The organism is Pseudoalteromonas sp. SWXJ133 (genome assembly GCF_015864365.1).
Taxonomy (GTDB): domain Bacteria; phylum Pseudomonadota; class Gammaproteobacteria; order Enterobacterales; family Alteromonadaceae; genus Pseudoalteromonas; species Pseudoalteromonas arctica.
In genome coordinates, this window is the sequence record NZ_JADYXJ010000022.1 from 1 (window position 1) to 86009 (window position 86009).

Sequence of the window (86009 nt, forward strand, 5' to 3'; positions counted from 1 at the left end):
CAAACACTTCTTTATATGCTGCGTAAAAATACAGTAATCGATTGAACCAAAATAGGAACTCAGCTATGGTTTGTTTATCAATAAAAACAAATAAAAAACGAGTTAATCTACAGGCTCGTTATAAGTCATGATTGAAATCAACTTACCTGTAATTATATCTATATTATTCGGCATCCATTTCATGTGTGCCGCGATTGCATTATGCACAATTTATAGAAAGGTACGAAGTTTGTCACAAGGCAAGCGGAATAAGTTTACTGTAAGAAAAATTGATAGACTCAATGGTCAAAGGTGGCTTATCGTATTGTTACCAATTATTGGACCCATAGTTGGATTTTCAATTACTCAGGGTCCTGTTCCTAGTGCTCCTGATAAGGGGTTAAAGGTAAATGACCCTGGTGGCTTAGGCTCCTCATTTTCGGATAGCGAGTAACAAGCAACTTATAACAAGCCCATGAAGCTGATTCGCAACACTGTCACATTGGTTGCAAAAAACAAAGGCGCAACAAATAGTGCCAGCACAGCTCACGGCTTATGGGAGCGTTGAGGCTGTAGAATTACTCATTTTTAAGAAAAACAGCCTGTTTTATGGGTTCCAAATGCATTACCTAATGCTTTAAAAACGCTTAGAGTTAACTACAGGAGCTCGCTTTTTTAATTGAATTTGGCTGTTGGAGTTATTCTACAGTCTCGTTATGTACCTTGGAGGCGTTGAGTATCGATATCAATTATGAACTTTTAAAAACTGTTATTTCTGGTCTAACACTTATATCTATCATCATAGCTTACTTAAATTATCGAACCTCTAACTTAAAAAGAAAAGAAGATGATAAAGCATTACAAGATAAAGAAATCCTTAATCAAGCGGTTAGCTCTCTTGATTGGGGGTTTGAAACATTAACTGAAGGGAAATACGAAGAAGTACCTCGAGCAAGTCGCTTAAATTGGCTTACCGCGGCTCGACATATCATGAGATATACAAAATTAAAAAACTTAATTAAGACAGAAACGTATAAATTAATCTGTGCAGAACAAGAAGAATATTGGCGTCATAAATTTTACGTATTATTAGATAAAAAAGAATTACGTAAACTTGATTATTATACTAATAAAGCACAACCAGAATGGCCTGAGAATATAGAGTTATCTTCAGCTATGGTGATAAACGACTTTGCTAACTGGTCTGATGGTACTATAGACCCTTTAGAGGCTGTTAATGTTGACGCTTTAATTAGATTGGGTAAGGCATTTGATGGTAAATGTGGTATTGGCATTCAGTCTTATCATCGTGAATTTGAAAAAATTAAATTAAATAATGAAGTTACAGGTACATAACAAGCCATTCAAAAGGACTAAAAACAGTTGGCTACTGCTCGTACCTCGCTGATTTTAGCCAAAAATTTTTAGCCTCTTAATGGGGCGTTGAGGCTGTAGAATTACTCATTTTTAAGAAAAACAGCCTGTTTTATGGGTTCCAAATGCATTACCTAATGCTTTAAAAACGCTTAGAGTTAACTACAGGAGCTCGCTTTTTTAATTGAATTTGGCTGTTGGAGTTATTCTACAGTCTCGTTATGTGCCTATGCTTTGGCTCTTCTATATATGGGAATATTTATGAATATTAAAATTAAATTTTCGGTACTATCGTTATTTACTATGTTAAGTTTTTCGTCATCAGCTAGTTCTAGTGATTATGCTGGGACTGCTCATGTAATTAAAGGTGAGGCTGAAGTCAACGTTTCAACGTTATTTACCTGTAAAAACGGACGTTCACGTCCGTCTCCAGTCGGCATTAAAAAATATGATAATATTGAATATCTTGTTCCTGCAAAGGTTCAATATGAACAAAAGAATTTTGCCACAGACCTTTATAATGAATGCTCGAAGGTAACCCCAAAATCTTTATCTGAGGTTAACTTGTCGTCCGTACCTATCATAGAAGTAGATAAAGATGGGGAAGTTATTACAGGGTACATATTTGCAGATAATTACTTTGAATTATTTATAAACGGTAAGTTAATAGCCGTGGATCCTATACCTTTTACTCCTTTTAATTCCAATATCGTGAAATTTAAAGTTAAAAAGCCATATGATATAGCAATCAAAGTTGTTGATTGGGAAGAAAATTCAGGCTTGGGTAGTGAAGATAACCGTGGTAAACGTTTTCACCCTGGAGACGGTGGCTTTATTGCAAGCTTCTCAGATGGTACGAAAACCAATTCTAAATGGTCAGCTCAAACTTTTTATACCTCTCCTGTTTATGATCTGAAGTGTGCTAAAGAAATAGGAGATCAGCGTTTAACAACAAAATGCAGTACCAATGGTGCGGATAAGTATATTGAGACCTATTCGTTACATTGGGATATCCCAGTAAATTGGAAATTAAACGAAAGTTACTTATCTTGGCCAAATTCAGTGGAATTTACGGAAGATGAAATTGGTGTTAATAATAAGAAAGCTTATATGAATTTCCAAGAACAGTTCTCAGGTTCTGGTGCTTCATTTATTTGGTCAAGCAATCTTGTTTTAGATAACCTTGTATTATTCAGGTATCGAGTTAAATAAGGCACATAACAAGTGACTATGGTGTCAATTCCTAATTTCAAGCCATTTTAGGATCCCACATGACACCATCTCTCACCATAGAATTTATGATTACTATAAGCTTTCTTATACAGGCAATAATAGCCACTTTTTTAGGTTTCCCTGCCGCGACTAGCCGATGATAAATAGCTTTAAATTTAGGGTTACATTGGATAGCTGACATCATTGCCATATACATTGCGGTTCTAATTTTCGGTCGTCCACCTCGTATCATCCGTTTACCCTGATAAGCACCACTTTCTCGATTAAATGGTGCAACACCAACTAGTGATGCAGCCTCTTTATTGTTTACACACCCAAGCTCAGGCATGTCACTAAGTAAGTTAAACGCGACAACATTACCAACGCCAGGCACACTTTGAATAAAGCAATTAACAGTGAAAAGCAATTAACAGTGACACCCATCCTAAATTTTGCTCTTTTTTAAATTAAGGACTACGTTTTATTTAGTGTAAAAAACAAGCAGGGTGTCTTATGGCTATCGCAAGAAAGCGTCAAGTAAGTTTGGTTGATACAAAGTACTACCACTGTATTTCACGTTGTGTACGCCGTGCATTTTTATGTGGCGAAGACCGTTTTACAGGCAAGTCTTACGAGCATCGTAGAGGCTGGGTTGAAGACAAACTGCTTGAGTTAGCTAAGGTGTTTTGTATTGATGTATGTGCTTATGCCGTTATGAGTAATCATACCCATTTAGTACTGTATGTTGATGATAAGAAAGCGAATAGGCTGAATGATAAAGCGATTGTTATTCGCTGGCATAAACTCTGTAAAGGCACATTGTTAACGCAAAAATATGTACAGGGTGAAAAGCTAAGTAAAGTTGAACTTATCTTTTTTAATCAAACAGTAAAGGGATATCGAGAGCGCCTATCAAGTATTAGCTGGTTTATGCGGTTGTTAAATGAAGATATTGCTCGCAGAGCAAATAAGGAAGATAACTGTACTGGCAGGTTTTGGGAGGGGCGATTTAGCTCACAAGCATTACTAGATGAAGCCGCACTTGCCGCCTGTATGGCGTATGTAGATTTAAACCCCATTAGAGCCAAGATGGCTAAAACGGCAGAAGAGTCAGACCATACCAGCGCTCAAGTACGCTTAATATGCGCAAAAGAAGGCAAGCAGCCAAAACAACTCCTTCGCTTTGCAGGTATGCCACGTCAGATTATGCCCAAAGGGCTGCCGTTTGAGCTTAAATCGTACCTTGAACTTGTTGAATTTACAGGACGTTGTATACGAGAAGACAAGCGAGGGTATATTGAAAGTACACATTTGTCTTTACTGGAAAGGGTGAATATATCTCCAGAAAACTGGTTAAAGCTTACAAACCAATTTACGCGCGTATTTCGTGGTGCAGTGGGCAGGCCAGCCTCACAAGAAGCTTATTGTGAAAACTTAAAGCGAAAGCGGCGAGCGAATATCAGTAACTGCGAAAAGCTACTGGCATAAAACGTAAACTACTCAGTAAAACTATTCAAAGAAATAAACAAGACACCCACTCTAAATTTTGCGCTTTTCGAAGTTAAAGACTAGCCTTTATTTAGTGCAAAAAACAAGCAGGGTGTCTTATGGCAATCGCAAGAAAGCGTCAAGTAAGTTTGGTTGATACAAAGTACTACCACTGTATATCACGTTGCGTACGCCGTGCTTTTTTGTGCGGTGAAGACCATTTTACTGGTCAATCTTACGAGCACCGCAGAGGGTGGGTTGAAGACAAACTGTTTGAGTTAGCTAAGATATTTTGTATTGATGTATGTGCTTATGCCGTTATGAGTAATCATACCCATTTAGTACTGTATGTTGATGATAAGAAAGCAAATAGGCTGAATGATAAAGCGATTATTATTCGCTGGCATAAACTCTGCAAAGGCACATTGTTAACGCAAAAATATGTACAAGGTGAAAAGCTAAGTAAAGTTGAACTCATCTTTTTCAATCAAACGGTTAAGCAATACCGCGAGCGCTTAGCAAGTATCAGCTGGTTTATGCGGTTATTAAATGAAGACATTGCGCGCAGAGCAAATAAAGAAGATAACTGCACGGGTAGATTCTGGGAAGGCAGATTCAAATCGCAAGCACTTCTAGATGAAGCCGCACTTGCAGCTTGCATGGCCTATGTCGATTTAAATCCCATTAGAGCTAAAATGGCTAACACACCAGAAGAGTCAGACCATACCAGCGTACAAAAGCGTTTAACATGCGCAAAGGATAGCAAACAACCAAAACAACTACTTCGCTTTGCAGGCGTGTCACGTCAAATAATGCCAAAAGGACTCCCGTTTGAGCTTAAATCGTACCTTGAACTTGTTGAATTGACAGGACGTTGTATACGAGAAGACAAGCGAGGGTATATTGAGAGTACACACTTGCCTTTACTAGAAAGGGTGAATATATCTCCAGAAAACTGGTTAAAGCTTACAACCCAATTTACGCGCGTATTTCATGGTGCAGTGGGCAGGCCAGCCTCACAAGAAGGTTATTGTGAAAACTTAAAGCGAAAGCGGCGAGCGAATATCAGTAACTGCGAAAAGCTACTGGCATAAAACTTAAACTACTCAGTAAAAATTAAAACTGCAATTATGTAGCCATTTTCATACGTGCAATTTAGACTCATAGCTCGTAAAGAGTGGGTCTAATTTAAGCAAAGCAAAACAAACGGATAGTTATTTTTACCATGGCATTTTACATTCCTTTATTACAACCTCATTTTAAGCACATTAAAATTGGCGATACGCTTACATCACTTTGGAGTGGGTGTGGCAGTATTGTGCAGTGCCAGCTTGATAATGAGCTATGCGTTATTAAGGCGATTAAAATTCCAAGCTATATAAGTCATCCTAAAATTAAACAAAGCGAAGTTGCACTTAAAAGAAAGCAGTACTCCTATAGCGTTGAATACACTTTTTATAAGCTTTATAGCCAGCATTTACCAAAATATGCGCAAAGTATTGAATGTATAAGCGCAATTAATAAAGGCGATGAATATGCGCTGGTGTTTAAAGACTTCACCAAACATGGGTTTATTCAAGCAGGGCAGCAACATGTTAAATCTATATTAAAATGGCTTGCACACTTTCATGCGTTTAACTTAAATAAGCCCGCTGATGGGTTATGGCAGCAAGGTAATTATTGGCATTTAAGCACACGACCAGATGAGTTTAATAAACTTAAAACAGCAGATGATAAAAAGTCCGATATTAAAAATGCTGCACATAAAATAGATGAGCAACTACAACGTTGTGCGTACAAAACGCTGATTCATGGCGATGCAAAACTTGCTAATTTTGCAGCAAATGAGTGCGATGAAATACTCGGTTATGATTTTCAGTATATAGGTGCAGGTTGCGGGATAATTGATGTAATGTATTTTATGACCAGTTGCTTAAGTGATACGCCATTATACGAGTGCGCTGATGAGTATCTTGCGTATTATTTTGATAATTTAAAGGCTGCTATTGCTACTTATCACCCTTGGGCACCTGCCGATAAAATAGCTGACAATTGGCTCGCTTTATGGCCTGCTGCATGGGCTGACTTTTATCGGTTTTTAGCCGGCTGGAGCCCCGAGCATCAAAAAATAAATAGTTATATGCAACAGCAAGTAAACAGCTGGTTAGCGCGTAACATTTAATAAACACAAAGGGTTGATGGCTTGCATAAATATCAAGCAAAACAATACATTTTGGCACGATGTATGAAAATCTCTTTAAAACTACAGGTCAAATAACCTTTTTTAATATAAAATACCGCAAATTCTTCTATCACTAGGTTTACATCATGGCTATTCACGTTATTTCTCACCCTCTTGTTCAACATAAATTAGGCCTAATGCGCGCGCATGGTATTAGCACTAAAAGCTTTCGTGAATTATGTTCTGAAGTAGGTACTTTATTAACCTACGAAGCAACAAAAAACCTACAGTTAGAAGATAACGAAATTACAGGCTGGGATGGCAATAAATTAAAAGTAGAGCATATTAAAGGTAAAAAAATTACCGTAGTGCCTATTTTGCGTGCTGGTCTTGGCATGATGGACGGTGTAATGCAGTTATTACCAGCGGCTAAAGTAAGTGTTGTTGGTCTTGAACGTAACGAAGAAACATTAGAGCCAGTACCGTATTTTGAAAAGCTAGTAGGTAATATTGATGAGCGCTTAAGCTTAGTTATTGACCCTATGCTTGCAACGGGTGGCTCAATGATTGCCACAATCGATATGCTTAAAAAAGCAGGCTGTAAAGAAATCAAAGTAATTGTATTAGTAGCTGCACCAGAAGGTGTAGAGAGAACGCTTGCAGCTCATCCAGATGTAGAAATATTTACAGCCTCTGTAGATAGCCACTTAAACGAAAAGGGCTATATTATCCCTGGTTTAGGCGATGCGGGCGACAAAATATTCGGTACTGTTTAGGAGTCTTAAGTGCAAAATAATGACACCTTTTCAATAAAAACTATTTTAACGGGCGCGCAAATGCTGTTCGTAGCATTTGGTGCGCTGGTATTAGTGCCGCTTTTAACGGGCTTGGATCCTAATGTTGCGCTTTTTACCGCAGGCATTGGTACTTTGCTGTTTCAGGTAGTGACTAAAGGCCAAGTGCCTATATTTTTAGCTTCATCGTTTGCCTTTATTGCACCTATTATTGCCGCTGTGCAAATGTGGGGCGTGCCGGCCACTATGGGCGGCTTAATGGTGGCGGGCTTTGCTTATATGCTTTTAAGTTTATTAGTAAAATTTAAAGGGGTTGCAACGCTTCATAAAATTTTACCGCCTGTGGTTGTAGGCCCTGTAATTATGGTTATTGGTTTAGCGCTTGCACCTGTTGCTGTAAATATGGCGATGGGTAAAAGTGGCGACGGCAGTATTCAAATTATTGATTACACCAGCGCTATTTATATTTCGTTGTTCTCGTTAGTGGTTACGCTTATTTTTGCAGTATGGGGAAAAGGCGTATTTAAGCTTATACCTATATTAGCAGGGGTTGTAGCGGGTTATTGTTTATCGCTTGGTATGGGCGTTGTGCAATTTGACGCAGTGACTAACGCACAGTGGTTTGCTGTACCAAACTTTACTTGGCCTGAGTTTAAATGGCAGGCTATTTTGTTTATGGTACCTGTAGCAATAGCACCTGCAATTGAGCATATTGGCGATATGATGGCTATTAGCCAAGTAACCAATAAAGACTTTTTGAAAAAGCCTGGGCTTCATCGTACTTTGTTTGGTGATGGCCTTGCGACTTCTGCGGCATCATTATTTGGTGGCCCGCCTAACACTACTTACTCAGAAGTAACGGGGGCAGTTATGCTTACCAAAAACTTCAATCCTAAAGTAATGATGTGGACAGCTGTTATTGCCATTATTTTAGCGTTTGTAGCTAAAATGGGATCTGGTTTGCAAACTATTCCTGTGCCAGTAATGGGCGGAATTATGATCCTACTTTTTGGCTCTATTGCTGTAGTGGGTTTAAATACACTGGTTAAGTCGGGCGATGATTTAACCGCGCCGCGTAACTTAAGTATTGTTGCGCTTATTTTGGTGTGTGGTATTGGTGGTATGCATATTGGTGGTAGCCAATTTAGTTTAGAGGGCGTAAGCCTCTGCGCTATTTTAGGAATAGTACTTAACTTAGTATTACCAAAAGCAGAACCTGAAAAAGTTTAATTTTGCACATTAGCTAAATAGATTGCACCATAATAGCGCATTTTTAATGCGCTATTTTTTTAACTTATTAATAAATATACAAAAATAATAATGGTCTAGTATCTGCATTTAACTTCCAGAACGCATTGTATGCAAAGGAGTTACTATGTCAGAGGCCAATATTGTGGATATAACCCCGTTTTTAGCAAAACACCAACTGCCTTTAAAGTATCAATATTTGAGTGAGCAATATTTTGTTCCACTCGCGCATGACATCCTCGAATCTAAAAAAACAAATACTCCTATTTTTGTTGCCATAAATGGATGCCAAGGCTCAGGAAAAACAACACTCGCTGATTTTTTAGTTACCTGGTTTTCTAAAAACACACCACTTAACAGTGTTGCATTGTCTATTGATGACTTTTATTTAGCAAAACAAGCACGTACTGAGCTTGCCAAAGACGTACATCCTCTTTTTACTACTCGCGGAGTACCGGGTACTCACGATGTAGCGTTAATGAATAACACAATAACTAACTTACTGGCAGGAGAGGTAAACGTACCGCTTCCACGTTTTAATAAACACGAAGACGACTGCGTGCCAGCAAGTGATTGGCTAACAAATGAAAAGCCAGTTGATATTGTTATTTTAGAAGGGTGGTGTGTAGGCAGTGAGCCACAACCGTTGTTTTCATTGAGTGAGCCGCTTAACGAGTTAGAACAACAATTTGATAAAGAAGGCGTTTGGCGCCGCTGTGTAAACAGCTGTTTGGCAAACGAATATAAAGCTGTTTTTAACCTAATTGATTATACAGTTATGCTAAAAGCACCGAGTTTTAGTGATGTTTTTACATGGCGACAAGAGCAAGAACAAAAGCTAATAGCCAAAAAAGGTGAAGGCTCAGGCACCATGACTAACGAGCAATTGGTGTATTTTATTTCTCATTTTGAGCGCATTACGCGTGAGAACTTAAACACACTGAGCGCTAAAGCAAATGCTTTAATTGAACTTGATAGCAACCGCGATATTAGCGGTATGCACCTAACGAGTGATGACACTCTTCAACCTATTATTTTTACAGATTTGGACGGCACATTACTCGATCATGCCGATTACAATACCAATAATATCGGTGAGTTATTACAGCAGCTGCAAAATGCGCATATTCCTGTGGTGTTTAATACCAGTAAAACTTTTTGCGAAGTTATAGAGCTTAAAAACGATTTAAATATTCAACAACCTTTTATTGTTGAAAACGGTGCAGCGGTATTTATTCCTGAAGACTATTTTGAATTAAAGCCAATTGGTTGTAAAAAAATAGGCGCGTACTGGTGCTACGCAATGGCAAAGCCGCTATCTAGTTTATTAAAGGACTTAAATACTTTAAAGGCGGATTATAAAGCGCATTACAAATTGTTTAGTGACTTATCGAGTGAGCAAATATCAGAACTTACAGGCCTCGATGATGCGCAAGCAAGACGCGCACAAACCCGCGATTATTCAGACCCTCTTTATTGGTATGGCAACGACGAATTACTCACAGCCTTTGTAAACGATGTTGAAGCACTCGGTTACGATATAAAAATTGGTGGGCGCTTCATTCATATTGCCAAAAATACCGATAAAAGCGCTGCACAGCAGTGGTTAGTTAAACAGTTTACCCATCATTTCAGAAAGCCTCTCACGGTCATTGCATTGGGTGATAGCGATAACGATAAGCAAATGTTAGAGCATGCAAATATCGCCATTATTATCGCCAATCCGGCGAGTAAAAAGCCGGTTAAATTGTCGCACAATAAAGCACGATACTCTCAATCGCCAGCACCGCTGGGCTGGATTGAAGAAATAACATCGTTGCCGTGCATTAGCAGTATTTTAAGTATTTCTGAGGAGCAAACATCTCATGGCTGATTTTTATCAAAATGGCATTATTACAACATTACATAATATTGCCGACAGACCAATAGAAGACCTAGAAAAAGAGCTACTTACTTTTAGTAAGCAGCGCCCTATGGGGTTAATACTTCCTTCGTTATTTAGTGAACTTGAAGGCCCTGCGCTGCAAAATATAGTTAGTGAATTACGCGAAGTACCATATTTATCACAAATTACGATAGGCTTAGATAGAGCCGACGAAGCACAGTACCGTCATGCACTAGGCTTTTTTAAAGAGCTAAACCAAAACCATAAAGTATTATGGAACGACGGCCCACGCTTACAAGCACTAGATAAAGAATTACAAGAGCTAGGTGTTGCCCCACGCGAGCTGGGTAAAGGGCGTAATGTGTGGTATTGCATGGGCTATAAATTAGCAACAGCAGAAGTAGAGTCTATCGCACTGCATGATTGCGATATTTTAACCTACGACAGAAGCCTACTTGCTCGCTTAATTTACCCCGTTGCGCATCCGCGTTTTAACTATGAATTTTGTAAAGGTTTTTACCCGCGTACTGCTAATGGCAAAATTAATGGCCGTGTATCGCGCTTATTAGTAACGCCTTTGCTTCGCTCCTTTAAAACAATTTTAGGCAATACCGACTACCTTGAATATATGGATTCTTTTAGATACCCACTTGCAGGTGAGTTTTCGTTTAGACGCGATGTATTAAACGATATTCGCATTCCAAGTGACTGGGGCCTTGAAATAGGTGTACTGAGTGAAATGTATCGTAATTATTCACATAACCGCTTGTGCCAAGTAGATATTGCCGATAATTACGATCATAAACACCAAGAACTTTCACTTGATGACCAAAGTGCAGGTTTGTCTAAAATGTCGATTGATATTACCAAGGCATTATTTAGAAAGCTGGCAACACAAGGCGTTACTTTTACCAGTGAAACAATTCGTTCATTAAAAGCGACTTACTACCGTATCGGGCTAGATTTTATTGAAACCTATCATAACGACGCGCTTATGAACGGGTTAACGCTTGATGTACACCAAGAAGAAAAAGCAGTAGAAATGTTTGCACAAAATATTATGGAAGCAGGGCAACACTTTTTAGAAAACCCAATGGAAGCGCCATTTGTGCCAAGTTGGAACCGTGTTGTATCAGCAATGCCAGACGTACTTGAGCGCTTAAAAGAAGCCGTAGAGCTAGATAACGAAGAATATAGTTAACCTGCGTGCAGGTTAACTAGCCTATAAGTCTAAACAATAAATATTAGGGGCGCATGTGAGCACAGTTAGCGAATTATTTTTACAACGAGTAGAGCAACATCTTCATATTATTTATGAGGGGGTTGAGTTGCCTTTATCGGTTACTGAGCTTGCTCAGCAACTCATTAAAATTATATTAGGTAGCAATGCACTGCGCGACCCGACCCCCCATACAAACCGGTGGGATGAACAAGATATAGTATTGATTGCTTATGGCGACTCTATTATTAAACATGATGATAGTGAATTTGCTGTATCGAGCCCAATGGAGGCACCGCTTAAAACACTACACCGGTTTATAAAAGAGCAATGTGATATGCAGTTAAATGCCCTGCATATATTGCCATTTTACCCGTATAGCTCAGACGAAGGCTTTGCCGTAATGAACTACGTGCAAGTGAATGAGTCGTTAGGTGATTGGGGAGATATTCAAAATATCGCTAAAGATGTAAAGCTAATGGCAGATTTAGTTATTAACCATTGCTCAAGCAGAAGCGTATGGTTTGAGAACTTTTTAAACGATTTACACCCGGGTAAAGACTACTTTAAAACGGCCAGCTTAACGGATGATTTAAGCCAAGTTGTACGCCCGCGTACGTCATCGTTATTAAATACTGTAACAACGCCAAGCGGCGAAAAGCACGTGTGGTGTACGTTTAGTCACGATCAGGTTGATTTTGACTTTGGCAATCCTGATGTACTTAAAGAGTTTGTGGGAATAATTAGGCATTATTTAGACAATGGCGTGCGTTTATTTAGACTCGATGCGGTTGCATTTTTGTGGAAACAGCTTAATACAAGCTGCATTAACTTACCGCAAACACATGAAGCCGTAAGGCTAATGCGAACACTTATTGAGCACACAGAGCCCAGCGTAGTTATTATTACCGAAACCAATATTCCAAACCAAGAAAACCTATCGTACTTTGGTAACGCTAACGAAGCGCACAGTATTTATAACTTTGCATTGCCGCCATTGTTGCTACACACATTACTTAGCGGCGATAGCACAGCAATTAAACATTGGATGATGAGTATGCCGCCTGCGCAAAATGGTACTGCATACTTTAACTTTATAGCCTCGCACGATGGAATAGGGCTCAGACCAATTGAAGGTTTACTACAAACTAGCGAAGTGGCATCACTAGTAAGTACAACCATGCAGTTTGGTGGTCGTGTATCTATGCGTACAAGTAACGATGGCACACATACACCGTACGAGCTAAATATTGCTTTATTTGATGCACTACAAGGGACGCACAATGGCCCCGATAAGTTTGGCCTTGAGCGGTTTATGTGTGCTCACGCAATTATGTTTGCGCTTGAAGGTATCCCAGGGCTTTATATTCATAGTTTATTGGGTACAACTAACGATTACGAACGCTTTGAAAACTCTCAGCATAACCGTGCTATTAACCGCCATCGTTGGCAAGAATCAAAACTACTCGCGGCAATTGGTGAAAAGTACAGTCATCATCATAAAGTGTTTAACGGCATAAAAAGCTTATTGGCAGTACGCAAAAAGCAGAGTGCCTTTCACCCAAATGCTACACAGTTTACGCTGCATTTAGCGGGTGGGTTATTTGGTTTTTGGAGACAAAGCATTGACAGGCGCCAAAGTATATTTTGTGTTTATAACATTAGCGATAAACCACAAACACTCACATTGGCCGACTTAAACTTAATTAACACCCAAAAGTGGTTTGATTTGATGGCAGATAAAACGATTGAAGAAAGCCAATTAACCATAGAGCTAGAACCATACCAAAGCGTGTGGCTGAGTAATATTAAATAAATGTTAACTCTTTAAAAGTCTGCAAATGCAGACTTTTTTATTGCCTAAACGTTGTAGTTTTTTTATTGTAAAGCCCCTTTACAGTACTTAAAAGTTCACTATTTCTGTTGAGTTACTTTTATCAGCATAATTGATACAATTAGCCCTCTTTTATTTATAGGGTTTTTCATGAAGTATTTTTATTTAGCTATTACGTTACTATTTAGCTCGTTGGCTTTAGCCCAGCAGCCTGTCGATCTTGAAATAAATATGAAAAACACGGGCCTCGCTTACAAACAAGCAGTGCAGGCTACACAAGTTGACGAATTTAATACCGCAATTGATGAATTTATTAAGCTGGTTAAAGTGAGTAAAACAGGTAAGTTTTATAAAAAACCAGATCAATCATTGCAGGGCCTTGATAAAGTGATTGCGCAAGCTGAACTTGCAAAAAAAGCAGCAAACGAGCAGGGGCTAAGTGCGGCGAAAGAACCACTGAAAAATATAGATAATTTACGTAAAAAATATCATGAGTTACACGAGCCTCCAGGGTTCTTTGAATTACTGTTCGGTTCATAAACCTAAACTATATGTATCTTTAGTCGCTACTTTTAAGCTAATTGCGTTAAAGGTATCTGCAGCAATAAATATAAGGAAACACAATGGAAATTTCAGTTTCAATGTTAGAAGGCCAAAAGCAAAGCGCTAAATTTGGCGACCTAGAAGTAATAAGTGATCAAAGCGTAAACGCTGGTGGCAATGCAGAGTATCCAGAACCGTTTGATTATTTTTTAGTAAGTATGGTTTTATGTGCAGGTTTTTATGCGCGTAAGTTTTGTGAGCAGCGTGATATTTCAACGCAAGGTATGACGCTTACTCAAAATAACGAAAATGTAGATGACAACGGTAAAAAGCTATTTTCAATTGAGATTAACTTACCAGAAGGCTTCCCTGATAAATATAAAAAGGCGCTTATTGCAGCCGTTAATACCTGTACGGTAAAAAAAGTAATTCAGGCAGTACCAGAGTTTTCAGTAGTGGTAAAATAGTCCCCCTAAATTAGGTAGCTTAAGCAAGCTACCTAATTATATGTTGAGCATCCCCGTTTAACTTATTTCTTTTTCATTCCTTGTACTGCTTTAAAGCGTGGGTTGTTTTTACAAATTACAAATACGCGGCCTTTGCGTTTTACAATTTGACACCCCGGACGTTGCTTTGCACTTTTAAGAGAGCTTAATACTTTCATACCTTTTCCTTTTTAACAGTCGATAAACTTTTAAAACGACGATTAAACTGTGCAACGCGGCCATCTGTAGCGGCTGTTTTTTGCTTGCCTGTATAAAATGGGTGCGAGTCACTTGATACATCAATAGGTACGTATGGATATGTATTACCGTCTATTTCTACTGTGCGGCTCGTTTTTATGGTTGAGCCAATAATAAAGTAAGAATCGGCAGCTGTATCGTGAAAAGCAACCACGTGGTAATCAGGATGAATATTTGGTTTCATAATACGCCTCAATAAATGATATGTGATAATATATCATTTCAATTTACCGTATTTATTCTCCCATTGCAAATTATTTAAATGTTCCTCAAAAAGGCCGTAATTGCTGGCTATTTGCGCAAATAAATCAAAAAATAAGCACTTGAATCAAAAATGCTGGCTATTGGCGTTTAGGCTGTTATAACTATATTTAAGAGTTAAAACGTTAACAAATACGGTTATAAAGTTATTACAGAGGTTATGTATGAGTGACGCAACACAACAACAAGAACAAATTGATCAAGGGGTGATGGAAACCCTAAGAGAGCGCGACCACAGTACCTTGGCGCAACAAGTAAATCCTTTAACCTGCAACCATAACGATATTGTAGAGTTACTTGCAAGGTATATGGCACTAAGCGAGCAAGAAGATGATGAGCTGTTTGATGATTGGTTTGATAACCTAACCAAAGAGCAACATACTGTTTTAAAAGTATTTGAAGTTTACCGTGGACAATATGAGCACCAAAATTAAAGTGTTTATTTTTGTATGTATGCCAAATCCAGTGGTTATTTAAATAAAACTAAATAGCCACTACTACTTTTTGTATTAAAGAGTAGCTACGTCAAACCAACCACTGATCCCACCTGTTTTCATCATAATTTTTTGCGGATTTAATCTTATCTTTATTTAGGTACGACTTACTGACATTCATAAGTATTTATTGCTATTTTAAGGTAATGTTCTAGTTTTAATAGGCAGACTGTTTATAGTTTAGATAAGTTTATCGGGTTATATACTCGAAAATATTCGCTCCCATCTCATAATTTATAAAACATTTAAAATAAACAGAGCTTTAATGATTAAATCTGAGATCCCAAGTAACGAAGCCGAGCGATTACACGCGCTTAGAGCATTAAAAATTCTAGATACGTCTCATGAAGAGCGCTTTGATCGTGTTACTCGTATTGCCAAGCGTATGTTTAATGTTTCTATTTCATTGGTTACTTTGATTGACGAAGACCGCCAGTGGTTTAAATCAAGGCAGGGGCTTGATGCGCCTGAGCTTCCTCGCGAAACCTCATTTTGTGGCCACACCATAAATCAAGACGAGTTATTAATAATCCCAGATACAGCCCAAGACAAAAGGTTTTTTGATAACCCCTTTGTTACAGGCGATCCTAAAGTACGCTTTTATGCAGGCTTTCCTTTAAAATTAAGGGAAGAAGTCACTATAGGCACTTTGTGCCTTGCCGATAATAAACCTAGATAACTCGATGATGAAGAAAAACAATTACTAAGAGATTTAGGCACGTTAGTCGAGCGAGAAATTCAATCAATTCAACTAGCCACAATTGACGAGTTAACAAGAATCTCTAATCGACGTGGTTTTTTAAACCTTGCTGAACATACGCTAAATGTATGTAGGCGAAATAAAGTATCAATGTCGTTTATTTTGTTTGATCTCAATAAGTTTAAACAAATTAATGATATTTATGGACACCACGAAGGCGATTTTGTATTAAATAAATTTGCACAAATTATGCTTAGTTCATTTCGTGATTGTGAAGTAATAGGTCGACTTGGCGGAGATGAATTTGTTGCGATGTTAAGCGACTCAGACGAGACAAAAGCAGAGTTTGTTTTACAAAGGTTTGCGGATGCAGTAGAGCATGCTAATAATACCTTAAACAAGCCATACAAAATTGATTACAGTGTAGGAGTAACACACTTTAAACACGATACAGGTAAATCGGTTGAAGATATGATTCAAGATGCTGATGTTGCAATGTATCAGCAAAAAAAGCAGCAATCACTTTAGTGAGCTATTTAGTTTAATTGCTGCTTGAACTTCACTTAACTTCCTCATGCTAGTACGAATTTTATAATATGCCGCTATTCGCTATTGCAGTCATTTTTTGCCGCGGGTGATGCTAAAGACACATTTGGTTGCCAAATCCTGTTCCATATTTTATGAAGATTGTTTAAGTTTGGTCTTTGACTTATTTTTTCAAAGTTACCAATGCTCACTTCTGAATCATTTTTTTGACCCACTACAAAATTAAACACATAGTTGCACTCCATGCCCATACGTAAATCAGAAAGTACAATATTGCTTTGCTGTTGGCGCACCGAATAAAACCCTTTAGTAAACCACTGCAAGCGTTTTATAGCCCATTCATCGCTAATATTATTTAACAGTGAAGGCGTTGTTTGATAAGCCGTTAATGTAACATCGCTGGGTGCGTCAAATACTGATGCATAACCTTCGTAGTATTGTCCGTCAGACATCACAACAATACGCCACAGCAAAATGGTTAGCGGAGCAGGCGTACTAACATACGCATTGACTGGTATTTGTCTGTTGTTGAGAGCCGTTTTTACTTTGTCATCAATATTTACTTTTAAAATTAAAGCGCAAAATAAATATAGACTACTTAAAACTAAAGCCGCTGCATTTATACGATAAGCCGTTGCTGCTTTTATTTTGGGTATTAGCGTACATATTACGCCAATTAATAAAGGAAGCGTGTAAGCGGGGTCAATAATAAACACACTAGAAACCGCAAAGGGGTACTCAGTAAAAGGCCAGAGTAGTTGTGTACCGTATACCGTTAGGCTGTCTAATAGGGCATGTGTAGATAAACTTAAAAATACTAGCCAAAACCAGCGCACTTTATAAATTTGCATTCCCGCGTGTACTTTTAATATTAGCCATACAATGAGCGGGCTAATTAATAAATGTATTAATAACGAATGGCTAAAGCCAAGGTGATAAGTAAATGCTTCTACAGATCCGCCATATGGCAAAAATACATCTAAATCAGGGAGCGTGCCTAAAATTGCTCCCCATAAAACGGCTTTTCGACCTATTTTATTGCCTAATACCGCATAACCTACAGCACTACCTAATGCTACCTGCGTTAAAGAATCCATTTTAATTAATACCTTTAATTACTACTTTTATTATTTATACTTTTTGATTATTAAAAAGCGTCAAAAAATCGGTTAAAACTTTTAATAAGCATATCAATATTAATACGCAGAACTTATAAACTAAGCCTAGGCTTTATGAAATCTAAAAAAGCCACAATTCGCGATGATACCGCACTGTTTCGCCGCTGCTTGCGCTAAGCGAAAACGTAAATAAAATGAGTTTTACTAACGGCCAAGTTTACGAGCATGTAAGTTCGAATCTTATAAATCACCAATACGTATGGCTAAGTCTGTTTTATGCTCGAGTAAATTAATAGTACTGCCGTGTGAGGTTATATCAAGCGTTATGTGAGGGTATTATTTAGCGAATTCACCAATTAAAGGCGTAAGTTGATGCAATACAAAAGGGTTTGCCGCATCTATTAGCTGCTTGCCATTTGGCGCTTGTTTTAAAGCTTTATGGCGTTTTCATCTGTGCATAAATATTTAGCCTTTCGCAGGCGTATTTTAAAAGTATAGCTTTCCTCGCATTTTAAATTAAGCAAAATAATACCCCGTGGCGACTTATAAGTCCTGTTCCCGTTTAAAATACGGATGGTCAATTTGTTACCATATTTGGAATGATAATTGCTTCTAATTATAAAAATAAAGTCGTCAATTTTTAGACACATGAGGCAAAAATGAATTTTGGAACTCTTTCTTCGCAGTTATACAATGACAATGGCTATTCAAGCCTAAGTAATTTAAATAAAAACACTGTAAAAACGGATGATGCCGATAAAAACGCAGAGGCTAAAGCCGATACGTCATTAAATAAAAATACTGAAAAAGCAACGATCTCATCCACAGATACTCAAGAAGCTAAGCCGGTAACCAGCAGCGAGACAGAAGAGTCGAGTGACAATTCAGCAGTTCAAATGAATAAAGCGATCGAGTCAATTAAAGATTTACAGAGTAAAATAAGAGAAATGACCAATAGTTCTGATACGCCCACAGGGGAAGCGATAGAAGAGCTAAGCGAACTTAAAAAGCAACTCGATAGTGAGCTATCGTCGATACAATTAACAGTGCGAAAAAATGTATCTACTTTAATGGATTCGCTGTTTTCATCATCTTCAGATAGTAAACACTCAGGTTTGCTTTTTAATAACAAAGCATAATCTAATTTACTTTTTAATATAGTTATAAGCTTAGTCGTGGTTTTATAAAATCTAGAAACGCTGTAATGCGAGATGATACCGCACTGTTTTTATAATACACGGCTTGTACAACCTCTCGGTTATTAGGTGAGCTAACTGCACTGGGTAACACTTCAACTAATTTACCTTTTTTTAGGTCATTGCCAATCATAAAGTGAGAAAGTAGCGCAACGCCTTGGTTTGCAATACATAGTTGGCGCACTGTTTCGCCGCTGCTTGCGCTAAGCGAAAACGTAAATAAAGCGGACTTTACTAACGGCCAAGTGTTTAATTTTGGGGAGTCACTAAAACCAATTAACTTATGATTTTGTAAGTCATCTATTTGTGTAATTGCTGCGTTGTTTTTTATATATTCTGGGCTGGCTACAATACGTAACTGACTGCTGCCGAGTTTACGAGCATGTAAATTTGAGTCTTTTAAATCACCAATGCGTATGGCTAAATCGGTTTTATGTTCAAGTAAATCAATAATGCTGTCGTGTGAGGTTATATCAAGCGTTATGTGGGGGTATTGCTTGGCAAATTCGCCAATTAAAGGCGTAAGTTGGTGCAATACAAAAGGGCTTGCCGCATCTATTCGCAGCTTGCCACTTGGCGCTTGTTTTAAAAGCTTTATGGCTTCTTCACCAGTATAAAGCGTATTTAACCCTTCGCGCGCATATTTTATAAAAGTATGGCCTTCTTCGGTAAGCTCTAATCGGCGTGTTGTTCTGTTTAGCAAAGTGCATTGCAGTGTATTTTCAAGGCGTGATACAGCTCGCGACACTTTAGCCACCTGTTGATCGAGCAAATTAGCCGCCCCCGAAAAGCTTCCGCAATCGACTACCGTTATAAACGTTTCTAAATCTTCAGTTTTTGAATGAACAGCCATAAGTATACCAACACCATCTTTGCATTATTAACAAAAGTATTTTGTCACTAATGCTATTTTTTGCAAACGATATTTTAGCCAAACTACATTCTTCAAATATTAATGAGGATATAACTATGCCATTGGCTTTGTGGGCGCTTACCTTAAGCGCATTTGCAATAGGAACAACTGAGTTTGTAATAGTGGGATTAGTACCCACCATTGCAAACGACTTAGGCGTAAGCCTACCTTCAGCGGGTTTGCTTGTAAGTTTATATGCGGTTGGCGTTGCCATTGGTGCGCCGGTGCTAACAGCTTTAACGGGTCGTTGGAATCGTAAAGTGGTACTAATAAGCTTAATGGGCTTATTTGTTTTAGGTAACTTACTTGCATGGCAAGCGCCAAGTTACGAAACATTAATACTTGCGCGCCTTTTAACGGGGCTTGCCCATGGTGTGTTTTTTTCAATCGGATCGATGATTGCCACTAGCCTAGTAAGCAAAGACAAAGAAGCCAGTGCAATAGCCATTATGTTTACCGGGCTTACTGTAGCACTAGTAACTGGTGTGCCACTAGGTACATGGATTGGACAACACTTTGGTTGGCGTGCAACGTTTTTAGTTGTGTCGGTATTAGGTTTAATTGCATTAATCGGCAGCTCTATTTTAGTGCCAAAAAATTTAAAACAATCAATACCAGCGACGTTTAAAGAGCAACTACAAGTAATCGTAAAACCGCGTTTATTACTCGTATATTTAATGACGATATTGGGCTATGGCGGCACGTTTACAGCGTTTACTTATTTAGCACCTATTTTAGAGCAACAAACAGGTTTTGCGCCTTCGGCTATTGCCTTAATAATGCTTGTTTACGGTGTATCGGTAGCGGTAGGTAATATTTGGGGTGGAAAGTTGGTCGACAAACGCGGCCCAATTAGTGCACTGAGTATCATATTCAGCGCTTTGAGTGTTATTTTACTGATATTTACCTTTACGATGGAATCAAAAATTGCCGCTGTACTTACTATTTTAGTCTGGGGCGCATTTGCTTTTGGTAATGTGCCAGGCTTGCAACTTTATGTAGTAAAGCAAGCACAAAAGCACACGCCAAATGCGGTAGATGTTGCATCAGGTTTAAACATAGCCGCATTTAATATTGGTATTGCACTTGGCTCAATTATTGGTGGTAGCGTAGTAGAGAACATGACCCTGCAAGATACAGCATGGATAGGCGCCGTTATCTCTGTTTTAGCACTTGGTGTTACACGCTACAGCGGTATGCTTGATAAACGTGAAATTCAGCAAGCATAAAGCCTTAGCTGTTAACCTTGAAACTAAAATTAATGACCTCATACCTGTTATGAGGTCATAGATTTTTAAGTGACAGTCGTAATAAGAAGTAAAAGGTGTATTTCGTAAAACTATAGGGCGTGTTGATCTTTGGTTGTTGAATTTGCAGTAGTAAGTTTGGTTTTTAGGCAAGGCAGAGCCTATGTAGTGTGGTTGTTCCCCATAAATAGGCGATAACGCAGCATAAAAACCAAACATACACTGCCCGTTGGGTTCTTTCTAGGAGCGATTAACTCTTTGTTGCCTACATGGATGTAGGTAAGGGGCGTGAGCAGGACGCGGAAGCTTTGCTCGGTTTTTACTTATTCTTACATGGATGTAAGCCAGTAGGGTAACGCAGGAGCAGTTACCGAGCCCACTAGGTTACAAACCTCGCGCCGCGATTAAATCGCCCCTAGATTGAACAAATTTCAATCCACAAAGGACAACACGCCCTAGTGAAGTTTGTATTTCAAACCGATTATTTTATAAGGATAAACCATGACAAAACGTGTAATAGAAATGCCAGAACTCGGTATGGGAACATTCCGTTTGGAGGGCAACACTGCCTATAACTCAGTAAAAATGGCACTCGAAGTTGGTTTTCGCCATATTGATACCGCACAAATTTATGGCAACGAAGAGCAAGTAGGTCAAGCCATAAAAGATAGTAATATTCCGCGCAGTGAAATATTCTTAACTACCAAAGTGTGGAATAACAAATTAAATAAAAGCGACTTTATTCCAAGCGTTAAAAAGTCACTTGAAAAGCTACAAGTTGATTCGGTCGACTTACTGCTAATTCATTGGCCATCGCCCGCTAACGACGAGCCAATGAGTGAATACCTTACTGAATTACTAAAAGCGAAGCAGCTTGGTTTAACTAAGCACATTGGTGTATCAAACTTCACCATTGCAAACTTAAATGAAGCAATGCAAACACTCGACTCGCGTGAAATATTTACCAATCAGGTTGAGGTTCACCCATATTTAACTAATACTAAATTACGCGCATTTTGTGCTCAGCACGACATTCATGTAACAGCATACATGCCATTTGTAGTAGGTAAAGTACTAAAAGATCAAACCATTATCGACATTGCTAAAAAGCACGATGCAAGTCCAGCACAAGTTGTTTTAGCATGGGTTAACGCCAGCGGCATGACGACAATTCCATCATCAACTAAGCGTAAAAACTTAGAAGATAACTTTAACGACCACGTTAAATTAGATGATGAAGACATAGCCCGCATTGATGGTCTTGATTGCGGCGACCGCCAAGCAACACCAGAATTTGCGCCGCAGTGGGATCAGTAAACTTACCTCAGACGCAAAGTTAAACTAAATATTCTAAGGTGTAGATTATCTACACCTTAACTTTTAAAAGGAATACACATGTTAACGGTTATAGCGGCACTGTCGTGCAAAAATATTGATGCAGATGTAATACTTACAGCACTTGAAAACTTACAAAAGTCATCGCGCCAAGAAGTAGGGTGCTTACGTTATGAACTATCGGTAAAAAGTGATGATGAACATACAGACTATGTAGTTAGTGAACAGTGGGTGTCTGACGAGCACTTTGAAGCGCATAAAAACGAGCCACACTTTAAAGCGTTTGGTACGCAAGTTACTGGGCTTTTAACCAATAGTAGTATTGACGTATATAAATCAATTGGTTAAGCGGTTTTATACCACTTAGCTAAACTACATAACCAAGTAAATACTCAAATAGGTGCTGTTAACTTACATCACCTTTTATTCTTACACTCCAACCTGCCTAAATACTCTACTTCCCCAATATACCAATGAAACCTATTAGGACTCTTTTTTGTTAATTCTTAGTGCGTCGAAATCAAAAGAGGTTCATAACATTATTAAAAGTCGTTTTGGTATCACAACCCACTCTAATAAATAGCCTATTTAATTTGTTGTTTACATTAAAGTTCTCTGGTGTAAATATAGAAACACTAATAGGCACTCTTAAGTGCCTTGGCGCATGGAGAGTATAGTGAATGATGTAACATCAATCACTAGTAAATTGCTAGCTGAAAAATCACAGCCAATAAAGCCTCAATAGCTTTAAGCTGTATCAATTTATATGGAAATAATAATGAAAAAATTAATCGCAATTATAGTATTGTTAGGCTTTGTCTCATTTGCACAAGCTAATGATAGTTTTGTAGTGAATGCCAAATTTTATGATAATAAAAACTTAATTGGTTCACCTATTTTAGTAGTAAATTCAAACGAAGAGGCATCAGTTTCAGTTGATAATTTGTATAGTTTTGCTCTTACAGTAACGCCAATTGATGATTCTACTGTTAGTTTAGCAACTGACCTAAAACTAGGTGAAAAACACATGGCTCCCTCTTTAGTTGTTGAACTAGGCAAAGAAGCAAGTATCAATATTGATGGTAAAGAGCTTTCAGTTTTAGTGAGCAAATCAAGCAGCTAATAAGTTAAAAATTAGGAATCTAATTAATGAGAAACTCAAGAAATGAAATAGTAAAATATGGAGTCTCTTTTGGTACAGCCTTAGCAATTGCTATTTCATGGAGTGCTAACGAGTCTGTGTTATGGGCAATTTTGCATGGTTTTTTATCTTGGTTTTATGTTATTTGGCATGTAATTACGCGATAAGTGCTTTCGCGTGTGCACTGATTGATTATGTATACTGCGGTCAATGTTAATACTCAAGCAATTACCATTTAAAACGACTAAGTTAAAAATATAAAAGGAATAATTAATAATGAAAGGTGCGGGTGGAAGCTCTGGTGGTATTGGGCATTTTTTTATTGGTTTGATTATGATGTGCGGTGGCTTTTATATGCTGCTAAACGCAATTTCGGTGACCTCTAATTTTGGACTAAGTTCTCGCATTTATAGTGTTAATGCTTTAGGTGGCTTTGGCGTTACAGGCGGCATGGTTATGATCCCATTTATTTTTGGTGTGGGTCTGATTTTTTACAATTCTAAAAATATTTTAGGCTGGGTTCTATCTCTTGGCTCGTTAACTGCGCTAATATTTGGCGTTATATCGAGTGTTCGATTTAGTATGCGAACTATGACGTCGTTTGATTTGATTGTTATTATAATTTTAGCGTTTGGCGGCTTAGGGCTATTTTTACGATCGCTTAAATCTATTGATACTTAAATAATTACCACGCTTTGTTTTAAATATAATTTTAATTATTGGCATTTAACATTATGTTCTAATGCCTAAACTAATACATTAATAATGTAACCCTTCCTATTTACTGCTTAACCAGTAACGTATTTTAAAGAGATTTATGTGAACAACTCAATACAGCTAAAACTAATTGCTACTCACTTATTAGCACAAAGAGATGAAAACCCAGCACGTTCAAACTTTCCTAAAGAGTTAGTACTAGACTCGACTGACGATGCAATAGAAGTACAAAAGTTGATGATTTATTTAAATGATCAAACTGTATATGGCTGGAAGTGTATGCTGCCTTTAGATGATGGCTCAATTATATTAGCGCCTCTTTTACATACACCTATAAAACAAGCTGAAAATTGCCCACTATATACAACAAACAATAAAGCGCTTATTGAACCAGAAATTGCATTTATTTTACAAAGCGATTTACCTAGTAATAAAACCTATACAAATGAAGACGTGGATACTGCATTTGCTAGCGCCCACTTGGCACTTGAGCTTATCCAAAAAAGGTTTGATGAAGACACTCCAAGCACTCACATTGAAAAGTTGGCCGATGGTTTATCTAATCAAGGTGTGTATTTAGGCCCACAAATAGATAAAACCAAAGCGTATAACGCAAGTACTGTAAATATTAACGTTAAGCAAACTGAGATGGAGTTAAACCTGGCGGGTGTGCATCCTGCAGAGCTTGCGCAGCTTCCACTTTATTGGGCGGTTAATTACTTATCAGCAAAGGGAATTAATTTAAAAGCAGGGCAAGTGTTTATAACTGGTTCTTACTGCGGTGTTGTTGAGCTTAATACCAATGAGCAAACATGTATTACATATGAAGATTTAAATACATTTAATGTGACATTTTTATCCCATTAAGCGTAATACTCATTTTAACGGTCATAATAAAACAACCCACTAATTAGCGGGTTGTTTTTTATTTGGCTAAATTTTAATTATTGATTTTAGAGAGTAATGCAGGATTTATTACGAGATTTCGTACGCCGTGAGCATGATCTTCATTAAAGGTGTTACTTTCACACCATTTGCCAACACTGTTTATATCAACCTTTGCTACTTTTGGTTTAACTGACCATGTTACTTGAAAAGGAGAGCCTGCCTCGTTGTAACTAGGACCAGTAGTTGAACCGCTATAAACAACAGGTTTACCCGTATTTGTAGGTGTAGCAATCGCTTGATAGTAACCATTTACAGATGACACGGCGCTTATTTCAGCAAAATCAAGTGCGTTAGCATCGTTTACTAATACATATACTTGAGCTTCAACACGTAGTTGAGGATTTTTAATTGAATCACTTAAACAGCTACCCAAGGTTGGGCCTGGTTTTACAATTGCTGACGTATGAACATTATGAACCTCAATGGTATCGCCAACTAAAAGCGCGCCGTGATCGCTTGGACAAATTTCAATTTTTGCTGGTTTACTTTCACTTTTAGTTAAAGAGCCTGAATATAAGTAGCCACTTTTAAAACCTTTTCCATTACCATTTCCGGCATATTTACTAAACTCGCCACCGGCATGTTCAGCATTTTTATGAAAGTGTATATTACATAAGTTCATGCTTGATGAAGTTGGGGCATGAGAAAAAACTGCCGTGTTTTCGCCTTTATAATTATCAATATTGCGCGGAGATTGTGGGCCAAAGCCTTTATTAGCGGTGTTTTTAGCAAGTGCAGCACGCTGCATTTTTATTATGTCGTCATTTGCTATTTCGTGTTTAGCTTTAGCTAGCGTATTAAAAGATAGGATAGTGATTACAGCAGAAATTACACTTATTTTTGTTTTGATTGTCATTGAGTCAGTGCCTTTAAATTACATTTTTCGTAACAATTAAGTTAACAGATCTTGTTTTTCGTCAAATAATCCTAAAATAATTAAACTAATGCAAAACTATTTAATAGATAAATCGTATTTTAAAATAAGTGCATCTATATAGCGGGTGCGTAATGTGTGTTGTTTTTCATGATCGGCGCCATGCCCTAATGCTTTGTTTAAAAGCTTCATGGCTGGGTGCAGTAGCGTTCTTTCGTCTTGGTTTAAGCTCGCTTTACTGCGTAGTTCTGTAATGTCGTCAACTAATAGCCTGCCAATATCTACCGAGACTATTTCGTCTATTAATCCATTTTGAGTAAGTACGCCGTACTTACTACATAAAAACTGTTGCCAAACTTGCTGCAAGTGCTCGTCTATTTCGCAGCCAAATAGCTCTTCGCTAAACGTAAATCCTTGCTGAGCGAGTTTAGTTAGGCTTACAGTATATTGCTGCGCAAAATAATTAAAAGCATGGCTTGATGATTCTATTTTTTGTTTTAAAAGACCTTGCCCCCAATTAACACAGCCGCGCGGGTAATAGTCGTCATACTCTTCGCATTCATACAAACCTGAATATGAGCTGCAGCTAAGTTGACTTTTAATACAGTAACTTGGTTTTGGGAAAACACTTCGCTCTTGCCAAGCTAAAAGTGTATCTGCATCTATATTTAATGCTTGGCACAGTTCATCGGTGTTATAAAAATGAGTTGCTAAGTAATCAGATAAACGCATAAAGCCTCTGGTATAGTTAAAATAAAATACTGTTTATATATACAGTTATTCATTTTGTATTACCAAACTTAATAACACAAGAGATTTTATAATTAAATGTGGGTTTACACCTCCAAAAGTACCGGCAATTATGTTACAAATAGCGCAAGTTTTATAAATAATGATTTTTTATGCGCACCCTAGACCAAATTAAACAAGCAAGTCTTATTACAGCTATTAAAACGCCATACTTAGCAAACGGTGAAATAGACCTAGCAAAGTACGATGAACTCGTAGAAATACAAATTGCAGCAGGCGTTGACGGCATTGTAGTTGGTGGCACAACAGGCGAAGGCCAGTTAATGAACTGGGAAGAGCATTTAATGCTTATAGCGCACAGTGCAAACAAGTATGGTGACAAACTGGTTATTGTCGGTAATACCGGTAGTAACAACACCCGTGAAGCGATTAAAGCAACTAAATATGGCTTTGCCAGTGGTATGGATGCAGCACTGCAAATTAATCCATATTACGGACGTACGTCTATTGCAGGCGTTAAAGAGCACTTTAAACGCGTACTTGATATTGGACCTGCCTTTATTTACAACGTAGCAGGGCGAACAGGTCAAGACCTAACACCTGATATTATTGAGCCACTCGCTAAGCATGAATATTTTATTGGCGTAAAAGAGTGTGGCGGTAATGAACGTATTGCCCATTATGAGCAACAAGGTATTGCATGTTGGTCGGGTAACGATGACGAAAGTCATGATGCGCGCCACACACATAAAGCGCACGGAGTTATCTCGGTTACTTCTAACTTAATACCTGGGTTATTCCGTCAGTTAATGGATACGCCAAGTAACGAGCTAAATGCGTCGTTACAACCATTGATGAACTGGTTGTTCTGTGAACCAAACCCGATTGCTATTAATACCGCATTGATGATGACTGGCGCAGTAAACCCAGTATTTAGATTACCGTATTTACCGCTTAGTGATGAGCAGCAAGCCCAAGGCGAAGTATTAATTAATGAGTTGAATAACAACGATGTTGTTGGCGGCACAGCTAAGTGTATAAAGCAGGACGATATAGCCCTCCTTTCCTAGCAATATGAGCAAGCACTGAACAAAGTGTTAGTTCAGTGCTTTTTGTTAATGATTATTTACTTCTATTGCTAAAATCGGTAAAATTCCCTCCCTTATATCTTATAAAATATGCAGAGCTGTGAAATTTGTTGTTGAAGAACTCGCTATATGGATAAAGCCCGAACAGCGACAAATAAAAGAGAGTAATTGGTTTGATTCCTCTGTATTAAATCTTAGTTGGGTGCCTGCTATGCAGCGACGCCGAATGACTTCCTTTATTAAAATGGCACTCTTTAGTGCTCATCAAGTAAGCACTCAAGGTAACTATGTTAATTTACCGAGTGTTTTTTCTTCTCGCCACGGTGATTTTCACAAAACGTCTAACCTACTTATTGATGTAGTAAATGATCAGCCACTGTCGCCCACTGGTTTTGGGTTAAGTGTGCATAATGCCGCATCGGGACTTTTTGGGATAATACAGGGTAATACAAGTGCTACAAATGCTATAGCTGCAGGAGCCGAAAGCTTTATTTATGCACTCGTAGATGGCTTTGTAAGACTTGCTGATAACGATCAGCAACACATGTTAATAGTTCATACCGACGAGACTCTCCCCGATATTTACGCTCAGTACGCCGATGAACAGCAAATAGCACACTCTATTGGTTTAATAATAAGAGCGCCGCAAAAAGTCGAACCCCATTTTAGTTTAAACAAAGTATTTAATACGGGCATGGAAAAAAGCGACTTACCAATGAGTATTCAATGCGCTAAAGCTTTGTATGAGCGAAGCAATATATTACTTGTTCATAACACGCTTGAGCACGATTGGCAGCTTACATACCATGCTTAAAAATGTACAAAGGTTATGTGGGTTGATTTGGCGGATTATTGCTACTGCATTTTGCTTTTCAGTTTTTGGGGTTGGTGGTTTAGTATTAGCCTTTATTGTTTTTCCTGCTCAGCGCCTATTTCAAAGTGACTCAGTTAAACAAAAGATTAAGGCTCGAAAAACAGTACATTACAGCTTCAAATGGTTTGTTATTTTAATGCATGTAACGGGCGTTATTCGATTTCATGTCAACGATAAAGCAAAAATTGAAGGCTTAAAAGGGCAACTGATATTAGCAAACCATCCTTCTTTAATTGATGTTGTTGTTTTAATTTCGGTAGTAAAAAATGCAGATTGCGTAGTAAAGGCGCATTTATTTAAAAATCCTTTTATGCGCGGCGTTATTAAAAGCACCGGCTATATAAGTAATGACGATCCGCAGGAGCTATTACGAGAATGCGAGCGCAGTTTGCAAAAGGGTAATAACTTAATTGTATTTCCTGAAGGGACACGGACAGAGCCTCACAAAACATTAAAGTTTAAACGAGGCGCTGCAAATATTGCAATTAGATGTCATGCGCCCATTACTACTTTTTTAATTAAAATGAAGCCAAACACTTTAACCAAAGGCACACCTTGGTATAAGGTCGCGCCATATCAGGCGCATTTTACAATGGGGCTTGCGAGCCAGCAGTTTAATTGTGCAACGTACGACAGCGATATGCCTGCGATGCAATCACGCCAATTGACTAAAGATTTACAACATTATTTTACACAAGAGCTAAAAAATATATGAGCGAATTAAAAGAACAAATAAAACAACTGATTATCTCAAGCCTTGACCTTGAAGACATGACCACTGCTGACATACAAGATGATGACGTTTTATTTGTAGATGGCCTAGGGCTAGACAGCATAGATGCATTAGAGCTTGGCCTTGCGATAAAGAAGCAATTTGATGTGAAAATAGATGCAAACTCTGATCAAACTAAAGCGCACTTTGCCTCAGTTAATTCTTTAGCAAAATTTATTGAACAAGCACGTTCTTAATATATAAAAGTAGGAAGAAAGATGAAAACCGCTGCTGAAATTTATGATGTATTACACGGCATTTTAGAAAACGAATTTGAAATAGACCCAGAAGATATTAGCTTAGAGGCTAACCTGTACCAAGATCTTGATTTAGACAGTATTGATGCAGTTGACTTAGTTGTGAAATTAAGAGAAATCACAGGTAAAAAAATTGAGCCTGATGCCTTTAAGCTTGTGCGCACAGTGCAAGACATAGTCACCGAAATAGAAAAGTTAGTTAACTAATACTATGTTAAAAGCAGTTTTAACAACGTTAATTATGATTTGCTTGGCTTGCTACCCTATTATTGTGTACGTAGGTCTTACGCGTTTTAATAGTCAGATTATTACAGTATTACTGCTATTTTTACTCGGGCTTAGACTTTGGTTAAGCAGAGCCTTGTTTGATAAAATGCCGTGGTTAAAGCCCGCTACATTTTTAGCTGCCATTACTATTTTGATTTCCAAGGTAATGGATAGCGACTTAGGGCTGCGTTTGTATCCCGTAATCATTAATTTAGTTATGTTAGTTGTGTTTGCGTATTCTTTGTATAAAGGGCCTTCTATTATTGAAACCCTTGCGCGCATTACTGAGCCCTCACTTGATGAAAACGGTGTGATTTATACAAAAAAAGTAACGCTAGTGTGGTGTGTTTTTTTTGTATTAAACGGTGGTATTGCCCTGTACACCAGTATTTTTAGTAGCCTAGAAACCTGGGCTTTTTATAATGGTTTTATTGCTTACTTAGCTATGGGCACATTGTTTGCTATAGAGTGGCTAGTCAGACAAAAAGTAAAAAGGAACGCCGGTGTTTAATGCTTTTCAAAGTAATGCGATAAGAACATGTTTTAATCATACTGATAATGATATTTCGGAGCGTCAGTTTGTTAGTGATATAAACGAAGTTTTAGCAAAGCTATCAACGTTAAATGCTAAATCATCGGTTGTTTTATACACCACAGACACCTACAAATTTGCCGTGTACTTATTTGCTTTGGCACTACACGGAAACACAGTGATTTTGCCGCCTAATGGGCAACCTGCAACGTTAAACTCCTTGCTTAAACAAACACCTTTTTTTATTGGTGAGTCTGAATTAGTAGCCGATTTAGAGGCTGATTTTTTAGATATAGGAACCTTAGTCAATCAACCTCACTTTGTATCTATTGAAACAATTAAATGGCCTCAAGAAGGCACAATTGTTTTTTACACGTCGGGCTCGTCGGGTAAAGCAAAGCCAATTGTAAAAACGTGGCAGGTAATAAATAAAGAATTAAGTACATTAATTAATAGCTACGCACTGATTGATAATACTATTTTTATAGCGAGTGTTTCGCATCAGCATATATACGGCTTATTGTTTAGATTATTGTGGCCATTACGTGCAGGAAAGGTTGTAAATACAGAGCTATTGCATTACCCAGAACATATAGCTACAAAGCTCAAGTTATTTAAAAAAGTAGTGTTTGTTTCAAGCCCAGCGCAGTTAAAACGGTTATGTATTGATAATGTTTTAGTGGATGATAAGTCTCATTTACAATGGATTTTTTCATCAGGCGGACCGCTATTAAACGAAGATGCTGTATCGTTGTTTACGCAATTAAATAAACCAGTTACACAAGTTTTTGGTAGTACCGAAACCGGTGGTATTGCATATCGACAAGTTACTTCACTTGAAAAGGTTAGCCTTTGGCAGCCATTTTCGGGTATTAAAGTACGGGCTTTGGATGATCAGCGTTTAATTTTAAACTCACCGCTCGTTCGCGACAAAAATTACCCTTTAGATGATAGAGGCGAAGTACTTAAAAATGGTCAATTTAGACTATTAGGCCGATTCGACCGAATTATAAAATTAGAAGAAAAGCGATTAAGTTTAGATGAGCTAGAACAACATTTGTGTACTAGTGAGTGGGTAAGTGAAGCTAAAGTAATCGCCTTGCCTGGTGAGCGATTAATTGTAGGCGCTATTGTTGTGCTTACGCATAAAGGGCAGATGTTTTTTAATGGTGACGGTAAGTTAGCTACAAATAATTTATTAAAAGCGCATGCATTAGCGCGCTTTGAGCGAATTTGTATCCCTAAAAAGTGGCGTTTTGTAGAGCAATTACCATACAACTCACAGGCAAAGTTAAATTTAAAAGCATTGGAGAGTCTTTTTGCAAAAGTTGACTAAAACACATCCTGATTTACTGTCTTGTGAAAAAGCAGAGCAAAAGTATAAATTAAGCTTACTAGTTCCTCATGATTTAGATTATTTCAAAGGACATTTTACGGATGGCCCAATACTCGCAGGTGTTGTGCAATTAGACTGGGCTGTGGCTGCAATTTGTAAATATTATAATGTTCAGCAACCTGTTAAAAATGTTGAAGTATTAAAATTTCAGGTAGTGATTACCCCAGGTATAACAATCGAATTATTGCTTGAGCAAAAAGCAGAGAATAAATATACCTTTTCGTATAATTCAAACAAAGGACAGCATGCATCTGGCCGTGTTGTTTTTGATAGCCTGATAAATGAATAACTTTTGTATTGTTATCCCAAATTATAATCACGTTACGGTTATTGATGATGTACTGAGCCAATTATCGTCATTTAATCTTCCTATTATTATGGTTGATGACGCAAGCAACGCCGAAGCTAAAAATGTGTTCAGTAAGCTTGATGCAAAACACGCGCAGTTGAGTGTAGTTGCCCACGACGATAATCAAGGCAAAGGCGGCGCGGTACAAACAGGCTTAAAGCAGGCACATAAGCTAGGTTTTTCGCATGCGATACAGATTGATGCAGATGGGCAGCATGACTTATCTGATATTAAAAAACTAATAGCGCTTTCAAACGCTCAGCCTAAAGCGCTTATAAGCTGTTGCCCAATATATGACGATTCAGTGCCTAAACACCGTTATTTAGCACGTTATTTAACGCATGTTTGGGTATGGATTGAAACGTTAAGTTTTACAATTGTAGATTCAATGTGTGGCTTTAGAGTGTATCCGCTTGAGCAAAGTACAAAGCTAATTGATGAGGTATCGCTTGGAAAACGCATGGATTTTGACCCCGAAATTTTAGTGCGTTTATATTGGCGCAATGTGCCTTTTGTATTTTTACCTAGCCAAGTAATTTACCCCGAAAATGGGCTTTCTCATTTTCAGCCATTACACGATAACGTGCGTATTTCGTGGTTACACACCCGCTTGTTTTTTGGAATGTTGATTCGCTCTCCTGTGTTAATTTGGCATAAATTAAAGAGGCGTTATGGCGGCTAAACACTGGTCTAAAATGCAAGAGCGCGGTAATTTCTTAGGTATTCAAATACTGTTATTTGCTCATGAATTACTGGGTAGAAAAGGGCTGTGGATTGTTTTGTTTCCTGTGGTTTTTTATCTTTTTTTAACAGGAAAAGTAGCGCGTGTAGCATCTAAAGTGTTTTTAGAGCAAGTTAATGTTTACCAAGGCTGCAAACAACCTGTTACGTTTAAAATGCAATTAACGCACTTTTGCAGTTTTGCAGATAGCGCATTAGATAAAATTGATGCTTGGCTTGGGCGAATAACTCAACGTGATATTAAATACACGAATGAGCATTTATTTGCTGAGCTAGATGAGCAAAATCAAGGGGCTATTTTTATAGGTTCCCACTTGGGTAATTTAGAGGTGTGCAGGGCACTTAGCCAGCACCGCAGCAGTAAAAAAATAAATGTACTGGTGTTTACCCATCACGCTGTTGAATTTAATAAAATGCTTAAAAAGATTAACCCAGATGTGTCGGTTAATTTAATACAAGTGACTGATATGGGGCCTGACTTAGCTATTTTACTAAAAGAAAAAGTAGAGCAGGGAGAAATAATCGTTATTGTTGGCGACAGAACAAGCACAACAACGGCTTCTCGGTCGGTACAGGTACCATTTTTAGGCAAAAATGCCCCATTTTCACAGGGGCCTTTTATATTAGCCGCGCTGCTTGATTGCCCTGTTTACTTTTTGTTTTGTTTAAAAGATAAAAAAAGCAAAAAGTATCAAGTGATATTTGAACATTACAGCCAATCATTAAAAATGCCTCGACGAGAGCGACAGCAGGCGCTAACACTTATTATTACTGACTATGCACAGCGTTTGAGTTATTACGCAGCTTTATATCCTTATCAGTGGTTTAATTTTTACGATTTTTGGAAAAGTGATCAGCAGGTAGTGCGCGATCAATCAATGGAGAACAAGTGTGACTGAACAAAATATACAGCTTTTTGGCAATCAGCGATTATCAATTGAAGATATTGTTCGAGTTGCCTTTAATGAAACACAAGTGCAATTAAATAGCTGTGAAACTTTTAGCGTTAAAATTAATAGCGCTTTGCGTTTTTTAGACACACTTTTAAAAGAAGATGGCGTAATTTACGGCGTTACTACTGGTTACGGTGATTCTGTAACGGTGGCTGTACCCCTTGATTTAGTTGATGAATTACCTCTGCATTTAACTCGCTTTCACGGCTGTGGACTCGGGGATGTATTTAATAAAGTGCAAGGGCGTGCAATTTTAGCGACCCGCTTAACATCACTTTCACAGGGCTACTCTGGTATTAGCTGGGAAATGCTGCACCTACTTAAAGATTACTTAAATAACGATATAGTGCCAGTGATCCCGCAAGAAGGGTCAGTAGGTGCCAGTGGCGATTTAACACCGTTATCTTACGTTGCAGGTGCGATGGTAGGCGAGCGTGATGTGTTTTACAAAGACCAAGTACGTAACAGTGCTGAAGTTATGAATGAAGTTGGCTTAGAACCTCTAACACTAAGGCCAAAAGAAGGTCTTGCCGTTATGAATGGCACAGCGGTAATGACTGCATTAGCGTGTTTAGCGTTTGATAGGGCTAATTACTTAGCTAAACTGGCGAGCCGTATTACTGCATTATCAAGTTTAGCGCTTAAAGGAAATAGCCATCATTTTGATGAGATATTATTTTCAGTTAAGCCACATCCTGGGCAGCAACAAATTGCACGTTGGATAAGAGAAGATTTAAACCATCACGATCACCCTCGTAATGCAGACAGACTTCAAGATAGGTATTCAATCCGTTGTGCACCCCATGTTATTGGTGTGCTGCAAGACAGTCTTCCGTTTTTTAGGCACATGATAGAAAACGAGCTTAACTCAGCAAACGATAACCCAATAATTGACGGCCAAGGTGAGCATGTATTACACGGCGGGCATTTTTACGGAGGCCACATTGCAATGGCAATGGATAGCATGAAAACAGCCGTTGCAAACCTTGCTGATTTAGCCGACAGACAAATCGCTTCTTTGGTTGATACTAAGTACAACAATGGGCTTCCTTCAAACTTGTCTGATAGTGCACCAGAGCGCCGTTATATTAATCATGGTTTTAAAGCGGTTCAAATTGGCTGTAGTGCTTACACAGCAGAGGCATTAAAACTAACCATGCCGGCCAGCGTTTTTTCTCGCTCTACGGAGTGTCATAATCAAGATAAAGTGAGTATGGGAACTATTGCGTCTCGCGATTGTTTACGTATTTTACAGCTAACAGAACAAGTGTTAGCAAGTACGTTATTAGCCAGTATTCAAGGTGTTAGATTGCGTATAAAACAAGGCGATCTTGAGTTTTCGACTTTAACGCAAGATATGCAAAACATGTATACCGATATAACTGATTACTTTGAAAACCTCACTGAGGATAGACCAATGGAAGCCGTGCTAAGGCAAACAATAGGGTATATTCAAACTAAACGTTGGGCGTTGTATGAATAGTAAAGGTGCATTATTAACGCATGTTGTAGAAATTGAAATTCCATTTCATGACTGCGATCCAATGAATGTTGTATGGCATGGTAACTACCCACGTTACTTAGAAGTAGCGCGCTGCGAGTTACTGCGTTTATTTGATTATGATTACCCACAAATGCATGAATCGGGCTACGCGTGGCCTATTGTTGATATGCAAATAAAGTATGTCGCCTCAGCAGTATTTACTCAAAAAATTAAAGTAGCGGCTTATTTAAAAGAATACGAGAATAGACTACGGATTGATTACGTAATCACTGACTCGCTAACTAATAAGCGCCTTACTAAAGCCTCAACCACGCAAGTTGCGGTTGAGGTTAGCTCCAAAGAAATGCAATTTGAATCACCCGCTATTTTATTTAATAAGTTAAAAGCGGTTTTGAATTAAATTTTTATTTTATAGGCGATTAAATGAATTTTTTAAAATGTTTTACATTGAGCATAGCCATTAGCTTTTTACTGTTTTGCTCTGTAGTAAATGCAGCAGTTATTAAAGGTGAGTTTAAGCAATATAAGCAATTTAATGGATTTGCTAAGCCTTTTATTTCGTCGGGTGTTTTTTCGTTAATTGACGAAAAGCTAATTTGGCAAGTGAAAATGCCTGTTGAGAGTATGCTCATAATAGAAAACGGCAAAGTGCTTGCACAAAATGCCAATGGTGAGTTAATACCACAACCCGGTAGCGAGCAATTTGTAGGATTACTGAGTGACTTACTTAGCGTAAATATGAGTGCGCTGGAAACACGTTTTGACATTGCTAAAATGCAAGACAGTTGCACACAGTTAATACCAAAAGAAGCGATGCTAAAGCAATTATTTAGTGATTTTATTTTATGTGAAACTGCTAAGCAAGTGAGTAGTATTACACTAAATGAGCACTCAGGAAATAACACAAAAATTGAGTTTACTTATTCCAAATAAAATTATGTTTTTAAATAAAGCAGTGGTTAATTAAGGGAATAGTGCAGTGACAAAACGAATTACCGTTATTGTAGGGTGGTTTAGCAGTTTAATTTTACTTTTTGCTGCAGCTTTTTGGCTGTCTAAACCAACGTTTAGCGCCGATATGTTTAGCTTATTGCCAAAGTCGCACTCCCAAATTGCACATGCTGAAGATGTCTTTTTTCAGCAAAATGCTAACCGTATTATGTTCTCGTTTGCAGGAAATAATAAAAATAAAGCATTTGATGATTTCCAAAAATGGCTTGACGATAATGCAATTAAAAGCACATTTAACTTTCCGTCCGTTAACGATTTAGCGCAAACATTCTCACCTTTCAAACATGCGTTATTAAGTGATACTTACAAGCAAACATTAAGCAAAAAAACAACGTTTGAACATTATTACCTTGAGCAATTAAATCAGTTAGGCAACCCATTTGTAAGTGCTACCTTAAGCAAAGATACAAGTTTGAGCCTAGCGGCATTTATAGGAGATAACTTAAAACAAAGCCAATTGTTTACGCTTGAACAAGGTCGTTTAACTCGACGTTTAAAAGGCGTTGAATACCGTGTCATTTTGGCAAACTTAGCGCCTGAAAATTTAGGGGTTAATAAATCAATTGATTTAGCTGGCGCGATAATTAAACAGATAAATATACTTAATAAAACCTACCCTGATTTAAGCATTACTTACTCTGGTGTGCTATTTCATACGGCTGAAAATGCTGAACAAGCTAAATACGAGATGAGCCTGTTTGGTGGCATTAGCTTATTAGCCCTTATTGTTATGGTATTTTGGGTGTTTAGGCGTTTAAACAGTATTTTATTAGCAAGCTTTACCGTACTGAGTGCACTTATTGGCGGCGCTATCGCTATGGTGTTGCTGTTTAAGACTATTCATTTATTAACGCTTGTTTTTGCAGTTACCTTGATTGGTATTGCCATTGATTATGCATTTCATGGTATGACTGATTTAGCCAAAAAAGAGTATGAAAAAGGCTACAGCAAAGGGACACAATCTGCGCTTTTACTCTCTCTTATTACGACTACGTTGGGTTATTGTTGCTTACTAGGTGCGCCACTAACGTTATTATCTCAAGTTGGCGTGTTTGTTATTGCGGGTTTAGTGAGTGCTTGGCTATTTACAGTTTTAGTTTTGCCATTGTGGCAATCTACACTCAGGTTATCGCCTTCGAGTTTATTGATGAGTCAAAAGCTCATTAAGGTTTTTTTATACTGCAATAGTTTAAAAAAACCGATACTCATTACATTATTAGCCCTTATAAGTGCGTTATTTTTAATAAAACCTATTAGCTTTAATGATGATGTAAAGCTATTAAATGCAAGCTCCGAACATTTAATGCTAAACGAAAAAAAGCATTTGTTATTACTTGGGCAGTGGGATAGCCAAATTGTTTTTATGTTTGCAGATAGCGACGAAGCGCTTTTACAAAAACAAGAACAATTTTTAAAACGCTTAACCCAACTAAACCCTAATTTTAAACATAATAGCATTAGCCATTGGTTGCCTAGTTTACAAAAGCAGAGGGATAACCAAGCCTTGTTTGAACAGGCTAAAAACAAAGGGACTTTGGATATTGCAGAGCGCGTTACAGGGCAAGCGTTAGTAAGTACAAAGGCACCGTTATTAACTTATGAAACACTCGCCACGAGTACATTTAAACCATTACTGCTTTCTCAAATGGTTGTTGAGTCAGAACAATCGATAACGTGGGTGTCTATTTCGGGTATTTCATCTGATCAACTAATTAATGAGGTTGAAAAAAACAATGGAATTTACCTTTATAATAAACCTAAACAAATTAGTGCTTTATTAAGTGATTACCGTGAATATTTACTATTAAGCCTAGTGCTTGCGGGTTTTATTAGTTGGCTGCTTTTTAGTTGGCGATTTACGATTAAGATAGCGCTGCTGCAGGTGACCATTTTATCTGTTGTGGTGTTGAGCATGCTTTGGGTATGTAATGCGATTCAAGGTAGCTTGTCGTTATTTAATTTACTCGGTGCGTTACTTGTTATTGCCTTAGCAATTGATTACCTCGTTTTTTATCAAATAAATAAGTTAGAGCCCAAAAATGTGTTAGCGATTAGCTTATCGGCTGCGTCATCAATGTGGGTATTTGGGATGTTGAGTGCATCTGATACACCGGCTATTTTTAGCTTTGGGCTGAGTGTAATGGTAGGGATTTTAGCTATTTACTTTTTATCACCGCTGAGTGTTTTAAAGCCTCAAAAGGAACAATAATTTGAATAACTTTGAGCAGTACGATGTTGTTGTTATTGGCGCTGGGCCTTCGGGTGCATTGGCTAGTAGTCTTTTAGTTCAAAAGGGATGGCGGGTACTGGTACTTGAACAGCAGGCGTTTCCACGTTTTTCAATTGGTGAAAGCTTACTGCCGCAATGTATGGCGTACTTAGAAGACGCGGGCTTAATCGATACATTACATGACAATGCAGCGGCTTTAGGTTTTCAGTTTAAAGATGGCGCTGCTTTTCATCGGGCAGGGCAAAATACAACTATAAATTTCACTGAAAAATTTACTAAAGGCCCAGGCACTACGTATCAAGTGAAAAGAGCCGACTTTGACAAATTATTAGCAGACAAGGCACAAGGACAAGGCGTAGAAATCAGATATAAGCACACGGTGGTTGACTACTGTGATGAGCCAAATGGTGCATCATTAGTGGTACACAATGAGCAGCAGCAAGCTTATCGCGTTAATGCCCGATTTGTATTGGACGCAAGTGGCTTTGGGCGTGTATTACCAAAATTGTTAGATTTAGAGCTTCCTTCTAACTTTCCTGTTCGAAGCGCTTATTTTAGTCACTTTAAAGACAATATTAGTGATACAAGCTTCGATCGAAATAAAATTTTGATTACCGTACACCCTCAATATTCAGACGTGTGGTATTGGCTTATTCCCTTTAGTGATGGTACTGCGAGTATTGGGGTTGTGGCGCAGTCAGAGCGTTTTAATGATGATGAATCTAGCGATTTACTGAATCAATTTATAGAGCAAGACCCTTATTTAAAAACACTGTTAGCACAGCGTGAGTTATTAACTCCAGCAAAAAATATAAAAGGCTACTCGGCAAATGTGAGTAAGTTATATGGTAAGCACTTTGCTTTATTGGGTAATGCGGGGGAATTTTTAGACCCGGTATTTTCATCAGGTGTAACAATTGCACTCAAATCTGCAAATTTAGTTGCCCCACTTGTTGATCGCTATTTAAAAAACGAAGTCGTCGATTTTGACGCTCACTACGCACAGCCATTACAAGCTGGAGTCGATTGTTTTAGAACATTTGTAACAGGGTGGTACGATACGCGTTTTCAGGATGTGATATTTTACTCTGAACAAAATACTCAGGTGCGAGAAATGATTAGTGCTATTTTAGCGGGTTACGCATGGGATACAAATAACCCATTTGTTGCACAAAGTGAACGCCGTTTAAATGTGTTGGCTCAGTTATGTCAAAATTAATTAAGTATGCGGTGTGTAGTGTATTTATATTTGCTGTATTGAGCGCATGTACGAGCTTTACAGCATCTAAAAATAGAGTGTATCTATCACCTAATATTCAATTAAATATTAATAGCGTGCCAGCACAAATGTTTGATAAGTCTTGGCAGCATGTTTTGTATATTACGAATCAGCAAAACACACACACTGTATTTGCCCAATTAGCTATAAATGACAAAGGTGCAATTAAGTTATTGTTAATGACAGTGCAAGGCTTTCCGATTATGGAGCTTGAAAAACCTTTAAATGGCCCAGTAAAAACACGAAATATGCTGGCGGTAGAAGGGATAGACCCTCATTATATTTTAGCGGATATTGCATTAGTACATTGGCCAGTAGCATTTTTACAAAAGCAGTTAGAGGGTGCTTTAATAGAGCAGGTTGGCTCTAATCGGGAAGTATTTAACGATGAGGGTACATTTATTACCATTGACTATAGTGATGAGTCGACAACGTTGAACAATATTTTACATCAGTATCAAATAACATTTAAAAAGGTAGAACAGTGACATATTGGCTGAATGATTTAGGCATTGTGAGTGCGATGGGCATAGGCCAAGATGCAACCACAACAAGCTTAAATAAATATAACCCTGCAACTCCTTTATTAACTTTAAATAAAAGTTTAAGTGCTGAGCAAACCCCGCTGTATGTCGGGCAAGTTCAGTCTATTGCTTTATCAAATAATAAACGTATCAATACATTTATTGATCTAGCTTTAGAGCAGATTAAGCCAACCTTAGATAAACTTTCGCATATTGATAAGTCGCGTATCGCAATTGTAATGGGTACTAGTACATCAGGTATTCATGATGGCGAAAGAGCACGTAAAAGCTATGAAAGTACAAAACTCTGGCCTGATGACTTTAGTTACAGTGATCAAGAGTTAGCAACACCCGCTCATTACATTGCACATAAAATAGGGGCTCTAGGGCCTTGTTACAGTATTTCTACTGCATGCACGTCGAGTAGCAAAGCGTTAATTAGCGCCCGAGCTTTGCTAAATGCTGATTTAGCCGATGTGGTAATTTGTGGTGGTGCGGATAGTTTGTGCCAATTAACAATTAATGGCTTTGACTCGCTCGCTTCTTTAAGCTCGGGTTTATGCCAGCCTTTTTCTAGCACCAGAGACGGCATTAATATTGGTGAAGGGGCCGCTTTATTTGTAATGACTAAAAATAAGCCAATAACAAATAACGGCGTTACGTTACTAGGCAGTGGCGAAAGCTCAGATGCGCATCATATGTCAGCCCCCGATCCTAATGGGATGGGCGCCCAAGCCTCAATGGAAAAAGCACTAAAAAGCGCAAAATTATCCTGTGGTGATATTGATTATATTAACGCTCACGGTACGGCTACTGTAAAAAATGACGAAATGGAAGCACTTGCAATTAATCGCGTGTTTGGCAACAATACCCCGCTTAGCTCAAGTAAGCATTTAACAGGGCATACTCTTGGTGCTGCAGGCGCCATTGAAGCCGGTATATGTTGGTTATTATTAAAAGACAGCGGCCAACATATGCTGCCGTATAACGCGATTAAAGAAGGCAGTGATTTGGCTGATATAAAAATAATAAAACAAGCGTTTAAGCCAGCTCTTAAATACTGCTTATCTAATTCATTTGCGTTTGGCGGTAATAATGCCAGCTTAATATTGGGAGTTAACGTTGACTAATTACCCTATAGAGCAAGTAGTCCCGCATGATGCGCCTATGATTTTAATAGATAGCCTTTTAACACACAGCGAAGATGAAGCTCAATGCGGCGTTACTATCACTGAGCAAAGCCCTTTTTTTAGTCCTGCAATTAATGGCGTACCTAGCTATATTGGTGTTGAGTACATGGCGCAGTCTATTGCCGCTTACGCTGGTGCGTTGGCGAATGATGAAAATAAACCTGTAAAAATTGGTTTTTTAATTGGCACGCGAAAATATCAAACTTATCAACCGTGTTTTAAAAACGGCAGTAAGCTGACTATTGAAGTGAAAAAACTATATCAAGAAGAGTCAGGTTTAAGTGTATTTGAATGTCAAATACTCGCGTGTGAAACTCTACTTTGCCAAGCAAAAATCAATGTATTTCAGCCTGAAAACCCGTTGGAATTTATAAGAGAAAATCAATGACAAAAAGAATTTTAGTTACGGGTTCAAGCCGTGGTATTGGTAAAGCTATTGCGTTAAGACTTGCTGAGCAAGGGTTTGATATTGCCGTACATTGCAGAGCCGGTATTGAGCAAGCTCAAGCAACATGCGATGAAATTAATGCATTAGGTAGAGCCACCAGTTTATTACAATTTGATGTATGTGACAGAGAGCAGGCCAAAGCACAAATAATAGAAGATATAGCTCAGTATGGTGCTTATTATGGCGTGGTGTGTAATGCAGGTATTACTAACGATATGGCATTTCCTGCTATGCAAGGGGAAGACTGGGATTGTGTAATACGTACAGGCCTTGATGGGTTTTATAATGTAGTACACCCAACTGTAATGCCTATGGTACAAAGCCGTAAAGGTGGGCGAATAATTACAATGTCATCGGTGTCAGGTATTGCAGGTAACCGAGGACAAGTAAATTATAGTGCAGCAAAAGCCGGTATTATTGGGGCCACTAAAGCACTTGCATTAGAATTGGCAAAACGCAAAATCACAGTTAATTGTGTGGCACCTGGTTTAATAGAAACCGCGATGACTGATGAATTACCTATTGATGAAATGATGAAAATGATACCCCTTAAACGCATGGGGAGCGTTAAAGAAGTTGCGGGAACAGTCGCTTTTTTAATGTCTGATGATGCAGCTTACATAACACGCCAAGTGATTTCGGTTAATGGTGGCATGGTTTGATTAAACGCGTTGTTGTAACAGGGATGTCGGTGGTCACTGCATTGGGCGATGATTGGTCTGAATTCAAACAAGCCTTAATTAAAGGCGAAAATGCCGTTGTTACTATGCCAGAGTGGGATATAGCTGACGACCTCAATACTCGTTTAGCCGCGCCAGTTAAACACTTTGAGCGACCAAGTCATTACAAACGAAAACAAATCCGTTCAATGGGGCGAGTGTCACTTATGTCAACTCGTGCTACTGAATGCGCACTTGAACAAGCCAAATTACTCGAGCACGAAAGTCTAACAGATGGCTCTACGGGCATAGCGTATGGCTCATCTACTGGCTCTACTGAACCACTACTCGCCTTTGCAAATATGATGGAAACGGGGTCGATGTCAGGTGTAACAGCCACGAGTTACATTAAAATGATGGCGCATACTGCCCCTGTAAATGTTGGTGTGTTTTTTGGTTTAAAAGGGCGTGTTATAACAACAAGCTCTGCTTGTACATCGGGATCTCAAGGAATAGGCTTCGCCTATGAAGCGATTAAGTTTGGCCGACAAAAAATAATGGTGGCTGGTGGAGCTGAAGAGTTATGTATTACTGAAGCCGCCGTATTTGATACGCTTTATGCAACATCTACAAAAAATGAAACACCAAAACAAACACCAAGACCTTTTGATAAAAATCGCGATGGCTTAGTGATAGGCGAAGGCGCGGGTACACTTATTTTAGAAGAATACGAACATGCAAAAGCGCGCGGAGCAACAATATTAGCTGAGGTGGTTGGTTTTGGTTGTAATTCTGATGGACAGCACGTTACTCAACCAACATCAAAAACAATGCAACTAGCGATAGAAATGGCACTGCAAGATGCCAATTTAGAACCAGAAAAAATTGGTTACGTTAATGCTCATGGTACATCAACAGATAAAGGTGATATTGCCGAGTCTCACGCAACGTTTAAAGCATTGGGCAGCAAACCTATTAGCTCGTTAAAAAGTTATTTGGGGCATACATTAGGTGCTTGTGGTGCAATAGAAGCATGGGCAAGCATTAATATGATGGCAGATAACTGGTTTGCACCAACAATTAATTTAGATAACGTTGATGACGAATGTGCTCAGCTTGATTACATAAGGCATCAAGGGCGTGAGATTAATACCGATTACGTGATGAGTAATAACTTTGCGTTTGGTGGTATTAACACCTCTTTAATATTTAAACGCTATAAAGTAGATTAAACACGTTAAAAGATAAGTTATGACTAACTGTTAGCTCGTTTTTACTGTATAATTTGCGACCCTTGATAATGTGGCCGTAGGTTATACAGCATGAATTTTAAATCTTTTAGTTTCGCTCCTGAAATCATCCAGGCGTTGGACGAACTTAACTATCACACCCTTACGCCCATTCAGCGCGCAGCAATTCCTGCTGTTCGTAAAGGTAAAGACGTTTTAGCCAGTGCACAAACTGGTACCGGCAAAACTGCCGCGTTTGCTTTACCTATCATCCAAAAATTGGTTGAGTCTGAACTCAGCACAACTAATGCACCTCATGCATTAGTACTTGCTCCAACGCGTGAACTTGCAGAACAAATTGCAAATAATTTTAGAGATTTTGCAAAGCATACATCACTTAAAGTCGTTAGCTTATTTGGTGGTGTTAGCACTGCCGGCCAAGCAAATGCTTTAAAAGAAGGTGTAGATATTGTTGTTGCAACGCCAGGTCGTTTATTTGATCATATTCGTTTAGGTAACTTAAGCCTTGCAAGTGTTAAGCACCTTGTTCTTGACGAAGCTGACCGTATGCTTGATATGGGCTTTATTGAAGACATGCAAAACGTTATTAAAAGCTGTGCAGAAGAGCGCCAGATTTTACTTTTCTCTGCTACATTCCCTGCAGCAATTAAACAATTTGCATCTAAAGTATTGAAACAAGCTGAAATAGTGCGTGTTGATCAAACTAACAGTACAGCAAGCACCGTTGAGCATGTTGTTTACCCAGTTGAAGAACGTCGTAAGCAAGAGCTACTTTCTGAATTGATTGGTAAGAAAAACTGGCAACAAGTGCTTGTCTTCGTAAACATGAAAGAAACAGCTGATGAGCTTGTTAAAGAGCTTAACCTTGATGGTATTCCGGCAGGCGTTTGCCACGGTGATAAATCTCAAGGTAACCGTCGTCGTGCTTTACGTGAATTTAAAGAAGGCAAGGTACGCGTATTAGTGGCTACAGAAGTCGCTGCTCGTGGTATTGATATTGATGGCTTACCTCGTGTAATTAATATTGATTTACCATGGCTTGCAGAAGATTACGTTCACCGTATTGGCCGCACAGGTCGTGCTGGTCGCCAAGGTCAAGCAATCTCATTTGTTAGCCGTGAAGAAGAAAACACTTTGTTTGAAATTGAAACGCTAATCGGCCAAAAAATCAAACGTGTATATTTAGAAGGTTATGAAGTAAGTAACCGTGAAGTACTAATTGATAAAATTGGTAAAAAACCAGCGCATTTACGCCGTACACGTTCTAACAAGTTATCAGGACAAGCAACCGGTGAAGCGAGAGCAGTAAATCGCTCACGTATTTCAAGCGTTCGTAAAAGCTTAAAAGGCGAAAAACTGTCACTTAAAAAGTCATAGTTAACGCCGTTTAGTTTAAAAAAACCTGAGTTTACTCAGGTTTTTTTGTGCCTGGTAATAACACCTCATCAATAATGTTTGCGTATAAATAAGCCGCTTGCTCGTCCTCTTTATTTGCTATTATGGACAAACCAACCGGTAAACCACTTACTTTTCCGACCGGTAGGGTTATGTGCGTTGTGCCAGCAATAGCAGATAACGAACTACTACTGCCATTAAAATTATCACCATTAACTAAGTCAGTTTTCCAGGCGGGGGATACTGTAGGCGCTATAACAATATCAAGCTTGTTGTTTTTATATACATTAACAATGGCTGTCGTTGCTAAAGTTCGATAGCGTTCTTTAGTCTCTTGGTATTTTTGTTTGTTAGTTAAATCAATGGCCTGTGATTGGACTAGGATATCTTGCTCAAAATGGGGCATTTCTGTTTTTTTATTTTGAATATTAAAATTAATAAGTGCTTTTAGGCTTTTAACAGCCACTTGTGTTGGAGTGTTTGCGAGGTAATGATTAATTTCGGCTTTAAAGTCGTAGAGTAAAATATAGTATTCATCAGCAAATAGCGTATCTAAGTTATCAGTAATATCTACATTAATAACAGTGTGCCCAGCCTGTTTTAATGCTTGTAACTGCTTGGCATAAAGGCGCTGCGTTTCAACTGTAAATTTGTCGCTAGGCAGTGCACCAATAATAAGTGACGATTTTGATTTTATATTACCTGTTTTTAATTCAAACCCTGTAGTTGTCGCATCAAGGGAGTCTTCACCTTGCAAAACTGATAAAACCAGCAGCGCATCTTTAAGTGAATGCGCAATCGGCCCTACTGAATCTTGGCTAATTGAAAGAGGCACAACGCCTGAGCGTGATACTTGGCCCATACTCGGTTTTATTGCATAAACTCCATTTACTGAGGCAGGGCACGTAATTGAACCGTCTGTTTCAGTCCCTAATGCTATAGGCGCAAAGTTAAGTGCTACCGCAACAGCAGAACCTGCGCTAGAACCACATGGGTTACGTGTTACATCGTGCGCATTATGTGTTTGTCCGCCTACGGCACTCCAGCCTGAAGATGAATAGGATGAACGAAAATTTGCCCACTCACTTAAATTAGCTTTACCTAAAATTATAGCGCCCGCATTACGTAGTTGTTTAACAACAAAAGCATCATTATCAGTAACGTTATTTTTAAGTGCTAAAGAGCCAGCCGTTGTGGGAAGTGTGCCTTTAGTTTCTATATTATCTTTAAGAAGTACAGGTATTCCATGTAATGGCCCAGCCCAAGTTCCTTTGACGGCAAGTTCATCTAACGTTTTAGCTTGAGCAATAGCTGTAGGCTCTAAACTAATAACCGCATTATAGTGTGGATTAAGTTTATTAATTCGGTCTATATAATTTTGGGTGAGTTGCTGTGCATTAATAGAATTATTTTTATATGCACTGTGAATTTCATCGATGGTTTTTAGCTCTTGTGCTTTAGCGTTAAAAATTGCTAATACACTAAGCAACGAAAAGGTAAATGTTTTGATCATTGTTGAGGTGCTTGAGGTGTTATTATTTTCTATACATTTAGCACAAAAAAGCCTCACAAAGTGAGGCTTTTCGATAAACGGCTTAAAAAAGAGGTTTAAGCGTTTTCTAACATAGACAGTGCGACCGCTTCAGCCGCTTTAATACCATCAATACCCGCTGATAAAATACCGCCAGCGTAGCCTGCGCCTTCACCTGCAGGGTAGAGCCCTTTGGTGTTAATACTTTGGAATGTTTTATCACGCTTAATACTAATAGGCGACGAAGTACGTGTTTCAACGCCGGTTAATAAACCGTCGTTAGTTGAAAAGCCACGAATTTGTTTATTAAACGCTGGTATCGCTTCGCGAAGAGCATCAATTGCAAATTGTGGTAACACTTTACTCAAGTCGGTTAACTTAATACCGGGTGTATAAGAGGGTTGTACTTCACCTAAGTTTTCTGATGATTTACCTTTCAAAAAGTCGCCAATTAACTGGGCTGGTGCATCGTAGTTGCTACCACCAAGCTCATACGCTTGCTCTTCAAGTTTACGTTGTAAGTCTATTCCAGCAAGTGGATTACCTGGGAAATCTTGCTCCGGTGATATGCCTACCACAATAGCGCTGTTAGCGTTGCGCTCACTTCGTGAATATTGGCTCATACCGTTGGTAACAACACGGCCCTCTTCAGAGGTTGCAGCGACTACTGTGCCACCTGGGCACATACAAAAGCTGTAAACTGTGCGGCCATTGTCGCAATGATGAACAAGTTTATAATCGGCAGAGCCTAAAATTGGGTTTCCTGCATTTGTACCAAAACGACATTCATCGATCATTGATTGTTTATGTTCGATTCTAAAACCGACTGAGAATGGCTTTGCTTCAACATAAATCCCTTTTTTGTGGATCATATCAAACGTGTCGCGTGCGCTGTGCCCAACGGCTAATACAACATGGCGAGTGTTTAGTTGCTCGCCATTTGAAAGTGTTAAACCTGTTACTTGCCCGTCGTCTAAATGAATATCGTCAACACGTGTGCTAAAGCGAATTTCGCCGCCGAGTTCTATTATACGAGCGCGCATTTTTTCAATCATGGTGACAAGTTTAAACGTACCAATATGTGGCTTACTTACGTATAAAATTTCATCGGGTGCGCCAGCTTCTACAAATTCAGTAATGACTTTACGACCGTAATGTTTTGGATCCTTTACTTGGCTGTATAACTTACCGTCTGAGAATGTACCTGCGCCACCTTCACCAAATTGTACATTTGATTCGGTATTAAGTGTGCGTTTACGCCAAAAGCCGAACGTGTCTTTTGTACGTTCACGTACCTCTTTACCGCGCTCTAATATAATGGGATTAAAGCCCATTTGAGCAAGTAATAAGCCTGCAAATAAACCACAAGGGCCAAAACCAATAACAACAGGGCGCTCTGTTATATTTACGCTGGCGTGGGCTACAAATTTATAGTTTGTGTCTGGCGCTACTTTTACATGTTGGTCTTTTTCAAATGCGGCGAGTAGCTCGGCTTCGTTATCAACTTCTATATCGAGTGTATAAATCAGTAAAATAGCTGATTTTTTACGTGCATCATAACCACGCTTAAACACATTAAAGCTGTGCAATTGTTCTGGTTGGATTTTTAGTTTATTTACAATTGCTTGACCAATTGCATCTTCGTCATGATCAAGTGGCAGCTTTATTTCGGTTAAACGTATCATTTATATCTCTTTTAGGTGTCATAGCGGGGTATTATTACCGCTCACAATAAGGGGATGCAGGGCACAACGGGTGTGCAAACATAAGGCGCGTATTTTACGTTAAAATAGGGTGATATGGCACTTATTTATTGTATTTTTGGAGCGGATGGGTATGATCCACAACTGTTGTTTAAAATCTTAGGTATTAAAATAGTATGGCGTTTGTAGTCACCGAAAATTGTATAAAATGTAAGTACACCGATTGCGTATCAGTGTGCCCAGCAGATGCATTTTTTGAAGGCCCTAATTTTTTAGCTATTAGCCCGATTGATTGTATAGATTGTGGTTTATGTGTCCCTGAGTGTTCAGCTGATGCTATATACCAAGAAGATGAATTACCAGAATCTCAAAAAGAGTTTACTGAATTGAATGCTGAACTTGCACTGGTCTGGCCGCGCATTACAGAGATTAAACCTGCACCAGAGGACGCTGATGTATGGAATGGCATAGACGATAAACTTAAACTGCTCGAAACTTAATAAAGACTCATTAGTTACTCCTTTATTGTTAATTCGTTAATATTATGAAGAATAACCTTAGCAAGGTATTAACAAATGTACCTAGATAAATTACAATCCTTAGCTTAAGTTACTCCTTATGGGTAATTACAGTCTAAATGGATGTTTATGCAGTACTTTATAACTATAATAAAAAAGTTCACTTTCCTATTTTTAAGTTTCGTTTTATTACTCTCAAGCCTTGATGTATTCGCTGAAAAACAGCAAATTCCCTTGTCCCGAATTGATTCAAATATCACTATTGATGGTGTTATGGATGAAGCGCACTGGCAAAATGCGACACGTATTCCTTTAATTTACCAAGATGAGCCCAACGAAAAAGGTACTCCACCGGTAAAAACTGATGCTTTTATTTATGAAGATGGTACGAATTTGTATGTAGCTTTTGTTGCACAAGACCCAAACCCTGAGCAAATTCGTGCATCACTTCGTGACCGCGATACGCTATGGGAAGACGACGTAGTTATTCTTGTTATTGATACATTTAATGATGAACGCAGTGGTTATGAATTTCATGTAAATCCCCTTGGTGCACAAGGCGATATAAGAATGACCGATACCGATGGATGGAGCTCAGATACCTCATGGAATGCTATTTGGGATAGCGCGGGACAAATTAACGAGAAAGGTTACGTTGTTGAAATGCGTATACCCTTTAAGGCACTGCGCTTTCCTGAAAATAAAAAAGAGCTAACGTGGGGTTTTTCAGTCATGAGAAACTATCAGCGTGATGTTCTGTATCAATTATCTAACATGGGATTTGATCGCGATACAAAATGCAGTCTTTGTCAGTTTGATAAGTTAGTGGGTTTTAGCGATATAGAATCAAGTAAAAATATTCAGCTTACACCCACACTTACCACACTGCGTAATGACAATAAATCTGAGCTACCGGGTAACTGGAATAATGGCGATATAGACACCGAAGTGGGCTTAGATTTACGCTGGGGCTTAACAAAAGACGCTGTTTTAAATGCAACGATAAACCCTGATTTTTCGCAGGTAGAAACGGACTCTTTAGAGCTCGATGTAAATACAACTTTCTCTGTCTATTACGCTGAAAAACGTCCTTTCTTTTTAGATGGAGCTTCTTACTTTAAAAGCAGCTTATTTGAACTTTTATATACACGTACAATTGCAGAGCCTACTTTAGGTGCAAAGCTAACAGGTAAAACGGGCGATCATAGTTATGCGTTAATGCTAGCTGATGACGATAATAGTAATATTTTACTGCCAACGAATCAGGGCTCTAGCTTTGCAAGCTTAAACGAAAAAACGAATGCGGCCGCAGGGCGTTATCAATATGACCTAGGTCAGCAGGGTACTATTGGCCTTTCAAGCACGCACAGAGAAAGTGATGACTATCACAACACTGTATTATCAGTGGATGGGAGCTATTGGTTTAATCAATCAGATACTCTTTTATATCAAGTATCGACAGCTGACACCCGTAACTCTGAATTTTTAATTGAAAATTATAATACGTCTGAAACACAGTCAGACCAAGCGTATGCGTTGGAACTAACTCGTGATAAACGTGACTATAAATTATTTTCATATTATGAAAATATTGGTCAAGACTATCGGACTGACTTAGGCTATCAGGCTAAAGTAGATTACGAAAAAGTGGGGTTTGGTGGCGGACAAACATGGTATAGAGACGAAGCTGATTTGCTAACTTCATGGTCGTACGAAGCAGAATGGGATAAAACATGGGCACAAAATGGTGACTTACTTGAAGAAGAATACGAGGGTTTTTTAAGTTTTAAAGGTCAAAAACAATCTATTTTTGAAATTGGTTTAGTGCACCGTTATGAAAATTATAACGACAATTTTTATAATCAAAATATTGGTTATATTTACACTGGGTTTAAACCCACTAAAGATTTTAAGTTATCACTGTATGTTGAATACGCTAGCCGAATTGACTATGCAAACGAGCAGTTAGGCGACGCGTTTGACACACAAACGCAAGTAGTGTGGGATATTAACGACCATTGGCAGCTCGATGTAAAGCATAACTACAGTCAATTAGATAACCCGCAAGGGGATCGCGTATTTACTGCTAACTTGGTCGATTTTAGACTTCATTATAAATTTAGCATGCGTTCAATTCTTAAATTAATTTTACAATTTGAAGACATTGATAGAGACGAAAACGCCTACTTTTACCAAGTTAGTCAAATCAATAAAGACTATGGCAGCCAGCTTGTTTACTCATATAAAATTAATGCGCAAACACTATTTTATTTGGGTTACTCAGATAGAGGTTACCAAGACGATTCTCTTGAAAATATTGAGCGAGATCAGCGTACATTTTTTACAAAAGTTAGCTATGCATGGCAGCTTTAAATATTAAAAATAAAAAAGGAATAAATATGAATACGTTAAAAATAACAGTTGCAGCAGCAATGGTTGCCACCTTGGCCGGTTGTGCTGCAAAGCAAGACATTACTCGATTTGAAACAAACATACCTAAAACAGTATGTATTGCTGAACATAAGGCTGTTAAAGCTGGTGTTATAGATGCAATGAAAAAAGGTTTTGCAAAGCATGATGTTGAAACTCGGGTAATTCCAGCCAATTATGTATTGAAACACCAAGACTACCAGACCGAATTATCAGGTGCAGATACGACAGGATGTAATGCAGTGGCTTACTACGTAGCAAATTGGCGTTGGGATATAGCGCTCTATATGGCATACGCAAATATTTGGATTAAAGACGTTGAAACGAATGAAAAAATAGCACAAGCATCTTATCGCACCGGTGGTGGATTGGATAAGTTTATAGACGCTGAAGAAAAAATTATAGAGCTTATTGACGGTATGTATTAAATTTTAAACAATTAGAACCTTTTTACTCCCCATCTATACTGTGTTAGGTATGCTTGGTTAATCCATTATTGTTACGATTTTTTGTTATACTAATGGCTAAGGATTATATCAGTACTTGCTTAGTACTGACTGCAAACGATATAATCCGCTTTTGTTAACAGATTTAAGGGAGAAGTAAAATAAATGGATTTTTCTTATGAATAGACTTAAACCATTTGGCTTTGTTTTCCTCATTATAATTTTATTTTGTTTTTGCATAAACATAGGGTTAACGAATCAGATTAACCGTATAAATTTATTTCACACCAGTATTGATATACGAAGCTTCGAAATAACGAATACCACTCTTGATATGGCTTCTTGGTATAACCCCATTTTGAATGGCCACTACATCATCAAACAACCTAGCGCCGATTTCTTACTTATTAAAACTACTGATACTCAATTTGTAGCGGCAGATTCGAATAAGTTAATTATGATGACACTTGAATCCCCCATTAATTTTTTACTTTTATGTGTTTTAATATTCGGTTCAGGTTTGTACTTACGTAGAGAGCGAAAAAAGCGTCATTATAAAAATCAAATAGCTGAGCTTAACCATCAAGCCAATAGTTTACTCACTGCATTTAACCTACAAGTAAAATCTGCAGAAAACCCTTTGGGTGTAAGTAGTTTGAGTCAATCAATAAATAGCTTAAATACACATGTGGCTAACTATGTAAAACAAACCCAAACAAGTATCTGCCAAGATAAACTGACGTTATTGATTGACCGTCATGCATATATCGAACATATCGATAGACAGATAAATCATGCGAATCAAGAAGATCTCAAGTGTGCACTCCTTTTTATAGACCTTGATGGTTTTAAACAAGTAAACGACTCGTTTGGTCACAGTTTTGGCGATGAAATATTAGTCCAAGTTGCTAGCCGGCTTGCGAATGTTTTACGTCACCATAAATTAAGTAACATAAATAGCGCTAACCAATTAGAGCAAAACTTATCAAGATTAGGAGGAGATGAATTCTCCATTTTTATAGAACTACTTGATGATAGCGACAGGGTTGTTGAAATTGCAAAGCATGTGCTAAGTGAGCTTGAAAAAGACTTTGTGCTTGGTAACAAAATTGTAAAAATTAGTGCTAGCATTGGTATCGCTGCTTACCCAGAAAGTGCGTCAACGCCTCAAGCGCTTTTACAGTTAGCAGATGTAGCAATGTATAGAGCTAAAAGCGATGGTAAGGGAATATTTAAGGTTTACTCGCCAGAAATGGGTAACAAAATGCGCCGTTACCATTATTTACTCGAAGAGTTGCGTTTAGCGGTCGCTTGTAAAGATTTTTACTTATCTTTTCAGCCAATTGTGCATGTTGAGGATTGTATGATTGATTATTTTGAAGCGCTTACCCGATGGGACCATCCAGTTGAGGGTATGATCCCACCTTCAGAGTTTATACCAATAGCAGAGGAATCTAATTTAATATTAGAACTTGGCGATTGGATCATGCTTGAATCGTGTAGACAAATGGCTGCATGGCATAATGCAGGTATGCGTAAAGTCAAAATATCAGTTAATGTTTCGGGTATTCAACTAAAGCACCGTGACATTTATGATTGGATAATGAAAAAGCTCAAAAAAACCGGCTTACCGGCGACGTCTTTAATGCTTGAAATTACAGAATCAACATTCATTAAAGCCAGCCCTAAAATAATTAAAGAGCTAAGTAGGCTAAGAGAAGAGGGTATCACCATTGCTATTGATGACTTTGGTACAGGTTTTAGTTCTTTAAGTACGTTAGCGGATTTACCAATAGATGTTATTAAAATCGATCGCTCGTTTATAGCCCAAGCTAATAAAAGCCAAAAATATAATGATATATTAAATACTATTAGTGACCTTGGGAAAAAGCTAGGTCTTAAAATTGTAGCTGAAGGCGTTGAAGAAATAGCGCAGTTTGAACTTGTTAAAAAAATGGGTGTGAGCTCTGTTCAGGGTTACCTAGTAAGCCGCCCTGAGTCATCGGTTAATGTCGGTAATAAAGTACTACGCAATAACACCAGTAACCTTTCAGCATCGGGTACAAGTGCGTGGGATATTGTCAGTTAGTTAGTTAGTTAGTTAGTTAGTTAGTTAGTTAGTTAGTTAGTTAGTTAGTTGGTTTACAAATAAAAATGCCACTCTAAATAGAGTGGCATTTTTTGTTTAATCAGTAATTATTGTATTAAAGATCAAATGTGCGAGAAACGGCAAGTACAATACGCTCATCAGCATAATCGTAATCTAAGCTTGTGTTTTCAGCGGCCACTTCAATACCAAACCCTTCATAACTTGTTTGATATGCTAAACGGTAATGGTGGTATGATTTTTTCTCGTTTACGTCCCACGCCCATTTTTGTCCATCAAGCGAGTTTGAAATATCAAAGCTTGCACGTAGTGCATGATTTGGAGCTAGCTCATAGGTGTGTGCTACCATTGAAATTACATGACCTCCACCTTGACCAAAGTAATCCCAGCTGTACCAAAAGTTAAGCTCAGTTTGGCCGTATTCACTTGCATAACCAAATTTAGTGTAAGCTTCAGCGTAGTTACCATCGCTGTTATTACCTTGATAAGTGTAATAAGCAATGCCGTAGTCAACGCTAAATTGCTCATCAAGTTGTACATATTTACCTACATAAGCATCAAGCTCAAAATCAGTATCGTCACCAAAATCTACATTTGAAGCCCATACACCTGCGTAAACACCGCTATCAAAGGCATAGTCTAAGCTGCCTTGAATTGCAGGGTCGCTATCTGTTTGGCTTACACCATTAAAAGTGTAGTCAGACGCTGCAGTGATTGTTGTTGACCAATCAGCAGCTGCGGTTGTTGATAAAAGTGCAAATGGTAGTGCTACTACAAGTTGTTTTAATTTTCTATTCATTATTAATCCCTAGTGTACTGTGTCTATTTTTGTGTAATCAATTTCGTTTGCTTTTGGTGAGCTGTCTATGTTTGTAACTGTTTTAAACTTGCTGTATCCGATAAAACCAGCACAGATAAAGAACAATCCAATAACCAATGCGCCTACCCACTGAATTTGTAAAAATTCTAATTTAAACAATAGTGTAAGTAACGATAAAGCGACAACATTTCCGATCATGTATTTCATTTTGCCAAAACGCTTTACGGTAAAGTTTAGGTTATCTGTATATAAACGCACTAACGAATCGAGTGAGTTAATTACAAATACAATACCTACAAATACCATTGCAAAGTTTTTAATGCCTTGAGTTGGAATGCCGGCTTCATGGTAGTGATAAAGTACGCTAAACCAAATCGCAATAGGAATAGAAGGGAAAATCAACATCGCACCCAATACTTGGTATGTTTTAAGTCCACCAACAAAGCGTGATGTAAATTGACCAATCATTATGCTCCACGCAAACCACCAGAATAAGTAAAACTCATGGTAATCATTAAGCGGCAAAACAAATTCATTAATGTTTGCAAAGTAAGTACCAATAGAGCCTAAGTTATCTGTAAATGCTGACATTTGACTATCACCAATCACAAAAGCGCCAGCCCACATAAAGGCGATTAAAGCTAAGAATAACCACGTAGTAGAAATACTTAAAATGCGTACATATTTAATATCAGTACTTGAGTACACAGCAAAACAGATAGCCGCAAACACAATTAAATAAAACTCAGAAACTATGCTTGTTCCATCACCTAGTTCGGGTAAATACCACGGTAGGTTTGTAAGCAGTAAATAAGCGGTAAATGCACATGTACCAATAATTACAACATTATTGATAAATTTAACCCAAGGAATTTCGAAAAATTTCACTTTAGGTTCTATTACACAGAAATAAAAGCACGTAAGAAAGTAAAATCCCCAGATCAAAAATCCCCAGTAGCCAAACTCAATAGCCAGTGGATTTGCAAACGCGTATTCTGGGCTTGCTTTTATGTCTGCATAACCTGCAAACTCAGTTAAAGGAAACATGATAAGGCCAACATCTAGGCCAGAAGTAAATAGTATTGCTATAAACGTAAAGGTTCGAACTGGTGTTACACCTACTACGCGAACATTACCCCATTTAATTAAAATAGTGATAATGGCAAGTAAGGTAAAAATGATCCCTGCATTAAGCCAAATAGTCATTGTTACCCTCCAGTAATGAATAAAAATAATTCATAAGCACTCCGTATTTTATTGTTTTATTCTCGCATTAACACAACGTAACCTATTTACATCGTGTGCCACTGCAAGGCACGCATTGGTTTAGCCCGACGAGACTAAACCTAAGCATGTGGCTAAAGTTAGATCTTTGAACTACGTTGTGTTTCTTGCCAGTTTGTTGTTATGGCAACATTCACATCCGATTTCTGTAATGGGTCTTTACCTAAAATCATGTCAGCTGCTTTTTCGGCAACCATAATAGTAGGCGCATTCAAGTTTCCGTTAGGAACCGTTGGGAATATAGATGAGTCAACAACACGTAGTCCTTCAATACCATGTACTTGCGTATTTGAGTTAACAACGGCCATATCATCTTCACCCATTTTGCATGAGCAAGAAGGGTGGTAGGCACTTTCTACGGCTTGGCGTACAAAGGCATCTATTTCTTCATCTGTTTGAATATGTTTACCAGGTTGAATTTCTTCATCTCGGTATTCATCAAAGGCATTTTGTTCGATTATGTCGCGTGTTAAGCGAACGCACGCTCTAAAGCCTTCAATATCGTCTTGGTGTTCAAGGTAATTAAATAAAATGGTTGGTGGTTGCTCAGGATTCGCAGAAGCAATAGTCACACTACCGCGACTTTTTGGTTTGTTATGACCAACATGTACCTGAAAACCATGACCTGCAAATGCACTTCTACCATCGTAACGCATTGCCGCTGGTAAAAAGTGATACTGAATATCTGGCCATTCAACACCTGGTTTTGAGCGAATAAACGCACACGATTCAAAGTGATTCGTTGCACCTAAACCCGAACGCGTTAGTAACCAACGCGCACCAATCAAACCTTTTGAAACAATGCCTAGTTTGCCATTTAGCGTGATAGGTTGCTTACACTTGTATTGAAAGTAAAACTCAAGATGATCTTGTAAGTTTTGACCAACACCAGGTAAATGATGCTGTACTTCAACGCCTGCTTTTTCAAGCGCTTGAGTATCACCAATACCAGAGAGTTGTAAAATATGTGGAGAGCCAATTGGGCCTGCACTTAATACAACGTCTTTTGCTGCATGGGCAGTTTTAACGTCGCCATTTACTTTGTATTCAATGCCAGTGGCTTTTTTGCCGTCTAAAATCACGCGTTGTGCAAGTGCACCTGTAATAATTGTTAAATTACTACGCGATTTAACAGGGTCTAAATACTCACGAGAAGCAGAGCTGCGCACGCCGTCTTTTACGGTCATGTGCATTGGGCCAAAACCCTCTTGCTGCGAGGCGTTGTAATCATCTGTTGAGGCGTAACCAGCTTCAACACCTGCTTTTATAAACGTGCGATAAAGCGGGTTTTGCATTTCGTTGCCGTTATTAACGCCAAGCGGGCCTTTGCCACCACGGTAAGTATTTTCACCAAGGTAAAAGCTTTCTGCCTTTTGAAAATACGGTAAACACGATTGGTAATCCCAACCGTTTGCACCGTGTTGCTGCCATTCGTCAAAATCTTTTGCGTGGCCACGTACATACACCATGCCATTAATAGATGACGAGCCGCCTAATACTTTGCCTCGTGGACAATGCATTTCACGGTTATCTAAATGAGGCTCTGGCTGGGTATGAAACTGCCATGCGTATTTATCGCTATTCATAGGAATAGATAACGCAGTTGGCATTTTTATAAAAATACTTTTATCGCTACCACCAGTTTCAAGTAGTAACACGCGGTTATTTGAATCTTCAGATAAACGGTTTGCTAAAACACAACCCGCCGAACCCGCGCCAACAATAATATAGTCGAAATGATTACTCATAGTAGGGCGCCTTAAAATGGGCTTTCTATGTCGGCCATACCAACATAAATAGACTTAGTTTGCGTGTATTGATCAAGCGTTTGAATACCATTTTCACGGCCAATACCCGATTGCTTATAACCGCCAACGGGCATTTCAGCAGGTGAGTTACCGTATGCATTAATCCAACAAATACCGGCTTGTAACTTATGAATCACGCGGTGCGCACGTTTAATATCACTCGTAAATACGCCAGCTGCTAAGCCTAGGTGTGTACCGTTAGCGCGTGCAATCACATCGTCTTCGTCGTCAAAAACAAGCACGCTCATTACTGGGCCAAATATTTCTTCTTTAACGATAGTCATGTCGTCACTACAATCAATAAATACAGTCGGTGCTACAAAATAACCATTAGGTGCAGATTCTGGTGAAAGCGTTGTACCACCAGTTAAAAGTGTTGCACCTTCTTCAATACCTTTATTAACGTAGCTCATTACTAGTTCTTGATGCTTTTTAGAAATAAGTGCGCCAAAGTTAGTATTTAAATCTTGTGGGTCGCCAGCAATGATGTTTTTCTCAGTGCGCGCTTTAAGCTCATCAATAAACTGCTGATAAATATTTTTATGAACGTAAATACGAGTACAGTTAGTACAAATTTCGCCTTGCGTATAAAAGTTACCTAACATAGCAGCGCTAACCGCTTGCTCAATATTGGCGTCATCAAATACTAATAGTGGAGATTTACCACCGAGTTCCATCGTGACATCTTTTAGCGTACCGGCAGCACTTGCTACTACTTTTTTACCTGTGCCTACTTCACCCGTAAACGATACCTTATCAATGTCGCTATGCTGCGTTAGCCACTGGCCTACATCGCCAGCACCTTGAACAACATTAAACACACCTGCAGGTACGCCAGCTTCAAAAAACACTTCAGCAAGCTTAATAGCGCCAAGTGGTGTTTCCTCAGATGGTTTAAATATAAATGCATTACCAGCAGCGAGGGCAGGGCCCGACTTCCAACATGCAATTTGTAGTGGGTAGTTCCATGCACCAATACCCGCACAGATACCTAGTGGCTCTTTACGTGTGTAATAAAAGTCATCACCCACCATTTGCTGTTGGCCTACTTGTGCAGGCGCAAGGCCTGCAAAGTATTCAATTACATCAGCGCCGGTTTCAATATCAACACAATTTGCTTCTTGCATTGGTTTACCGGTGTCGAGTACTTCTACAAGTGCTAGCTCATCATTGCGCTCGCGTAAAATAGCCACTGCTTTTAATAAAATGCGGCTGCGTTCAATGGGTGTCATCGCTGACCACTGAGCAAAGCCTTGCTTTGCACTGGCAATGGCTGCGTTTTGAATAAATTCGTCGGCAATCTCTACTGCGTAAATAACCTCGCCCGTAGCTGGGTTTGTTACATCAAATGTTTTGCCGCTCTGGTTTGCAAGAAAATGGCCGTTAATAAAATTTTGATAGACAGGTGTAGTCACGCTAGGCTCCATATTGCTTGATAAGTGAAAGTACGTAGCTTTTTGCTAACTTTTCACTGTGTTTAAACTGATTATTGTCTGATTTACTCAGTACTGCTCTTAACCATAGGCCATCGATCATTGCGGCGCTAAGTTCTGCAGCTTGCTTTGCTTGCTCAATAGGCATTAATTGCTTAAAAGAAAATGCTAAATTACTGTGCAAGCGTCTACTGTTTACATTTTGTAGTCTGTGTAATTCTTTATCGTGCATCGATTGTGCCCAAAAACTCAACCACGTTCGGGTTGTATCATTGCGTTGTTGTACAAGCGCAAAGTTGGCTTCGACAATATACATTAAACGTTCAGTCGCATTTGTTTGATGGTTTACTTTACCTATCAAGTCTTGCTTTAAGCTTGTTAGTAAGTATCGAACAGTGGCTTCAATCAGCCCCTGCTTACCACCAAAATAATGACTAATAATACCCGACGATAAACCTGCATTTTTACTAATGCTGTTTATAGTCGTTCCTTGCAGACCTTTGCTTGCAACAGATTCTATAGTTGCGTCAATTAACTGCTGACGCCTGACAGGTTCCATTCCAACTTTAGGCATAATTTTTATTAATTGAACGTTCAATAAAGATAAGCTTAAGGTAATAGCTCTAACAATTCAAGGCTGAGGTAAACATCTAGATGCCAAAATGTAGATTAATCATTAATAAAAGTGCAACTAATGCGATAAAGAAGATAAGGTTTTACTTTATTTAACTGTATATAAAACATTGGCTTGTGAGGTTTGTTTTGAAATTAAATTATAGTAATGATTTGTTTACAGCAATAAATGAATAAAATGTGTAAAAATCGTTAGTGCAGTAATAGTTAGAGTACTAATAGTATTATTTTAATACAAAAGTACACTAAACCTGCAATTGCTTAGTGCTCTAATAAATTTATATCAAGAGTAAGCTTTGCGGTTTTATCGTTTTAAAGCGCTTGGTTTGAAAGGTTAAGTTTTGAAAGGTCAGGCATTATTGATAACGCCTTTAAAAAGGAGGGGGTAACGTCTTAGTCTATTGCCAATATAGTCATCAGCTAAAATTTGCTGGCAAATAAAGTCTATATCTTTGCTTGCTTCAAAAACCCAATCAAAGCGCTCTATAGCCAGTAAAAAACCACGCTTTAAATGAGTTTGAGCACGGTACTGTTCTAAATTTTCTTGAATAATTGAGACTTTGCTTGGATCAGCTTTAAGCTCTTCTACTACTTGGTTTATAAAAGTAGTATTGAGCTTACTGGTAGGGCGGTGTCTGCGTTTTCGTGGTTGCATTAGCTCTCGTTTGCAATGTTATATAATTTTTTCAAAAAGTCGTCTTTATGCTTTTCATGTTCGTAGTCAAGGTGGTAAGTATTATGAAAACCAAAGCGCAGTTCAACGCCGCTACCTTGTAGGTATACTGTATAGCCATCTACGTCTGAATAAGCTGTAACACCCTGATAATATTTACCTTCATTAGTCATTTCACCTTTTTGAATTATACGTTCATATACGGCTAAAATCTGTTTGTTGTCGATTTCGTTTTTCATGTTTTATGCCCTTCGTTTAGTAACTCATACGATACAGATATGAGGGTCGATCATCTTAAAAACAATAGCTAAAAAAGTGTGATATTGCTTTGTAATTTCGCTTTTTTAAATTATGCTCAAAACTCATTTATTGTTGAGCTTGCACCATGATAGACAAGGCGTTACTACTAAAAACTCGTGAGTTATCGGATCAATTAATTGCATTGCAAACGCCAATTAGGATACTCGATGCTATTAATTGGGACAAACAAACTAAAGAGGAGTTTTTTAGACAGAAATGTCAAAAAAATCCACTCATCGATCGTGCATATTATCAACAGCGCGACCTTGGTTTTGTACCTAGCGAGCTGCGCCAAGCATTTTCTACTTTGCACCGTAACATTATTAACCAATTGGGACAGTTAAATCCGATTGCTCAATATATGGGAAAAATGTGCACCGAGTATAAAACGGTATTAAGTATGCTTGAGTATCGTGGAACGCCAGAGTTTCATGACTTATCAGTGGAGTTATTTGGACACCCTAAAGATTTATTCCATGCTGGTGAGCCCTCACTTTCTGAGCTAGCTAATATGCTAGATAAACCGCTGCAAAATTTACTTATAGCCGACATACTGCCTGACGACCCTAAAAATATTGATGCTGTTGATGCTGTGCGTATTTTGTCTGAGCAAGTAAATGCCAGTATGGCAGGCATAAACGTAGAGGTAATGCTTAGCGATGGTATTGTCAGTGATGCAGCCGCAGGTGCTAATAATATAAAGCTTAATCAAGATGTTAAGTTTTCTCAGCGTGAACTTGATATATTGGAAGTTCACGAAGGGTGGATACACGTAGGTACCACTCAAAATGGTTTAGCTCAGCCTTATTTAACGTGTTTGAGTAAAGGCACGCCTAGCTCTACTATTACCCAAGAAGGCCTAGCGGTATTAACCGAAATTATTACTTTAAAATCGACTCCAAGGCGTTTATCTAAATTAGTGAATCGTATTCAAGCCGTTACAAAGGTAATAGATGGCGCTGAATTTGTAGATATTTACCGTGACTATGTAGCGCAAGGTTTATCAAAAGATGACAGCTACACACTCGCGCAGCGTGTATTTAGAGGCAGTACGCCAACAGGTTTGCCTTTTACAAAAGATATTGCTTACATTAAAGGCTTTGTATTGGTTTATAACTTAATACGCGTTGCAATACAGCTTGGTCGAATAGATAGACTACCTTTATTACTGGTAGGTAAAATATCAATAGATGACTTTAGATTAATTTCGCAGCTTCATGATTTAGGTGTAATAGAGAGCCCACAATTTGTGCCTCCACACTTTAAAGACTTACGCGGTTTGGCAACTTGGTTGAGCTTTGGCCGCTTTATTGGCGATTTATCGTTTGAAAAGTTAGAAAACGATTATAAACCGTTATTTTTATAATTAATCAACATAACCTACCGACATAAAAAAAGCCCATAACGGGCTTTTTAAATAAAGTACTTTAGGTTTTGCTATCGAGCATTGGTGCTTTCAAATATTTTGTCAGCTGAGGCTGCAACAAAACCAGTATAAAGCTCACCGTCGGCTTTAGGGTAACGAATAGCAAACTCATAAAAACAGCTAGGGATGCTCATATCACCGTCACTAAAGGTAACAGAGTATTCATCAGCAAGTGTTGACGATTGCTCTAGTAACACCTCTGGTGAGCCTTTAACTTCACCGCCTGACGTATTAAGCGAAAAGCCGGCGTCTTTTAGGGCTTGGTTAACATCATGAATGTTATCAAACTTAGCAAGCGTATTAATATTTACTGTAAAGTGATTGGCGCGGTAACCCCACGCCGACATCCACGCTGCATACTCGCTTTCAGCTAGCAGCTGCTTATAAGTATCGGTGCTTACTTGCCAATGCGTGCCTGAATACAAAAAGTTATCAGCTGTTACTGCGCTTTCATCAATTTTGTCAACCATGTCGGTTACGATGGCTTGTAACTCAGGCGAGCATTTTTCAACTAATAGCTCAGAAATAAACACTTTTGGCTGATTAGGATCGCTATGCTCGTAGTGCTTTGCATAGAGTTTTTTAGCTTCAAAATGGTACTCACCACATTCTTTGTAACCAATCGCTAAAAAGTGAGCCGCGAGTTTTTCAAGGCCGACCTTTTCAATATTAAATGTACGCAGTGCAATATGATCGTTAATAATGTCATCTTTTTGCGTTGACCCTAAAAGGTCATGAATTTTGTCTGCCGATGGTGTTACGTTTAAGTAGTTTTTCCAAAGGCTCTCAAATAATGTGTTTACATCAGTATGCATGTTAAATCCTTAAATCTAAAATTTTGGTTTTATTGCTTATTCAATTACCAAGCCTGGCGCTAGGGTTTGCGGTAAGCTCACTTTGTCTGACTCAACAGATGCCACAGGGTATGCACAATAATCGGCGGCATAATAGGCACTTGCTCTGTGATTACCACTGGCGCCTATGCCGCCAAATGGAGCCGCGCTAGAGGCACCCGTAATAGGGCGGTTCCAGTTAACAATACCTGCACGAATGCGCTTTAAGAAGTGAGTGTAATCATCTTCACTGTCGCTAAGTAAACCTGCAGATAAGCCAAAGCTTGTGTTGTTAGCTTCAATAATTGCGCTGTCAAAGTCGTTGTAACGATACACTTTAATAAGCGGTCCAAAATGCTCTTCATCTGGCATGTCGGTAATGTTTGTTACATCAATAATACCTGGGCTTACAAAACCGGTGCCTGATTTTAATTGCTTAAGTTCAACAAGGATTTGCGCGCCTTTTGACACTAATTCACTTTGCGCAGCGACCATACCCAGTGCTGCTTTTTCGCTTATCATTGCACCCATAAAAGGCTGCTCTGTAGCAAAACTGTCGTCTACAACTATGTTTTTAGTCGCGCTTATTAGCTTTTCTAAAATAGCATCGCCATTGAGCGATTTTTCAATAAATAAGCGGCGTGCACACGTACAGCGCTGACCTGAGGTAATAAAGCCTGATTGAATAATATCGTGCACAGCAGCGCTTACATCACTCACGTCTTTTACAATAAGAGGATTATTACCGCCCATTTCAAGTGCTAAAATTTTGCCAGGGTGCCCTGCAAATTGCTTATGTAGTAAGTGACCTGTGTTTGAGCTACCGGTAAAAAACAATCCATCTATATCTTTATGAGAAGCAAGCGCTTTGCCTGTTTCAATTTCACCTTGGACAAGGTTAATAACACCCGCTGGTAAGCCCGCTTTTAACCAAAGTGAGAGGGTGAATTCTGCAACGTGCGGTGTTAGTTCTGATGGCTTAAATACTACGGTGTTGCCTGCTAAAATTGCAGGAACAATATGCCCGTTTGGTAAATGCCCCGGAAAGTTATACGGGCCAAAAATAGCCACAACGCCATGCGGTTTGTGTCTAATAAACGCTTTAGCACCGGGCATTGGGTTTTCGGTTGTACCGGTACGCTCATGGTACGCTTTTACAGATATAGCTACTTTGCCTGTCATTGCGCCCACTTCGGTACGGGTTTCCCATAATGGCTTACCTGTTTCGCGTGCAATTATGGTCGCAAATTCTTCACTGTGTTCTTTTAATTGAGCTGCGAAGTTTTCAAGAATGGCTATACGCTCTTCAAGCGGCTTATCTGCCCATTGTACCTGTGCTGCTCTGGCTGCTTTTATAGCTGAGTTTACTTGCTGGGCGTTTGCGCCATTACCTTGCCATACCACATCGCCATTACTTGGATTGATTGACTCAAATGCTGGACCAAGGCCCACATGCCACTGGTTATTAATTAGGTGTGTATTCATAAATAATTTACAGGCGGAAAAATCGCGCTGCATCTCCTTGACTTAAATTAAGTGCTTTAGCCACATCTTGGCTAATGACGAGAGTATGTTTTGCATGATTGTAATGTGCGTCTTTGGTAAATGTTGCTCTAAAGCCACTTACGCCTTGATTACATACAGCCAGCGTATCAGAGCTATTTTGTGATATGTGATCAAGCTCACCAATAGTAATAGGGCAAACTTGAGAGTCGCGAATGCTGCGAATATTACCAAGCTTTGCTTCAACCGTTGGGCCTGCGTCAAATAAGTCAACGTAGCCTCTGTGCTCAAAACCTTCTTTTTCTAATAATTTTAGCGCAGGTTTTGTTTTTTCATGCACATGCCCAATAACTGCTTGGGCTTTCTTGCTAAGCAAGTTCACATAAATAGGGTATTTAGGCATTAACTCGCTAATAAATACCTTATCGCCTAAGCCAACTAAGTGATCAGCTTCTGGAAATTCAATACTAAAAAAGTGCTCTTGCAGCCATTGCCAAAAAGGAGAATGGCCGTCTTCGTCGCTAACACCGCGCATTTCTGCGATAACAGTATCGGCAAAACGCTCGCTATGCTGAGCCATAAACAAAAAGCGTGAACGCGATAAAAATCGACCCGTTAAACCTTTACGGCTATTTTCGCGCAAAAATAATGTGCATATTTCAGAGCAACCTGTGTAGTCGTTACACATGCTTAAAATATCAACGGTGTTATATACATTTAAAGTAGGAGAGTGGTGTACTGTTTTACCTAAATGATAATGATATAAAGGCACCGATAAACCTACTGCGGCTTCTATAGCGGTTGTGCCAATAACGTCACCTGTTTCACTGTCCTCTAAAACAAATAAATAGCTTTCATCAAGTGGCTGGTTAATGTTTTTGGCAAAGCTTTTTTCAGCACGTTCAATTTTTTCTTTAAGCTGTGCATCGTCCACAGGTAAAGAGGTGAACCCATGACCGGACTCAATCGCTATTTGTTTAAGCGCGTCAAAATCATTGGCAGTAATAGGACGTAATACTTGCATTTATTGCTTGCTCCAATAGCACGCCAGTAGGCGTGCTAATTTAAACTATATTAACCGTTTACTACATCGCTAACGGCTTTTTCAAAGCGTGCTAAGCCTTCTTTAATATCTTCAAACGGGATAACTAAAGACGGTGTAAAGCGAATTACATTCATGCCAGCTACAAGGTTCATTAAACCATTATTAGCACTTGCTACTAAAAAGTCGCGTGCACGTCCTTCAAATTTGTCATTTAGTACTGCGCCAATTAATAAGCCTTTACCACGTACTTCGCTAAATACGTTGTATTTTTCGTTAATTGCGTTTAATCCGTCACGGAATAATTGCTCGCGCTCTTTAACACCGTTTAGTACGTCTGGTGTATTTACTGTATCAAATGCCGCTTCGGCTACAGCACAAGCAAGTGCGTTTCCGCCATAAGTAGAACCGTGAGTACCAATTTTTAAATGCTCAGCAATTGGTGTACGAGTGATCATAGCGCCAATTGGAAAACCACCACCCAATGCTTTTGCCGTTGTTAAAATGTCAGGAACAACACCTAAACCTTCATAAGCGTATAAATCGCCTGTGCGACCAACACCCGTTTGTACTTCATCAAAAATAAGTAACGCGTTATGTTTAGTACAAAGTTCCCGTACTTTTTTAGCAAATTCATCTGTTGGTGAAATAATACCGCCTTCACCTTGTAATGGTTCCATCATAACAGCACATGTTTTATCGCTGATCAGCGCTTCAAATGCTGCTATATCGTTAAAATCACAATGTACTATGTCAGCAGGTTTAGGACCAAAGCCGTCAGAATATGCAGCTTGCCCGCCCACAGTTACTGTAAAGAATGTGCGACCATGAAAACCTTTATTAAATGCAATAATTTGCGTTTTTTCAGCGCCATATACATCCAGTGCATAACGACGCGCTAGCTTAAGGGCTGCTTCGTTTGCTTCTGCGCCTGAGTTTGCAAAGTAAACTTTATCAGCGAATGTTGCTTCAACCATTTTTTGAGCTAAACGAAGTGCTGGCTCATTAGTCATAACATTCGATAAATGCCAAATTTTTTCACCTTGCTCTTTTAATGCTTTAACTAATGCAGGATGACAGTGACCCAAACAGTTAACGGCAATACCACCAGCAAAATCGATAAACTCGTTATCATTTTGATCCCAAACGCGTGAACCTTCACCACGAACTGGAATGATTGCTGATGGATTATAGTTTGGTACCATTACGTCGTTAAATAAGTCTCTTGTTACTTGCATTTTTACACCTAAATTTAATGGGCTTAGATAAAAGATTAGTTGCTAACTCAAAGAAGAATATAGCCTTTATTCTTCAGCAAACACGTTATTATTTCTTGTAGAGGTCATTATCGAAGGTTAGCTATTAAAATTGCAGTGCTATTTTGTGAAAAATGATTAAAATAAAAGACAAAATAACGAAGAAAATAACCATTATGATAACTCCACAAGATGAAAAGCTACTTTCTGTACTAAAAACAAACGCTAGAGCGAGTATTTCTGATCTTGCTCGCATGCTTGACTTATCTCGTTCAACGGTACAAAGCCGTATGCTCAAACTAGAAGAAACGGGCGTAATTAAAGGCTATAGCGTTGATTATGGAGATGACTACCTCAGTAAAATGGTATCAGCTCATGTGTCTATAAAAGTAAGACAAAAATTAACAACTAAAACAAATATCGAGCTTAAGCAAATTGATGCAATTTCGCAGCTCTATGCCATAAGTGGTGAGTTTGATTTAATTGCTGTAGTACAGGCTCAAAATTTAGAGCAACTGAGCCATTTACTAGATGATATAGGTAATCTTGATGGAGTAGAGCGCACCACGTCATCGGTTATTTTAGAAACTAAATTTAAGCGATGAGCCAGAGTATGTATTATGTCAATGCAGCAAATTATTTTGTTGCTGCATTGATTGTTGCCGGTGTCGCTTTTGCTCTTTTAATAACTTCTTTTGTTGCTTCATTTAATTTAATAAAATAAGCATTACCGCCAATACCTTTAAACTCTTCATCGGTAAATACAATGGTGTTGTCATCAAAAAAGGTGACTGCCTCTTTTTGGGTAACAATCCCTAAATCTATTTTTGATACATCACCAGAGAAAAACTTATCACCTTTAAAGTTTTCAAATAACCAAAGACTCGTTGAATCAAGTAATACTAATTTTTTACGATCGGGGCTAAGGGCTGCAGAGGTTATCCAGCATAGCTTTTCAAGCGTGGTACACGTTTTGAATGAGTCAACTAGCTCTGCATCAAAATTAGCAGCATGATCGCCTACCTTATATACATTTGTGATTCCATCAAATGGCTCAGTCCTGTTTTTAGTAAATAGGTATAAGTGACGCCCCAGTGCAACAAAAGCTTCTAAATCATAGTTGCGTTTATCGGGCTCTACAGGTGAGCCATCGAGATCAGGATACGTAAATTTTATAATTTCCGCTTCGGTGGTGTCGCCTTTAATATCAATAGGGTTTTCGATTTTATAAATAGTCAGCCATTTGCGCTCGTTTTTATTATTACCAAAGTCGCCTAAAAAGAAGTGCCCAAACTTATTTTGAGTCATGTCTTCCCAGTCAATATTTTTAGCGTTAGTCACTAAAATTTCTTTAGCAATAGAGCCATCTTTGTTTAGCCGGTATAGTTTTGGATCGTCACCACTGTCGTTAATAGCCCATAGACGTTTTTGTTTATCAAATTCGATGCCTGAGATTTCTTTTAATTTGGGATCAACTGAGATTTCTTTTTTACTATAAAGGGTATAGATTGAAGAACCAACAAGTGTGGCTATTATTAAAAAGGCGATGGTTATAGTTATTAGAATGCTTTTTTTCAACATGAAAATTATTATATTTCAGAGTATTAAGATACTGCGCATTATCGCTGATGAAAGTACATAACAAAAGAATTTTATAAAATTAGTATTATAGTTAAGGCTGGCTGTGTCTTTAATTAATAAGTGTCGGTTTTATGTTTAGTTGGTTTAAAAATTGCTCTATATAATCGTGGTTTTTAAAACACACGATTGAGGTTTAAATTGCACTTAATGAGTGCGTTAAAAGAAACTACTGCACTGTAATAATACGTAAATAAAGTTTTGGTTAACTTAGAACGTGTTTAATGATTTTTTATGTAATCCACATCGCCTTTTTGTTTAGTTGTATGGCCTGTGGCAAAGATTAAGTACCCTTTTTGGTTTAATTGGAGCCTGCTATGTTGAATAAACGTTTTTTCAAAACAAAAGATGAAGCTGAAGTAACCTTTGAATTTTCTCATCCAGAGGCAGAAGAAGTTTGCTTATTAGGCGAATTTAATGATTGGCAACCTGTGCCAATGAAGCTTAATAAAAAACAAGGTGTGTTTAAATTTAAACAACGCTTACCTATCGATCAACAATTTCACTTTCGTTATTTAATAAATGGAGACATTTGGGATAACGACCACCAAGCTGATGGTTATATTGGCAATACATTTGGCACAGAAAACAGCATAGTAAATACTCAACGCATTAATTAAGGCGATTCAATGGATGCTCTTTCGCAGTTGTTTTACCTGCATGGTATTGGCTTTGAATTCACTAAGTATACAGGTGAACAGGTGTTCTTTAGCGAAGACACGCGTAAACGTGCTTTGCAATGTTGCGGTGTTGATACAAATAACGAAGCCGAAATAACTCAACTAACTTATGATTTAGATGCATCGCTTTGGCTGGATTTAGTACCCAGTGTGAGTTTGGTTGACCAAAAAAAATGCGCTTTAAAGCTTCGTATAGACGAACGTCAGCAGTATTTAGCCGCCAACATTAATGTCCCTTCTCTTGGGATTAACATAGCGGTTGAGAACCTTTATAATTTGGCAGTTACAGGTGAATATTACTTACATGGCGTTCGCTATATTGAGCTGGCACTACCCATAGATAATATTCCAATTGGCTATCATGACGCCAATGTTCAGGTAGGTGAGCAACACGCTATTACACAAATTTGGTGCGTGCCTGAGCAAGTCTATCAAGTTGAAGACACAAAGCGCACAGGGTTATCTATTCAGCTTTACACATTAAAAAATAAAGCGCATTTAGGTATTGGCGACTTTGACGATTTACTAACGCTTACAAAATTATGCAGCTCGCAAAATATGGATTACATATTACTTAACCCACTGCATTTGTTATTTGCTGATATGCCAGAGCGTGCAAGCCCTTATAGCCCTAGTAGTCGGGCTTTATTAAACCCTCTTTATATTTCTATAGTATTAAGCGAAGACGCACAAAATAACGCAGTTCTACATGACCTCATGCAACGAGACGATGTAATTACACTTATAAAAAGTAATGATCAATTTATAGATTATGAAAATGTAAGCCGTATAAAGTATGCGTTATTTGAAGCGCTTTATAATCAGTTTGAATTAACGGCAAGTGATGAGCGTCGCCAAGCGTTTACTGATTTTTGTAATACTCATTCAACTACGTTAAATACCCTCGAATCAGACAACTTAACATTTGATTATTACCTGCAGTGGCAAGCGCATATGCAATTGGCACTGTGTCAAAAAAGTTGTGCAGAGCGAGGTATGGCTATTGGCTTAATAAACGACTTAGCTGTTGGTTGTGCTGGCGATGGGGCCGAGTTTAAAAATCAGCAGTCGTTGTTTAGCCAAGGTGCAAGTGTAGGCGCTCCACCTGATCCATGGGCCGAAGCTGGCCAAAACTGGGGGCTTCCAGCACTAAATCCTCAAAGTCTTAGTAATAATCACTACCAATTCTATCGCTCGCTCATTCGCGCAAACATGCAAAATGTAGGTGGACTTAGAATTGACCACGTAATGGCTATTAGGCGCCTATGGTGGTGCTTTGAAAGCAATAGTGAACAAGATGGCTGTTATGTTTACTACCCGTTTGAGCACTTACTCGCCATTTTAAAAATTGAATCACATATTAATCAGAGTATTGTTATTGGAGAAGATTTAGGCGTTGTGCCGCCAGAGGTAAGGCAGGCTTTGGCATCTAGCGGTATTTTTTCTAACAGCTTATTTTATTTTGAAAAACAACACAGTGGTGAGTTTTTATCGACTGATGAGCTAGCAACACAGTGTTTGTTAATGATAGCCAATCATGATGTACCGCCTTTTACAGGTTGGTGGCAGCATGCTGATTTAAATATTAAGCAACAATACAAGCTTATTACTTGCAATGAATACGAGCAATTAAAGCAACAACGAATAGAAGAGCAACATAGGATACTACGATTTATTAATCGCCATACCAATACAACCGAGCTTCTATTACATAGTAATTCAGTCGAAGTATATAACGCACTAGCATTATGTTTGGCGGGTTCTCAATCGCGTTTATTTGCAATACAAATAGATGATTTAGATGAGCAGAAGTATCCGGTTAATATCCCCGGGACAGACAAAGAATATCCTAATTGGCGACGTGTATTAACGCATACCAGTGAAGAAATTTTTACCAAAAATGCCTCACTTTTAGCTGCAATCGATTCAATAAGGAAAGGTTAAATGAGCAGTACAATTAATAAAAAATCTTCAGCCCAGGACAGCTCAGAGCTTGCTAATTCATTACAGGACAGCTCAGTACATGAAAATAGTTACGATGCACAAGTACATGCATTAAATACCGGACGATTTAAAGACCCATTTAGCTTTTTAGGGGCACATAAAACGGATGCTGAGGTTGAAATTCGTTTTTACTTACCTTGTGCAATAAGTGTGAGTGTTACATTAAATAATAAAAGTATTAAGGCGCAGCGCTACCAACAAAGTGACTTATTTATAGTCAAAGTTGATGCGCTGCCCACTGCGCCTTATCAATGCATTGCTCAGTACACAAATAGCAGCACTACCTTTTATGATGAATACAGCTTTGAAAGCACACTTGATGCAGAGGCAATGTATTTATTTAACGAAGGCAGCCTTGAACATGCTTACTCTCATTTTGGTGCACATTTTAGCACTCAACAAAATGTAGAGGGTGTGCGCTTTTGTGTATGGGCGCCTAATGCTGCAAGTGTCTCTATTATTGGTGAGTTTAATTTTTGGCAAGCTAATCGCCACTTTATGCGTTTCCATCCTGCAAGTGGTGTATGGGAGTTATTCGTACCAGGTCTTAAAGCCGACATGTGCTACAAATTTGCAATTACCGCCCAAAGTGGAGAAGTACTCGAAAAAGCTGACCCCTATGCATTTAAAATGCAACAAGCACCAGGTACTGCAAGTGTACTGCAGTATAAACCAGAACCTATAACGCTCGGCGCTCAGGCACTTCAAAACCGACAAAAGCGTAATCATATTGATGCGCCAATTAGTATTTATGAAGTGCATTTAGGCTCATGGCAACGCGCTGAAAACAACCGCTATTTAAGTTACACAGAGCTTGCTGACAAACTCGTTAGCTACGCCCTTGAAATGAATTTTACCCACCTTCAACTTATGCCAATAAGTGAATACCCGTTTGATGGTTCGTGGGGGTATCAGCCTGTTGGTTTATTTGCACCTACCAGTCGTTTTGGCGATTACAACAGCTTTAAATACTTTGTAGAGCAATGCCACAAGGCTAATTTAGGTATTTTACTTGATTGGGTGCCTGGGCATTTTCCTAGCGATCCGCATGGCTTACATCGATTCGATGGCACCCATTTATATGAACATGCCGATAAGCGTCAAGGTTTTCACCCTGATTGGAATACCTACATTTATAACTACGACCGCCCTGAAGTTAAAAGCTTTTTGATTTCAAATGCTATGTATTGGTTACATCAATTTGGTTTAGATGGTCTGCGTGTAGATGCCGTAGCCTCTATGTTGTATTTAGATTACAGCCGAAAAGAAGGCGAGTGGATTGCTAACTGTTACGGCGGGCGCGAAAACTTAGGTGCAATTGAGTGCCTAAAGCAAGTCAATATGCGCAGCTATAAAAACAACCCAGGCATTATGATGGTGGCTGAGGAGTCAACAGCGTGGCCGGGTGTCACCCAAAGTGTTGAGCACAACGGCTTAGGTTTTGGCTATAAGTGGAATATGGGTTGGATGAACGATAGTTTGCATTACATGCAGCACGACCCTTTATACCGTCAGCATCATCATCATGAAATGACATTTTCGATGGTATACGCTTTTAGCGAAAACTATATATTGCCATTAAGCCACGATGAAGTAGTACACGGTAAAGGATCGTTAATTGAAAAAATGCCAGGCGATGATTGGCAGAAATTTGCTAATTTACGCGCTTACTACGCATTTATGTGGGCACATCCGGGTAAAAAACTCTTGTTTATGGGCGGTGAAATTGCACAGCGAAAAGAGTGGGGACACGATCATTCTATCGATTGGCATTTACTTGAGCACCAAAGCCATAACGGTATAAAGCACACCGTAAAAGTGCTCAATACCGTTTATAAAAACCAACCCGCGTTGTATGAGTTAGATTCGAGCGCGGCTGGTTTTACCTGGATAGATAACAATAATAATCAGCAGAGCATTTTAAGCTTTGTTCGCTATGCTAAAAACGCAAAAGACTTTGTGGTTGTTATTGCTAATTTTACCCCCGCGTCATATGAAAACTACACTATTGGCGTACCGAGTAAAGGGCGTTATAAAGTTGTTTTAAATACAGACGATACTCAGTTTTTTGGCTCTGGCGTTGAAGTAACTAAAGATTCATCGCAGATAGTTCAGGCAATAAATGAATCAAATCATGGCTTTAAACACAGTATTTCAATTGCCATTGGTGGCTTAACAACTATTTACTTACAAAAGGTTGATGATGAGTAACCGATTTGATGTAGCCCCCGGTAATGTAGAACCACTTGGCTCTAGTGTTATTAATAATGGGGTTAACTTCGCGCTTTATGCGCCAGGTGCAAGCCAAGCTTATGTATGCCTGTTTGATAAAAGTGGCCATTCAGAAATCCTAAAAATGGCGATGAATATTAACGAAGGGGGTATTTGGAGTATTCATATTTCGCCATTAAGCGCCGGCGCACTTTATGGCTTTAGAGTTGAGGGTGAATATAACCCTAAAAATGGTCAACTATTTAACGAAAATAAACTACTGATAGACCCATACGCAAAAGACTTGTTTGGTGAGTTTACATGGAGCGAACGCCATTATGGGCAAATGCCAATTGGCACTAAAAGCACCGTAAATAATGCGATTGATATACCTAAGTCAAAAGTAGCCCCCCCTACGTTGTATGCGCATAAAAAGCCAAACCACCGTTGGTCAAACACGGTTATTTACGAGTGCCATATTAAAGGCACAACGTGTCGTCATCCTAAAATACCTAAATCTCTACAAGGAAAGTTTTTAGGGTTAAGCCACCCAAGCTTTATTGAGCATTTACAAAGTTTTGGCATTACAGCAGTTGAGCTTTTACCTGTTCATTCTTTTATTAGTGAGCAATTTTTAACAGGAAAAGGGCTGCAAAACTATTGGGGTTATAACACGCTTAACTTTTTTACCCCCCATAAAGACTATTTAGTAAACGACGATATAAACGAGTTTAAGCAAATGGTGCGCGAGCTTCATGCTGCTGACATAGAAGTTATTTTAGACGTTGTTTATAACCATACAGCAGAGGCGGGGGCCGATGGCCCAATATTATCGCTAAGAGGCTTTGATAACTTAGCGTATTACCGCACAGTAGAGGGTCAGCCTAATGTATATATAAACGATACCGGCTGTGGAAATACCATAAATATTGATCACCCTAAAACACTGCAACTTGTACTTGATAGCCTTCGTTATTGGGTTGAGGTAATGGGTGTTGATGGCTTTAGGTTTGATTTAGCGACCATCTTAGGGCGCTCAAAAGCAGGCTTTGGCTCTGCACATACTTTTTTACAAGCAGTAGCCCAAGACCCTGTGCTTAATAAGGTTAAGCTAATAAGTGAACCTTGGGATATAGGTCCTGGTGGCTATCAGCTTGGGGCATTTCCGCCGCCATGGCGAGAATGGAACGATCAATACCGCGATGTAATTAGACGTTTTTGGCAAAGTGAAACGGGCATAATTGCCAACGTTGCAAAACGTTTGCATGGATCGTTTGATATTTTTGAGCACAGCCAACGTGGACCACTTAATAGCATTAACTTTATAACGAGTCATGATGGTTTCACGCTTGCCGATTTAGTGAGTTATGAAGAAAAGCATAACGAAGCTAATGGTGAGCAAAACAGAGATGGGCACAGTGCAAATCACTCGTTCAACTGTGGAGTAGAAGGCTTTACCAGTGACTCAAAAATAAACGCACTGCGTTTGCAACAACAAAAGAACTTTTTACTTACTTTAATACTCTCAAAAGGTGTACCCATGATTGCCGCTGGCAGCGAAATGGCGCACTCTCAAGGGGGTAATAACAATGCTTATTGCCAAAATAATCGCACTAGCTGGCTTGCCTGGAAAGATTCTCAACTTAATCATTCGCTAACACGATTTATTGATGATGCTTTAAAAATTAGACGCGCGCACAGTGCGTTCAAACACAGTGTATTTTTAGATGATATAGACGAGCGTTTTACCGTTAAGTGGTTTACTGAACAAGGTAAAACCATGACCGACGCTCATTGGCATGAAGATACCAGACAGTTTTTAATGTATAGCTTACTTGATAAGCAAAACAATCATGCATTATTGATGGTATTTAATGCCAGTAAAAAAACAGTTTTTTGCCAAATGCCGCCTTCGCCTATTAATGCGCCGTGGCAAATGGTTTTATCAAGTGTAAATAATGCATCTGTGAGTAGTAATGAAGATGCGATGGTTGAAATTTCAGCACAAAGTAGTTGGGTTTTTAGTGCTAATTTAGAGGATGTAAGTCATGGCTAAACAAAGTGAACAAGTGTGTGTAGTAAAGGGCTGGCAAGAAGGTCCTGTTATAGATGAAAGTACGCTTAAAGATGACTTGACACGGCATTTTTATTATACACTAGGTCGCGATAAGGTCGGCGAATCAAGACTGTATTTATACCATGCTTTAGCGCTGACTATTCGCGACAGACTTGTTGCCCGCTGCAGAGAAACGAATCAACAAATTAAGCAAGAGAAACGCCGCAAAACGGCTTACCTTTCTCTTGAATTTTTAATGGGACGTGCGCTGGGTAATGCAATACTAAACCTAGATTTAGACGACCAAGTTGCTGCTGCATTACAAGAATACTGTACAACAGTAGAAACGCTTGAAGATGCCGAGCACGACGCAGGTTTAGGTAACGGTGGTTTAGGCCGCCTAGCTGCTTGCTTTTTAGATAGCTGTGCAAGTCTAGCGTTACCTGTCATTGGTTATGGCCTTCGTTACGAATACGGGATGTTTAACCAATCAATTAAAGATGGTAACCAAATTGAGCAACCAGATAACTGGCTGCGCGAAGGGCATCCATGGGAGCTAAGCGCGCCAGAGCATGCAAAACGTGTGAAATTTGGCGGCTACGTGCAAAGTTACACAGATAAATTCGGCCGAGAACATCGTCAATGGATGAGTTCACAAGATGTATTAGCGGTACCTTACGATGTACCTGTCCCAGGTTATAAAAACAATATTGTAAATACGCTACGCTTATGGAAATCAGAAGCGACAGATGAATTTAATTTGACCGAATTTAATGCAGGCAGTTACTCAGAAGCCGTCGCACAAAAAAACCTAGCTGAACAAATTACCATGGTGCTGTATCCAAACGACAGCAGCGAAAATGGTAAAGAGCTTAGATTGCGCCAACAATACTTTTTATCATCTGCGAGTATTCAAGACGTAGTTGATCAGTGGGTTTCCCAACATGGCGAGAACTTTAGCGACTTTGCTGATTTTCATGTTTTTCAGTTAAACGATACGCACCCAAGTATTGCAGTTGCAGAGCTGATGCGTATTTTAATTGATGATTACGAACTTGATTGGAACGATGCTTGGCAAATCACTACTAAAACAATGGCCTACACAAATCATACGCTACTTCCTGAAGCGCTTGAAAAGTGGTCTGTTTCGTTGTTTTCAAAACTATTACCACGCATTTTAGAAATAGTTTACGAGATAAACGCACGCTTTTTAGCACAAGTAGCACAGCAATGGCCGGGTGATGTTAATAAACAACGTGCCTTATCGCTAATTGAAGAGGGTGACGAGCCGCAAATTCGTATGGCTTACCTAGCCATTGTAGGTAGTTACTCTGTAAACGGCGTAGCGGCACTGCATACCGAACTTTTAAAAGCGGGCTTATTTAAAGAGTTTTACGCGCTGTGGCCTGATAAATTTAATAACAAAACAAATGGTGTTACACCAAGACGTTGGCTTGCGCATTGTAATCCTATTTTAAGTGAATTAATCAGCGAAAAAATTGGTCATGGCTGGGTTAAAGACTTTTCAACAATTAGTGACCTACGCCGCTTTTATGACGACAAAGCATTTCATGGGCAATGGCAAAATGCTAAACGTGAAAACAAACAACGTTTAGTTGATTTAGTTAAGGCGCGCTGCGATGTTGATTTTGACGTATCGATGATGTTTGACGTACAAGTAAAACGTATTCACGAATACAAACGTCAGCTATTAAACATACTTCATGTGATTCATTTATATGACCGTATTCGCCGTGGTGATACCCAAGGGCTTGTTCCTCGCTGTGTTTTATTAGGTGGTAAAGCAGCACCGGGTTATTACATGGCTAAAAAAATTATTAAGCTTATTAATAACGTGGCAGAGGTTATAAATAAAGACCCGTTAGCAGCCCCGTATTTACGCGTCGCCTTTTTACCTAATTACAACGTAACCGCGATGGAAGTTATTTGTCCTGCAACCGATTTGTCAGAGCAAGTATCTACCGCAGGCAAAGAAGCGTCTGGTACTGGCAACATGAAGTTTATGATGAATGGTGCATTGACGATCGGCACGCTGGATGGTGCAAACATTGAAATTAGAGACGCCGTTGGTGCAGACAACTTCTTTTTGTTTGGGGCACAAGCTCATCAAATTGATGATATTAAGTCATGTTACAATCCTGAGCATTTAATCGCGCAAAATAGCGATTTAAATAATGTAATGCAACTACTCGAAAGCGGCCATTTTAACTTGTTTGAACCATGCTTATTTGACGATATTACAAATGCAATTAAGAGCCCGCACGATCCATGGCTTGTTGCGCACGATTTTGAAAGTTATGTAGCAGCTCAAAAAGAAGTTGATAAAGCTTACGCAGATCAAACCTACTGGACACAAATGAGTATTTTAAATACGGCAGCCAGTGGAATGTTTTCAAGTGATAGAACCATAAGCCAATACAGTGAAGACATTTGGCATTTAGAACCCCTCAATATTAGTGAAACAGACTTAACGACAACTAAAAGCCATGCCACTAACAGCCTAGACTAAATGGAGAGAGTATTATGCCCAATTATGCAAATCGCTACATAAGTAGCCTTACCAGAGAAACTTACGCGTTAATACTGGCAGGGGGTCGCGGTTCTCGCCTGTATGAGCTAACCGATTGGCGAGCAAAGCCAGCAGTTTACTTTGGTGGTAAACATCGAATTATCGATTTTCCACTATCAAACTGCATTAACTCGGGTGTGAGACGCGTTGGTATTGCCACACAATATAAATCGCATTCATTAATTCGCCATGTAAACCGCGCGTGGGGCCACTTTAAAAAAGAGCTGGGTGAGTCGGTTGAAATACTACCTGCATCTCAGCGCCAAGGTGATGATTGGTACTGTGGGACCGCAGATGCTGTTTTTCAAAACATAGATATTATTCGCCACGAACTGCCTAAATATGTGATGATTTTGTCTGGAGATCATGTGTACCGTATGGACTATGGTGCTTTATTGGCTGAACATGTGCAAAAGGGCGCAGATATGACAGTGTGTTGTATTGAAGTGCCCGTAGAGGAAGCCGCAGACACGTTTGGTGTAATGACCGTTGATGAAGAAAACAGAGTGTGTCGTTTTGATGAAAAACCAGCAATGCCGAGCTCTGTACCCGGCAAGCCAGGTACATGTTTAGCATCAATGGGTAATTACATTTTTAATACTGAATTTTTGTTTGAGCAACTTAAAAAAGATTCTGAAAACGAAGGCTCTGGCCGAGATTTTGGTCACGATATTATTCCAGCAATTATAGAAGAGCATAATGTATTTGCTTTCCCATTTAGAGATCCAAACCAAGAGGGGCAACCTTATTGGCGCGATGTAGGTACACTAGATTCGTTCTGGGAGGCTAATATGGAATTAGTAATGCCAGAACCACAACTCGATTTATACGACCCAACGTGGCCAATATGGACATATCAAGAGCAGCTACCACCTGCTAAGTTTATTTTTGATGACGAAGATAGACGCGGTATGGCCTTGGACTCAACCGTGTCGGGTGGGTGTATTATTTCGGGCTCTGCGGTTAGAAAGTCACTCTTGTTTTCTAATGTCCACGTTCGCTCATTTTGTACCATTGAGCAGTCGGTAATTTTACCCGGTGCGGTTATAAATCGAGGTTGTAAAATTAAGCGTGCGATTATAGATAGGAGCTGTGAAATACCGGCAGGTCTCGAAATCGGTTATGACCATAAAACAGATGAAGAAAACGGCTTTAGAGTATCTAAAAAAGGCATCGTTCTTGTTACCCGTGATATGCTCACTGAGCTTGCAAAAAAGTTAGAGCGCCAAGCGCGTGAGAATAAAAAGCTAGCGTAAAACACGTTAAATATTAAGCACGACAACAAAGCTTGCTCATTTATGAGCAAGCCCACACAGGTTAAAGGAAGTAGTAGATTAATGCATGTATTAATGGTTGCAGCAGAAAATGACGCGTTACCAGGCGCAAAAGTAGGCGGTGTGGCAGATGTAGTACGCGATGCCCCAAGGGCGCTCGCAAAGCAAGGTATAACGGTTGACGTTGTTATTCCTGACTACGGGTTTGAGCCTCTTGAGCGTATTTATATAGGTGAAGTAACCGTTGCATTTAATGCTCAACCCCATGTATTAACCTTTTTTAAAGTACAACAAGCCCAAAATAATGTAAGCCAAATTTTTATTAGCCACCCGCTATTTAGTGAATCAGGAAGTGTATATTGTAACGATGCACCGGGGAGACCTTTTGCAACCGATGCGACTAAATTTGCTTTATTTAACGCAGCCGTCTGCGAAGCATTATTACAAGGTGTATTAAAGCGCCCTACAGCGCTACATTTACATGATTGGCACAGTGCCTGCGTTGCAGTTTTACTTAAGTTTGAGCCCCGTTATAGCTCACTTAACACATTACATATTGCCTACACAGTGCATAATATTGCACTGCAAGGTATAAGACCTTTTAAACACGACGACTCAAGCTTAGAGGCATGGTTTCCGTCACTTAGTTATAATGGCCAGCAACTATGCGACCCGCGTTACCCTCATTGCTTTAATCCTATGCGCAGTGCAATAAATCTTTGCGATAAAATACATGTTGTATCACCAACCTACAGCCAAGAGGTTCTTGAACCTAGTAATTACGAGCATGGTTTTTTTGGTGGCGAAGGGCTTGAGCAAGATCTGCAAAATGCAGCAAGCCAAGGTAAGCTTGTCGGTATTTTAAATGGCTGCGAATATCCAAGCAATGCACTTGAAGGAGCAACTCTCGCTGATTTTTATAGCCAAGCAGAGAACACTTTATTTACTTGGATGGCAAATAGCGAGCAGTTACAAAGCGGCTACTATATTGCCCACCAACGACTACAGCAATTTAAAGCAACGGTTAATAATGGCCCATTAATCACAAGCGTTGGCCGACTTACAGAGCAAAAAGTGTTGTTATTGTGCCAGCAGGTTAATGAGGCTTTAGCTATTGATAAAGTGTGCCAAGTCATTAATGAACATAACGGCAGACTTATTATTCTAGGCTCGGGTGATAAAGAGCTCGAAAGCATATTTACCAAAGCAATGGCGCGTAATTCTAATCTTTTATTTTTGAAGGGCTATGGTCAAGGTGTTGGCGATTTAATGTATCAGCTAGGTGACTTGTTTTTAATGCCGAGTTCATTTGAGCCTTGTGGTATTAGTCAAATGTTAGCCATGCGTGCGGGACAACCGTGTTTAGTACATAGCGTTGGCGGATTAAAAGACACGGTAAAACATCATGAAAATGGTTTTAGTTTTAATGCTGCATCTTTAAATGAACAAGTGCATGCGTTATTAACATGTCTGCGTGAAACGCTGATACTGCAAAAGGAAAACCCTAAAAAATGGCGAAAAATTAAAACTAATGCTAAGAAAGCACGTTTTTCGTGGACCCAAGTTGCAACTGATTATATATCGAACTTATATAGTTAAATGGTAACTATTTCATCGCAGTAAAGTGACATCATAGTCTATTTAAGTTATTAGTTACATAGTCTGATGTAAATTTAAAGAAGTAGGTAATGTGCCTGTATTTGTTGCAAGACAAGCAATATTTAATCGTCGTCAAAACGTAGTCGCCTACGAGTTGCTATTTAGAGATAGTCCGAAAAATTACTTTCCTGGAATTGCCGAAGGTAAGGCAACAGCTCGCCTTATCATGGAGAACCAACTTAATCTTGGTACTCGCCATATTACTTCAGGAAAAAAAGCGCTTATAAATGTAGGTCCTGAGTCTTTGGAACTCGATTTGTGTGCTTTTTTACCTTGCCAAGATGTCGTTATTGAATTGCTAGAGACGATTGAGCCAAATGACTGTAATTATAAGTTATGCCGAGATTTATTCCATCGTAATTATAAGTTAGCACTTGATGATTTTGTCTATAAGCCGCAATGGGATCGTTTTTTAAAGCTAATTAAACTGGTCAAATTTGATATTACAATCACACCGCTTAATGAAATAGCACCTATAATAAAAAAGCTACAGAAACATAGCAAAATTAAGTTGTTAGCTGAAAAACTCGAAACACAGGAAGACTTTGAATTAGCTCATAAAATGGGATTTGATTATTTTCAAGGTTATTTTTTTGCTAAGCCAACTATGATCAAACAAAATGATATTGATTATAATTATGCTCTAGTCGTTGCTGTATACGCAGAAATAATGAAACAAAGCCCAAGCATCGAAACGATTGCAAGCCTGTTTAAACAAGATGCTGCATTAGCTTATAAGTTACTAAGATTAATAAACAGCGACGTATTTCCTATACAAAGCCAAATATCCTCATTAAAGCAGGCACTTGTGTATTTAGGGCATGAACGTCTTAAAAAGTTTGTGAGTCTGATAGTTACCGCTCATACCGCAGGTAAAAAGCCTTCAGAACTTATGCAAATGTGCGTTGTAAGAGCCCGTTTTTGTGAGTTGGTAGCTAAAAAAGTAGCAAAGCAACAAGTAGGTGAAGCATTTTTAACAGGGTTATTTTCACTGCTTGATGCAATACTTGATCAACCAATGAGTTTACTTGTTGAAAAATTACCTTTCCCTAATGACATAAAAGCAGCACTTTTAGAAGAAAAAAACACCCTCTATTATATCGTTAATATTGTAAAAAATTACGAAACAGGAAGCTGGTGGGCGCTCGAGCAAGCAGTTCTTTTACTAAATATTGATAGTAAAGAATTACCAGCTATATATCAGCAAGCAGTTGATTGGGCAGATAACTACAAAAATAATATTAAAGGATATTAATCCCTGTTTATGCGCAATTATAATATGGACTTTATTCGCGGTGTTGCCGTGCTTGGCCTAGTTTACATGAATGCTTATGCCTTCGGCCTTTTTGAATACGGGTATACCTCTTTAACTAATCCTCCTGTTAGCGACTCAATTATTCACACCTTTAGCAGTTTGTTTGTAGACGGGCGTTTTAGAACACTGTTTAGTTTGCTTTTTGGTGCTGGGCTTTACATTCAGTGGCAACGTTACAAATCTGAGGTGCAGTTAAAAAGTAGGCTTTATTGGTTAATCCTCTTTGGTTTAGCACATGGCTTTTTACTTTGGGCAGGTGATATTTTATTTGTTTACGGTGTATCTGGCTGGTTTGTTATTAAATATTTAGAGAGTGATAACACTGTTCTTTTAAAAAGAGGACTTGAGTTTATTTTGTTATCGGGTGTAGCTACTGTGCTTATTGTATCTAGCATACCCGATGAAGTGATTTACCGTGATTCAGCACAGTTTATAGATTTATATAACCCACACTATATTGATTACTTTATTAGTAACCTCGCCATGAACACATTGATGCTTGTTATGGTGCCAATAATGACAATGTGGATGTGCGTGGGTCTTATGCTCATTGGCATTTATTTATATAAACAAGATGTTTTTAGTAAAGGCTTAACGACTCAGCAATTAATAGTTTGCGGTACAGTGACCCTAGTTTTTTGTGGTGTTAGGCTTTATGCATCACAGCTTAGTGGCAGCTTAGGATATGGGGTGCAAGAATTTGTAAATATGTTTGCGGCCCTAGGTATGGCTACGCTGTATATTCATTTAATTGTTAAATTTTGCAATAACAGCGCACACGTTGGCACGCTTATTCAACAAGCGGGGCGCTTAGCATTTACTTTATATATTGGCCAAACACTCATACAACTATTGTTATATAAAGTGCTATTTACACACTGGGTGCTCAGTTTTAATCGTATTGATTACTGGTTAGTAGCAACGGGTTTAGTTGCACTGCAGCTCATATTTACCTTTATATACAGCCGCTATTTTAACCAAGGCCCGCTTGAATTTGTATGGCGTAAATTAACGAAAGCAAAAATTACTGCTTAAACGTCTATAAATAGTAAATTAGGGGCGAAAAAATAGTGTGGGTGGTTTACACTACTCGCCTTAAAAATTACTACGCTATAAGTGCCATGACCGAATTAAAACGTTTAAATAAATTTATTAGTGAAACAGGATTTTGTTCACGCCGCGAAGCCGATAAATATATTGAGCAAGGTCGTGTCAGCGTTAATGGCTACTCACCAGAAATGGGCGTAAAAGTAGCCGCTACCGATGTTGTATTAATTGATGGTAAGCCTCTTAAAGCGACGCCAAAGCGCGTTTACATTGCCTACAATAAACCTGTTGGCATAACGTGTACTACCGAAAGTAAAATTCAAAGTAACATTATACGAGCGGTAAATTATCCTACGCGTATATTCCCAATAGGGCGCTTAGATAGACCGTCTGAAGGGCTTATATTTTTAACTAACGAAGGCGATATCGTTAATAAAATTTTGCGTGCGGGTAATAATCACGAAAAAGAATACGTAGTTACGGTAGATAAACCGCTTAATCGTCAGTTTGTTACAAAAATGGCGAATGGCGTGCCTATTTTAGATACCGTCACTAAAGAATGTAAAGTAACGCAAAGTGGCCCAAAAGAATTTAAAATAGTACTTACTCAAGGTTTAAACCGTCAAATACGCCGTATGTGTGAGTATTTAGGCTACGAAGTTGTAACGCTAAAACGTACGCGCATAATGAACGTAACACTTAAAGGTTTAAAAGTAGGGCAGTGGCGTCATTTGTCAGATATTGAAATGGCGCAAATAAACGATTCAATTTCTGATTCTGGTAAAACCCAAGAGCACTCGCTTGATACTAATAAACAATCAGAAAATAATACACCTTTAGCGCCTAAAAAACGCGATTTTCAGGGCGAAAACCCACGCCGATTTAACAACGGTGATCTAAATGCTGAGCGCAGTACTGAACGCAATAAAAATCGTAACTCTCAACGTACTAATACTAGCGACGAACGTAAAAATGAGCGTAGTAACACGCCATATCAAAAGCGTTCTACTACATATGTGGGTAAGCCAAAAAGCATTAAAGAAAACAAATCGTCTAATGCTAAATCAGACGCAAAACCAAGTTCGGACCGTATTCTCAGTCTAAAAAAATAATGTGCAGCTAAGTGGTATTCTACTACCACTGTATTTCTTGTACTATATTGCCCAGTGGGCTTTTAACGCCCACTAAGTTTACGTTGTTATTTTGCAAACTCACCAGCTTACTCTTATCTAAATACCACCTAAAACTGTGTTTTCTGTAGCTTTTTAAGTCAAGCACAGTCAGCTTTGAGCAACTGTATTCATAATCAGTTGGGCAAGTACCTACTTCGAGTAACTGATATTCTTGCTGCCATATATTATCGCTGTATTTATTGGCCAGTAACTTTACTGAAATACATACCGACGTCCACAACCATAAGTAAATTAAAATAGGTAAACCGATTGGTAGAAATACCGAGCGAAACTTTCCGTGTACATCAATATAATCTTTAACTGTATGTTTAAATTCAAAGTTATTATTATATTTTTTATATAAGTGCCTAAAAAAAATTACCGACAACACTATCGTCATTATAGGAAATAGCGTAAATGTTAAAGTGTCGTATATACCGTTGGAAATAAAAGCGGGATCGGTTTGTTCATCCCATGTAAGCAAAAACAGTGGGGGAGCCGTTGTTAAAAATAACAGGGCGCTATTGAATAGTTGTTTAAAGGTCACAGGTTATCCGCTTATAAAATATTGCTGTGTATAAAGATCAAATTAGCGCTTAATGTTTAGCTTTAAAATGTTAAAGCCAATATAAAATAAGAGTATACCTAAATAAATTGCAATGGCCGATAATGCGTTTTTAGAGCGCAGGTGTTTAGCTATGTCGCGTGTACAATCAACCATGCCTGAAATCATAAACAGTAAACCACCTGTAAATCGGTAGTTGTTTAAGTTCACGTTACCATTATTGTCAGTTATAAAGCGTAAATAAACAAAAAGTATAAAAAGACTGCCCGCTATTAGTACTGCAATTTTAAAGTTTTCCAAGGCTTTTCCATAATATTGAGTTAGATACTAAAACGCCACTAAGTCTAGCCAACATAATTTTACTATATTTCGAATTCAAATTTTGCCTAAATCCATTAAATGGCCTCTTTATGTCGCTATATTGGGCGTATATACAGTAAAGCCTGATTTATATTGTGCATTAGCAAGTACACCCAGGGCAAGAGCATGAAAAAACACTATAAATTCAATACCTTTTCAAGATAAGCTGTACTGCGCATCGCTTTCTTCTGCTTTGCTGGCATACCTTTACTAAAACTGGTTTCAGCCTTTA

Annotated in this window: 80 protein-coding genes and 3 pseudogenes; 59 read left to right on the top strand and 24 right to left on the bottom strand. The window is 38.7% G+C overall.

Annotation, left to right across the window (positions count from 1 at the left end; genetic code table 11):
- Positions 1-711 precede the first annotated feature (711 nt).
- Both I6F40_RS14800 and I6F40_RS14805 read left to right on the top strand, forming a co-directional pair.
- Positions 712-1335 (top strand): hypothetical protein, encoded by a 624-nt coding sequence (locus tag I6F40_RS14800; protein WP_166376530.1) that lies wholly within the window; start codon positions 712-714, stop codon positions 1333-1335.
- Positions 1336-1614: 279 nt separating this feature from the next.
- A complete protein-coding gene (locus I6F40_RS14805; protein ID WP_165729605.1) occupies positions 1615-2565 on the top strand; it encodes a hypothetical protein in 951 nt (316 codons plus the stop codon).
- A 37-nt stretch (positions 2566-2602) separates the two neighbouring features.
- Here the strand turns inward: I6F40_RS14805 and I6F40_RS14810 are convergent.
- Positions 2603-2977, bottom strand: a pseudogene (locus tag I6F40_RS14810) (transposase); the annotation flags it as partial.
- Positions 2978-3078: 101 nt separating this feature from the next.
- Between I6F40_RS14810 and I6F40_RS14815 the strand changes: the two are divergent.
- The 10 genes from I6F40_RS14815 to I6F40_RS14860 all read left to right on the top strand — a co-directional run bounded on the left by I6F40_RS14815 (position 3079) and on the right by I6F40_RS14860 (position 14225).
- Positions 3079-4053 (top strand): transposase, encoded by a 975-nt coding sequence (locus I6F40_RS14815; protein WP_166376531.1) that lies wholly within the window; start codon positions 3079-3081, stop codon positions 4051-4053.
- Between the two features lie 119 nt (positions 4054-4172).
- Positions 4173-5147, top strand: a complete 975-nt coding sequence (locus I6F40_RS14820) for a transposase (protein WP_197193152.1) — start codon at positions 4173-4175, stop codon at positions 5145-5147.
- A 131-nt stretch (positions 5148-5278) separates the two neighbouring features.
- Positions 5279-6235 carry a kinase gene (locus tag I6F40_RS14825; protein WP_197193153.1) on the top strand — a complete coding sequence of 319 codons (957 nt, stop codon included), beginning with the start codon at positions 5279-5281 and terminating at the stop codon, positions 6233-6235.
- A 146-nt stretch (positions 6236-6381) separates the two neighbouring features.
- Positions 6382-7011, top strand: a complete 630-nt coding sequence (gene upp, locus I6F40_RS14830; protein WP_024591723.1) for a uracil phosphoribosyltransferase — start codon at positions 6382-6384, stop codon at positions 7009-7011.
- Positions 7012-7020: 9 nt separating this feature from the next.
- Complete coding sequence (locus tag I6F40_RS14835) at positions 7021-8259, top strand: uracil-xanthine permease family protein (protein WP_007580880.1); 1239 nt, start codon at positions 7021-7023, stop codon at positions 8257-8259.
- Between the two features lie 145 nt (positions 8260-8404).
- The gene (locus I6F40_RS14840; RefSeq protein WP_197193154.1) at positions 8405-10150 is read left to right on the top strand and encodes an HAD-IIB family hydrolase; all 1746 of its coding nucleotides are present in this window, start codon (positions 8405-8407) and stop codon (positions 10148-10150) included.
- On the top strand, positions 10143-11363 hold the full coding sequence (locus I6F40_RS14845; protein ID WP_002958673.1) for a glycosyl transferase: 1221 nt from the start codon (positions 10143-10145) through the stop codon (positions 11361-11363). The genes I6F40_RS14840 and I6F40_RS14845 overlap by 8 nt, the downstream gene beginning before the upstream one ends.
- 55 nt (positions 11364-11418) lie before the next feature.
- Positions 11419-13197 carry a sugar phosphorylase gene (locus tag I6F40_RS14850; RefSeq protein ID WP_197193155.1) on the top strand — a complete coding sequence of 593 codons (1779 nt, stop codon included), beginning with the start codon at positions 11419-11421 and terminating at the stop codon, positions 13195-13197.
- A 168-nt stretch (positions 13198-13365) separates the two neighbouring features.
- Complete coding sequence (locus I6F40_RS14855; RefSeq protein ID WP_165723510.1) at positions 13366-13755, top strand: cytochrome b562; 390 nt, start codon at positions 13366-13368, stop codon at positions 13753-13755.
- Positions 13756-13838: 83 nt separating this feature from the next.
- Complete coding sequence (locus I6F40_RS14860) at positions 13839-14225, top strand: OsmC family protein (RefSeq protein ID WP_024591728.1); 387 nt, start codon at positions 13839-13841, stop codon at positions 14223-14225.
- Positions 14226-14287: 62 nt separating this feature from the next.
- Here the strand turns inward: I6F40_RS14860 and ykgO are convergent, their stop codons facing one another.
- Both ykgO and I6F40_RS14870 read right to left on the bottom strand, forming a co-directional pair.
- A complete protein-coding gene (ykgO, locus tag I6F40_RS14865; RefSeq protein ID WP_002958669.1) occupies positions 14288-14422 on the bottom strand; it encodes a type B 50S ribosomal protein L36 in 135 nt (44 codons plus the stop codon).
- Positions 14419-14685 (bottom strand): type B 50S ribosomal protein L31, encoded by a 267-nt coding sequence (locus tag I6F40_RS14870; protein ID WP_165723509.1) that lies wholly within the window; start codon positions 14683-14685, stop codon positions 14419-14421. Before I6F40_RS14870 ends, ykgO begins: the two co-directional genes overlap by 4 nt.
- A 241-nt stretch (positions 14686-14926) precedes the next feature.
- Here I6F40_RS14870 and I6F40_RS14875 point away from each other — a divergent pair, with 241 nt between their 5' ends.
- Positions 14927-15196, top strand: a complete 270-nt coding sequence (locus I6F40_RS14875; protein WP_007580861.1) for a hypothetical protein — start codon at positions 14927-14929, stop codon at positions 15194-15196.
- 325 nt (positions 15197-15521) lie between these two features.
- Positions 15522-16484: pseudogene (locus tag I6F40_RS19855) on the top strand (sensor domain-containing diguanylate cyclase).
- A 74-nt stretch (positions 16485-16558) separates the two neighbouring features.
- Here I6F40_RS19855 and I6F40_RS14885 read toward each other — a convergent pair.
- Both I6F40_RS14885 and I6F40_RS19910 read right to left on the bottom strand, forming a co-directional pair.
- The gene (locus I6F40_RS14885; protein ID WP_197193156.1) at positions 16559-17599 is read right to left on the bottom strand and encodes a metal-dependent hydrolase; all 1041 of its coding nucleotides are present in this window, start codon (positions 17597-17599) and stop codon (positions 16559-16561) included.
- A 264-nt stretch (positions 17600-17863) separates the two neighbouring features.
- A pseudogene (locus I6F40_RS19910) lies at positions 17864-18058 on the bottom strand (LysR substrate-binding domain-containing protein); the annotation flags it as partial.
- A gap of 221 nt (positions 18059-18279) precedes the next feature.
- Between I6F40_RS19910 and I6F40_RS14890 the strand changes: the two are divergent.
- The gene (locus I6F40_RS14890) at positions 18280-18759 is read left to right on the top strand and encodes a hypothetical protein (protein ID WP_197193157.1); all 480 of its coding nucleotides are present in this window, start codon (positions 18280-18282) and stop codon (positions 18757-18759) included.
- Positions 18760-18781: 22 nt separating this feature from the next.
- Here the strand turns inward: I6F40_RS14890 and I6F40_RS14895 are convergent, their stop codons facing one another.
- Positions 18782-19669, bottom strand: a complete 888-nt coding sequence (locus I6F40_RS14895; RefSeq protein ID WP_197193158.1) for a LysR family transcriptional regulator — start codon at positions 19667-19669, stop codon at positions 18782-18784.
- A 116-nt stretch (positions 19670-19785) separates the two neighbouring features.
- Here I6F40_RS14895 and I6F40_RS14900 point away from each other — a divergent pair, with 116 nt between their 5' ends.
- From I6F40_RS14900 to I6F40_RS14930, 7 genes are all read left to right on the top strand, one after another.
- Complete coding sequence (locus I6F40_RS14900; protein WP_197193174.1) at positions 19786-20958, top strand: MFS transporter; 1173 nt, start codon at positions 19786-19788, stop codon at positions 20956-20958.
- Positions 20959-21477: 519 nt separating this feature from the next.
- The gene (dkgB, locus tag I6F40_RS14905) at positions 21478-22293 is read left to right on the top strand and encodes a 2,5-didehydrogluconate reductase DkgB (RefSeq protein WP_197193159.1); all 816 of its coding nucleotides are present in this window, start codon (positions 21478-21480) and stop codon (positions 22291-22293) included.
- Positions 22294-22371: 78 nt separating this feature from the next.
- The gene (locus tag I6F40_RS14910; protein WP_197193160.1) at positions 22372-22659 is read left to right on the top strand and encodes a putative quinol monooxygenase; all 288 of its coding nucleotides are present in this window, start codon (positions 22372-22374) and stop codon (positions 22657-22659) included.
- Positions 22660-23089: 430 nt separating this feature from the next.
- A complete protein-coding gene (locus I6F40_RS14915) occupies positions 23090-23434 on the top strand; it encodes a hypothetical protein (RefSeq protein ID WP_197193161.1) in 345 nt (114 codons plus the stop codon).
- A 26-nt stretch (positions 23435-23460) separates the two neighbouring features.
- Positions 23461-23619 (top strand): hypothetical protein, encoded by a 159-nt coding sequence (locus tag I6F40_RS14920; protein ID WP_007378675.1) that lies wholly within the window; start codon positions 23461-23463, stop codon positions 23617-23619.
- A 109-nt stretch (positions 23620-23728) separates the two neighbouring features.
- Entirely contained in the window at positions 23729-24133 is a 405-nt protein-coding gene (locus I6F40_RS14925; protein ID WP_002958658.1) for a hypothetical protein, read from the top strand.
- A gap of 138 nt (positions 24134-24271) precedes the next feature.
- On the top strand, positions 24272-25036 hold the full coding sequence (locus tag I6F40_RS14930; RefSeq protein WP_197193162.1) for a 2-keto-4-pentenoate hydratase: 765 nt from the start codon (positions 24272-24274) through the stop codon (positions 25034-25036).
- Positions 25037-25109: 73 nt separating this feature from the next.
- Here I6F40_RS14930 and I6F40_RS14935 read toward each other — a convergent pair whose 3' ends face one another.
- Both I6F40_RS14935 and I6F40_RS14940 read right to left on the bottom strand, forming a co-directional pair.
- On the bottom strand, positions 25110-25973 hold the full coding sequence (locus I6F40_RS14935; RefSeq protein ID WP_165725455.1) for a delta-class carbonic anhydrase: 864 nt from the start codon (positions 25971-25973) through the stop codon (positions 25110-25112).
- A 96-nt stretch (positions 25974-26069) separates the two neighbouring features.
- Positions 26070-26723 carry a DUF6058 family natural product biosynthesis protein gene (locus I6F40_RS14940; RefSeq protein WP_166376543.1) on the bottom strand — a complete coding sequence of 218 codons (654 nt, stop codon included), beginning with the start codon at positions 26721-26723 and terminating at the stop codon, positions 26070-26072.
- 170 nt (positions 26724-26893) lie between these two features.
- On the opposite strand from I6F40_RS14940, the gene dapA reads away from it, so the two are divergent.
- From dapA to I6F40_RS15045, 21 genes are all read left to right on the top strand, one after another.
- Positions 26894-27811, top strand: coding sequence for a 4-hydroxy-tetrahydrodipicolinate synthase (gene dapA, locus I6F40_RS14945; RefSeq protein WP_024591739.1), 918 nt, complete (start codon positions 26894-26896; stop codon positions 27809-27811).
- A gap of 118 nt (positions 27812-27929) precedes the next feature.
- The gene (locus I6F40_RS14950) at positions 27930-28643 is read left to right on the top strand and encodes a beta-ketoacyl synthase chain length factor (protein ID WP_197193163.1); all 714 of its coding nucleotides are present in this window, start codon (positions 27930-27932) and stop codon (positions 28641-28643) included.
- On the top strand, positions 28636-29418 hold the full coding sequence (locus I6F40_RS14955; RefSeq protein ID WP_197193175.1) for a lysophospholipid acyltransferase family protein: 783 nt from the start codon (positions 28636-28638) through the stop codon (positions 29416-29418). The genes I6F40_RS14950 and I6F40_RS14955 overlap by 8 nt, the downstream gene beginning before the upstream one ends.
- Complete coding sequence (locus I6F40_RS14960) at positions 29415-29672, top strand: phosphopantetheine-binding protein (protein ID WP_166376544.1); 258 nt, start codon at positions 29415-29417, stop codon at positions 29670-29672. The genes I6F40_RS14955 and I6F40_RS14960 overlap by 4 nt, the downstream gene beginning before the upstream one ends.
- Positions 29673-29693: 21 nt before the next feature.
- The gene (locus I6F40_RS14965) at positions 29694-29939 is read left to right on the top strand and encodes an acyl carrier protein (RefSeq protein WP_002958648.1); all 246 of its coding nucleotides are present in this window, start codon (positions 29694-29696) and stop codon (positions 29937-29939) included.
- Between the two features lie 4 nt (positions 29940-29943).
- On the top strand, positions 29944-30510 hold the full coding sequence (locus I6F40_RS14970; RefSeq protein WP_166376545.1) for a hypothetical protein: 567 nt from the start codon (positions 29944-29946) through the stop codon (positions 30508-30510).
- The gene (locus tag I6F40_RS14975) at positions 30503-31867 is read left to right on the top strand and encodes an AMP-binding protein (protein ID WP_197193164.1); all 1365 of its coding nucleotides are present in this window, start codon (positions 30503-30505) and stop codon (positions 31865-31867) included. The genes I6F40_RS14970 and I6F40_RS14975 overlap by 8 nt, the downstream gene beginning before the upstream one ends.
- Entirely contained in the window at positions 31851-32216 is a 366-nt protein-coding gene (locus I6F40_RS14980) for an ApeI family dehydratase (RefSeq protein ID WP_166376547.1), read from the top strand. Before I6F40_RS14975 ends, I6F40_RS14980 begins: the two co-directional genes overlap by 17 nt.
- Positions 32209-32958 (top strand): glycosyltransferase family 2 protein, encoded by a 750-nt coding sequence (locus I6F40_RS14985; protein WP_166376548.1) that lies wholly within the window; start codon positions 32209-32211, stop codon positions 32956-32958. Before I6F40_RS14980 ends, I6F40_RS14985 begins: the two co-directional genes overlap by 8 nt.
- Complete coding sequence (locus I6F40_RS14990) at positions 32948-33916, top strand: LpxL/LpxP family acyltransferase (protein ID WP_008137192.1); 969 nt, start codon at positions 32948-32950, stop codon at positions 33914-33916. The genes I6F40_RS14985 and I6F40_RS14990 overlap by 11 nt, the downstream gene beginning before the upstream one ends.
- Positions 33909-35453, top strand: a complete 1545-nt coding sequence (locus I6F40_RS14995) for an HAL/PAL/TAL family ammonia-lyase (RefSeq protein ID WP_166376549.1) — start codon at positions 33909-33911, stop codon at positions 35451-35453. The genes I6F40_RS14990 and I6F40_RS14995 overlap by 8 nt, the downstream gene beginning before the upstream one ends.
- Positions 35446-35874, top strand: coding sequence for an acyl-CoA thioesterase (locus I6F40_RS15000; protein WP_007580812.1), 429 nt, complete (start codon positions 35446-35448; stop codon positions 35872-35874). The genes I6F40_RS14995 and I6F40_RS15000 overlap by 8 nt, the downstream gene beginning before the upstream one ends.
- Before the next feature lie 23 nt (positions 35875-35897).
- On the top strand, positions 35898-36407 hold the full coding sequence (locus I6F40_RS15005) for an outer membrane lipoprotein carrier protein LolA (RefSeq protein ID WP_024593019.1): 510 nt from the start codon (positions 35898-35900) through the stop codon (positions 36405-36407).
- Positions 36408-36453: 46 nt separating this feature from the next.
- Positions 36454-38694, top strand: a complete 2241-nt coding sequence (locus I6F40_RS15010) for an MMPL family transporter (protein WP_166376550.1) — start codon at positions 36454-36456, stop codon at positions 38692-38694.
- A gap of 1 nt (position 38695) precedes the next feature.
- A complete protein-coding gene (locus tag I6F40_RS15015; RefSeq protein ID WP_166376551.1) occupies positions 38696-39934 on the top strand; it encodes an NAD(P)/FAD-dependent oxidoreductase in 1239 nt (412 codons plus the stop codon).
- On the top strand, positions 39922-40482 hold the full coding sequence (locus I6F40_RS15020; RefSeq protein WP_024593016.1) for a DUF3261 domain-containing protein: 561 nt from the start codon (positions 39922-39924) through the stop codon (positions 40480-40482). The genes I6F40_RS15015 and I6F40_RS15020 overlap by 13 nt, the downstream gene beginning before the upstream one ends.
- Complete coding sequence (locus I6F40_RS15025; RefSeq protein WP_121954593.1) at positions 40479-41648, top strand: beta-ketoacyl-ACP synthase; 1170 nt, start codon at positions 40479-40481, stop codon at positions 41646-41648. The genes I6F40_RS15020 and I6F40_RS15025 overlap by 4 nt, the downstream gene beginning before the upstream one ends.
- Positions 41641-42096: an ApeP family dehydratase gene (locus I6F40_RS15030; RefSeq protein WP_165722742.1), complete on the top strand. Its 456-nt coding sequence runs from the start codon at positions 41641-41643 to the stop codon at positions 42094-42096. The genes I6F40_RS15025 and I6F40_RS15030 overlap by 8 nt, the downstream gene beginning before the upstream one ends.
- The gene (gene fabG / locus I6F40_RS15035; protein WP_166376552.1) at positions 42093-42818 is read left to right on the top strand and encodes a 3-oxoacyl-ACP reductase FabG; all 726 of its coding nucleotides are present in this window, start codon (positions 42093-42095) and stop codon (positions 42816-42818) included. Before I6F40_RS15030 ends, fabG begins: the two co-directional genes overlap by 4 nt.
- Positions 42818-44047, top strand: coding sequence for a beta-ketoacyl-ACP synthase (locus I6F40_RS15040; protein ID WP_121954600.1), 1230 nt, complete (start codon positions 42818-42820; stop codon positions 44045-44047). The genes fabG and I6F40_RS15040 overlap by 1 nt, the downstream gene beginning before the upstream one ends.
- 90 nt (positions 44048-44137) lie before the next feature.
- Complete coding sequence (locus tag I6F40_RS15045) at positions 44138-45442, top strand: DEAD/DEAH box helicase (RefSeq protein ID WP_002958629.1); 1305 nt, start codon at positions 44138-44140, stop codon at positions 45440-45442.
- A 31-nt stretch (positions 45443-45473) separates the two neighbouring features.
- Here I6F40_RS15045 and I6F40_RS15050 read toward each other — a convergent pair whose 3' ends face one another.
- Together I6F40_RS15050 and I6F40_RS15055 are read right to left on the bottom strand one after the other, a co-directional pair.
- Positions 45474-46973 carry an amidase family protein gene (locus I6F40_RS15050; RefSeq protein WP_166376553.1) on the bottom strand — a complete coding sequence of 500 codons (1500 nt, stop codon included), beginning with the start codon at positions 46971-46973 and terminating at the stop codon, positions 45474-45476.
- A gap of 95 nt (positions 46974-47068) precedes the next feature.
- Positions 47069-48676, bottom strand: coding sequence for an NAD(P)/FAD-dependent oxidoreductase (locus I6F40_RS15055; protein ID WP_166376554.1), 1608 nt, complete (start codon positions 48674-48676; stop codon positions 47069-47071).
- Between the two features lie 194 nt (positions 48677-48870).
- Here I6F40_RS15055 and fdxA point away from each other — a divergent pair, with 194 nt between their 5' ends.
- The 4 genes from fdxA to I6F40_RS15075 all read left to right on the top strand — a co-directional run bounded on the left by fdxA (position 48871) and on the right by I6F40_RS15075 (position 54177).
- Positions 48871-49194 (top strand): ferredoxin FdxA, encoded by a 324-nt coding sequence (fdxA, locus tag I6F40_RS15060; RefSeq protein ID WP_166376555.1) that lies wholly within the window; start codon positions 48871-48873, stop codon positions 49192-49194.
- Between the two features lie 147 nt (positions 49195-49341).
- Entirely contained in the window at positions 49342-51585 is a 2244-nt protein-coding gene (locus I6F40_RS15065; RefSeq protein WP_166376556.1) for a carbohydrate binding family 9 domain-containing protein, read from the top strand.
- Positions 51586-51611: 26 nt separating this feature from the next.
- Positions 51612-52070 (top strand): Sbal_3080 family lipoprotein, encoded by a 459-nt coding sequence (locus I6F40_RS15070; protein ID WP_166376557.1) that lies wholly within the window; start codon positions 51612-51614, stop codon positions 52068-52070.
- Between the two features lie 352 nt (positions 52071-52422).
- The gene (locus tag I6F40_RS15075) at positions 52423-54177 is read left to right on the top strand and encodes a putative bifunctional diguanylate cyclase/phosphodiesterase (protein WP_442960736.1); all 1755 of its coding nucleotides are present in this window, start codon (positions 52423-52425) and stop codon (positions 54175-54177) included.
- A 115-nt stretch (positions 54178-54292) separates the two neighbouring features.
- Here the strand turns inward: I6F40_RS15075 and I6F40_RS15080 are convergent, their stop codons facing one another.
- From I6F40_RS15080 to I6F40_RS15110, 7 genes are all read right to left on the bottom strand, one after another.
- Positions 54293-54994: a TorF family putative porin gene (locus I6F40_RS15080; protein WP_166376559.1), complete on the bottom strand. Its 702-nt coding sequence runs from the start codon at positions 54992-54994 to the stop codon at positions 54293-54295.
- A 9-nt stretch (positions 54995-55003) separates the two neighbouring features.
- Positions 55004-56221, bottom strand: a complete 1218-nt coding sequence (locus I6F40_RS15085) for a BCCT family transporter (RefSeq protein ID WP_024592192.1) — start codon at positions 56219-56221, stop codon at positions 55004-55006.
- A 158-nt stretch (positions 56222-56379) separates the two neighbouring features.
- Positions 56380-58047, bottom strand: a complete 1668-nt coding sequence (gene betA, locus I6F40_RS15090; RefSeq protein WP_166376560.1) for a choline dehydrogenase — start codon at positions 58045-58047, stop codon at positions 56380-56382.
- Positions 58048-58058: 11 nt separating this feature from the next.
- On the bottom strand, positions 58059-59522 hold the full coding sequence (gene betB, locus I6F40_RS15095) for a betaine-aldehyde dehydrogenase (RefSeq protein WP_166376561.1): 1464 nt from the start codon (positions 59520-59522) through the stop codon (positions 58059-58061).
- 1 nt (position 59523) lies between these two features.
- Positions 59524-60099, bottom strand: coding sequence for a transcriptional regulator BetI (gene betI, locus I6F40_RS15100; protein WP_197119055.1), 576 nt, complete (start codon positions 60097-60099; stop codon positions 59524-59526).
- A 423-nt stretch (positions 60100-60522) separates the two neighbouring features.
- Entirely contained in the window at positions 60523-60828 is a 306-nt protein-coding gene (locus tag I6F40_RS15105; RefSeq protein WP_197193165.1) for a hypothetical protein, read from the bottom strand.
- On the bottom strand, positions 60828-61085 hold the full coding sequence (locus I6F40_RS15110; RefSeq protein ID WP_197193166.1) for a DUF3081 domain-containing protein: 258 nt from the start codon (positions 61083-61085) through the stop codon (positions 60828-60830). Before I6F40_RS15110 ends, I6F40_RS15105 begins: the two co-directional genes overlap by 1 nt.
- 146 nt (positions 61086-61231) lie before the next feature.
- Here I6F40_RS15110 and I6F40_RS15115 point away from each other — a divergent pair, with 146 nt between their 5' ends.
- Entirely contained in the window at positions 61232-62512 is a 1281-nt protein-coding gene (locus I6F40_RS15115) for a flavohemoglobin expression-modulating QEGLA motif protein (protein WP_008169642.1), read from the top strand.
- Positions 62513-62583: 71 nt separating this feature from the next.
- Here the strand turns inward: I6F40_RS15115 and I6F40_RS15120 are convergent, their stop codons facing one another.
- From I6F40_RS15120 to I6F40_RS15135, 4 genes are read right to left on the bottom strand one after another with little or no spacing between them, the layout of a single operon-like run.
- Complete coding sequence (locus I6F40_RS15120) at positions 62584-63387, bottom strand: DUF1338 domain-containing protein (RefSeq protein ID WP_007580767.1); 804 nt, start codon at positions 63385-63387, stop codon at positions 62584-62586.
- A gap of 36 nt (positions 63388-63423) precedes the next feature.
- Entirely contained in the window at positions 63424-64890 is a 1467-nt protein-coding gene (gene astD, locus I6F40_RS15125) for a succinylglutamate-semialdehyde dehydrogenase (protein WP_165728038.1), read from the bottom strand.
- 7 nt (positions 64891-64897) lie between these two features.
- Positions 64898-65932 (bottom strand): arginine N-succinyltransferase, encoded by a 1035-nt coding sequence (gene astA, locus I6F40_RS15130; protein ID WP_007580762.1) that lies wholly within the window; start codon positions 65930-65932, stop codon positions 64898-64900.
- 50 nt (positions 65933-65982) lie between these two features.
- Entirely contained in the window at positions 65983-67188 is a 1206-nt protein-coding gene (locus I6F40_RS15135; protein ID WP_007580760.1) for an aspartate aminotransferase family protein, read from the bottom strand.
- A 194-nt stretch (positions 67189-67382) separates the two neighbouring features.
- On the opposite strand from I6F40_RS15135, the gene I6F40_RS15140 reads away from it, so the two are divergent.
- A complete protein-coding gene (locus I6F40_RS15140; protein WP_002958609.1) occupies positions 67383-67811 on the top strand; it encodes an Lrp/AsnC family transcriptional regulator in 429 nt (142 codons plus the stop codon).
- A gap of 31 nt (positions 67812-67842) precedes the next feature.
- On the opposite strand, the gene I6F40_RS15145 is transcribed toward I6F40_RS15140, so the two are convergent.
- Positions 67843-68787, bottom strand: coding sequence for a hypothetical protein (locus tag I6F40_RS15145; protein WP_197193167.1), 945 nt, complete (start codon positions 68785-68787; stop codon positions 67843-67845).
- 374 nt (positions 68788-69161) lie between these two features.
- Between I6F40_RS15145 and I6F40_RS15150 the strand changes: the two genes are divergently transcribed.
- The 10 genes from I6F40_RS15150 to rluF all read left to right on the top strand — a co-directional run bounded on the left by I6F40_RS15150 (position 69162) and on the right by rluF (position 84792).
- On the top strand, positions 69162-69464 hold the full coding sequence (locus I6F40_RS15150) for an isoamylase early set domain-containing protein (protein ID WP_007580752.1): 303 nt from the start codon (positions 69162-69164) through the stop codon (positions 69462-69464).
- Positions 69465-69473: 9 nt separating this feature from the next.
- On the top strand, positions 69474-71468 hold the full coding sequence (gene malQ, locus I6F40_RS15155; protein ID WP_197193168.1) for a 4-alpha-glucanotransferase: 1995 nt from the start codon (positions 69474-69476) through the stop codon (positions 71466-71468).
- Positions 71469-73739: a 1,4-alpha-glucan branching protein GlgB gene (gene glgB / locus I6F40_RS15160; RefSeq protein WP_197193169.1), complete on the top strand. Its 2271-nt coding sequence runs from the start codon at positions 71469-71471 to the stop codon at positions 73737-73739.
- Positions 73732-75795: a glycogen debranching protein GlgX gene (gene glgX, locus I6F40_RS15165; protein WP_197193170.1), complete on the top strand. Its 2064-nt coding sequence runs from the start codon at positions 73732-73734 to the stop codon at positions 75793-75795. Before glgB ends, glgX begins: the two co-directional genes overlap by 8 nt.
- A complete protein-coding gene (locus tag I6F40_RS15170) occupies positions 75788-78325 on the top strand; it encodes a glycogen/starch/alpha-glucan phosphorylase (RefSeq protein ID WP_197193171.1) in 2538 nt (845 codons plus the stop codon). The genes glgX and I6F40_RS15170 overlap by 8 nt, the downstream gene beginning before the upstream one ends.
- Positions 78326-78339: 14 nt before the next feature.
- Complete coding sequence (gene glgC / locus I6F40_RS15175) at positions 78340-79641, top strand: glucose-1-phosphate adenylyltransferase (RefSeq protein WP_197193172.1); 1302 nt, start codon at positions 78340-78342, stop codon at positions 79639-79641.
- An 81-nt stretch (positions 79642-79722) separates the two neighbouring features.
- Positions 79723-81258, top strand: coding sequence for a glycogen synthase (locus I6F40_RS15180; protein WP_197193176.1), 1536 nt, complete (start codon positions 79723-79725; stop codon positions 81256-81258).
- A 91-nt stretch (positions 81259-81349) separates the two neighbouring features.
- A complete protein-coding gene (locus tag I6F40_RS15185; protein WP_166376577.1) occupies positions 81350-82573 on the top strand; it encodes an HDOD domain-containing protein in 1224 nt (407 codons plus the stop codon).
- 24 nt (positions 82574-82597) lie between these two features.
- Positions 82598-83668: a DUF418 domain-containing protein gene (locus I6F40_RS15190; RefSeq protein WP_197193177.1), complete on the top strand. Its 1071-nt coding sequence runs from the start codon at positions 82598-82600 to the stop codon at positions 83666-83668.
- Between the two features lie 86 nt (positions 83669-83754).
- A complete protein-coding gene (gene rluF, locus I6F40_RS15195; RefSeq protein WP_197193173.1) occupies positions 83755-84792 on the top strand; it encodes a 23S rRNA pseudouridine(2604) synthase RluF in 1038 nt (345 codons plus the stop codon).
- Between the two features lie 22 nt (positions 84793-84814).
- On the opposite strand, the gene I6F40_RS15200 is transcribed toward rluF, so the two are convergent.
- Together I6F40_RS15200 and I6F40_RS15205 are read right to left on the bottom strand one after the other, a co-directional pair.
- Positions 84815-85399: a hypothetical protein gene (locus I6F40_RS15200; RefSeq protein WP_166376579.1), complete on the bottom strand. Its 585-nt coding sequence runs from the start codon at positions 85397-85399 to the stop codon at positions 84815-84817.
- 42 nt (positions 85400-85441) lie between these two features.
- The gene (locus I6F40_RS15205) at positions 85442-85717 is read right to left on the bottom strand and encodes a MetJ regulator of methionine regulon (RefSeq protein ID WP_166376580.1); all 276 of its coding nucleotides are present in this window, start codon (positions 85715-85717) and stop codon (positions 85442-85444) included.
- Positions 85718-86009: the final 292 nt, after the last annotated feature.

What these genes read in the sequence shown, in the direction of transcription:
- I6F40_RS14805 (WP_165729605.1), top strand. Translation starts at nt 1,615, where the DNA reads ATGAATATTAAAATTAAATTTTCGGTACTATCGTTATTTACTATGTTA.
- I6F40_RS14815 (WP_166376531.1), top strand. Translation starts at nt 3,079, where the DNA reads ATGGCTATCGCAAGAAAGCGTCAAGTAAGTTTGGTTGATACAAAGTAC.
- I6F40_RS14820 (WP_197193152.1), top strand. Translation starts at nt 4,173, where the DNA reads ATGGCAATCGCAAGAAAGCGTCAAGTAAGTTTGGTTGATACAAAGTAC.
- I6F40_RS14825 (WP_197193153.1), top strand. Translation starts at nt 5,279, where the DNA reads ATGGCATTTTACATTCCTTTATTACAACCTCATTTTAAGCACATTAAA.
- upp (WP_024591723.1), top strand. Translation starts at nt 6,382, where the DNA reads ATGGCTATTCACGTTATTTCTCACCCTCTTGTTCAACATAAATTAGGC.
- I6F40_RS14840 (WP_197193154.1), top strand. Translation starts at nt 8,405, where the DNA reads ATGTCAGAGGCCAATATTGTGGATATAACCCCGTTTTTAGCAAAACAC.
- I6F40_RS14845 (WP_002958673.1), top strand. Translation starts at nt 10,143, where the DNA reads ATGGCTGATTTTTATCAAAATGGCATTATTACAACATTACATAATATT.
- I6F40_RS14855 (WP_165723510.1), top strand. Translation starts at nt 13,366, where the DNA reads ATGAAGTATTTTTATTTAGCTATTACGTTACTATTTAGCTCGTTGGCT.
- I6F40_RS14860 (WP_024591728.1), top strand. Translation starts at nt 13,839, where the DNA reads ATGGAAATTTCAGTTTCAATGTTAGAAGGCCAAAAGCAAAGCGCTAAA.
- ykgO (WP_002958669.1), bottom strand. Translation starts at nt 14,422, where the DNA reads ATGAAAGTATTAAGCTCTCTTAAAAGTGCAAAGCAACGTCCGGGGTGT.
- I6F40_RS14870 (WP_165723509.1), bottom strand. Translation starts at nt 14,685, where the DNA reads ATGAAACCAAATATTCATCCTGATTACCACGTGGTTGCTTTTCACGAT.
- I6F40_RS14875 (WP_007580861.1), top strand. Translation starts at nt 14,927, where the DNA reads ATGAGTGACGCAACACAACAACAAGAACAAATTGATCAAGGGGTGATG.
- I6F40_RS14885 (WP_197193156.1), bottom strand. Translation starts at nt 17,599, where the DNA reads ATGGATTCTTTAACGCAGGTAGCATTAGGTAGTGCTGTAGGTTATGCG.
- I6F40_RS14890 (WP_197193157.1), top strand. Translation starts at nt 18,280, where the DNA reads ATGAATTTTGGAACTCTTTCTTCGCAGTTATACAATGACAATGGCTAT.
- I6F40_RS14895 (WP_197193158.1), bottom strand. Translation starts at nt 19,669, where the DNA reads ATGGCTGTTCATTCAAAAACTGAAGATTTAGAAACGTTTATAACGGTA.
- I6F40_RS14900 (WP_197193174.1), top strand. Translation starts at nt 19,786, where the DNA reads ATGCCATTGGCTTTGTGGGCGCTTACCTTAAGCGCATTTGCAATAGGA.
- dkgB (WP_197193159.1), top strand. Translation starts at nt 21,478, where the DNA reads ATGACAAAACGTGTAATAGAAATGCCAGAACTCGGTATGGGAACATTC.
- I6F40_RS14910 (WP_197193160.1), top strand. Translation starts at nt 22,372, where the DNA reads ATGTTAACGGTTATAGCGGCACTGTCGTGCAAAAATATTGATGCAGAT.
- I6F40_RS14915 (WP_197193161.1), top strand. Translation starts at nt 23,090, where the DNA reads ATGAAAAAATTAATCGCAATTATAGTATTGTTAGGCTTTGTCTCATTT.
- I6F40_RS14920 (WP_007378675.1), top strand. Translation starts at nt 23,461, where the DNA reads ATGAGAAACTCAAGAAATGAAATAGTAAAATATGGAGTCTCTTTTGGT.
- I6F40_RS14925 (WP_002958658.1), top strand. Translation starts at nt 23,729, where the DNA reads ATGAAAGGTGCGGGTGGAAGCTCTGGTGGTATTGGGCATTTTTTTATT.
- I6F40_RS14935 (WP_165725455.1), bottom strand. Translation starts at nt 25,973, where the DNA reads ATGACAATCAAAACAAAAATAAGTGTAATTTCTGCTGTAATCACTATC.
- I6F40_RS14940 (WP_166376543.1), bottom strand. Translation starts at nt 26,723, where the DNA reads ATGCGTTTATCTGATTACTTAGCAACTCATTTTTATAACACCGATGAA.
- dapA (WP_024591739.1), top strand. Translation starts at nt 26,894, where the DNA reads ATGCGCACCCTAGACCAAATTAAACAAGCAAGTCTTATTACAGCTATT.
- I6F40_RS14955 (WP_197193175.1), top strand. Translation starts at nt 28,636, where the DNA reads ATGCTTAAAAATGTACAAAGGTTATGTGGGTTGATTTGGCGGATTATT.
- I6F40_RS14960 (WP_166376544.1), top strand. Translation starts at nt 29,415, where the DNA reads ATGAGCGAATTAAAAGAACAAATAAAACAACTGATTATCTCAAGCCTT.
- I6F40_RS14965 (WP_002958648.1), top strand. Translation starts at nt 29,694, where the DNA reads ATGAAAACCGCTGCTGAAATTTATGATGTATTACACGGCATTTTAGAA.
- I6F40_RS14970 (WP_166376545.1), top strand. Translation starts at nt 29,944, where the DNA reads ATGTTAAAAGCAGTTTTAACAACGTTAATTATGATTTGCTTGGCTTGC.
- I6F40_RS14985 (WP_166376548.1), top strand. Translation starts at nt 32,209, where the DNA reads ATGAATAACTTTTGTATTGTTATCCCAAATTATAATCACGTTACGGTT.
- I6F40_RS14990 (WP_008137192.1), top strand. Translation starts at nt 32,948, where the DNA reads ATGGCGGCTAAACACTGGTCTAAAATGCAAGAGCGCGGTAATTTCTTA.
- I6F40_RS15000 (WP_007580812.1), top strand. Translation starts at nt 35,446, where the DNA reads ATGAATAGTAAAGGTGCATTATTAACGCATGTTGTAGAAATTGAAATT.
- I6F40_RS15005 (WP_024593019.1), top strand. Translation starts at nt 35,898, where the DNA reads ATGAATTTTTTAAAATGTTTTACATTGAGCATAGCCATTAGCTTTTTA.
- I6F40_RS15020 (WP_024593016.1), top strand. Translation starts at nt 39,922, where the DNA reads ATGTCAAAATTAATTAAGTATGCGGTGTGTAGTGTATTTATATTTGCT.
- fabG (WP_166376552.1), top strand. Translation starts at nt 42,093, where the DNA reads ATGACAAAAAGAATTTTAGTTACGGGTTCAAGCCGTGGTATTGGTAAA.
- I6F40_RS15045 (WP_002958629.1), top strand. Translation starts at nt 44,138, where the DNA reads ATGAATTTTAAATCTTTTAGTTTCGCTCCTGAAATCATCCAGGCGTTG.
- I6F40_RS15050 (WP_166376553.1), bottom strand. Translation starts at nt 46,973, where the DNA reads ATGATCAAAACATTTACCTTTTCGTTGCTTAGTGTATTAGCAATTTTT.
- I6F40_RS15055 (WP_166376554.1), bottom strand. Translation starts at nt 48,676, where the DNA reads ATGATACGTTTAACCGAAATAAAGCTGCCACTTGATCATGACGAAGAT.
- fdxA (WP_166376555.1), top strand. Translation starts at nt 48,871, where the DNA reads ATGGCGTTTGTAGTCACCGAAAATTGTATAAAATGTAAGTACACCGAT.
- I6F40_RS15065 (WP_166376556.1), top strand. Translation starts at nt 49,342, where the DNA reads ATGCAGTACTTTATAACTATAATAAAAAAGTTCACTTTCCTATTTTTA.
- I6F40_RS15070 (WP_166376557.1), top strand. Translation starts at nt 51,612, where the DNA reads ATGAATACGTTAAAAATAACAGTTGCAGCAGCAATGGTTGCCACCTTG.
- I6F40_RS15075 (WP_442960736.1), top strand. Translation starts at nt 52,423, where the DNA reads ATGGCTTCTTGGTATAACCCCATTTTGAATGGCCACTACATCATCAAA.
- I6F40_RS15080 (WP_166376559.1), bottom strand. Translation starts at nt 54,994, where the DNA reads ATGAATAGAAAATTAAAACAACTTGTAGTAGCACTACCATTTGCACTT.
- I6F40_RS15085 (WP_024592192.1), bottom strand. Translation starts at nt 56,221, where the DNA reads ATGACTATTTGGCTTAATGCAGGGATCATTTTTACCTTACTTGCCATT.
- betA (WP_166376560.1), bottom strand. Translation starts at nt 58,047, where the DNA reads ATGAGTAATCATTTCGACTATATTATTGTTGGCGCGGGTTCGGCGGGT.
- betI (WP_197119055.1), bottom strand. Translation starts at nt 60,099, where the DNA reads ATGGAACCTGTCAGGCGTCAGCAGTTAATTGACGCAACTATAGAATCT.
- I6F40_RS15105 (WP_197193165.1), bottom strand. Translation starts at nt 60,828, where the DNA reads ATGCAACCACGAAAACGCAGACACCGCCCTACCAGTAAGCTCAATACT.
- I6F40_RS15110 (WP_197193166.1), bottom strand. Translation starts at nt 61,085, where the DNA reads ATGAAAAACGAAATCGACAACAAACAGATTTTAGCCGTATATGAACGT.
- I6F40_RS15115 (WP_008169642.1), top strand. Translation starts at nt 61,232, where the DNA reads ATGATAGACAAGGCGTTACTACTAAAAACTCGTGAGTTATCGGATCAA.
- I6F40_RS15120 (WP_007580767.1), bottom strand. Translation starts at nt 63,387, where the DNA reads ATGCATACTGATGTAAACACATTATTTGAGAGCCTTTGGAAAAACTAC.
- astD (WP_165728038.1), bottom strand. Translation starts at nt 64,890, where the DNA reads ATGAATACACACCTAATTAATAACCAGTGGCATGTGGGCCTTGGTCCA.
- astA (WP_007580762.1), bottom strand. Translation starts at nt 65,932, where the DNA reads ATGCAAGTATTACGTCCTATTACTGCCAATGATTTTGACGCGCTTAAA.
- I6F40_RS15135 (WP_007580760.1), bottom strand. Translation starts at nt 67,188, where the DNA reads ATGCAAGTAACAAGAGACTTATTTAACGACGTAATGGTACCAAACTAT.
- I6F40_RS15140 (WP_002958609.1), top strand. Translation starts at nt 67,383, where the DNA reads ATGATAACTCCACAAGATGAAAAGCTACTTTCTGTACTAAAAACAAAC.
- I6F40_RS15145 (WP_197193167.1), bottom strand. Translation starts at nt 68,787, where the DNA reads ATGTTGAAAAAAAGCATTCTAATAACTATAACCATCGCCTTTTTAATA.
- I6F40_RS15150 (WP_007580752.1), top strand. Translation starts at nt 69,162, where the DNA reads ATGTTGAATAAACGTTTTTTCAAAACAAAAGATGAAGCTGAAGTAACC.
- malQ (WP_197193168.1), top strand. Translation starts at nt 69,474, where the DNA reads ATGGATGCTCTTTCGCAGTTGTTTTACCTGCATGGTATTGGCTTTGAA.
- glgB (WP_197193169.1), top strand. Translation starts at nt 71,469, where the DNA reads ATGAGCAGTACAATTAATAAAAAATCTTCAGCCCAGGACAGCTCAGAG.
- glgX (WP_197193170.1), top strand. Translation starts at nt 73,732, where the DNA reads ATGAGTAACCGATTTGATGTAGCCCCCGGTAATGTAGAACCACTTGGC.
- I6F40_RS15170 (WP_197193171.1), top strand. Translation starts at nt 75,788, where the DNA reads ATGGCTAAACAAAGTGAACAAGTGTGTGTAGTAAAGGGCTGGCAAGAA.
- glgC (WP_197193172.1), top strand. Translation starts at nt 78,340, where the DNA reads ATGCCCAATTATGCAAATCGCTACATAAGTAGCCTTACCAGAGAAACT.
- I6F40_RS15180 (WP_197193176.1), top strand. Translation starts at nt 79,723, where the DNA reads ATGCATGTATTAATGGTTGCAGCAGAAAATGACGCGTTACCAGGCGCA.
- I6F40_RS15190 (WP_197193177.1), top strand. Translation starts at nt 82,598, where the DNA reads ATGGACTTTATTCGCGGTGTTGCCGTGCTTGGCCTAGTTTACATGAAT.
- rluF (WP_197193173.1), top strand. Translation starts at nt 83,755, where the DNA reads ATGACCGAATTAAAACGTTTAAATAAATTTATTAGTGAAACAGGATTT.